Here is a 115,343-nt window from a genome sequence, read left to right on the forward strand (position 1 = left end):
CATCCACTGCACCCAGTTTTTACCATCAAATTGCTCCCATGTGCCTTCAATGGTGTGAGTTTTAAAATTTCCTTTAAATCTTTGCGCATCAGCAAATATTAAAATAATATCATCATAAATTTTAAGGGTAGATATTGAGATACGCCCCTCACGATCGAAAGATTGCGACCGGAAGACATCATCCATATCATCATAGTGTGTAATTTCCAGCGATTGGATAGTTTTATTTCCGACCACCACATCAACCTGATGCTTTAAGAAAAAACCACCATCAACCCACTCGTAGGTATCTGTTCCAGCAATTATATCTCCTGATTTTGTTAAACCTTCTGTTTTCCATTTACCGATATAAGGATTTAATAGGTCAAGCCTGTTGTTTCTCATAAATTTAGTTAAAAAATCAATTGGTATTCAGTCCGGTGTAAATGTTTACTAATTGATGCACATGTCTTCTTGTATGATAAATCACAAAAAAAACAATCTCCAATCGGGTTAAAAAGCCGTAAACAGGCCATTTAAATGCGCTGCAGGTTTTGGTTAAATCCAGACTGGTCGTTGCAATTGAAATTTCATTCCTGATTTCTTTTAAACGCGCTAATAAAACATGCTGGCTATACAGCCTGATTTCAGGACAAATCTCATCAGGAGAATTAAACTTCACGCTAAAATTTAATAAATCATTTCTCATTTGCGCTACCATCATATCTGCTGGCTTATCTGTTTCGGTTACCGGACCATTTATAACTTGCAAAAAGCCCGAATTTGCCAAAATCACATGCTCTGCCAATTGGCCAGCCGTCCAGCTTTCTTTAAATGGCACGATATTAATTTCAGTAGCATCAAATTTTGATAGCGTATTTTCCACTGCCAACAGTGTTTCTTCAACTTCTTTCGTTATCTTTTCCATAACTTACATATCATTCATTCCTGGATAACCCAATAACCTAAGCCACAGGGCAATTTGTCCGATACAGTTCGCCTCCCGGTAAGTACAGAACTGATCATTTCGAACAATGTGATTTCCGTGCCGGGTATATTGAGTTTTTCTTCCAGTTTTTCATCGGTAGCCTGAGTTAAGGCCTCCTGAAGTTTTGGAGAAATATTTTTCCAGTCTTTTATAAAATCGGCAAGTGCTGGATAAATTACATCATCAATAATACCCTTATTATTTGCAAAAAGTTCGTCGGTGATGGATGGAAGATCGATGCCGAATGATTTAGCCAAAAAATAGCGCCCGTGTACCACACTACCGGTAATCCACGCCATATGATTTGCTGTAGTGCCTAATCTTTTTTGGGCATCTTTTTGGTCTATGCCCGCTAAAGCCCTTAATAAAAAACCTGTATACATTTCGTAAAGTACCATAAAGGCATACATTCTGTTGCTTGTTGGTGTAACTTCCATATCGTTAGGAGTTAGGTAGTTAAATAAAAATAAAGTTAGTGGTTCATTCCAATTAACATCATTGCCGTAGAAGTCAATCTTGAGGGGCATTTCAGACAAATTTTATATATTTACGATACCTAAATTTTTAACCAGATGATGCAAATAGGTGTTTTATTGCCCCAAAACTTCAGATTATTAAGCCTAGCAGCTATTTTAGATGTATTCGATACGGTGAATGGTTTTTACAAAAAAGATGAACTTGAAACTCCATTTAATATTAATTTAATTACGCTTGGTGATACCCATTATAGTTTCAGTACTCATCCGCTCGTGCCTTTACAAGAAGCGGAACAGCTGGGGTTAATTTTGGTCCCGTCTTTTGCCAGCCCTGATATAAAAGATTGCATCAGCGCCAACAGCGGATACATCCCATGGTTAAATAAACAACATGCAGGAGGAGCAGAAATTGCTACTTTTTGTACCGGTGCATTTTTACTTGCCGCGTCGGGACTGCTGAATGGTAAAACTGCCACCACACATGTTGATGCCTGTGCTGCTTTTTCTACTGCATTTCCCCTGGTTCATTTAAAGCCCGATAAAACGGTAACACAAGACGGCAGACTATTTACAAGCGGTGGCGCCACCTCTACCTTTCATCTGTTGTTACATCTTTTACAGCTTCATTGCGGAAAAGATATGGCTGTTAAGGTGGCCAAGATTTTCGCGATTGATATGGACCGCGTAACCCAGTCTTATTTTAGTACTTTCCAGCCTATCCGCCATCATAATGATGATATCGTTGCTTCTGCACAGGAAAAGATTGAAAATAATTATCAGGATGTGGCCACCATTGAAGAAATGATTAAAGATATTCCTTCCAGCAGAAGAAATATTGTACGCCGCTTTAAGCAGGTAATCGGGATGACTCCCATTGAATATCTTCAGCAAACCCGTATCGAAGCCGCCAAAAAATTACTGGAGCAAACTGCGCAGCAAATGACAGAGGTTATATACAACTCGGGGTATAATGATCCAAAAGCATTCAGAAAAGTATTTAGAAAATCGGTTGGGATGACACCCACGCAATACCGGGATAAATTCCAGCCAAAATAAATGGCTTAAAAACTAAGTCCAGGTGAGCAGATTCAAACTAAATAAATAGTTTTCAACACACAAAATCAATAATGTTAATAATTTGCATAAAATTAATGCACGATAATATCATATTAAAGATAACTTAACGTTATAATTACACTAACCAAATAACAAACATTATGAGCACATTCCTTTTAGTTACAGCGGTATTTTATATTATCTCTTTTGGATTAATGTTGTACTGTTATTTCTCCGCTGAGCAGATTCCCAGCGATGATGAAAAATTTTAATCAGTTCTTTTTCCGTCATCGAAAATTAACGTCTCCCTTCAAGTTAAACACATCAACCTTTTATATAAGCTTATGACATATCACCAGCAGACCTGCTTTTAAGATTTATAACCATAATCTTATTTATTGGCAATCCACCTAATTAAATAGGGAGCAGCTCCTGTATACCATAAAACTGCAGCGATTAAAAATATAGCGATGAGGATCCATAAAATCGGCCATCCTTCAAATTTATGTTTTGAGCCAGGCGTATAAGAATCATTAAGGTTATTATGGTCATTGTCCATCCTTTCACCTTTTGGTTTCGGATTAGAGATATTGCTCATAAAATATTCGGTTAGGTTACAAACTTAAACTATAAACTATAATTATCAAAAATAAGTTTCAACATAATTGTACTTTGAGATCATTCAAGGAAAAAACAGTATTGTTTAATATAAAAAACAGTATAAGGCCGTAAATATCGGTAAGGCTTCAATTTTCCCGAAAATAGGTTTATACATACCGAACAACCGATTTCATGAACAAAATTATTGCTTTGAAAAAGCCTGCTGATATTTCAATGGCGTTTTACCTGTTATTTCCCTAAAATATTTATGAAAACTGGTAAAATTGTAAAAACCACAGTCATAGCAGATTTCTTTCACGGTTAGGTTATTTTCGATCAGTAACTTACAGGCCTGCCCTACCCTGATCTCATTCAGAAACCGGGTATAGGTTTTCCTACTTTTGGTTTTAAAGAATTTACAGAACGAATTGGGGCTAATTTTAGCTACTGCAGCAATTTCCTTGAGTTCTATCTTATTCTTGTAATTGCTAATGGTATAATTATAAATAGATTGGATCCTGTCTTTTTCGTTCTCCAAAAAGTTCGGTTTAAAACCTAGTGAAACCAATGTGCTCCGTTCTTCACAATTGGTTATTTCTGTCAGTACTTCGAGTATCTTGATAATCCGCATTGTTCCTGTTGCGGTAATAATCTGCGGCATCAAACCAGCTATTTTTTCTTTTGAAAATCCCTGCAGCTGAATTCCCTGTATTGACTGCAACAAAACTTTTTTAAGTTCCTGATTTTCTGGAAGCTCCAGAAAAGCGCTTCCCAAAAAATCTTCTTTAAAATGAATTACATAAACATCAACCGGTTCACTAGCTTTTCCATCAAAAAATTCGGCGTCAAAACGCCAGTAATGCGGCAGATTGCTCCCGAGCAAAACCACATCACCCTCCTTAAAATTTTTGATGCTATCGCCAATAAACTGCGTGCCTCTGCCTTTTTTAATGTAAATCAATTCTAACGCAGAATGGTAGTGCCAACGGTTGTTTACATCAGGCATAACATCTCTTCTGGCGCTAAAAGAATCTACAGAATTGGTAGATACGTTAAGTAAATGCGGTTTCATAAAATCTTAAAAAATCAATCTAATATGCAAAATTAATTTACAATGTAAAAAATCAAGCTAATATCATTTAATAATTAGACGATAAGGCTAAATTTTTATTAACCCTGAACGGTTTAATTTGTAAAGTTGCAACGCACCAGAAACACCTTATGAAAGTTGGATTATTTATTCTTTTCTATATAAGCCAATTGTATGTTAAAGTTGCCATTGCCACTTCAGCATGCTTAGAAAAAACTGGCTTAGTCTTACCGCATCTGCCCACGGTTGATGGCTGATGCCTTAGGTATCCAGAAGTTTAACTATTTTTATTTTTGCAATACTTGCTTAAACCATCTATAACCAAATAAACATGAGCCAAATTACATCCACAAACTTTAAAGTATCCGATCAACCAAAAAATGGGAAGGGATATCTGTTCCCCTTAATTTTAGTCACCAGTTTATTTTTCTTCTGGGGCTTTGTCCACAATCTCGATCCGATATTGATTCCACATTTACGTAAGGCTTTTCAGCTGAATGTTTTCGAATCAACCCTGGTCGATTCATCTGTTTTTATCGCCTATTTTTTATTGGCCCTACCTGCAGGCTACATTATGCGTAAATACGGCTATAAAAGTGGTATTATTTTGGGACTGGTTTTATTCGCCATTGGCTGTTTATTATTTATACCCGCCGCCAATACTGCACAATATATATTTTTTTTAGGTGCACTTTTTATTATTGCCTGTGGTTTAACCTTTCTGGAAACGGCGGCAAATCCTTATGTTACCGTGCTGGGGCCGCCGGAAACCGCTACACAGCGTTTAAATTTCTCCCAATCTTTTAACGGTTTTGCGGCTTTTGTAGCGCCTGTACTTGGAGGTAAATTTATTTTTACCGAAGTAAAATATACCGATGCCCAACTGGCAAAAATGTTGCCTTTAGAAAAACAGGCTTACATGCTCGAAGAAGCATCGACGGTAAAAGCACCGTATTTAATTTTAGGCATCCTGATCATTGTGGTAGCTATTCTATTCATTTTCACCAAGCTTCCAGATATTAAGGAAGAAGAAAATGTTCAGGAAAAAAGCAGTTTTCGCCACGTTTTAGGCCATAGCCATTTGCGTTGGGCAATTATTGGTCAGTTTTTTTATGTAGGCGCGCAGGTCTGCGTATTAAGTTTGTTTATCAGTTTCGTAACCTCATCAGCAAATATAAGTCAGGATGAAGCAAAATGGTACGCTGGTGCAGCAGGCTTGGCTTTTATGATTGGCAGATTTGTAGGCACCGTTTTTATGAGATTTGTAGTCCCGCAAAAACTATTGATGCTGTATGCCTTAATTAGTGCTGTGCTTACCCTTACCTCTATTTTGGGAAGCGGAATGATTACCGTTTACGCTTTAATAGGTGTTGCCTTTTTTATGTCGATCATGTTTCCAACCATATTCTCGTTAGGCATAGCAGGCTTGGGTAAAGATACAAAACTGGGCTCTTCTTTAATTGTAATGTCTATTGTGGGTGGTGCATTTTTACCTCCGGTTTTAGGCCTTATATCAGACGCTACCCATAACATCCAGTATGGATATTTGGTACCTTTCGTTTGCTTTTTAGTGGTTTTTTACTTTGGCTGGAAAGGCTGGAAACCCAATCATATCGAAAAAGAAATAAGTTTAGAAGTATAAATTGATAATGAAAAAATTAGTCATCAAGATTAACAATGCTGATAACGTTTTAGTTGCGTTACAAGATTTACCAGCAGGCACTTCAATACCCCACGAAGGCAATACTTACATTACTGTTGATGAAATCCCAGCCAAACATAAATTTTTTATGCAGGATATGAAAGCTGGCGATGAAGTAATGATGTATGGTGTTCTGGTAGGAAAAGTGCAGTTTGATGTAAAAGCGGGCATGCGGATGAATGTAGAGAATACCAAACATGCCGCAGAGCCCTTTGCGTATCGCAGTGCTCATTACAAATGGGAAGCCCCTGATGTGGGTAAATATGCCAACCGCAGTTTTAACGGCTATCACCGTAAAAATGGTACAGTAGGTACAGCAAACTACTGGTTGTTTATTCCTACCGTATTTTGCGAAAACAGAAATCTGGATATGATTAAAGAATCGCTCTACAGTGAATTGGGTTACGCGGTAGATGATAAATATAAGTCTTATACCCATAAATTAGTTCGGGCATTTGAACAAGGAGAAGACATTAATAACATTAGTTTTGAGCCCAAAGTAAAGCAGGCCAGCCGTACTTTTAAAAATGTAGATGGAATTAAATTCCTGACGCATAATGGTGGGTGTGGCGGAACGAGACAGGATTCGGACACCTTGAGCAAATTATTAGCGGCTTATGCCCATCACCCAAATGTAGCCGGTATAACGGTTTTAAGTTTGGGCTGCCAGCATTTGCAGGTAGCAGATTTTAAGCGCGACCTGTTTGCGCTGGATCCTGATTTTGACAAACCACTTTTAATTTTTGAGCAGCAAAAAGCACAAAGTGAAGAACAATTGATCCAAAATGCAATCCGCAGTACTTTTGAAGGATTGATGTTTATTAATAAACAAGAGCGTAAAGCAGCGCCGCTAAGTAAAATGTGTGTAGGGGTAAAATGTGGTGGCAGCGACGGTTTTAGTGGTATCTCTGCAAACCCGTCTGTTGGTTATTGTGCCGATTTATTGGTAGCGTTAGGTGCGAAGGTTTTATTGGCAGAGTTTCCCGAACTTTGTGGTGTGGAGCAGGAAATGATCGATAGATCTGTTGATCGGGCAACTGCCGAAAAATTTATCCGCTTAATGACGGAGTATGATGATCTGGCGCATAAGGTTGGATCTGGTTTTTACATGAATCCTTCTCCGGGTAACATTAAAGATGGTTTAATTACCGATGCGATCAAATCAGCAGGTGCTGCACGTAAAGCTGGCTCCTCACCTATTGTAGATGTTTTAGATTATACTGAACCTGCAACCAAACCTGGCTTAAGTTTAGTATGTACTCCCGGAAATGATGTGGAAGCCACTACAGGTAAAGCCGCTGCCGGAGCAACCCTGATTTTATTCACTACAGGCTTGGGCACGCCAACAGGAAACCCGGTTTGTCCGACCATAAAAGTAGCCACCAATTCTATTCTGGCCGAACGTATGAGTGATATTATCGATATTGATACCGGGCCAGTAATCAATGGCGAAAAAAGCATTAACGAAATGGGAGAAGATATATTGGAATACTGCATTAAAGTTGCCAGTGGCGAAGAAATACCAAAAGCCGTACAGCTTAATCAGGATGATTTTATCCCATGGAAAAGAGGGGTTAGCCTATAGAACGACGTCAGATGGAAGATGTGAGATGCAGTACCTCAAAATAAAAACTGTGATTAAGTCCCGACAGCTATGGAATAGCGTAATACACAACGGGGAAATCTAGATGGTTAAGCCCACCGCTATGCCCTATGCAAAAGGCGCCAGGCTTAATGATTAAATAACAAAATAAAAATAGAACCAGATATGAATTTAAATTTAAAGGACAAAATAATCCTGGTAAGTGGTGGAGCCAAAGGCATCGGCGGAGCAATTGTAAAAGCCCTTGCTACTGAAAATGCTTTCCCGATCATTATTGGCCGTAACGAAACCGATAACATACAGATGCTTCAAGAAATAACTGATCTGGGTTTAAAAGCTGATTATTTTACTGCTGAGCTCACCCTGCCGGAGCATTGTAAAAACATGATTGATTCCGTATTGACCAAATACGGCAGAATTGATGGTTTAGTAAACAACGCCGGTGTTAACGATGGTGTTGGCCTGGAGAGTGGTACTTATGAAGGTTTTATAGAATCGCTGCATAAAAACGTGGTACATTATTATCTTTTGGCTAAATATGCCCTACCTGCGTTAAAACAAAGCAAAGGTTCAATTTTAAATATTGGGAGCAAAACTGCAGAAACCGGGCAAGGTGGAACTTCTGGTTATGCTGCATCAAACGGTGCCAGAAATGCTTTAACACGCGAGTGGGCAGTAGAATTATTGCCTTTTAGTATCCGCGTAAATGCCATTATTGTTGCCGAAGCCTGGACGCCGCTATACGAGAAATGGATAAATTCTTTTGAAGATCGCGATGCGAAGCTTAAAAACATCACCGATAAAATTCCCTTCGAAAACCGAATGACCACTGTGGAAGAAATTGCCAACACCGCCGTATTCTTATTATCGGATAAATCTAGCCATACCACCGGCCAACTGATTCATGTAGACGGTGGTTACGTACACTTAGATAGGGCACTGTTGTAAACACACATCCTCGGTATGTGTTCTCCGTCTTTTCTGTCATTCTGAACGAAGTGAAGAATCTTTTTAATTGTAGGTTTCTACTATCGATCTGTTTTGGGTTCGGTTTTCTATCGCTTGCAGATTCTTCGTTGCACTCAGAATGACCATTTTATTTTTTCTTCCTTTCCGCTAAATACACATGCCACAACAGCATCGTGGCAATGGTGCGGTAAGGTTTAAACTGATCTTCCTCCTCGGTCTGTGTTCTCCGTTTTTTCTGTCATTCTGAACGAAGTGAAGAATCTTTTTAATTGTAGGTTTCTACTATCGACCTGTTTTGGGTTCGGTTTTCTATCGCTTGCAGATTCTTCGTTGCACTCAGAATGACCATTTTATTTTTGCTTCCTTTCCGCTAAATACGCACGCCACAATAGCATCGTGGCAATGGTGCGGTAAGGTTTAAACTGATCTTCCTCCTCGGTCTGTGTTCTCCGCCTTTTCTGTCATTCTGAACGAAGTGAAGAATCTTTTTAATTATAGGTTTCTACTATCGACCTGTTTTGGGTTCGGTTTTCTGTCGCTTGCAGACTCTTCGTTGCACTCAGAATGACCATTTTATTTTTTCTTCCTTTCCGCTAAATACGCATGCCACAATAGCATTGTGGCAATAGTACAGTAAGGTTTAAACTGACCGGCCACCGCCAAAATTTCCTCTTTGCTTACCCCCTTCTCCAAACCTTTTATTTTCTTTAATGAATTTACCGCAGCCAAATCTCCTATCGGGAAAATATCCTGATGGTGCAGCATAAAAATCAGGTAAATATCCACCGTCCAATCGCCAATCCCTTTGATACTTTTAAGCTGGTACCTAATGGTTGGATCGTCCATTTTATCCATTTCGCTTAAAGATAATGCTCCACTGACTATATTTTCGGCCAAATGACGCACATATACTGTTTTTTGCCTACTAAAATAACAATCCCTTAATTCCTGATCGGTAAGTAACAACAACCTTCCAGGTGTAACCTCTTTAATTTTTTCTTTTAGTTTATTCAAAGTGGCCAATGCCGAAGCCAGAGAAACCTGTTGTTCCAGAATAATATGCACCAACGATTCGAAAGTATTTGGCCGCGACCAGAATGGAGGATAACCGTATTGATCTAAAATAGCCTGTAAATCTGCATCTCTGCTACCCAATAAATCACAAAGTTGATGATAATTAGTCTGATCAAATGTTTCGAACATAAAAAGGGTTTTTATTCAAATATACTGAGGATGTTTTATAAAAAAATTGACTGATGATTTCTGGCCGGAGAGAAACCGACGGATAAATGAAATATTCTGCCATACCGTTTTCCGTCATGCTTAACGCCGTGAATGATATTTTTCGATATGATAAAGTATTCAAATGGCTAAGGGGATATGAGCAAAAAGAAACAGCGCTAGAAATCACCAAAATTACAGAAAGACAGTCATTTTAATCCCGTTTTAAGATGAGATGGTTATTTTTGCCGGATGCTAAAGATTGGAATAGCTGAAGACGACCCTAAAATTGCCGGACTTTTAAAGTCGGCACTGGAAGAAAACAATTATCAGGTACTCACCGCATCTAATGGAATTGATGCGCTGGATCTCTTTTTGAGTGAAAGTTTTAACCTCCTGATTATTGACGTGATGATGCCCGCCCTCAACGGCATCCAGCTTTGTAAGCGACTCAGGGAAGATACGTTACAAACACCAATCCTCATGCTTACCGCTATGGGCACCGTTGATGATAAAGTTACAGGTTTAGCGGCCGGTGCAGATGATTATCTCGTAAAACCCTTTCATCTGAAGGAACTTTTGGCCAGGGTGGCAGCACTATTGCGCAGGCAGCCGCCCATTGAAACACGAACAGGCCATCAATTATATTTCGAAGACCTCGTACTTGATACCTACAGCAAAGAAGTAAGCCGTGCGGGTAAACCGATCGAATTAAGTGCCAAAGAATTTATTCTGCTTGAACTTTTTATGCGCAACCCCAATCGTTTACTCTCGCGACAATTTATAGCAGAGCAAGCCTGGGATATCAGTTTCGAAACCGGAACCAATGTCATTGATGTATATATCAACTTCCTTCGAAAAAAGATCGAAAAGGGTTTTGAACGCAAACTCATCCATACCAAAATTAATATGGGCTATATCCTGAAGTAAATGAAGATAAAGGATCGCATAGCACTCTATTTTACGCTGATCAGCACTTCTATGCTCTTTGCCGTGCTCTGTACGGTGTATTTTACCTTTATGAAATTTTTGGAAGCCGATTTCTTTGAACGCCTGACCGACCGTACGATGGTTACCGCTAAATTGTACCTCGAAGCCGATGAAATCAGTCGGGATGCGCTGAACACGGTACGCCATAAATATCTTCAAAAATTAAATAGTGAAGTCATTCGTGTTTACGACAAAAAAAACAGGGCTACTTTTATCGGTGATACGGCACAATACTGGACTCCAGCCACCATTGATCAGGTACGCAGGAAAGGCCGTTTAAAATATACGGACGGTCAGCGACAGGTGGTAGGGATTTATTATAAGGATAATCAGGGCGACTTCGTCATCCTCGCTTCGGCTAACGACCAGGGCTCTCATAACCGGCTCGACAAACTGTTGAAGATCATGATTTTTATCTTTATCCTTATTTCGCTCGTGGTATTGTTGTTAAGCAGGTGGATTGCACAAAAAATGCTGAAACCCCTGCAAAAATTTATGCTCGAAGTAAAACAGGCCGGCGCTCAAAACATGGAATTTAGGGTAGAAGAAAATAACAATAAAGACGAAATTAACCTCATTGCCCAAAGTTTTAACCACTTGATGGAAGAGCTGGAGCAAGCTTTTATTTTGCAAAAAACCTTTGTAGCCAATGCCTCACACGAACTTCGGACACCCGTAACGCGTATCATGATGACCGCCGAACTTGCCCTATCAAAAGAAAGAGATCAGCTTGCCTATCAAAAAGTAATTGCTTCCATGCTTGAGGATGCCGAAAAAATGGAACACACCATTACCGGTTTAGTAGCGCTGGCAAAAATGGACCTCGACCTGATCAATTCTAAATTGGTTCCGATCAAACTTGATGACCTGCTTGCCAAAATCCAAACTGAATGGAAAGTGCAGAAAGACCTTGATCTTAACATTACTTATCAAAAGTCCATTGATACAAACACTGAAATAATGGCCAATGCCGTTTTATTACAGATTGCCCTGGATAATATTATATCCAATGCTTTTAAATTTTCGAATAACCAGGCAGTACATATCCTGATAGAAACCATTAAAAACCAATCATTTATCCACATCACCGATCATGGATCTGGCATTCCAGCAGATGATCAGGCAGCTGTTTTTAACCCATTTTATACACGTGCCAAAGAGCAGGGTCACCATGGCGAAGGTATGGGCCTGTACATGGCCAAAAAAATTATTGATCTGCTTAAAGGTGAGATAACCTTTAATAATGCGGAAAAAGGTGGCTGCATTTTTACGGTGAGGTTAGCAAAATTGTATTGACAACTCCATATGCCTTCCTTAGCATCATCTCTGCCGAGATAAAGCTCGTTTACAACGATAAAATCATCTGATTATATTCGCATCCGTTTGGAAATGAGTGCAAACTGATCCGAAAAACAGCAATCGATCGCCAACTTTAATCCACTTTTAAGTTCAATTTAATCCCTTTTTAATTTGGTGAGGATAGTTTTGCTTACATGATAAGGATATTTTCGTGGCTCATTCTTTTTTGGGTACTATCAGCCAGTGCAACTTTCGCACAGCGCGATACATTAAGCTTAAACTTAAGCCAGGCCGAAAGCCTCTTTTTAAGAAATAATTTCGATTTACTGGCCAGTAATTATGAAATTGATCAGGCCAAAGCAGAAATCATCACGGCTAAGCTTTTCGAAAATCCTACATTAGAATACGAAAACCTTTTTTATAACCAGGAAACAAAGAGGTTCCTGCAAACCTCTTATGCCCATGGCCAATATGCCGGATCTATTGCTCAGTTATTTAAACTTGCCGGCAAACGCAACAAGAATATCAAGCTGGCCCAAACCGGAGTTAAAATGGCCGAATACGAATATTTCGACCTGATCAGAACGCTGAAATTTGAACTCGTTAACACTTTTTACAAAACCTATTTTGCTGCGCAATCGGTTAATGTATATCAGGAACAAATCAGTTCAACCGATCAGTTGATGAAGGCTTATGATCTCCAGTTAAAAATGGGCAATGTTGCTGCGAAAGATCTGATCAGGATTAAATCATTATTGATCAACCTCAAAGCCGAACAGGCTGGATTACTGAATGAACTGGAAGATTACTACAAAGATTTAAAATTGCTCTGTGGCATTAATGCTTCTACCTCAATCATCTTGGTTTTAGATAAATCAGTCCTCATCTCCCCTTCACCGGATAAAATCCCTTACCAGGAATTGTTAGATTCGGCCAGGGCCAACCGTGCAGACCTTAAACTGGCCAAAACCAACCTGCTTTATCAAGAACGTAATTTGAAACTGCAAAAAGCAATGGCCATTCCCGATATAGAAATTGGGCTCAGTTACGACCTCAAAGGTAATTATCCAGAAAAATATACCGGTTTGGGCATTAAAATCCCCATCCCTCTTTTCTCCAGGAACCAGGGAGAAATTAAAAAAGCACAGATTGGCATCACTGCAGCAGATGTAAATATTAAAAAACAGGAAGCTTTACTGGAGAACGAGGTATTTAACAGTTACAAGACTGCTTTACGTAATGAAAAATTGTATGGAGAGATTGATCCTGCGTTCAGTTCCGACTTTAATACACTGATTTCAGGCCTGATCAAAAATTTTAAGGCAAGAAACATCAGTCTGATCGAATTTTTGGATCTCTATGATGCCTATAAAGAAAATACGCTTCAGTTGAACAAACTTCAGTTCGAAAGAATGAGCACCCGCGCTGAACTCAATTATGTAACCGGCTCAAATATTTTTAAATAAATTTTATGCAAAATATCTATAAAAACACGGTACTCATTGCCGCAATCAGTTTATTATTTGCCTGTAGCGAACGCAAAACGGCTACACCAAATGACAAATTTGCCATTACCGATTCTTTGATCAGCCGCTTACTGATCGACACCGTACAGCAGGCAAATGGCAAAACCGAACTCATTTTCTCGGCTAAAATTGCCGCAAATGAAGAGCGCAGGTCAGAACTATTCCCTATGGTAAGCGGAACGGTAAATCGTGTTGGGGTACGTCTGGGCGATCAGGTTTCGGCCGGGCAAACACTGGCTACACTTACCAGTTCTGAAATGGCAGGTTTTGATAAAGAAGTTATAGCAGCCAATGCCGAACTTAAAAATGCAGAAAGAGCCGTAAAACAAGCCGAACAACTTTTCCAAAGTGGTTTATCATCGGCAAAAGAACTCGGGGAAGCCAAAAATGACTATCAGATCAAAAAAGCTGAGGCGAAAAGAGCCACTTCTGTATTAAAACTCAATGGTGGAAGCAGCACAGGATTATACGCGATTAAATCGCCCATTAGCGGTTTTGTGATCGAAAAAAATGTTACACAGAATATGCAGCTTCGTGGAGATAACGATAAAAGCCTTTTCACCATTGCCGATCTCTCCAACGTTTGGGCCATGATCAATATTTACGAATCCGATATTTCACGCGTTAAAGCTGGTGACGAGGTGAGTTTATCTACCCTATCCTATCCAAATAAAGTTTTTAGAGGAAAAATAGAGAAATTATATAACCAGGTTGATCAGGAAAGCAAAGTCATGAATGCCAGAGTGGTAATCCCAAATCCGGGTTTTCTGCTCAAGCCAGGCATGCTCGGAACAGTAAAGGTTTCTGCAAATGCTGCCGTTGATCTTCCGGTTTTAAACTCAAGGGCAGTAATTTTCGATGAAAACAAAAATTATGTACTCGTGCTGGGGCAGGATCATAAAGTGAAAATACAGGAGATCGAAATTGGCCGTAAAACTGCTGATAAAACCTATATCAGCAAAGGTTTACAGGCTGGCGACCGCGTTATTGCTTCCAAACAGGTTTTCCTGTACGAAAGCTTAAAAACACCATAATTTTCTTTCATTACCTAGATTTTAAAAATGAATAAATTCATAAAAAGCATTATCGGCTTTGCGCTGAAGAATAAATATTTCATCTTTTTCGCCACTTTTATCTTAATCCTGGCAGGTTATTTAAGCTTCAAACATACAACGATTGATGCCTTTCCTGATGTAACCAATACCAACATCACCATTATCACCCAATGGCCGGGCCGTAGTGCCGAAGAGGTAGAAAAGTTTGTGAGCAGACCTTTGGAAATTGCCATGAACCCTACCGAAAAGAGGACCAGTATCCGTTCTTCCTCGCTATTTGGTTTATCCATTGTAAAGGTAAGTTTCGAAGATGACGTTGATTATGCCGAGGCACGGGTACAGGTCAATAACCATCTTGAAGAAGCCGATCTTCCTGAAGGAATACAGCCAGAAGTACAACCTCCTTATGGGCCAACCGGAGAAATTTTTCGCTATACTTTAACAAGTGATACAAAATCAGTCCGGGAATTAAAAACCTTACAGGATTGGGTCGTTCAGCGCGAACTTTTATCCGTGTCAGGAATTGCCGATGTCGTTAGTTTTGGCGGAGAAGTGAAAACCTACCAGATTACAGTCGACCCGCAGAAAGCCATCCAATACGGTGTAAGCGCAACAGAACTTTTCGAAGCAGTATCTAAAAGCAATATCAATGTTGGGGGTGATGTGATTGTGCAGAGCGGACAGGCTTACGTGGTACGTGGTATCGGTGTACTCAACAATATCGACGAAATCAGAAATGTAGTGGTTGACAACATCAACGGCACCCCGATTTATGTGAAAACCATTGCCGATGTAGCCGAATCGGCCCTGCCCAGATTGGGTCAGGTTGGCCGCGACAGGGATCCGGATGTGGTAGAAGGCATTGTCGTCATGAGAAAGGGTGGTAATCCCAGTGAGGTCATTGCGCGGTTAAAAGAAAAGATTAATACCATCAACAGCACCATTTTACCAAATGATGTTACGATCAAACCTTTTTACGACCGCGAAGATCTGGTTAACTATGCAGTACACACCGTAATGGGCAACATGCTCGAAGGGATTTTATTTGTTACCCTGATCGTATTTCTCTTTATGGCCGATTGGCGAACTACTTTAATCGTTTCCATTATTATCCCGTTGGCCTTACTCTTTGCTTTTATCTGCCTCAAATTAAAAGGCATGCCAGCCAACCTGCTTTCCATGGGCGCTATCGACTTTGGGATTATTATTGATGGTGCTGTAGTGATGGTTGAAGGGATTTTCGTCTTATTAGATGCAAAAGCCAAAAAACTGGGCATGGAAAAGTTCAATAAAATGAGCAAACTCGGCTTTATCAAAAAAGCTTGCCTTGAAAATGGAAAAGGCATTTTATTTGCCAAACTGATCATTATTACGGGTTTGCTCCCCATTTTTACGTTCGAAAAGGTAGAGGGCAAAATGTTCTCTCCATTGGCATGGACCTTAAGTTTTGCCTTACTGGGTGCGCTGATTTTAACCTTTACCCTTGTACCTGCCATGGCCAGCGTACTCTTGAAAAAAAATGTAAAAGAGAAACACAATATCTTTTTAGGGTGGATGACCAAAGTTACCCTAAAATTTTATGATAGCTGCTTCAAAAAGAAGAAACTCGTTTTTGGTATATCCCTAATTGTACTTTTTACAGGTGCTTTCAGCTTTAAATTTTTAGGTACCGAGTTTCTACCCAGTTTGGATGAGGGTTCTATTTATGTGCGCGCTACCGGGCCATTGAGTATTTCGTTAGATGAAACCAAAAAACTTTCGAACGAGATGAGGAAGATTTTTTTAAGTTTTGAGGAAGTAAAACAGGTAATGTCGCAAACTGGCCGACCGAATGACGGAACGGATGCCACTGGCTTTTATAATATGGAATTCCATGTCGATATCTATCCGCGGAAAGAGTGGAAACGTAAGCAGAGCAAAGAACAACTGATTGAACGCATGCAGGAAAAATTAAAGAGCTTCCCCGGCATCAGCCTCAATTTTTCACAGCCTATTTCAGATAATGTAGAAGAAGCGGTTTCAGGGGTTAAGGGCTCGATTGTGGTAAAATTATTTGGTGAGAACTTTGAATACATTGAACAGGAAGAGGAAAAAATAGAAAGTATTTTAAAAACGGTTGATGGTATTGAAGATTTGGGAATTTTAAGAAATCTTGGTCAGCCAGAACTACAGATTAACCTGGATCAGAAAAAAATGGCCTTATATGGAGTAAGCACTGCAGATGCTAATGCCGTAATTGAAATGGCTATTGGCGGAAAAGCCGCTACGCAGATTTATGAAGGAGAACGCAAATTTGATCTGATTATCCGTTATCCCGAAGATTTTAGGAATGATGAAAGTTCCATCAGTAAATTACGCGTACCTACCCTATCGGGTTCAAATGTTCAATTGGGCGAAATCTCGGGCATCAGCAAAATTACAGGGCCAAGTATGATTTACCGAGATAAACACAAGCGTTACGGAGCCATTAAATTCTCGATCCGCGGTAGAGATATGGGGAGCGTAATTGCCGAAGCACAGCAAAAAGTAAATGCAAAAATCAAATTGCCACAAGGTTATCAGCTGGAGTGGGCGGGTGATTTTGAAAACCAGCAAAGGGCTATTGCAAGATTATCGCAGGCCGTTCCGGTAAGTTTGTTATTGATATTTTTTATCCTTTTCGTGCTATTTGGAAACCTTAAAGATGCCCTACTGGTATTAAACAATGTTCCCTTTGCCATGATTGGTGGTATATTAGCGCTTTTAGCTGCCGGTGTAAACTTTAATATTTCGGCAGGGATTGGTTTTATCGCATTATTTGGCATCTGTGTGCAGAACGGTGTAATTCTTATCACCCGGTTCAAAACCAATATGGCCGAGCTGAAATACCACCCAAACCAGACGTTTACAGATGCCATGCGTGATGGAATTGCCAGCAGGTTTAGACCGGTATTGATGACTGCATTAATGGCGGCTATTGGTTTAATGCCTGCTGCACTCTCTACAGGAATTGGTTCAGAAGCGTCAAAGCCATTGGCTATCGTAGTTATAGGTGGATTGATTACCAATACACTATTTAATCTTTTTGTTTATCCGATCGTATTTTATTGGTCTTACCAAAAAAAAGTTTATGGAGGGTCAATGATAGAAAAAGACAGATTGGATAAGAGGGACTCACTTAGCGTTTATCCATCTCAGCAGCACTGACAGATCCTTGTGTTAAAACAAAAAAGGCTGATACCAAATGGTATCAGCCTTTAGTGCTATTTGAAAATTTCCTCTTAAAACTTGAAAGTAAAGTTACCTGTAACTTTAGCCGGGCTTTGAGCAGCATACCTGAACGACCAATATTTTTCGTTGGTCAGGTTATCTATCTTTAACCCGATCCTATATTTGGGCTTATCGTAAAACACAGCAGCATCAAGTACGGTATAAGATGGAATACTGAATTTAAATGTAGCCGTATTTACCTGGTGATAAGAACTACCGTAAATCCCGCCAAAACCTAATCCCAAGCCTTGAACAGGGCCATCAATCAAACGATAACTAATCCATACATTAGCCATTTCAGGTGCTCCGGCAGTTGCTGGTCTTAAACCTTCAACACTTGCATTGGCTTTGGTATATCTACTATCATTATAAGTGTAACCAGCAATAATATTTAATCCTGGCACCGGATTGGCAATAATTTCAGCCTCAAACCCTTGACTTAATTGGGTACCGTCCTGTAATGAGAAGTTTGCGTGTGCTACATCATCATATAATGTATTAGTCACTTTGATGTCGTAATAGCTCAAAGTAGCACTGATTTTATCAAGATCAAACTTGGCACCACCCTCAAACTGGTTGGCATAACTTGGTTTAAAGGTATTTCCATCAAAATCAGCGCCGCCGTTGTTGCTAAACCCGTTCATGTAATTACCAAATATCGAAACTTTATCTTTTACGATCTGATAAACCGCACCGAACCTTGGCGAAAAAGCGGTCTGGTTATATTTTCCTTTGGTAATATCGTTAGCAAAATCATAAGTTCCTCCGTTAAAATACCGGTCTAACCTTACCCCGGCCATAACCAACAATTTATCAGTTATATTCAATACATCAGAAACATAGGCACTATAGGTGGTTTCCTGATTAGAAACCTGTTTGTCCTTTAAAAAAGACAGGTCTTAATGGTATAAACCATGTTGTATTTTAGGATTTTAATACAAATTCTTCATTTTTAACTAAAGTGGAAGGAGAAGATGCGCGCTGTTTAATTTATTACCAGCCTTATACTTATGGCTATTTTTATTATTCCATTTAAGGATAATTTATTAAATTGCCTTTATCTAACTTAAATCGATCTTAATGAAAAATTCTATTTCTTGTATCATCGTTGACGATGACCCTTCGGCAATTAATATTTTGCAAGACCATATTGCGGAAATGCCAAGGCTAAAAGTCCACCGCATCTTCACTAAGCCAATAGAAGCACTAAGCGAAATCAGTACAGCGCGTAATAAACAGTTGATTTTTTTGGATATCGATATGCCAGCAATGTCTGGCCTACGGCTTGCTGACAACCTTAAGCACAAATCACATAATATTATTTTTACGACATCATATCCAGAATTTGCATTGGATGCTTTCAAGGTTAGGGCAAAACATTACCTGTTAAAACCTTTTGACATGGGAGATTTTGCAGTAGTTGTCAATGAAGTGCTTTCTGAATGTTATGATGCGCAGCACATTGTAAACGAAAATAATGGTGCATTTTTCTTACGCACAAATGGTGAACGCGGCAGATTGACCAAAGTACTCAAAAAGGATATCATCTATCTCCAGGGGTCAAACAACCATGTACACATTTATACACCAACAAATGATTATTCTGTGTACATGACCATTAAGGAAATGGAAGAAAAACTCCAGGAAAATGAGCACTTTTACCGCGTTCACAAATCATATATAATCAACACTACCTATGTAAAGGAGATCAATGGGCACAAAATAGACCTTGGAAAGTACGAAGTACTCATGACCCCACAATACAAAGAGGCATTTATGGATTATATTGAAAACCAAACCCTTATCTCAAAACGTTTAAGGGATCAACATTTGAAAATTTGACTGGCTTGTTAATGTAGTAATTGCCGTAATGGTACTGGTTGTTGGATCACTCTTTTGAAAGCGCATATCAGCTGCTTTTTGTGAACGGAAAACAAATGCAGTTTTCCGGGTCGATTTTAAGTTTATTATTTTTTTCATAAACGAAAATTAGCGCCACCAAAACCGCTAAAAGACTACATTACGCCAAACAATTTTTGACTGTTGCGAAACCGGATTTTAACCAAAAAATAAAATGAAAAACTGGCTGAAAAATTATCAATGGCATATTATCTCATGGGTTACTTTCGTTCTTTATGAATATATATTAGTGTCATTAATCCTAAAAATAAATGCACCGATATCAAACTATTTCATCCACTACATCATCAATATAACACTCTTCTACATCCATGCTGAATTGGTATTGGGAAGAAGTCTGAAACCGAAAAAACCTGTTCATTTAAGCATCATTATTTTTACGGTACTTGAAATATTATTACATACCCTTATCGCGTACCTTGCAGACCGTATGCTTTCAAAAACAACTATACTATCCGTTAGTAAACTGACAACTGCAGACTGGAAATATATATTTGTAACAACATGGAGGGGAATCTATTTTCTGCTATTTTCTACCGCTTATTATTTTATTAAAAGTTATATCCATCAGAAACAGCGCACGGTAGCGTTGGAAAAAGAAGCCATGGAAGAAATGTTGAAGCAGAAGCAAATAAAGCTTGAATTGGCTGATGCTAAAAATGCTTATCTGAAAGCTCAGATAAATCCACATTTCTTATTCAATACTTTAACGTATATATATAACAGTACACATAAAAGCGAGCCCCGCGCTGCAGAAGCAGTTCGGTATCTTTCAAAACTGATGCGTTACGCCCTGGAATGCGAGCATGGCCCCGAAATTATGCCGCTTGAAGCAGAGATTCGCCAGGTGGAAAACCTTCTCCGGCTTTGCAGAATAAAGCAGCCAGATTTGTTTATAGATTTTATGTATGATCATAAAACCGAATCGACGGAAGTAATTCCACTACTCTTACTTAGCCTGACCGAAAATATGGTTAAACATGGAAACCTCAGCCAGCCAGAAGATCCTGGAAAGATTATTGTAAAACTACAGGATGGTATATTTAGCATTCAAACAAATAACCTGATTAATACAGGCCTGAATGATACGGGTTTCCATACGGGCCTTGAAAACATCCGGCATAGATTGCTGCACACCTACGCAGAAAAGGCTAAACTCTCTTCGGGCCCAAAAGGCAAGTATTTTGAAGTATTAATTACAATCAACCTGGCAGAAGAGCAATAATTTTTATATATAATCTATTAAATCATAAGATAACTGCTGATTATTAGATTGTCATAAAATATGCTAAATAGGCAGCATCCTCTATTAGAAACTAAATTTCCTACCCACATTTTATTTTTTTTGGCTTAAAAGTTATTTACTTCGAAACCACGATAGCTAAGCATTTCAGCATTATGCGAAACAATTAAACGAAGCTTTAACTTGGCTATAATTTCTTTGGCCTGCGCAATATTTCTGTGTATATCATTTATCCCCCTGATTTCGATCCCACCCTGTAACAGTTTAAACTTGCTGGGTTCAAACTTATCAATAAACTGCTGTAAATCCGGACTAACTTTTATCTGATTGTTATGCATAATTAATTTAGTTCTATGGCTGCAAAGCAACACAAAGCATTTTAAATTATCTGCAATTTCATATTAACTTATTAAGAAATGTAATTCACTGTTTTTTGAATGCTGTCATTCCCAATTATTCAGAAAACCGGGCATTACGATCAAAATACTAATTACCCAACAATTACAGGTGACATAAATATGATATTTGCTTAACTTCCAGATGATATACAGTGAATAGTTTTGTATAAATAACAACTCATGCGCACCATAAAAAGACTGACCAAACTCCAGTATTATTTCTTTACTGCAATATCAATACTGCTATTGGCACTCATTTTTAATTTTAGCTTTTCTAAAACAGATGGATTCATCATTTTTAACCGGTTCCATCCAACATGGCTAGATATTTTTTTTAAGTATTTCACTAATTTCGGAGATGGTTTAATCAGTATTCTGGCCGCAGCGATCCTGCTTTCGTTCCGAAAAAATAAAAAAGCATTGACCCTAGTGATTGCCTACATCTATTCGGGCTTGCTTACTCAGATCGCCAAAAGAATATTTCACATGCCACGGCCTAAATATTTTTTTGAGCAGACATTGTTTCATTATACTCATTTTGTAGAAGGTGTAAGTACGCATAATCAAAATTCTTTTCCTTCAGGCCATACGGCATCTGCTTTTGCCTTGGCCACGGTATTGGTGTTGGTTTTCAAAAAAAAGAAAATTTCCTTTTACTGCCTGTTTTTTGCCTTATTAATTGGCTATTCACGTATATACCTGGCTCAACATTTTCTTATTGATGTAATTTTTGGTGCAATAACAGGTATTATCTGTGCTATCATGAGCTATCATCAAGTGTACGATCTTAAACTTTTCCGATCGGCTAAGCTAAACAAAAGATATAAACTGCTTAAAATTGCCAATCAGCCAACCACTCTGTAAGTGAAAGAAATACCCGCTAGATTATGGTTGTTTATCTTGGCAATGACTGTAATCAAACTGATCATAGCCTCAGCAACGGCGCTTGGAAATGATGAAGTATATTACTGGACATATGCTTTAAACCTGCAATGGAATTATTTTGATCATCCACCATTTGTAGCCTGGCTGATCAGAACAACAACGGCAAACTTACATATTCACAATGAATTAGCCGTTCGGTTCGGTGCCATAATGGCATCTTCATGTGCAACCTTAATCGTATATAAAACAGGTAAATTACTGCTGAATGATCGTGTAGGTTGGTATGGCGTTTTACTTTATTCTTCGTCTTTTTATTGCAGCATCATTGCCGGAACATTTATTTTGCCCGATAGTCCTCAAATGATTTTCTGGCTTTGGAGCATCTTTCTATTGCTTAAAATTACCGAATCCATTGAGCAAGGTATACCAACATTAAGAGACTGGTGCTGGTTTGGGTTAGCGGCAGGACTTTGCATGATGTGTAAGATTCATGGAGCATACTTGTGGGTGGGCGTTATCCTGTTTGCACTGTTTGGCAATAGAAAATTATGGGTACAAAAGGGCATGTATATTGCTATGCTAATTAGTCTTATCATAGTATCTCCTCTTATCATCTGGAACATCCGGCATCATTTTATTACTTACACCTACCACAGTAACCGGATTAGTCTTTTCCATGCAGGCATAAACCCGCTGGCTTTTGCCAGAGAAACGGGCGGACAAATATTTTATAACAATCCCATTGTTTTTTTTCTGGCCTGGATGGCTGTTTTTAGTTTTATCAAAACCAAAAATCTTATCGTTAAGCGCCAAATCCAACTGTTACTATTTTGCGCGCTACCGCTCATTGCAACACTGATTTTTCTTTCCATTTTTAGAGATACCTTGCCGCATTGGTCTGGACCGGCATATTGCTGCTTGATATTTCTTTCTGCACTGAAACTGGAATCTTTTAGCCTATCAAAAGTAAAAGCGATTATAGGTGCAGGTATCCTGTTTTTCTTGTTGATAGTAAGTGCTGGTCTTTGGGCTATTAATTTTTACAAGGGTACATTTTCATCCCAAAAAGATGCTGTAAAATTGGGTATGGGTGACCCCACGTTAGATTTATACGGCTGGAAAGAAACGGGAAGAATAATTGATTCTGTTTATCGCGTGGATCAATCATTGGAAAAAGATAAAACAGCTCAGACCATTGTGATCACAAAGTGGTTTCCTGCAGCCCATTTAGATTTTTATGTGTGTAACAAAACTGGTTTGCGTACATATGGCATTGGAGAAATATTCGATCTTCATCAGTACTATTGGTCTAACCAAAGCAAACCAAAATTAATTACTGGCAACAATGCGTATTATATTGTACCTTCTAATCTTTACGATGAGAACAGCATCAACTTGATTAAATCCCAATTTAAAAGTTGTCCAGCACCAATTATTCTCCCTATTTTCAGGAATGGTGCCGTATGCAAAAATATTTTATTGTATAAGTTAAATGGCTATAAAAAATAGTGTAACAGTAATTATAACTCACTAAATAACGTTTAAATCTAATTGCAGTTGAGCTGAAAATGCAATACATTAGCATAGTAAATTAAAGCCGGTCAGATAGTAGATTGCTAACCATTCCCTTAAAAAACATGATGCCCAACAACAAAATATATCCGTTAATTGCGTTTTTCCTGTTACTTGTGTTCAGTTCTTTATCTTCAACAGCACAAATTGTACTCCGGGATCAAAAATTTCACGTAGATACCAAAATATTTTCGCAAACAGATTCTGGCACACTGAAATTGGATATTTATTATAGCGGAAAAATAACAGAAACTAAGCCAACCGTACTTTTTGTTTTTGGCGGTGGTTTTGTAATGGGTCGCAGAGATAGCAAATTATTTGATCAATACTTTAACACATTAATCGCGCACCATTATAAAGTAGTTTCAGTTGATTATAGATTGGGCCTAAAAGGAAAGAAATTTCCAAGTCCATTTAACACTTCTAACTTAAAAGCAGCAATCGATACCGCTACGACAGATGTTTTTGATGCAACAGCCTACCTGATCAAAAATGCAAAAGAACTCGGTATCGATACGAACATGATAATCCTATCGGGATCAAGTGCGGGCGCTATTACAGCACTGCATGCCGACTACAACAAGCGGAATGCCACAGCATTAGCCAGCAAATTACCAGAAAATTTCCAATACAAGGGTGTAATTTCTTTTGCCGGGGCGATATTAAGTTATCATGGTGCCCCAAAATATGCCAAACCACCGGCGCCCACAATGCTTTTCCACGGAACAGCCGATAAACTTGTACCTTATAATAAAGTGAGGTTGCTAAACAGGGGCTTTTTTGGTTCCAAATATCTTGCACGCACTTTCAAAAAAAACAACTATCCATATTACTTTCAATATGTACAGGATATGGGGCACGAAATAGCTGGTTCACCAATGATTGAAAATTTGCCCGATATTCTTTGGTTTATTGATAATTACATTATTAAACAGAAGCGCTATTTTATGGAAGTAGACTTTAAAGATGCCGACAAAAAACCCACCTTTAACATTCCGCCTGCTTTAATAAAAAGATAGCGTAAATGATATAGTGTTTGTTATTTTTCCAGTTCGAGAACAGCAATGACAGGCAAATGATCTGAGGCGTAACGTTCAGGAATAACCTCGTGGGAAACCACTTTAAAGGGATTTCCGGTTTTAAACCCGATATGATCTATTGTTTTCCTTGGATTGATCACCGGAATGGTAAAACCACAATCGCTACATGTTCTGGTAAAATTCGAATCAAATATCCTGATACTTTCTGAACCCGGATCTGCATTTAAATCACCGGCAAGAATTAGTGGCAAAGTTTCTTTTGCTATTAACCGGTTGATTGCTGCAGCCTGGAGGATACGGTTTTCTTCCGGGCGTTGTGCATCAAAATGGGTAGAAGCAAAACGGATAAAAACCCCTTTGGCGATTTCTGCGTTTACAATGGCCACAACCCTTTGCTCTGCTTTGGCATCGTTATTTTTAGGCAGCCTAAAAGTCTGTTGTGCAGATAGCGGAAAGCGTGATAAAATAGCTATGCCGTAATCGCCCCCATCATGGTCAATTGCTTTGCCAAAATAAAAATTCATCTTCAATTTGGTCGCCAATAAAACTGCCTGGTTAATATTGCCCGATCTTTTGGTATTCACATCTACCTCCTGCAAGGCTACCAGATCTGGTTTTTGCTGTGCAATCACATTAGCGATGGCATTAACATCGATAACACCTTCTTTCTCTTTTGATGGCGGATTGCAATGATGAATATTATAAGACATGACACGCAATACTTTACCGGATTTTGATTCAACTTGCTTGGTGATCCTGGAAGAACAAGCACCTAAAAGGCAAACACTTAATATTAAAAAAGAATATAATTTCATGTTGATTGAACTCATTAATCAGCGGATATTTCTTTAGTCTGGATCAGAAATGATTTCTTTGCTCTAACAGATTAATTTTCATTTGCTCCGGCCTCTCCGGTTAGTATTCGCTCCATTTCTGTCATCATTTGCTCGGCCAAACGATGCTTAGCCTTTAATTTCAACAGGTAAGCATCGGCAAATGTTACTTCAAGCTCATCCATAATAAAGGCATATTTTGCCTTAAGTTCTATGAGATCGATCTGAAGCTTTTGGGAAAGATTTTGCATGAGACAAAGCTATAAAAAGCAAGACTAATTTCAGATTAACTCACTTTATTTTTTCCTTTTTTAAAAAATAAAAAAAAGACACATCTTTTAAAACAATCCCCTAATTTTCTCGTTTATACATTGATTCCGGGGTGGTTTCCGGAATAGATTTGTTTGGTTAGTTGATTAGGGATCACGCTCAAAGTGGATCCCTTTTTTTTACATCGTGCGCGATTGCTTATTGATTGAGATGTCCAGACCATATTTTCTAAATTCAACCTTATAAATCAAACATATAATGGACGAAATCAGATGGGGTATTATTGGCTGTGGAGATGTGACCGAAGTAAAAAGCGGGCCTGCTTTTGGTAAGGTAAATAATTCCAGACTTGTTGCGGTAATGCGCCGGGATGGTGCCAAAGCTGCTGATTATGCCAAACGGCATCAAGTACCTAAATGGTTTGATGATGCCACTCAATTGATTAACGATCCGGAGGTGAATGCCATTTATATTGCCACCCCACCCTTACAGCATGAAGCTTACACTATTGAGGCCTTAAAAGCCGGAAAGCCTGTATATGTCGAAAAACCAATGACTTTGGACGCTACATCTGCTCAACGTATGATAGATGCAGCCAATGAATTGAATGTGAAACTTTGCATTGCCCATTATCGCCGTGCTCAACCGATGTTCTTAAAAATTAAAGAACTATTGTCCGCACATATTATTGGCGATATCCGTTTAGTCCGATTAAAAATGCTCCAGTCGCCCAACACCTCACTTATTGCAAAAACAGCTAACAATTGGCGGATTGACCCTGCCATTTCTGGTGGTGGTTTATTTCATGATCTGGCACCGCATCAACTAGACTTAATGACCTACTATTTCGGTGCGGTGAAAAATGCCATTGGCATTGCAACCAGGCAACAGGAAGATACGGAGGTAGCTGATTTGGTTGCAGGAAATATTCTTTTCGAAAACGGCGTGGTTTTCAGCGGTAACTGGTGCTTCTCTGTAGCGCCAAAAGATGAGGCCGATATCTGCAGCATCTACGGTTCAACAGGACATATCGATTTCCCCGTGTTTGGCAATAAAATTACCGTCACCACTAGCCAGTTAACTGAAGAATATACATTTGAACCTTTACAGCATGTGCAACAACCTATGATCGAAAAAGTAGTTGATTACTTTTTAGGTATAGGGCCCAATCCATGCAGCGGTGAAGACGCTTTAATTACCACGAAATTAATGGATGATTTTACGATTAAAACAAATACATCATAGAAAGAAACGGATTCTTTAATAACATTTTTTATTTGGTAACCAGTTGATTTAATTTTTGCTGCTCAAGATAAGCTGTATAGCGCCCGGCAAGAGTTAGAATAATCTTTTCCGAACGGTGTATTTTTACTTTCGTCTCGATCTGTGATACGAGTTCATAAAGCATCAGCCGATCAGCATTTGTAAAATGTTTCATTTCATCAAAACTAATCAGATCTATGGAGCGGAGCAAGTTTCCATTCCAGGTTACATCGTCTACAACATAACCGGGCGTAATTGCACAATGCGATTTCACACTTGCTTCAAAATCTCTATAGTTTTTTAACCATCGCTCATCACTCTCTTTGGCTGATTCCTTTTTACCTGCAATTTTTCTCCAACCTGCCAGAATCTGTTGTACCTCTGCATCTGTCCGGTTTACTTTTGCCAAAATTGTTCGCATACTGAGCAATACATAATTGCTCAGCGGGATGCCTGTAGGCCTAAGCTTATTTTCTATATCTTCTAGCCTGGTCATATATTTAGAATCAACTGTAAATAGTAGTGCATTCTCCAGCACATTAAAAACCGAGATCCGCTGATCTTCACTGTAACGATCTACCTCACCAACGCCAGCACAATCAACAATTATGGCCCGTTTATTAATCGCTTCTACATTATCTTCCGCCAATAACTCAATCAGCGTACGATATCCCAAATTATCTACAACACCACCATCTACTACCCTGATTGCTTTATTTTGATCAGCAGAAATGCCCAATCTGAGCTGCGGCAAAAGGCCCGGGAAAGCCGAACTTCCTGCAATGGCATAACAAAGTGGAAAATTGTAAGCAGGATTTTTTCTGAAACTTGAGTCACTTGGGGCAATTATCCGGTCAACCCTTAATGCATTTAATATATGTGGCATAAAAGGCAAACGTTCAACATTTTTATAAATCGTCCCATTGGCAACAAACATGGGTAATATTGGTAACGTGCTTTCATTAACAGGGACAAAAAAATCGCCCAAAACCATTCTGCTGTTTGTCCTTTCACGTTGTAACAATTGAACGTCTAAACGCTCGGCGTAAGGAAATGATACATTATCTTTCTCGTTCTTATTGAATCTGAAAATTGCATCAGAAGGTTTTGCACTCTGCCAGATAAATTCCTGGTATTTTTTCACCCGATCATCAGAAAGCCAATACTGATAAAAGGAAGAATATGGACTGTCGGCACGAAGCAGGAAATTCTTTTGCATAGTCAGGTAATAACCTACAGCATAACCACCCCCGGAAGCTGTAGAAAAATAATCTACCCCACTTAACATCGTCCGATTCTGTTTATCCTTTATTTCTTCTATTCCCATCAATACCCCAAGTCCAAAATACTGAGCCCTGGATCCACCACCAGAAATTGATACCCCAATAGCCAGATTTGGATCCTGATACTTTTTGTCGCGCAATTGTACCGATTTATAATCATGCAAAGAAACCGGATCAACTTGCTTATAAACAATATCAGAATTGATTATAATCTTTTTGGACGAGCATGCTGAAAGCAAGCCGGTAAAAAATAGTATTAAACCAGTAACACAATAAAAAGCAGATCTGGAGATAGACACAAGAGGCGTTTTAAATAATTTTAGACGATGCATACGGAGCAATTTAATTTACATGAGTAACTATAGCGGTTAAATCAAAAGAAATGTGACGACAACAGTCGTATCAGTTTCAAAGGTATTGGTTGCCCAAAATAGCGGCAATACCCGTTACTAGGTATTTTGATTGCCAAACTAAAACAAATTTATTTCGGTTTTAGCCAATTACCCAAATGAGATCTATTTGTATGCTAAAAAGAAAATTTAGATAGTTAAAATATTAAAAAAGAGGCTGTATGAAAAGTAAAATCTAGTAACTATGGCAGCATTTATTTCGTTCTGCGTCATTCTCGTACAGGCTGGAACCGCAGTGCTCAGCGAAGCTAATCTTTAATCACTTTGCAACAGCACCAGGATTCCCAAATTAAATTGGGAATGACGACCTATCAAAATATGATTTGTTTAGTGAGCCAGCGTAAATCTTTTAGATACAGCCTCTTCTAGCAGGGATTGTATTAAATTGACCTAAAGTTTGGATAGTAAAAGTTTTACCGAGGCTCTTTTTTGATAATTAGGATCGAAATGTACATATTTAATTTTACCTGAACGATCGATAATATAAGTTGCAGGAACAGGTAAGGTATGCCGGTTGTTTCCATTGTTATCTTCTAAATTTATACCATAGCCCTTATATTTGCTGAAGGTTGCTTCATCCATCATAAAGTTAACCTTATAGGCTTTCATAATCTCATCATCCTTATCCTGAAGGATAGAAAAGCCTGCACTTGTTTTTTTTATGGTTTTAGCAATATTTTCTTTTGTTTCGGGTGTAATACCAATAACATAAGCATCTTTCCCGGTTAATAAGTTTAAAGAATCCTGAAGTTCTTTAATATGTTTGTTGCAGTAGGGGCACCACTGACCACGATAAAAAAACAGCACTACAGAACGGTGTACTTTAAGTGCGCTTTTGAGGCTAACTTCCGTACCATTCTGATCTACTCCATTAAAAACTGGCGCTTTATCGCCTTCTTTTAAACCTTGTTGTGCCTTTGATTGTAACGATAGTACAACAGCTATCGCCATAATTAACATAGTTTTTTTCATTTCTGTTCCTGTTTTTTACCTCTTAGTCGAACCAAAAGCATTAGCCTTACAACGAATATTAGTTTTCATTGATTTCTTTTTCAATTTTATCATTTAATGCTTTCTTAAAGGCATCGTCCAGTTTAAAATATTTGTTCTCAAAACTTATAAACACTTTACTGATCAATAAACTTTGTTGCCTGTAGATCCTGCAAACGGCACAACCAGCCAAATGAACATGCAACTGTAATGTTTCAGCAGCGGTAATTTTTCCGATAATTCTTTTTTCGATCAAAAAAGTAGCTTGTTTACAGTTACTGATCATATTTCTCAGCTTATCCGTCATATCAGTTCCAGTTTTTTTGAAGGCAGGCCCTCAGGTTAAGTTTAGTGCGGTGCATAATCACCCAGAAATTAGCCGCGGTAAGTTTAAGTTCGGTACAGATCAACTCTGAGGACAGATCGTCCATATGTTTCATCGAGAATACTGAAAACCATAATCCAGGGAGTTTAGCCAAACATTCATTTAGTATACTACCCAATTCTTTCATCATCAACGGATTATGCGGCTCTAAACCAAAAGCCCTCGGGTAATCTTTTTCTGTCCAATGTCCTGATTCAGCATCAAAAAAATCCTTCAGTTCACCTTCAATTCCCATTATCCTTAAATCGTTTAAACTATTGCCAGAACGTTTTCGGTAAAAATCGGCTATCTTGTTTTTAAGAATGGCCGTTAGCCAGGTTTTTTCCTTACTGTTACCTTCAAATCCTTTTAATCGCTGCAAAGCAGCCATAAAGGTATCCTGTACCAAGTCCTTAGCCACATCTTCATCTCTCAGTCTTGACATCGCAAATCCATACAGGTAATCGGCATATTTTTCTACCCAGCTCGATGGGTCTGAATGAAGTTGCTTTTCTGCATATTCCTGATCCGTTTCGTTTGGCATGTTCTGTTATTATCTTATTATAAATATACTGCTTAATTGCTTAGTCGTACGAAATCAAATATCCTTACAAATTATTTTATGATTCTGGAAATGAAGTTTAATGAATTGAGTTAAAAAAAGTTAAAAAAAATACACCACGGTTTAAAGTAATCTCTAAAGTTGTACGTCTACAGCTGATAACAAACCTAAAAAAATCTATATGATAGCCGTTTTCAAAACAAATGTATCTACAGACAGCGAGTTAAACGTAATCAGCCCTCTACTAAACAGCCATTTTAAAGAAATTAAATGGAATATCGATTTGTGGGATGCAGATAAAATCCTTCGGGTAGATTCGCCAAAAGATTGGACCAAAGAAATCACAGAACTCTTTAACAGCATTGGGTTGCGTTGTATCAATCTCGAAATTTTCCATTCTGATCCTTTTTAGCCACAGCATTAAAACTTCCTGTTATTCAAAATAGTACGCTTTTACTTTATCAGTCAGGTGGTTACTATAACAGCTGACAGCCCAGTAAAACAAGCTTTCTAGCAATAACATTACATTAAAGGAGTATATCATTGCTTTTAACGATTTTGTAATAGATTATCATTAATTTGCATCATCATTGCATCAATCCTAATGAAAGAAATTACCGATATCATAAAGGCATACCAAAAGGCAACTAAAGAAAAGAAAAAAACGGCCCTGGCAACGGTAGTTAAGGTAGAAGGTTCTTCTTACCGCAGGCCTGGTGCCAGGATGCTTGTTACTGAAGACGGTCAGTTAACCGGTGCCATTAGCGGTGGTTGCCTGGAGGGCGATGCGCTGCGCAAAGCACTTTCGGCAATAGTACAGCAAGAAAACAAGCTGATTACTTATGATACCACTGACGAAGATGATGCCAAATTTGGTGTTCAGCTAGGATGCAATGGTATTGTACATATCTTGTTCGAACCCGTTATAGAGGCGGATGAGTTAAATCCCATCGCTTTTTTAATCGCTTTGCAACGCAAAAGAGCGCAAGCGGTATTGGCAACACTTTTTTCCTTAACAGATAAGCTGCAGTTGGGAACAAGTTTGCTTTTTAGAAATGAACCTGTTCTTTCTACAATCCCAAAATCAATCAGCGATGAGGTAATCAAAGATATCCAAGAAGTTTTTAAAAATAAAACTTCGGCATTTAAGGTGTATGAGCAAAAAACTCAACACATTGATGCATTTTTGGAGTTTATAAAACCGCCTATTTCATTAATAATAACTGGTGCGGGCAATGACGCGCGTCCGCTGGCTGAAATGGCTTACCTGTTAGGCTGGGAAGTAACTGTAATAGATGGAAGGCCCACACATGCCACTCCTCAACGCTTTGCAAACGCAAGTTCCATTTTAGTCAGCAAACCGGAAAATGTGTTAGGTCAAATTCAGATAGATGAGCAAACCGCTTTCGTATTAATGACACATAATTACAATTATGATCGCGAACTACTTAAATATCTTTTAGCCACAAACGTACCCTATATTGGTACATTAGGGCCAAAGAAAAAACTGCTCAGGATGTTAGATGAACTGGATTTGGCAACACAGGCAAATGAAACAAGGGTACATGGTCCTATCGGTTTGGATATTGGTGCAGAAACAGCGGAAGAAATCGCGGTTTCTATCCTTGCCGAGATTAAATCTGTTTTTACAGGTGCTTCTGCCATGTTTTTAAAAGAGAAGAAAAAACCGATCCACGTTTACGAATTAAAAAAAATTAACCTTTGAAAACGGGCATCATCATATTGGCAGCGGGTAGTTCCTCACGTTTGGGAAGGCCAAAACAGCTTTTGGCTTACAAAGGAAAAACACTTTTGCAAAATGTAATAGATAAAGCTTTAGCAACAAGTTGCCGGCCTGTTATTGTTGTTTTAGGTGCCAATGCTAAAGAAATAGCCAGTCAGCATCAGCATGATCGGGTTAATTTAGTAATTAATGAAGATTGGGAAAATGGAATGGCCTCGAGCATTATAACCGGACTTTCAACTATGATCAAAAATAACAGTGAAATGGAAAGTATCATTATTGCTGTAGCCGACCAGGTTTTTATAAAAAAGAGTAACTTTAATAACTTAATCGAAAAGCAGAAAGAAACCGGTAAAAATATCATTGCCAGCACATACGCTGAAACGATAGGAACGCCTGTCCTCTTTAAAAAAGATTACTTTGAAGCGCTGTTGTCGCTCAAAGGAGCCGAAGGAGCAAAAAAGATACTAAACCGATATCCTCACGAGGTAGAAACTGTTGTTTTTGAACAGGGAGGGATTGATATTGATACAGAAACAGATTATAATAATTTAATCAGCCAGCAATGATAGCAGATTCTTTTGGAAGAATACATGATTACCTTCGGATATCGCTTACCGATAACTGCAATTTTCGCTGTTTTTATTGCATGCCAGATGAAGAATACGATTTTACCCCTGCCTCAAGGCTCATGCAAACCAATGAAATAATTAAGCTGGCAGAAATTTTTGTAGCCAATGGCGTTAAAAAAATCAGGCTTACCGGCGGTGAACCATTGGTGAGGAAAGATGCCGCCCAAATTATTGCAGCGCTGGGTAAACTTCCGGTTGAGCTTGTTATCACCACAAACGGAACCCGCATTGCAGAAATGTTAACTGTATTAAAAGCAGCAGGTATTAAAACCATTAATATCAGCCTGGATACTCTGCAACCTGAAAAGTTTTTTATGATTACCCGACGGGATGTTTTCCACCAGGTACGCAGCAATATCGAACTGCTTTTGCAGCACAAGATCAAGGTAAAAATAAATATGGTGGTGATGAAAGACCTTAATGATAACGAAATCAACGATTTCATCAGCTGGACAAAATATCATCCCATTCAAATCAGGTTTATTGAGTTTATGCCTTTTAGCGGCAACAGGTGGACAAGCAATAAGCTGTTTTCTTTAGAAGAAGTCCTGGCTGTGATAGCAAAAAAGTTTACAGTATTACCCGTTTGTGGAGCACCAAATGATACGGCCAAACATTTCATGATTCCTGGTCACGAAGGTTCTTTTGCCATTATCAGCACCATGACAAATCCTTTTTGTGATACCTGTAACCGCATGCGCTTAACGGCAGATGGAAAACTCAAAAACTGCCTGTTTTCGGATAGCGAAACCGATCTGCTTGGTGCGTTGCGGAACAATGAAGATGTGCTTCCGTTAATTCAATCAACCATTTGGAGCAAAAAGAAAGCATTGGGCGGACAGTTGGTGAGCGATTTCGAAAAAATCGATGCAACTACCATTCAGAACAGAAGTATGATTACCATTGGAGGATAACCATTTTCATGATTAGCGTTAAAGAAGCAAAACACCTTATTTCTCAACAAATAATTGAACTGAATCCAATTGTGGTTGACCTGGCAAAGGCATCAGGCCATACGCTGGCAGCCAATGTTTACGCACAATATGATATTCCGGCATTTAACCAGTCATCAATGGATGGTTATGCGTTAAAGTTTGCTGATCGCGAAAAGTCGCTCCGCTTAATTGGTGAAATGGCCGCCGGAACGGCAACCAGCATTACTATCCAAAACGGCGAAACCAGCAGAATATTTACAGGTGCCCCACTTCCTACAGGTGCCGATACGGTAGTGATGCAGGAAAAAATCATGGTGATGGATGGAAAAATTACCTTGAAGGATCCAAATTTAAAACCCGGCTTAAATGTACGGGTTAAGGGTTCGGAGATTAAAGCCCGGGCATTGGCAATGGAAAAAGGCGATTTTCTTAGTCCTGCAGCTATTGGCTTTCTTGCAGGGATCGGTATTAACAAAGTTAATGTGTATCCTATGCCAAAGATTTCGATTATTGTAACAGGAAAAGAATTACAACAACCTGGAAAAGTCCTCGAATTTGGACAGGTATATGAATCGAATTCCTACTCACTTTCTGCTGCTTTAAAAAATGAAGGCATTGAAGAGATTGCGGTTTATGAAGCCGATGATGATCTCGAAATCCTTAAAAAAGTATTACAAACTGCACTGGCAAGCAGTAATGTTGTACTGCTAACAGGTGGGGTAAGTGTAGGCGACTATGATTTCGTAATTGAAGCGGCCTCACAATGTGGCATCAGACAGATTTTCCACAAAGTAAAACAGAAACCCGGCAAACCTTTGTTTTTTGGAACAAAGGATCAAAAACTAATTTTCGGACTTCCGGGCAATCCTTCATCCGTCGTGAGTTGCTATTATAATTATGTATTACCAGCCATCAAAGCTTTATCTCATAAAAGTAATAATGTAATTGAAGTGCAGGCTAAGCTTACACATGCCTATTCTAAACCTTTGGGGCTAACACATTTCCTGAAAGGAAAATATGAAAACGGACTGGTTACGCCACTTCAAGCACAAGAATCTTACCGGTTAAGCTCCTTTGCACAGGCCAATTGCCTGATCTGCCTCGACGAAACAAAAGAAAATTTTACAGCAGGCGAAATCCTCACGATCTTAATTTTACCTGGCTAAACCATGCAAGAAAGCTTCATCCTATTTTATTGTTTACTTTTTATTGTTGCTTTTTTATATGCTTCGGTGGGGCATGGCGGAGCAAGCGGCTATCTTGCCCTTATGGCTATTTTTGCCATTTCGCCAGCCATTATGAAACCTACCGCGCTATTGCTCAATCTATTTGTTTCTTCAACTTCATTTGTCCAGTTTTACCGTGGTGGCCATTTTAAATGGAAAACCTTTTGGCCTTTTGCGCTTGCCTCTGTTCCGCTCTCATTTGTGGGTGGTCTGATGGTAATCGAAAGTTCCATTTATAAAAAGATATTGGGGCTGCTTTTACTCGTTCCGGTCATCCGTTTTTTCTTCTTTAAAAATACCGATCCTAAAGATTTCAAACCGTCAAATATTTTGCTATCGCTTGCCATTGGTGGCATGATAGGCTTACTTTCAGGCATGATCGGTATTGGTGGCGGAATTATCCTTTCCCCTGTACTGTTACTATTAAAGTGGACGGATCAAAAACAGACTGCAGCGATCAGTGCAGCATTTATTTTTGTTAATTCAGTTGCAGGTTTAGGCGGTCAGCTCATTAAAGGTTTCGAATTTAACAGCCATATGCTCGCTTATGTTGGGGTAGCTTTTGTAGGTGGCATTTGCGGTGCTTACTTTGGCGCTTTAAAATTCCAGCAAACCGTTTTAAAAAACGTACTGGCCTGTGTACTGGCACTAGCTGCCTACAAATTATTATTTACACATGCATAACATCAAATACCTGATCATTCCCTTATTATTTCTAAATTTTGCTGTAAATGCACAAGAAAGTAAGCAATTTGTAATCGAAGGAAAGATTAAGGCTCCATTAACAGTTACTTTAAACAATTTAAGTGCTTATAAATCCGTTAATTTGGATAGTATGACAATTTTTAACCACTTGATGCAACGTAAAGGCAGCATTAAAAACATTAAAGGTGTACTTTTAAAAGATATTTTGGCCAAAGTAGAAATAGATGCTGCTTCACCAAAAACACTGAGCGAATATTATCTCGTTTTTACCGCAACTGATAACTATAAAGTGGTATATTCCTGGAACGAAATTTTTAATTCGCCAATTGGAAACCAACTCATGATTCTAACTGGTTATGATACCGATCCAAACAAGGCTGGAAAAGGAAATATAGCCGTTATTACGCCTGGCGATTTTGCTACGGGAAGAAGATTTGTAAAAGGATTAAGTAAAATCAGCATCTTACAGGTAAATTAGCAGCATGGAAATTGAAATCATCAGTTTTGGACAAATTACGGAATTCATCAGTCGTCAAAAAATTGTAATTGATGGCATTGCTGATACCGATGCCTTAAAACAATATCTGGAAGATCAGTTTCCAGCCCTGAAAGGCACAAAATACAAACTTGCCCTGAACAAAAATATTGTTCAACGGAATACCGAAATTACAAACCAGGCTACAATAGCCATCATGCCACCTTTTTCTGGTGGTTAAACCATATGAGTGCAGCGCGATACAACAGACAGATTATCCTTAAAGGATTTGGGGACGAAGCACAGCAAAAGCTTTTAAGAGCAAAAGTTCTCATTATTGGTGCCGGTGGCCTGGGCTGTCCGGCTTTGCAATATTTAGCCGCTGCCGGCATCGGCCATATTGGTATTGTTGATGATGATACCATTTCATTATCCAATTTACACAGACAGATTCTTTTTACCACAGCTGATATTGGAAAGCTGAAAGTAGACGTAGCGGCAAAGCGACTACAGGAAATGAATCCCCAGATCGGGATTATCCGTCACCCCATCCGTTTGCAGAAAAACAATATCCTCGATATTTTATCCAGATATGATTACATATTGGACGGTACAGATAATTTTGAATCCAGATACCTGATTAACGATGCCTGCGCACTACTGAACAAACCACTCCTATTTGCTGCAGTATCAGGTTTTGAAGGTCAGTTAGCCATATTTAATTCGCCTGATCAGTTAATGCCCAGCACCAATTACCGAGATATCTTTCCCATTCCACCTACTAAAGGGGAAATCCCAAATTGTACCGAGAATGGCATCATTGGTGTATTACCAGGTGTTTTAGGTACCATGGCGGCTGCAGAAATCATTAAACTAATCGCGAAGATCGGACAACCTTTGACCAATAAAATATTAAGTTATAATTTACTTACACAAGAACAATATACCATCAGCATCACTCATGGAGACGGTTATATCCTACCTAAAACTGTTGATGAATTTTTAAATATGGATTATCAGGACACAAGCGAAGGACCGCAGGGCTATATTGAAATTGATGCTGCCGAAATGGTGAAACTTCAGCAGTTGGATTCGACAATTTTGATCGATGTACGCGAAAGACATGAAGTACCGGTATTGGATAAACAAATCTTTACACAAGTGCCCATGTCGGAGTTTGGCGCTTTTATGGGCAAAGAATTTTACCAAAAACATGTGGTTTTAATCTGCCAGCACGGCATTAGAAGTGTAGCTGCAGCAGAGGCCATGCAGGAAAAATATGGTGATGCCAAAAAGATTTACAGTTTAAAAGGTGGTATCATTAAATGGAGAAATCATTTTCTAAAATCTTAACATGAGTGAAAAAAAAATAAAGAACATTTTTGTTAACGGCTCCATAGAACCCGCTTTTATAGCCGACAGCATTGCCAGGCACAGTAGCCAAACAGCTATCGGCGGCCATAGTATTTTTATGGGGCAAGTACGAAAAGATGAAATTGAAGGTAAATTTGTTGCTGCGATCGAATACACCGCTTATGAAGAACTTGCACTCGAAAAAATGCACCAGATCAGAGAAGAAATTTTCGAAAAATATCCACTTAATTGCATGCACATTTACCACAGTTTGGGCACGGTAAAAACAGGTAAAATCTGCCTTTTTGTTTTTACCTCATCAGCACACCGTAAACCAGCAATAGCTGCCTGTAGTGAGATAGTAGATCGATTAAAAATAGAATTACCGATCTGGGGCAAAGAAATATTCGAAGACGAAACCCATCAGTGGAAAGAAAACAGTTAAACATGGTAAACATCACAAAAAAATCCAACACCTTAAGGAGTGCCATTGCAAGTGCTACGGTTAAGGTATCTAAACAGGAAACCATTGATGCCGTTGAACAGCGCAAAATACCCAAAGGCGATGTATTTGAATTTGCCCGTGCCGCAGGTTTATTTGGCGTAAAAAAAACGAGTGATGTGATTCCCGATTGTCACCCGCTTCCGATTGAATATACGGCCATCACTTATGAAATTGTGGGCTTATCTATCATCATCCATGTTGAAGTACATACCATTTACAAAACAGGGGTAGAAGTTGAAGCCATGCACGGTGCATCGGTTACCGCTTTAACCATGTATGATATGTTAAAACCAATAGACAAAGGCGTGGAGATAGAAAATATCAGGTTATTAAAAAAATCGGGAGGAAAATCTGACCTTAAAAATGCCCGATTCCCTGAGATAAAAACTGCAGTGGTGGTCTGTTCAGACTCTGTTTTTGGAAATAAAGCTCAGGATAGTGCTGGTAGAGCCATTATTTCGCGGTTACAACAATGGGACATCAATACGGAGATATATGAAATCGTTCCTGATGAAATGGATGCGATTAGAAATAAGGCTATCGAATTAAATAAAGCGGGTTTTCAATTGCTCATTTTTACCGGCGGTACCGGCCTTTCACCACGAGATGTAACGCCTGAAGCCATTGCGCCTTTAATCGACAGGAATATTGATGGGATCATGGAAACAGCTCGTCGTTACGGCCAGGAGCGCATGCCTTACGCTATGCTTTCGCGCGGTGTAGCAGGGTTTATTGGCGATACATTGGCACTTACTTTCCCAGGTTCGAAAAGTGGCGCAGAAGAAAGCATGGATGCGCTATTCCCACAGGTTTTGCATTTATTTAAGGTAATTAAAGGCGAGAAACATTAATATTTACTTCATGTCACTATTGCTGGTCGGGATTTGTAATCCCATCCTTTACTCAATGTCATTCTGAACGCGGTGAAGAATCTTTAAGCTATGCAATACTCAAAACCATATTATAAAACCGGATTAAAAATCGGTAGTTCGATGATCAAAATCACAGATCCTGACCGAAACCACCATTCACAATATTAAATTTAAACCATAAAAATCTTTTTTGTGATCAGAATTTAAGTTCTATTTTTGCAGCATGTCGTCTAAATATAAGATTTTATACTTTTTCCAAAATTCTGACACCACTATCCTGGAAATTCAGCGTCTTGGCCTTCCAGATAACGCAGATGCAGAGGCGACCTACCACTGGCTTTATTTTGATAAAATTACAGGATCATTAATTAAATTATGGTTCAGATCGATGGATTCGTCTACGGAAATTGAAGAACGTTATTTTGAACAGGGTTATCTTAAATTTAATAAAACGGAGGCTACCTATATCGAAAAACACAATTCTTCGCAACAGAAACTCAATAACATGGGTAATAGAGCAATTGGAGAAGAAATAAGTGCTTTATTGGAAAATTATCTAAAATAATTTAAGCCATCTCCGGCAATTCTGACACTAAGCCATCTTTACTTAAAGGATAACGCGAGGCATAGAAATCCCGAAGTGACTGATGAAAAACAGGGTACCATTCTTGTTCCTGCATACTTTCTAAAAGTTGTGTACAAGCCAGTACATCCGCATCAGAACAGTGAAGTTTCCCTGCAACAAAATTAACTACATCCCAAATACCATCCATCATCAAAAACCGAAAAACGGATAAAATTGCAGACCACTGTACTTTTTTAGTATGCAGCAAAAAAAATCGTGATACCGGGCTGCACAAACGTTTAAATGCCATATAATCCTCTTCTGCGCCTGCTAAGTTTAAAATGCCTTCACTGTAAGGAAGGTTTAGAATTTCTGCTGCAATTTCATCCCGGCCATGGATATAAATACTTCCCGCACAGATAGATGATATGGATACCAGTGCTAAATGATCATAAATTCCGGGATGCATTTTAAGTTTGCCATTACGTACAAATACCAGCCCGCCTTTTTTAGCCATGCCAGTTTGAATGTTAAGCGCCGATAAACTTAACAGCTCAAATTCTGCAGCAAAGTTAAGCGCCATCACAAATTGCGCAGCGGCCATAAAGGTGCCCTGATCAAGAGGTTTCTTGCAGGCAACAGGTTCCTGAACTGAAAAAATAGAAAGTTGCAAAAAATTAATGAGTTTGGTTGAGGCTGACTATATTAACATTGGCAAAAATAAAAATCCCGCTCAAAAAATGATAATATGGCTTTTGGATAAAAACAATCAGAACGGTAATGAACTAGAAATGAGCAGAAAATTTTTTCAACCTTTTGTTCATTATAGGTTGGCAATTAGGATTTACCGTTTAAAAAAATATCCGGGCAAAAAAAAAGCAGGATTAAATCCTGCTCAAAATCTTTTGGGGAAGAATTAAACAACTCTTACTTTCACTGCATTAAGGCCTTTTTTGCCTTCTTGAACGTCATATTCAACTGTATCATTTTCTCTGATTTCGTCAATCAGGCCTGATGCATGCACAAAAATCTCAGATCCGCTTTCTTCTTTGATAAAGCCAAAGCCTTTTTCTGAGTTAAAAAATTTTACTGTTCCGTTTTTCATTATACTGGATGTTTTTAAATTAAAAATCAAAAATAGGATTAAAACCCAAAAACCAAAATTACTAAGCAACAAAATTGCTAATTATGTACAAAAAGATTTACAACCGTGAAAATTATAGTTGCCATTTACAGTTTAACCTATTAACAAAAAATGTTTACCCACTTCAAAAAGATTTTCCCTGCTTGATGGAGGAGTACCAATTTATCGGGTGCGACCTTAAATTCATGCCATCACTTTCAATGTGATATAAGATAATAGGCATGCTGAAATCGACAAAACGTTCTACCTTTCTGGAAAGTTTACCAAGAAAATCCATGCTTGATATGCCTTCTTTTAAATGAACATAAATTACACTGCCCGTTTTAAATTCAAAGCGCTCTACTACTCCCGGCCACTCTGCTTTTATCCTGGAAAGAAAAGCTTTGATTTTGGTTTCTTCTTTTAGATTTTCCATAAGCTTATCAGTTTTTAATATATGCTAATTTAAAAAATTATTCCAAATTCGATTAATTGTAACAGTACCTATACATTGTTTAATGGAAAATGTAAGATGGGATTGATCCTTATCCTTCACTATTTCTAAATGTAATACACTTTAAGATTCTTGCATGCGCGAGATGACGGATCTTGACATTTTATCTGGTCTTAGCGAGACGCTAAGACCAGCACTTGACGAATCTGTTACTTCACAGCAACAATTTCCACATTCCCGGTTTCAAGCCCTTTTCCCTTTACAACAAGTTGAACTGCGCCCTCTTTTTTGCCAGATTGCACCACCACCACCAGTTTTCCGCTGAACAATTTCATGGCTGGTTTTACAAAAGATTCCAGTGAAGTGGCATCGCCATTACAAACCGCTTTAAATGCGCCTGCACCTTTTACTTCAAAATTTAAAGCATTGGTAGCCGTTGGACAGGGTATTCCGTTTTGATCAACAACTGATACGGTTACAAAAGATAAATCTTTGCCATCAGCACTAATTTGTTTCTTATCTGGCATTAATACAATTTTATGGGGTTTACCCGCCGTCGTAATCTTTTCTTCTGCCACAGGCTTTCCGTTGCCATCAAGTGCTACTACTTTTAAAATCCCTGGCTCGTATTTAACATCCATCCACATCAGGCGGTATCGGTTCTGCGGGCTTGATTTATCCTTTCTTCTTATGCCCAAACTTTTACCATTTAAGAAAAGTTCAGCACTATCATAACTGGTGTACACAAAAACAGGCGTGGTTTGGCCTTCTCTTCCCTCCCAGTTCCAATGCGGAAGCAAATGAAGCGTAGGGGCTGTTTTATTCCAACGGCTCCTATACAAATAATAACGGTCTTTAGGCAAACCTGCAAGATCAGAAATCCCGAAATAAGAACTTCTTGACGGCCAGCTGCTATCATAAGGCGTAGGCTCTCCAAGGTAATCAAAACCAGTCCAAACAAACTCCCCGATCACCCATGGTTTGTCATCCTGCATGACAAAATCATCGTCGGGTACGTTAGACCAGCTGCAATATTCAAGATCGTAAGAAGAGGATTGAAAATCAGGATATTGTTTATCAAAACCTTTTACAACAGGAAATTTATAGATCCCTCTTGAGCTCACGGTTGATGCAGTTTCTGATCCCAAAATAAACCCTTGTGGAAAAATCTTATTGGCTTCTTCGTAAAGGTGTACCCTATAATTTAATCCCGGAATATCCATTAAAGCACCAAAACCTGATTGCATTGTTGCTTTCACCTGATCCATTCCTACCGTAACCGGGCGTGTTGGATCCTCACGATGGAAAATTTCCTGCAGCCATTTTGCCCTTTTAACCCCTTCGGCACCAAACTGATCCGGCACTTCGTTACCCGAACTCCACATTACAATACTGGGGTGGTTTTTATTTGCCTGCACCAGGTTTACAATGTCTTTTTCAGCATCGGTATTAAAATATAAGTGATAACCATTTTCTACTTTGGCCTTTGCCCATTCGTCAAAACTTTCGGCGAGGAACATAAAACCCATTTCATCACATAATTCCAATTGCTCTGGCGAAGGCATATTGTGCGAACTTCGGATGGCATCACAACCCATTTCTTTTAAAATGGTAAGTTGCCTCCTTAGTGCCGCAGTATTAATGGCCGCTCCAAGCGGCCCCAAATCGTGATGCAAACAAACACCTTTGAATTTTCTTACTTTACCATTTAAACTAAAGCCGATACCCGGACTGAAATTGATTGTCCTGACCCCTAACCTTGTTTTTACGACATCTTTTAATACATTTCCTTCATATACACTCGATACTGCGGTATACAGATACGGGCGCTCCGGACTCCAGAGAATAGGATTGCCGATGGCTAAATTCTGATCCGCCTCATTGCCAAAAATATCCTTTGCCGTATCAATAGCCACCTGCTTACCCGAACGATCTAAAATCTGCGTAACCAAACGAATACCTTTACCGGTTAATCTGGTTTTGATATTTACTTTGGCAAATTCTTTTTTAATAATTGGCGTAGTAACAGTGATCCCCCATTGATCGATGCTTTTTTCTTCTTTAATGATTAAATGTACATTTCGGTACAAGCCCGCCCCCGGGTACCAGCGCGACGATTTTGCCATATTCTTCAGGTGCACGGCCAATAAATTATCATTCGCTTTCAGGGCCTTGGTAATATCGATATAAAAGTAATTATAACCATAGTTCCATTCGCCAACCAGTTTTCCATTGAGGTAAACGCGTGGCTCGCTCATGGCACCATCAATTTGCAACAATACTTTTTGGTTTGGCTTAAGTGCCGGAAGAGGGAGTTTTTTCCTGTACCAACCTTCGCCAATATAAGGTAAAGCGCCGGTTCTACCCGTTTTTTCACTGGCTTTGGTTTCCCCGTTTTGGGTAATTGCAGTTACCTGTTTATCTATTTCTTTATCAAATGGTCCGCTAATGGCCCAATCGTGTGGAACAGTTACCGTTTCCCAGCGTGTATCATTGAAAGTAGCCTCGGCAGCCTTTGGAAAATTTCCCTTTGAAAACTTCCAGCCTTCATCTAACAGGATTTCGGTTCTTTGGGCAATGGCATTTAAATAAGCAAGGCTAACCATAAAAATGGTGAAAAGTATTTTCTTCAATCGGAACATGTAATTATAATGGTTATTTTAAATAAATAGATTCGATAATAATATGGATCGGTTTGGTAATAGCTCCATAACCAAAAGTAACTTCGAGCTTTTCCGCATTTTTCAAGTCGAATGCAGCTTGGTTTGGTGATTGATAATAAAGTGGTAAAAAGCCTGGATAAGGACGAGGAAGCAATAACTGGGCATCACTTTTAAGCTGATTTAAAGGGATTTCGATCAGTTGAAAATCTTTTCCCGCGAGGATTTCTGTGGAGAAGAAATGGGCATCGGTATCAATCAAGCCTACTTTAACTTTCGTGTTTTCAGTATCTGCTTTTATTTTGATGACTAATTTTTTCAAATTATTCATCTCTGAAACTCTTCCAGTTATTTTATCAGCGAAAAAATGCTGAAAACCCATGAGCTGATTACTTTCAGGCATACTGACCGATAGCTTCATACTCAAAACGGATGGATTTTCATCTGAAACGTATTCTACTTTACCATTTGTCCAATTGGGATGATAAATATTACTGTTTTTCCCATCTAAAGCCGCATTAAAGATTTCTACCCTAGCATTTCTAGCTGCAACATAAGTCTGGTAGCTTTCGGTTTCAAGCCTATCCCATGCATTTGGATTGCCCTTTATATGGCCTGGAAAAGTAACTTCATCGCCATTTGCTTGATGAATAATGATCTGGTATTTCAACAAACCATTTCTCACCAGTTCAGCGGGAATTGTAGCGGCATATTCATATTCCCGTTTTTTTTGTAAGAGAATATTTTGCCCGCGGTTTGCGCCATTGAATTGAAGAAAAGCAGAATCTTTTTCGCCTAAACCTGTAATTTCAGCATGGAGCTGAGTGGCTAAACCTGCTGAAATTGTGCTAAAAGGCTGATGTTTAACAAAAATATCTCCTTTTGAAGCTTTAGGAGCAACAAATTCGCCTAAAGCAATATGCTGATAATGGCTTTGCGCATTTAGATTGGTTTTCAGGTTTTTCTTTACCAGCAGATAAGTTCCGGGAGAAACATTAAACCCATTTTTAATGGCTACCGAATTAACCGTATTACCTTGATTTAAACCCTTAACCGTAAAATTAGCGCCCAAATCGGGCAGATCGATAGTCATTGGCAAGGTAGACCAGAAGATCCGTGTAACTTCTTTTTCAGGTGACGCTTTTTCAAACGGATCCCTGATCAGAATAGCATCAGGCATTACTTCCAAACGCCATACGCCCGCAGCAATCTGATCGATAAAGTAAGCTCCTTTACCATTATACTGAACAATTTTTGAGCTTCCAACCCCCGCAATATGCTTTAGTTTTTTTGCGTTCATAACTTTCGAAGAGGTTGAATTCGTATAATAAAATTCATCGGCGGTGTTCATTTCGCTAAGCGAATTTTTATAATCGATTTTGAACGGGCCAAAAGTATGGCCATTGTTTAACGTATCTAAACGGGCTGTTTGATGAAAAACCTTTGAAGCAATTAACATACTGATTGCTTTTGAAGGCGTATATGCAAGGTTTAAATAATGGGTTTGGTATTCGGTGTTGGCATAAGCAGTTGCCATAGGATCGTAAGCGAATTGTGTAGCCCATTGAAAACCAGCTGCCCTGAAACTTCTGGCCATTGCCGGATACATGATCGGCGCCATTACATCACCAGCATCAAATTCGTACACCGCTTTAGCATGGTTTTTAAATGCCGGAATCGTATCAAAAGGGATTTTGTACTTCTCCACATTGGGCAGGTAATTGCCTTGCAGTGTATGGCCGGCAACCAAACCTGTGGGGTACCACTGGAAAGTATGCCCCTGAACATTTGCCTTTACAATGGCATCGGCATACCAGGGCGATTCGCTGATGTTGTAAAAAATGGGTTTAGTCCAGCCGGCACTTTTTATGGCGGCGGTCATGCGGTTTACATATTCTGTAGCTCTTTCTTTTGGCCCGCTATGATGGGGTTCATTATTGATTTCTGCAGCCAAAATACCGGCATCCTGCTGATAGGTTAAACCCGTGTAAGGATTTTTGTGTTGGAAAAACTGTTTCAGGTAATTTTCCTGTGCTTTAAAAGCTTCTTCGCTTACTACCGATTTATCTTTACCATATTTATTGGCAAAACTGCCTGTTTTTTCATCCTTCTCCGGGTAACCATTACCCCAAAAAGCAATTGGTGTAATCAAAGTTTTGATTTTACGTTTCTTAAGTTCTGCAAGCAGAAAATCGAAAAGGCGCAAATGTTCGTTATTGATCAGGTTTCCCTCAGCATCTGATATTTCCTGATCCCAAACATGTACGCGGAAGGCATCCAAACCCAAACGCGAAAAATGATATACATCGTCTTTGATTGCTTGTTCAGCGGTTACGCCCATCCTGACAATAGCCCTGTTGCCATACGCAAAGGGCGCAGTGTAATTTGTACCGAAAAAAGCAGCTTCTTTATGGTCTTTCTCCCAACGGATTACTCCTGATGCATCTACATAAATACCCTGTTTATGTTGTGCATGGGTAACCATTACAATTACAGTAAAAGAAACGGAAAGAGATAGTTTTTTGAGTAAAATCATAAATAAAAATTTTGTTTGTCGGGATTTGCAATCCCGACATTCCTAACTATGGATTTAAAATCCGTTTCTCGCTTCCGGATTACAAATCCGAACCAATTATAACCTTTTTAAATGTCCCAAAACTTGTATAGTTCGTGGAGACAAGAACCATGGCATCAGTGCAGACACGAACCACGGCCACAAGTGTTAGTCGGGGTTTAAAATTCATGAGGTCCGGATTTGTAATCCGGACCAACCCAAATTATGGCAGAAATGCATCCATAGCAACCGTTGGTTTACCCGAATCATCAAAAGCGCCCAATTTATAACCGCTCCAGCTATTGTAAGATTGTGGTTCCCAATAAAAAACCCCTAACCCTTTATTATTTGGCAATGATTTATTCTTTGCAATTAAATCTTTAATAAAGGCTTTGCAGGCTACTGCTTCTGAAACAGGCATTCCCAATTCACAGATCATCACTTCCGATCCATAACGCGAAACCATATCCGTCATATTGGCCAGACACTGGGTATTTTTTGCCGACCAATCAGTAGCGGTTGGGTACATCGACATGCCGATTACATCCCATTTGGCACCATTGTTCTTTAAGCCATCAAATATCCACCTGAATAAGCTGTTATCGTAACCATTGGAGATATGCACTACCACTTTCGAAGTCGGATTTACCGCTTTTACACCGTTATATCCAGAAAGTACCAGATCTGCAAAGTTTTTCATACTCGCAGATGCTTTTCCATCGTTCCATAACATACCGTTATTGGTTTCGTTGCCTACCTGTACCCATTCAGGTACAATTTTATTGTTTTTTAAAACCGTTAAAACCTCAACGGTATGGTTATAAACTGACGTTTTAAGGGTAGCAAAATCCTGCGAAGCCCATGCGGCAGGTTTGTTTTGCTGACCGGGATCTGCCCACGAATCGCTGTAATGAAAATCGACCAGCAAACGCATGTTCATCGCTTTTGCCCTTTTTGCCTTTGCCAAAACATCGGCCGTATTGCAATAACCGGCAGCAGGATTCACCCAAACCCTCAATCGAATGGTATTGATGCCTTTATCTTTTAAAATCCTCAACAAGTCTTGTTGTTCACCTGCAGCATTGTAAAACTTTTTGCCCGCAGCTTCCATTTCGGTCAGCCAGCTTACATCAGCTCCTAAGGCGTAGGTACCTACCGGATCGGGAGCAGGATAAATCTGCGTTTCTCCTTTTATTGTTTTTTTGCAACCTGTATTAATCAGGCTGAGCATGATGATGAGGCCCAGCCAATTGATGGTTTTTTTTTTTTTAAACATTTCTATATTCTTAAGCAAGTTTGAACTTAATATTTGTATTATAGTTTATTCTAAACCGCCCATCATTCCCACGCAGGCGGGAATCTTAATACTCCATATATCTGCCAGCGCTTTAAGGTTCCCAATCGGGTTAGGAATGACGAAACGAAAATTTATTTAATTGAATAAGTATAATTTCCATCGCCGGCACTTAAATCTAAAGTAACGGTGAAAACACCTGTTTTAGTTACCGGGATATTAATACCGCCCCAGGTTGGCGCGCCTGCATAAATCAAAGCTCCATTGGCATCTATTTTATAGCTGATATCGTAACCGCCGTTACAGGTAAATACGAAAGTTTTGCCCGCGGTTAAGGGAACATTTGCGGCAACCCATTTACCGGTTGTTGCATTATATATCAATGGCGTTGATGAGGTGCTCCAGGCATTGTCATCACCCGAGATAAAAAATTTAACAGGCGTATAGGTAATGGTTAAAGCATCTACGTCGGCATTAACTTTCATATAAGCCGGTGCCGGCGTAAGGTATAAATTACCACCGGTTAAGCTCATGGTTGTTGATGTACCTCCCCAACCGTAAACCTTCGCATCCTTTGTTGATACCAGTTGGAAAGCATCACCTCCATAGCCGTCGGCATTTGGTAAATTTAAATATCCCTCATATTTAGAATTAAATTTAGCTGAGGTTAATATAAAACCATTCGTCCTTGCGGTTGGTGTTTTCCAGGAGTTGCCTCCTTTTACCATCAGCGCCGGATATTCGATAGTAGCTTTATATGGGTTAACCGTCATGGTCAGGCTGGAGTAAATCGGTTTGATGGTAGAAGCGATTCCCGTATTTTGGGTTACTTCTGCCTTTAACCTTACAACCAAGGTACTTACCACACCGGTTGGCAATAACAATTGATTGGCCAAAAGCGAGTTAAAATCGGCACCCAAATAAGTTTTTTCAAAAACACCTGTTGCAAGTTTAACGCTTATGGCATTTGCCCATGCATTTGGCCCGAGGGTATCGGCAGGCACATCAAACTCTAAAGAGTACGTTGGAATAACATTTACGCCAAAATTTGCGGCCTTAAAACTAAAGGTAACCACATTGGTGGCGTCAGTGGCTGAAGTTAACACCACAGTAGCTGTAGCGCTTTTAAAAGCGAGACTACCTGCACTGGGTGGAGTAACTACATTTGTACTTTCCTCTTTTTTGCAACCGAATAACACGCTGATTACAAGCATATTATATAGGATATAAATAGATTTTTTCATGATAATTTAGATTAATAACCTGTATTCTGACGAAGATTTGGATTGGCCGAAAGATCTGTTGGTGGCAATGGATAAAGATTGTATTTGCTGTTCACCGCTGTACCGCCTTTAACACCACCTTTCCACGCCCACAAATAGGCTGCAGTGGTAAATTTTCCAAAACGGATCAGATCTGTCCTGCGGGTGGCCTCATACCAAAGCTCACGACCACGTTCATCTAAAATAAAATCGGTGGTTAGCGCACTCGGAGTAATATTTCCGGCTGTACTGCCATTATAGGCGCGGGTACGCAACTGGTTAATATAGGTTAAGGCCTGCGTTAAACTACCACCTGATCCGCCCCGTAAAACGGATTCAGCATAGGTTAAATAAATTTCGCCTAAACGGAAAAGAGGAAAATCGATGTCCGAAAAATCTTTGGCAACATCCTGATGCGGGGCCGGGCCGCCAGAACGGGTTTTGTTGCGGTATTTGGTGCTGGAATAACCATCGGTAGAAGTATACAGGTCATTTACCTCCATATTTTGTCCCGACATATAAAACTGTGCCCTTGTATCAGTTGCGCCGGTTTTATCAGCAAAAAGATTTACAAATTGCTGCGTAATCCTTAATCCGCCCCAGTTACCATTTGATCCTGATACCTCTGCAGGAACGCCCGCAGGTCCATGCATCAGGTAAGTGGTACCCCCAAAATTCTGGGTGCTTGTACCATCATAATTAATGGTCAAAATATTCTCATCCGTATTTAAGTGGTTATCGGCAATGGTTAACTCGAGGTAATTGCCATGAAGCGCATAACCTGCAGCGGTAATTTTGTTGCAATAGGTGATGGCATCGGTATACCGGGCAGTACCGGTATATACTTCTGCATTTAAATATATCCTGGATAATAATGCCCAGGATGCGGCCCTATCGGCACGGCCATATTCATTTCCTTTAGGTGCCGCTAAATCATTTTCGATGGCCTTAAGTTCTGATTCCACATAAGCGAATAAGTCTTTCCGGCTAATCTGCCTGGGTAAATCCTTCCCGCCTATTTCGGTAGTTTCGGTAACCAAAGGCGGATTTCCATAAATATCCATCAATACGGCATACTGATAAGCCCTGATAAAACGGGCCTCTGCCCTAAACCTGCGCACCTGATCGGCATCAGCGCCAACAATTCCTCTTTTGCTTAAATTATCATCAGAAGATTGGTTAATGAAATCGTTGCAAAGTGTAATCTGAAAAAATGAACGGTAATATAAACCATTGATAATCGAATTGATGGATGACCAGGTCATTTCATGCAAGCCTTGAATACCAGCATCATTCTTCCACGACCAAACCGCTTCATCGGTGGTTAATTCCTGCAAATTCCAATACAGACGAAGAAAATCAGAGTTCCCCTCATCTTTGATAATTTCTACCGGAATATCGGGCTGGCCAACCGATGCATTCCCTGTAAGCGCAAAAGCCCCATAAACCTTGGCCAATGATTGTTTGTAACCCGCTGCCGAAGTATATACTTTATCAGCAGTAAGATCATTGGTCGGTACCAGATCCAGTTTGTTGCATGATGTGGTGAGAATTGCCGCAGTGCAAGCCAGCATAAATAGTTGTAAAACACGTGGTTTCATATATTTTTTGTTAATACGGTTCATGATCTTAAAAATTAACATTCAGGCCTAAAGAGAAAATACGTGGACGGGGATAGATGTTATTATCTACACCAGAGGCTACCTCCGGATCTAAACCTTTATATTTAGTAATGACAAACACATTTTGCACACTGGCCGTTAAAGCTAAGTTTGCTTTGGTTTTTAAGATCTGACCAAAAGCATAACCCAGGTTAACATTGTCCATTCTCAGGAATGATGCATTTTGAACATAATAATCGCTCAATAACTGTTGTGTTTTAAAATTGGTGGTAAGGTAATTTGGTGAAGCATTTAAAATAATGGCCGTACCTAAAATCTGGTCTAAATTACCACTTTGGCTAAAGTTATTATTATAAACGTAGTTTCCTAAATTCGCCCTCAAAGTGAAAGATAGATTCCATTTTTTGTAGCTTAAGTTATTGCTAAAACCTAAAAATACTTTAGGATCGGCCTGTTTCCCTTTTTTGAAATCGTTCTGGTTAATTACCCCATCGCCATTCTGATCTACATAAACGCCTTCAATCGGGTTTCCATTCTGATCGTAAGTCTGTTCAAACAGATTGAAAGTATTTTTTGGTCCGCCAACTGCGTTAATAAAAGCATTTTGTCCGCCAACACCACCTGCAATGGTTCCGCTAGGAAAACCTGCATAATTCGGATCGTTAGGTACCACTGTTAAGTTGGTAATGGTATTTTTGTTATAAGTAGCGTTGAAGCTGAAATCCCAGTTGAAATCCTTTTCTTTTACCGGATTAAAACCCAGGGTAAGCTCCACACCTTTGTTTTCCATATCGCCTACGTTTACAATGGCCGTAGCCGCGAAGTTTGTTCCGGCAGGTTGTGGAATCAGGTTTAACAAATCGCTGGTTTTCTTTTGATAAAAATCCAGGCTACCTGTAACGCGGTTATCGAATAAGCCAAAATCCAGGCCAATATTGGTTGTTGCTGTTTCTTCCCACTTAATATTGGCAATGTAAGCGCTTGGACGGTACATTTGGTAAAAGGTATTTCCGAACTGGTAAGATGCATTTAAAGCACTTAAACCATAGGTAGACATGTACCCATAATTGCCAATTCCATCCTGTTGTCCTGTAATACCATAACTTGCCCTTAGTTTTAAGGCGGATATGGTTTTATTATCTTTCAAAAAGGCTTCATTTTTAACGGTCCAGGCCAATGCCACAGATGGAAATACACCATATTTATAGGCAGGACCAAAACGTGACGAACCATCGCGACGTACCGTCGCCGTTAAAAGAAACCGTTCGTCGTAATTATAATTTAATCTTCCGAAATATGAGATCAAACGGTATTGAGGTTTGTTAAAAGCAAAAGCCGGATCAGAATTGGCCACCTTATTGCCATTGGCATCAAAACTTGGATAATAATATTGCGTGGTTAAATAATCATTATAAGAATAACCTGCTGTAGCATCTATCCTACTTTTAATCGATTTAAACTCTTTAATATAGTTCAGGTAAAAATCCAGCACAGTATTTCTCCTGTTCTGTTTGTATTGGTTATTTACGCCGTTACCAATACCATTCAGGTTACCAACAAATGCCTCTGCTGCATTTGGATCAACGAAAACAGTACCTTTTCCTGAAGCCACATCATAAGCTGCATTTAAGTTGGCGTGTAATTCTGGTAAAAAGGGAAAACTATAATCCAGCTGAACATTACCGATACTGCGCATGGGTTTTGCACGGTCTTCTCTTTGCTCCAGTAAACCAACCGGGTTACGGCCAACCAGATTCACCAATCCTGTTGGAGTAGTAGAATCTAACCATTCCCAATAGCCATTATAGTCTGATCGATTGGTATAAGTAGCTTGTGTTGGATCGAAACTTACTGCTCCACCAATGGCAGCCGTATTGGCGAAACGCGTTTTCTGCATGCTACCTTTCAGGTTGATATCCAGTTTGAGGTGATTATCAAAAAACCTCGGATTGAAAACGAGGGCAGCTGAAGTTTTCTGCAATTGGTCGGTTCTTAACACGCCTGTTTGGTTTTGATAACCGATGGACAAACGGTAAGGCAGTTTTTTTACTCCTCCGCTAATGCTGATGTTGTTATCGGTAGAAAAACCATCCTGATAAATCAGATCCTGCCAATTGGTATTAAACGATCCCAATTGAGCTTTTTGCGCCGAAGTACCTTTAGCATTTACAATTGCGCGGATTTCATCAGCACTTAATACATCCAGTTGTCTGGTTAATTTAGAAACCGAGTTTACTGAATTAAAAGTCACTTTTAAGGCATCGCCCAAACCTTTCTTTGTGGTGATGATGATTACCCCATTGGATGCCCTTGCACCATAAATGGCTGCGGCCGAGGCATCTTTTAACACCGTGAACGTTTCAATATCATTTGGATTAATAAAACTCAGTGGATTAGATGCCCCCGAAACGCCTCCGCTTTCCAGGGGTACACCGTCGATCACAAATAACGGATCGTTACTGGCATTTAATGAGGAACCACCACGGATACGGATGGTGCTCCCGCTTCCCGGCTGACCGCTGTTTGAGGTAATCGAAACACCTGATACCTTACCCGATAACATTTGTTCCGGGGTGCTGATACTCCCTTTTTGGAAATCTTTAACACCCACAACCGCTACCGAACCGGTAAGGTCCTGTTTTCGTGTCGTTCCATAACCTACCACCACTACATCATTTAAGGTAGAAGCATCTTCTATTAAAGTGATGTTTAAAGTGGTGCTTTGAGTAACCGGAACTTCCTTTACTTTATAACCTATTGAGGAGAATTCAAGGATACCAGCCTTTGCAGTTATTTTGATACTAAAGTTTCCGTTACCATCAGTAGAGGTGGCAATCGCGGTTCCTTTTAAACGAACGCTTACCCCTGGCATACCTAAATTATCGGGTGCTGTTTTAACAACTCCGGTAATGGTGGCCTGCTGTGCAAAAAGATATCCATGGGTAAAAATCAATAGTAAAAGCATTAACATCTGCTTGTTACTCCTGATGAAAAATGTAAAAATGTGCATAAAATATTATGGTTAGAATTAACGATACAAATGAAAGCTTTGTGGCTTTATCCGCTTTGTGCTATTGTTCATTTCTTTTGTGCTAATCGACATATTATTGGTTTAAATGGCGTATTAAGCATTTTTTTAAATGCGGTTGTTCTAAACCTCTTGCGTCATTCCTGCACAGGCGGGAATCCTAATGCAAGCTACAAATCAGCGAAATCATTAAGATTTCCAATCAAGTTGGGAATGATGATACGCAGGTAAATCTCTTGCTTCTCCTCTAAATCATCATACTAATCCTTCGCAAAAATCAATTATCTTTATCGGCTCAGAACTGTCTGCATAAACCGTCAAATGAACACGTTAACGAGAACTTTTTTCCTGCTCCTCTTTATTTTTTCGATAGGAAACGTTGGCGCACAAAATTTAAAATTTAAGCACGTTAGTGTAGAAGACGGACTATCAAACAGCACCATCGAATGTATTTTTCAAGATCACCGGGGTTTTATCTGGTTTGGTACACGCGATGGATTGAACAAATACGATGGCAATCAGATCACCGTTTTCAGACACAGCAAAAACGGAAACAGCATCAGCGATAATTTCATCAGGTGTATTTTTGAGGATCAAAACAATACCCTTTGGATTGGTACATCAGATGGGCTAAACAGGTTTAATGCCGAGAAAAACAATTTTACCACTTATCGGTCCAAAGACAAAAAAAGCCAGACTAATAACATCATTACTTCTGTTCAAGAAACCGCAAAGGGAATTTGGATTGGCACTTATGGTGGCGGACTAAACTTGCTGGATCAAAAATCGAGTAGTTTTGGCCGGTTTCAATACCAGTCGGATCAGAAAAAAACCGACCGAAAGGATTATATCAATGATTTATACTGCGATATTAATGGAAATATCTGGATGGCAACCGATGCGGGCATCCAGATTTTAAACCCTAAGTCAGGTAGCTCAACAGCCATTAAAACATTGGAAAATGAATCTTTCAGGGTCATTAAAAAAGATCCGGATGGCTCCTTTTGGTTTGGGACGGAAGAAAACGGCCTCATCCACTACGATCCTGTCAAAAACACTATCAAAACCTATCAGCACCAGGAAAAAAACAATAATAGTATTGGCAGTAACCTGGTGAGGGCTATTGTTTTTGATAAACAAAAAAACCTGTGGACTGGTGGCATTAACGGAGGTTTAAACCTTTTTAACCCCAAAACCGAAACATTTACACATTACCAGAACGAACCAGGCAATACCCTTAGTTTATCGCAACGCACTGTTTCGGCACTTTTTGTTGATCAACAAGGAAATTTATGGACCGGTACACACCGGGGCGGGGTAAATCTGTATAGTCCGCAGGCAGAAAAATTTAAACTGGTGCGCCAGGAGCCTAATAAAAACAGTTTAAGTTATAATGATGTAAGGACATTTTACGAGGATAAAGCCGGTAACATTTATATCGGAACCGATGGTGGCGGACTCGACATTTACAACAAAGCAAATAAAACCTTTCTCCACTATCGTTATAATCCTTTTAACCCGATGAGTATTGGGGCCGATGCCATTCTCGATATCTCCGAAACCAAAAGCGGGATGCTACTGATTGGTACCTGGGCAGGCGGCTTAAACTTAATGCACGGCGATGGCTCATTTACGCGTTTTAAGCACAATGCCAGTACCACCTCCATTTCCTCTGATTATGTACAAAAATCGTTCGAAGACAGTAACGGAAATATCTGGATAGGCACTTATTATGGCGGATTAAATCTTTTTGACGCGCAAACTAAACAGTTTAAACGCATTAGCGAAGGGAAAAACGGTAGTAAATTAAGCGGAAACAATATTGTTGCCATTAATGAAGATCAATATAAAAACCTATGGATCGGTACAGATGATGGTGGTTTGAACTGTTACAACCTGAATACGCAGGTATTTACCCATTATTTTATGGGCGATGGAAAAAGGCCCGATTTGAGGGTAATTTTTATCGATAGCAATGGCAATTTGTGGGTCGGGCAGGCCGGACTTTACCGGTTTAACCGTGCCAAAAACAATTTTGAGCTTTACACCACCAAAGCAGGATTATCAACCGAGTTTATAAAAGGAATTACAGAGGATGATAAAGGCAATTTCTGGATCTCTACTGCCCATGGCCTAACCAGGTTTAATCCGCAGCACCAAAACTTTAAAAAATACAATACAGGAGATGGTTTGCAGGGACTCGAATTTGAAACCAACGCTTATTTAAAAACACGCGATGGTGAGATGTTTTTTGGCGGAGTAAATGGTTTCAATTCATTTTTTCCTGATGATATACAAACCAACAAGTTTATTCCACCAGTTTACCTGACGGAGTTCCAAATTTTTAATCAAACGATTCTTCCCAACAACGAAGGATCTGTTTTAGAAAACGATATCAGTTATACCAAAGAAATCAGGCTGGCTTACGATCAGGCTTCGATATCGTTCCGATTTGCCAGTTTAAACTATGTTGCTAATGAAAACAACAATTATGCTTACAAACTGGAGGGGGAAGATAAAGACTGGATTTTTGCTGGCCATGCGAGGCAGGCATCTTACACCAATCTCGATCCGGGGACCTATACTTTTAAGGTAAGGGCTTCAAATAATGATAATATTTGGAATACTACCGGAACAACGCTAAAAATCGTCATTTCACCACCTTTTTGGTCAACCTGGTGGTTTAGGCTAATCGTGATGGCCACAGCCCTGTATTTAACCTATTTAGTACTGAGTTTTAAACGCAGATTAGAGATCAGAAAAATTGAAGAAGAAAAAAGGGAAGAAATGCACCAGACGCAGCTTCAGTTTTTTACCAATATTTCGCATGAGTTCCGTACACCGCTTTCATTAATATTAGGACCAATAGAACGCCTGCTGAAAGAAGATACCCAGGAAAGCTTCCAAACATATTACCTTACCATCCATCGAAATGCCAACCGCTTACTCAGACTCATTAACGAACTGATGGATTTTAGAAAAACAGCATCAGGTGCTTTAAAACTTAATGTTGTAAATGGAAACCTGAACCTTTTTATTGATCAGGTGGCGGAAGAATTTTCGGAAATGGCGGCAGAAAAATCGATCAGTTTTACGGTAGAAAAAGAAAATCTTCCAGCCAATAGCTGGTTCGACAGGCAGGTGATCGAAAAAATCATCCTCAACCTGATCAACAACTCCATCAAATATACCAAAACTGGTGGTACACTCACACTGCAGGTGTTTACTGATCTTCGCAATCGCAAACCGGCTTTTGAAAATCAATTACTGATTAAAAGTGATTATGAAGCCCGTTCCTACATCTATTTCCGCGTAATTGATAGTGGTATCGGGATTTCGAAAGATTCTATCCGGCATTTATTTGAACGTTATTACCGGATTACCGAAACGCATTTGGGATCTGGAGTGGGTTTGGCTTTTGTAAAAAGTTTAACGTTGCTGCATAAAGGTTTAATCCAGGTATCGAGCGAACGGAACGAAGGAACGGAGATTATTATCGGCATCCCAGGCAGCAAAACAGATTATACCTTAAATGAACAATTCAGTCAAAACAGCGAGCCTGGTGGCACCCGTTTAGAAAGCATCAGCTATCGCTCGGAAACTGAAGTAACACAGCCAACTGCTGAACAAACACCAGCAAACGCCACCAACAACATTCTTATTGTAGATGATAATGATGAGCTGAGGGCATTTTTAAAGGATACTTTAAGTCCATCTTATACCATTACCGAAGCTTCTGATGGTAGTGCGGGACTTGAACAGGCACGAAAAGACCTCCCCGACTTAATTATAAGCGATGTGATGATGCCTGGCATGAGCGGAACAGAATTCTGTAAGCACATAAAAGAAGATATAGAAACCAGCCATATCCCATTTTTAATGCTCACCGCTAAAAACAGCATTGAATCCGAAATTGAAGGCGCAGAATCGGGAGCCGATCTTTACTTTACCAAACCCATCAACATTAACCTGCTACAGCTTACCATCAAAAACATTTTTGAGCAGAGACAGAAATTGAAAGATCATTATTTAAAAAATAAAGATACAGAACCCAAAGCACTTGCACACTCGGAAAGGGACAAGGCCTTTTTAACTAAATTACTTTCAATCATCGATGCCGAAATGATCAACCCGGAAATGGATATCGATTATTTATGTAAAGAAATCGGCATGAGCAGAACCAAGCTTTACCAGAAAATAAAATCGATCACAGGACAATCTATCGGCGAGTTTGTACGCTCTGCGAGACTTAGAAAGGCAATAGAAATCATGAAAACTGAAGATGTACTGATGACAGAAGTGATGTACCGGATCGGTATCCAAACGCAATCATATTTTACAAAAGCTTTTAAGAAAGAATTCGGGGTAACACCAACAGGTTACATGCAGAATTTAAAATCTTGAGTAAGCAAATATTAGGCTGAGAGAAAGTAAAAAAGCCCTTCAATCCTGAGAGGGCTTTTTCATAGTCGTCTATCCCTATAAGTAGGAATTTCAAAACTAGTTAATGTGATTTATATTTTTGGGAGTTGAATAAACTGAACAGAATTTTTTTTCGGCTTAATTCAGCGTTGCCTTTTAAGCCTACATGTCATTTAAACAACTGTTATTCCACGCCTTTTGCATTAGTTGGGATCACATACAGTGATTTTGAAGCCGTAATAAAAAGCAGATTTTTATCTTTTCCGCCAAAACAAATATTACCGCACCATGCTTCCGGCACATCGATATGAGCAATTTTTTCGCCAGTAGGCTTGTAAATATTTACTCCTTTTCCGGTTACGTAAATATTTCCTTTATTATCTAAAGTCATCCCGTCAGAATGCTGGTTAAGAATAAGTTGTTTGTCAGTTAACCTGGCATCGGTACCAATACGATAGCGGTAAGTTTTATTCGCCTCCATATCGGCCACATACAAATATTTACCATCAGGCGTACCCACAATTCCATTAGGCTTAATTAAATCATCTGCAGCTATAATTGCCTCTTTTTTCCCCTTAGGCAGATAATACACTTTTTGACCCTGAATTTCGGGCGATTTCCTTGTCCAGTAATCGCGCTGATAATAAGGATCTGTAAAATATATCCCACTTTTCGCATCTAACCAGATATCGTTCGGACCATTTACTTTTTTACCTTCATAATCACTAAAGAGCACTTTTATTTTCTTCTTTTTATCAATAGACCAGATTTGGTTATTTTCGTCGGCACATACAATTAAGTTTCCTTTTTTATCAAAATAAGTACCATTTGCCCTCCCCGATTTATCCATATATAAACTCAGTTTACCATTGATATCGTATTTCCAGATTTTATCGTTCGGTTGGTCAGTAAAAAAAACGTTTCCCTCTTGATCAACCGAAGCACCCTCGGTAAACTTAAACTGTGCAGAAATCAATTTTAAACTATCCTGAACAAAAAGGTTTTGTTCTGCACTTTGTGCTAAAGAAGCTAAGCTTAAGGCCAAAAAGGCTAGAGAGAAGAAGTATTTTTTCATTTGTATTAATTATTTGATCAGACCTCGCAGGTTTTAAAAACCTGCGAGGTCTATGCCCGTAAAGATATTAACTTACCCTTTTCCCTTTAAGTAACATATTCAACGCATCATTCAGCGTTCCGGCCTTTTGCACCTCACCTTCGTTTACGAAATAAATTTCGTCGGCATTTTCAATGGTATTCAAACGGTGTGCAATAATAACCAATGTAGTTTCTTTTGAAAGTTTATTTAAAATACTGTCTAAAAGTTGCTCGGTTATGGTATCAATATTGGCTGTAGCTTCATCAAGGATCAACAGTTCAGGATTTCTAAGCACCGCACGCATAAAGGCAATCAACTGTTTCTGTCCCAAACTGATACTGTCTGATCCTGAAGTAATCTGCGTATTCAATCCTTCATCAAATATGGCTAAGAGTGCATCCAGGTTAGCTTCTTCAATTATTTTTTTCAGTTCATGATCAGTAACTGCTGCATACTTACTGTTGCCATATAAAATATTCTCTTTCACGGTTCCGGTAAATAAAAATGGCTCCTGCAGGATGAATCCGATTTTTTGTGTTCTTTCTGCTGCAGAAAATGACCGGATATCTTTACCGTTTAGTAAAACATTTCCTTTTGTAGGATCATACAGGCGGGAAATTAGCGAAGCTGTTGTTGTTTTTCCACCACCGGTTGGTCCAATTAATGCATAAGTTTTACCTTTTTCGAACCTTAAATTAATGTTATGCAAAATTTCCTTACGATCATCATAAGAAAAATGAACATTTTTAAATTCCAGCAGCACATTTGAGGTAACCGGTTCATTTAATGTTATTTGTTTTAAATTGCTTTCCAAAGATAAAATCTGCGAAATCCTATCCCAGCTGGCCATAGCCACCTGAAAACTGGTCCAAAGCGCGGCCAACTGCCTTAAAGGATTATAAAAATTGGTAGTATAAGAAATATAACTCACCAATAAACCTAAGGTAAAATTGCCCTTGGCAATTAAATAAATACCAAATAGCAACGTAATTAGTTGCGCAATGCTGGATAATAGCCCGTAAACAGGCACAAAAATATTGTTAGCTAAACCCGCACCAATAGCTGTTTTATAATTTTTGGTATTGGCTTCGTTAAAACGTTTTCTAAAATAATCCCTGCGGTTAAAGGCGATAATGACTTTAAAGTTATTCAGACTTTCCTGTATTTCGGCGCTCATTCCGCCAACGCTTTTTAAATTTTTAGCATTTTTTCCTTTTACCCAGGGCGATAAAGCCACCGTAAAAATTACAATAACCACAGCAGGTGCTAGCGTAGCAGCCCCCAACTCGAGGTTAATGGAAAGCAGGAAAATACCGGCACCGATCATGGTTACAATACTCCCGATAAACTGCATTAAAGATTGCGAGAAAAACTGATTCAGTTTGTCTGTATCATTATTCACCCTCGAAATCAGGTCTCCCGCTTTGTTCTGGTTAAAAAAAGAAACGGGTAATTCCTGTAATTTATTAAAAATGGCATTCCGTAAGGTATATAACATGCGCTGACCTACCCCGCCCATTAATCTCGTTTGCGTGTAACCTGTAACCATCGCAATCATATACATCACCAATAGTATGCCGCCAAAAATAAGTACACCATGAAATTGCTTGGTACGGATATAGGTATCAACCGTATGACCTATCAGTAACGGACCCAAAAGCAATAACCCTGAGTTCACTAAAATGGCAATCAGCGCAAGCCAAAGGCTTTTATGCTCGGAAGAAATCAGTTTTAGCAGGCTTTTCAGTGCTTTATAGGTAGATTGCTTTTCCTGCCCGGTGCTAAGCTGGTTAAGATTGTAGTTCATAATTACTGGTGCTCTGTTGTGAATTGTAAATCTGAACATATTCAGGACTGCTTTTTAACAATTCCTGATGGGTTCCTTCTGCAATGATTTCACCTTGCATGAGCAAGATCACTTTATCGTAATGTTCAACAGAAGCTATTTTTTGGGTGATGGAAAGTAAAGTTAAACCTGGATAATTTTGTTGTATATTTTCCAGAATCCTTTTCTCTGTATGGGTATCAACACGAGCTGTAAAATCATCCAGTAATAAAATCTTCGGATTCACCGCTAAAGCCCGTGCGAGCATAATCCTTTGTTTTTGTCCGCCAGAAAGGCTATTTCCGCGTTCCGAAACAATCGTGTTTAATTGATCGGGCAAGGCATCTACGAAATCCTTAAGTTCAGCTGTAGCAATTGCTTTAGCCAGCGATTCATCTGTAACCGTATCACTAAAGGCAATATTTTCCCTGATGCTCATGTTAAACATAATGCTGTCCTGAAATACAAAGCCAACCTGTTTATAGAAATCTTCTTGCTTATATTGTTTAATGTCTTCCCCATCAAACAATACAGATCCGGCATCAGCATCAATCAGACCAGTTAAAATATAGAGCAGTTGAGTTTTACCAGCAGCTGTAGGACCAATAATAGCTGTTTTCGAACCCGCATGGGCAGAAAAAGAAATTGATTTCAAAACCGGTTTTTGGCCAAAACTTAAGCTGATCTCTTTCGCCTCCACACAACCTTTTAAGGAAGTGCTTAATGTACCGGGATGGTGAATTTCCGCAGCATGGAGTACGCTTTCTATCCTTTGGTAAGATGCTGTGGCCTGTGCAATAACATTACTCATAAAACCGATTACCATAATGGGAAATATGATCAGCGTGAGGTAACTGCTAAAAGCAGTAAATTCTCCCAGCGTCATCGAATTGGTGATGACAAAATGACCACCCAGTACCAGAATACATAAACTGGACAAATTGGCTGTAAAAACGATCAGCGGAATCAAAGCTGCAAACATCCTGAGTATGGATATCCCCAGGTCTCTCGCTTTGGCATTTGCATCTAAAAACTTATTGTACTCCAACATCTGCGAATTGATGATGCGGATCAAAGCTGACCCCATGATACTTTCGCTAATTACCTTATTGAGCCAATCGATTACTTCCCTTGTTTTTTTAAAAAGCACCTTAACTTTGCTCAGTACATAGAAAAATGCCCCGCCAATAATCGGAACTATGGCAATTACACAGAGTGCCAGTTTCCAATTGATCATAAGCAGCAGAATACTGGCCCCAACTATTAAAAAAACAGACGAACAAATGGAAACGATAGCCTGCGAAACAAACATTTTGATCGAATCGGCATCAGCCGTAAGGTTGGTTAGCAGTTTTGAGGGATTAGCCTGAATAATATAAGCATGACTTTGTCGCGAAATCTGATCAGATAACCTTGTCCTTAAATCTCTGGCCACCCGTTCAGAAGCATAGGTCTGCACAATACTTTGCAAATAAGTAAAAATAAAAACCAACACAATGGCCAGCGAAAACTGAAGCAGAATGGATTGAAGGTTGAAAGTTTTGTTGGTATAAGAATCGATACCGCTGGCAATAATCTTAGGTAAAAGTAAATTTATTCCGTTACTGAGTAACGCAAACAGGATCAGCATAAAAACTAAGCCCTTATAATTTCCAAGTAAACTGAAAATACCTGGCTTTTTGGCTTCTTTGGTTTTTTTCATATCAATGAAGATACCTTAATTTGTAGGCTCCAAATTTAGCCGAATTAATTGATATCGTTTGTAAGAAAGATATTAAAGAAGAAAGATATTTTTAAATGCGCCAACGAAGCTGTTTGCCAATAATTTAAACCCAATTTGCCACTAAACATTACTACCTTTGCAATAAAAGCCATTGGAGAAAATGGTTAAACCCAAAAACAAATGATTGAAATAGGAAAATACAACGAGTTAAGGATTTTAAGTAAAACAGAAGCCGGATTAAATTTAACCGACGGCGATAAACTGGTAGTGCTACCCTACCAATACGTTCCGAATGGGGTAGAAATTGGCGATAACATTAATGTTTTTGTATATGTACAAAAAGATGGTCGCTTAACCGGAACTACTCAAAAAGCATATGCCGAGGTAGGCGATTTTGCTTTCTTAAAAGTAGTTTCTGATGGTGATGATGGCGTTTTTATGGATCTGGGTATTGATAAAGATGTATATGTACCTACATGTGAACAAAAAAGACCCATGCAAAAGGGTTACAAATATGTAGTTTACCTTTATTTAGATGAAAATAACGATCGTCTGCTAGCTTCATCTAAATTATACGATTTTGTTGAAGAAGATGGTTTTGATTTTGAAGAAGGTGATGAAGTGAGTTTATTGATTACCGAAGAAACCGATCTTGGTTACAATGCCATTATCAACAATACCTATATTGGTTTGCTTTACAATAATGAGGTATTCGATAATATCCAACCGGGCGACATGCGCAAAGGCTGGATCAAGAAAATCCGAGTAGAAGGTAAAATTGATTTAACCTTGCAACCTAGCGGTTATGGCCACATCCTCGATTCTAAGGAGATGATATTAAAAGAACTTAAAAAAAGTGGCGGTGTGATTGAGCTGGGTGATAAAAGTTCCCCGGAGGATATTTACCACCGCTTTCAGATTAGCAAAAGTGCCTTTAAAAAAACAATTGGCTCATTATACAAAGAACGTTTAATTGTACTTTCCGATGATTCTATCAGATTGCTAACAGACGAAGATGCTGAATAGTATTTTTTTTTAATGCTCAAATCGTCATTGCGAGAGGGCTTTTTCAGCCGATGAAGAGCCTGTCTCTAAATAACAGATTCAGAAATAGCAAGAGAATTAAATTTGGCGATATCGTCATGCTCAGCTTGACTGGGCATCTTAATGCCTCGTTATGGACCTATTTAGTTGCTGTTCTATCGCATTAAGATTAGCTTCGCTGAGCACTTCGTGGTTCCCGTTTTCACGGGAATGACGCCCTTTCAAAATATTATCTTTTTATCGGTTGGTGTCAACACCGACCGATAGAAGAATCTAATTCAGATTAAATTTATCACTCGTAATCTTAACCATATTAGAAGCGGAAACGATGTACACGATCATAATTCCGATCACAATAGCCAGAATTACCTGCAGTGTAGAGTAAATTTTCGTTCCTGAAACAAAAATCCTTGAACCCTTAATCAGATCATTACCCACCTTAGATTGTATTTTAATCAGGGCTGATAGTTTGGTCAATGTTTGGTTAACTGCATTTTTTCCTTTCGATTCATAAATTGTTCTTCCTTCTTGAGCACCTGCAACATTTAACATTTTGGTTTCTACATGCTGCTGAACAAGTAATGACTTTTTAAGCTCATCTAAATAGCTTTTTTCCTGCTTTACCAAAAAAGTACGTTCGTATTTATTGATTACCGAATCTATTTTTCGGTTATGCTTATTCATTTTTACCAGTGCTATTGAACCCTGCACAACATCGTTTCCAAGTAATACTTCCTGAAGGATGGCATTTTTATAATATAAATTTTCAGCAATAAAATATAAGTCTGTAGCCGGAACAAGCCTGTCGTTATACATCGAGATAAACGAATCATTGATTTTTTCCACACTTTTATCTTCTAAAAAACGGATCATCAGCGTGCAGCACATGATACAGAAAAGCAAAAAAGCGGTTTTCAGCTTATTTTTAAGGCTAAAGGCAAATTTCATAATATAACTGGTTAGTTTCTAAAATCTCTGGGCTACAACTTGCTTTGACCATTACGACGATCAGATCGCTGTCGGATCAGCATGACCAAAGCCTCTAAAAATAATCCTCCTGTGCCGTCTTCGCGAAAAGCTGTGGCGCAAAATTGACTAAATATAACTCTTTTTTTGCCCGGGTTACAGCAGTATATAACCAGCGCAGAAAATCAAGATCAATCATTTCTTCCGTAAGATAACCCTGATCTGCAAAAACAGCATCCCACTGCCCGCCCTGTGCTTTATGGCAGGTTACCGCATAAGCAAACTTGATTTGGAGTGCATTATAAAAAGGATCAGCTTTGATCGCCAGCATTCGCTGCCGCTTGTTGGCAATATGTTCGTAATCTTCATTAAGACCATCAAAAAGCTTCTTATTCTGTTCGTATGGAAGATTTGCACTTTCCAAGTTTAAAGTATCCAGCATGACCTTACAGCTGATCTGCCCTGCCGCCGGAAAATCCATAAACTCTAAAGTGGCATCGGCAAAACGGAAACCATAACGTTCCTCTTCTCCCCTCACACGAATCACTTTCGCCATATCGCCATTGGCAATAAAGGCGGTATCCTCGTTATCAGGAAGCCAGAAATAATTATTCCGCACCACCATAACCTGGTCACCACCTGTTAGTTCCTCTTCACGGTACAATAACCTTGCTCTAATCTGCTGGTTATACACATTGGCCGATTTATTGGAACGGCAAACCACCAGGGTATTTTCCATACCAAATTTTCGGTAAGCATATTCCAGGCCCTCTACCAAACGTGCACCGGCCATGTTGTAAATATCAGTGTAGTTTTTAGTCAGGAATTTTGGTAATGGATTTTCAGGGTTTTTGGCAATCTGGTTCCGCAGCATGGTGGCATTAGCCAAAATCCCCGATTTCTTTCCCTGACGAACCACTTCCTTTAACTCCACTGATGAAACTGTTAAAGCGAAATTATCTTTAAGGTACTGTTCATTCAGCGCCGGGCTGTCTAAACTTCCTACAGGAGGCAACTGCGCCGTATCACCCACAAAAAGCAGGAAACAGTTTTTGGTATTGTAAACAAACTCGAGCAGATCTCTTAATATGGAAGAACCCGTCTCATTAAATTCATCAGCAATCATCGAAGCTTCATCGATAATAAAAAGCGTATTTTCAGAGAGATTCGGTGCCAGCTGAAACTGCATTTCTGGTGATGCCGCTGAGCGTTTCCGGTAAATCCGTTTATGTATGGTTAAAGCTTTACGAAATGAATACTGGCTCATCACCTTTGCCGCCCTTCCGGTTGGCGCAAGCAGTTCGCTACGCAGGTTAAACTGCCTTAAAACTTTAACCAAAGCCGCTACAGATGTGGTTTTACCCGTACCGGCATAACCTTTCAGCACAAAACAGCGGTACTCATCTTCCTGCTGCAGAAATGCCGACATGCGCTCGCAAAAAAGCATTTGCTCTTTGGTAGGCTGATGTTCGTATGCTGAGGCAATCAGATGGCTTTTATCGATGATCATTTCTAATGGTTAATATTTCAACGGTTAATCGGTTAACTGTTTAGTGTGCATAAAATAGCACCTGAGTTTTTAGTACAGCCCTGTTTAACTAAACCGTATTGAAGCGATATCTCCCGATCTCAATGAACATTTGTTTTTTAGCAAAAGTTTGATCGGGAATTTAGCGGAAAGACGGACTACAGTATCCGATTAGCAGTACAGTACCTTTCCGAATAATTGCAACCGCTATGCGCTATGCTTTCTGCTCATTGCTATTACAAAAGTAAGGTTTCAATACGGTGTGCCATGACCATATTTTGTTTTTTGCTATAGCTAAAGATGGTAAAATGGCCATCCTGCGAGGCTACCAAACCAATAGATTGAGGCTGATCGTTCACAAACTGTGCAACGGAAAAATGGCGGGTACCCCCAAGCTGTCCGGGATAAAGAATTTTATCCTCTCCACCAACAATCGGTTCCGAAAACGCAATCTGCTCTACGGTAGGTTTCCCTTTTGCACGCCCTATTTTAGCACCAAATGCAATCAGGTCAAATTCCTCGTTGATGATTGTTGCACCGTCAACCGCGGTTAAGCCTGCCAAATGTTCTACCTCCCGGCGCACAGCCCCCTGCGAGAAAATTTCGCTCTGGTTGCCATTCTGTTTCGCCAGATTAGATAAGCCACAGAAAGGAGGTTCTACCAGGTACTGTATCGGGTGAATAATGGATTCTTCCCACTTTGTATCACCTTTAGGCACAATTAACAAGGCTCCACCCCGGCCGTGCGCACGCATAGAAACCGAAAACTGAATCAGAATATTGATCGGATCGTTCCAGCTCGCTAAAACGGTTAAATCTAATAAGGCTTGCAAAATAGGCGGACAATCTCTATTGTTACAGCTCCTGTCATCAACAATGCGGATCTGTTCCCCTTTTAGCACCGCTACGTTGGTAAATTTGCCAATACCATAAATTCGGCGGTGTTTAATTACAATTAACCCAGGTTCGGAAACATCAACTACAAAACAAAAATTAGGGATATTAAGCGTTGTGCCCCAGATGTAAAGTTCACCATCCTCTTCCCAAACGCCCAGATGGATTCCGGAACGTTCAATCCCAGGGGCTATTTTGGTTAAGGTATTTGCATTTAAGGCTAGTTTTTTGGCAAAACGCAATGGCTTAGCGGTTTGCTCGGGAGGCAAAAAAGCAATCGAAATCCTTGGCGAATGTCCTTCCTCTTTGCGTAAACTGCTCCAAAAAGCAACATCGATTATCGCTTCAATTATTTTTTGATCAGGTTGAGTAGCCAAATCTATCTCACCTTGTGCAATTGCATTTTTATGCAGTTTTACAAAATGTTGTTCTATCGTTGCCGCAATGGTGTTTGCCGCTTTATAGGTAGGCTTATAACTCATGTTCCGAATTTAAGCCGAATATTTCGATTTTTGAATAGGCAAAAGGTTTGATTTTGGTAAAAAAATAGAGTTTATTAGTTTACTTGTTCATTGGAAAATTGGTTAGCCTGGCGTAAATAACTATTCCGTGCTAATCTGTGTTTCCGTGGCGAAAAACTAAATCACCGAGGGCAAAATCAAAAATTTAACCTCATCTTACCGTTAATCCTTAAAAAACGCTATTTTTGTTTCAATGCGTAACAATAGCCTTTTATTGGTCGACCCAAATTTTAAAGCTGATGCCTCTGCAAACTGCCATTTATTATTAAAAATAACGAATGATAGTTTTTCTTATGCGGTGGTAAGTAAGGATACAGAAGAGATTAATATCATTTTTGATAAACAAGGTTGCGATGATATACAAAAAGAACTCAAATCTGCCTTTACAACCGATAGTTACCTTTCTTTAAATTATGGAGCCGTTAAAGCTGCCATCCATACCCCGAACTTTATTTTTATCCCTGATGAATGGTTTGATGGAGAAAATCTGGCTGTTTATGCCCAATACCTCGGTTCTGATGCTAAAATTTACACCAAATACAACAATAAACTAGGTTTTAATACTGTTTTTAGTTTAGATGAGAATTTAAAAGCTAGTTTGCCAGAACAAACCGATTTTTTCCCGCAATCAGAACCATTAATGGTTTTATTTAATCATTTGGCAGACGAATCTTTATTAATCGATTTTACTGCAGTATCTTTTAATGTACTCTATTTAAAAGATAAAAAGGTCATTTTCCAAAACCACTATGAATCGGAAAATGCAGCGGAATTTAATTATTTTCTATTACTGATGATTGAACAGTTGGGCCTGAATGATACTGTTCCTGTTTATTTACAAGGTATAATAAACGAAGACGATGAGCATTATAATTGCTTATTGAAATACTTCAACCAACTTTATTTTTTCCTACCCGCTGAAAAAAAACATAGTGAATTATTGGCCGATATGCCTAAACACTATTTCAGCGGTCTCCTTGCTTTAGATTTATGCGAATAATTGGTGGCAAATTAAAGGGCATCCGTTTGCAGCCCCCTGCAAATTTACCCGTACGCCCAACTACGGATATGGCCAAAGAAGCACTCTTCAATATCCTGAATCATAAATATGATTTTGAAGACTGTGCCGTATTGGATTTATTTTGCGGCACCGGAAATTTAACCTTCGAATTTGCTTCACGCGGAGCAGCGCGTATTTTAGCTGTTGATATGGACTATGGCTGCGTAAACTGGGTAAAAAATATGGCTAAACAACATCAGTTTGACCAGATCGATGTACGCAAAGGTGATGTATTTAAATTATTGAAACAAATGACCGGCAATTACGACCTGATCTTTGCCGATCCCCCCTACAACATGCCCAACATTCCGCAAATTCCGGTGATGGTAAAAGAACAGCAATTACTCAAGCCAGATGGTTTGTTAATAGTGGAACACCAGAGCAACATGAAGCTGAACACCCAGCCAGGTTACACCGAAACAAGAAAGTACGGTAATTCTTCTTTTAGCTTTTTCGGGTTTAGTTAAATTGTTCATTGGCCAGTGGTTTATTGGTCATTAGTTTATTGGCCATTGGTTTAATCTACTAACTACAAGTTAAAGATTCGTTTGCTGGTAATTATTATTAATAACTAACTTATTTTCAATTAATTCATGCTTAAAGGGGAAATCTCAGGTTTGAACCAAATCTCCAAACGGATGGACTCACCTTTGTTTATAAACCCGATCGTCAGCGGTACGAAGGCTTTTCCAGCCGAGTTTAGCAGAGAGCGGGACTGAACCATCCCTATTATCTTCCCCCCTTTCATTTCCAAATCTTTTTTATTTCCCTAACCTTTTTTTGCAATTTATTCTCCTTACATTTTCAAACCTTATTATCGCCGTTTTTTCTGCCATCTATATTTTTACTCATGCTAGCTTAAACAATTAAGTTATTGCTGCATCACCTACTTCCATGCTGTGCTTCAATCCTACTATATAACTACGTTATCCGCCAATCGCCAGGCGCTAAACTATTCCGCTTTTAACTATAATACGCTATATTTGAATCATGAAGATAGCGCTATTTCCAGGCTCATTTGATCCTATCACCATTGCGCACGTAAACATTTTACAACGTGCCACTCCACTTTTCGATAAAATTATAGTAGGTATTGGACTTAACAGTGCTAAACAGAATTTTTTAAGCGCTGAGCAGCGTCTTCAAATCCTGCAGACTGTTTTTAAAGGCTATGAAAATATTGAAATTCAAACATATGAAGGTTTAACCGTAGATTTCTGCCGTAAAATAAATGCCACCTATATGGTGCGTGGGATCCGTTCAGCTGCCGATTTTGAATATGAACGGGCTATTGCACAGATTAATCAGACGATGATGCCCGAAGTAGAGACCATTCTGCTTTTGAGCAAGCCCGAATATTCGGCCATCAGCTCAACAATTGTTCGCGATATTTTAAGAAATCAAGGCGATGTTAGCCCGTTTGTGCCCAAAGAGGCACTTGATTTTTTATAGTTCTGTTAACCATAGATGTCCACTGATAAATACAGATTTAAGTCTAGGTTCATTTTAGACAAATTAATACCTTCTTTCAGAATAATATCAGAAACATAGTGAAGTTTTAATGTACATAATTAATACTTTCTTAAAATAGTGCTAATAACGTATAAACCTGAGTTCAATTATTAACATCTTTACGAAAGATGTTCTGCAGATATTATTAACTCAAAGTCGTCACCCTGAATTTATTTCAGGGTCTTAATAGCAGGAAAGATGCTGAAATAAATTCAGCATGACGATAGCTTTAAAAAAATTAGGTTAAGACTAATAAAAATGCGTAAATATTAATCGAACTGAGGTTATAAATAATCTATCTATACGGATTACTCCATTTTGCTTTATTCAACAGCTAACTTATTAAGTAATAACCTGACATGAGCAACCTAAAACACCGCTTATATGTTACTCTTTCGCAGAATACCCTTTTACCACCCCCTTTTTTACGGTTAAACATTATTTTTAAATAAAGCTGTAACGTTTCTAAAAATCCATTACCAATTGGGTATATATTAAATGAAAGAAACAGAAAACACATTTCTTACCCTGATCAATCGGCACAAAGCGATTATACATAAGATTTCAAAAATGTATATGAAAGATGCCGAAGAACAACGTGATCCGTTTCAGGAAATTATTTTACAATTATGGAAAGCTTATCCATCTTTTAAAGGAAACAGCAAATTTACTACATGGATGTACCGCGTTTGCCTCAATACAGCACTGGTCTATTTCAAAAAAGACTATAGAAAAGTAGACAAAACACCATTAAATGAAACCATCGATGTAATAGATGTAAACGAAAATGAAGGGAAAGAAGAAAAACTAGCCTGTTTGTACACTGCTGTTCAAGAACTAAATGCCATTGAAAAAGCATTGATCTTCCTTTTTCTCGAAAATCAATCACATCGCGAAATTGCCAAAAACCTGGGAATAAGCGAGGTTAATGCACGGGTTAAACTGAACAGGACCAAAGAAAAATTACAGTTCATCATAAAGAAAAACGGTTATGAATTTTGACGATTTAAAAAATGAATGGAATGCTAAAAATCCCGAAGAAAGCTACATTTCCGGCGATATGCTTAAAATAAAACAGGCACGTACCCCTGTCGATAAAATCAGAGCCAAAATGAAACATGAATTTTTCTACCAGCTGTTTTTTTTGTTGTTCATGGCTTTTATCCCCTATATTTTTGGATTTTCAGCTTTAATAAACAGGGTATTTCTGATGTCCTATTCCATTACCTGTGGTTTTACAGCTTATTATTTTTTCAAGTTTTATATATTTTATAAAAACTCATATGACTTAAGTATGGATACACGAAAAAATATCCTCTGGTTTTATTACGAAATGAAGGTGAATATAGAGCTGTATAAAGCATTAACTTACATTGTGGCCTTTATCTCAGTCTGTTTTCTCACTGCTTTTGTGTTCATCGAAAAGGCATCTGTATTTTCGCGGATATTAAATAAATTATCTTCGGTTTACATCCTCCTCAACTGCTTTGTAACCATCCTGATTATCGGTGCAATTACCGAATTATGGGCCTGGTTTTATTACGGGAAATACCTAAAAGAGGTTAAAAAAGTAATTGATCAGTTAGATTACGAGTAATATTCTGTGCTGCAGGGCATTACCACTGGAATATGCTTGTATGAATTGCGGATTCAATGATCTCACGCGTTTCAGATAGAAATATCTGACACCACGATTAGATTTCATCCGCACTACAAAATCCCACCGGTCCTCAACACATCCATAATAGAAGGAAAAGTATTTTTAACAACCGGCGAAATATGGTTTTTATCCAACCAAACCGCCTCTTCAATCCCTTCTTCTTTTTGAGGGACTAGCTTAGGTTCGCCTTTAACCTTCATTTTGTACCAATTGGTTTTCTTGATCACCATTTTGTTACCCATCGGATAAACATGATAGGTCTTACAAAGCTTTTCTTCGCGTTTAAAAACCCTTATTCCACATTCCTCTTCTACCTCACGAACAGCGGCTTCCTTCATTTTTTCGCCTTCTTCCAGCTTCCCTTTCGGCAGGTCCCATTTTTTGTTCCTGAAAATAAAAAGGTAATTGCCATTTGCACTTTCTACCAAACCGCCCGCAGCTTTAATAATGGTGCAGTCTTTTTTTAATTTCTGAAAGGTTTCCTTTGGATTCTTTGTCAAGAAAATATAACTCTTTTTAGATCCGTTTTTTAATTTTTTGTAGAAGGTTTGCAGATTAAAATCCTGAAATTCAAGCTGCTGTATTTTCTCTTTTTGTTCTGGCAAAAAATCGGAGATAAACAAAGTGTTATCGTTGATATAAATTCTATAATTTCTTGGCATATAGTTTAAAGCATATTTAATTGAAATATAAATGACCTTCAGCAAAATCACTCTTTCTCCTATCCCCACTAAAGGATATTTTAATTTCGGCAAAAAATATATTTGCTTTCCCTAAAGTAGAAAAATTGTTCAGTTATTTATAAGATATAAAAAAAGGTTACAACAATTAATGTTGTAACCTTATCTAAATTAACGCTCTCAATCAAAGATTGATGCAAGGCTCTCACCCCTTGCTTGGCACAAATATATAATAATTTATCAACCTGATAAAAAAAATCAAAAAATATTTCGGTTATATCTAAAAATAAAATATAAATAACTGAATAATAAACATTTGCGTTTTCAATAAAAATATTTTTCGAACAAAAAACTATACAAACTATATCTTAAAAAAATGGTTTAACAGTCATAATGGAATATTTGAAGGGAAAACACCATTTATAATTCCCTCCACGATAAATATTTTTTATAATTTTAGCTTTTTAATCTACTATGCCCATACCTTCATTATCAGAAAAAGATCTGGAAGCATACCGAAATGATCTTTCTAATCCCGAAAAATCAACAGGTGAGCTCTTCATCAAATTAAATGGGCTTTATCAGCATTTTGCCAGTAATGAACAGCTTCTGGCAGATTTCGAATATGTTTCGGCGCTTAACAGCCTAGAAAGTAGCTATGCCTCCAAAAAAGAGCATTTTAATAAAGAAATTGCGGAGCTTAAAAGACAGTTTAAACAACTGGATAACCGGATTGTGGCTGCAGAACAGAAACTTCGACATGGCATTCCGGAAGACCTGCTGGTGATGGACAAAATTATTGCCGAACAGGAATCTATTGTGGAAGACCAGGAAAAGCTGAACAATGCCGAAACGAATATTGTAGAGCAGGTGCGGAAAATCGATATCGAGCATGGTATGGCACTTCAAAAATTAGAACAGCAACAAAACAATAGGGAAATTCCGTTTAAAGGCAAGTTTTCGGCCTTTAACGAACAGATCAAAAATGCTGAAAAGGGAATTACTTTAAAAGTCAGGGGATTTTCACTCCTCGCCATTATCGGCATCCCTTTAATTATAGATTTATTTTTTGGCATAACAGGCTTCCCTGCTTTCTCAAAGAGTACCAATAATATTATCTTCAATCATTACCTTTTTCTGATCAGTCTGATATTGATCGAATTGTTCCTTGCCGATAAAATCAGGAACAGGATTTCACGGATGTTATCAGTAACCTATCTTAAAGATTTGCTAAATAAATTGGATGACCTATTGACTGAAAATAAAAGACAGCTAGCGAAAGTAGAGTCTGAACACCGGATTTCGCTTGCTGAATTTGTAAAAAAAAATGAAGATGCCTGAGGTGATTAGCTATCCGTAAATAAAAAAGGGATTTAGAAATATTGCGATTTCTAAATCCCTTCTTTTTGTTACGAGCTCAACTACAAGGTAGCCATATCAATCACAAACCTGTAACGCACATCACCTTTTTGCATTCTATCGTAAGCAGTATGGATATCTTTCATATCAATCATTTCGATATCTGAAACGATATTGTTTTCTGCACAGAAATCCAGCATTTCCTGAGTTTCGGCAATACCGCCAATACCTGATCCTGCTAAACTTTTCCGCCCGCCCAATAAACTAAAAGCGGCAATTTCTGCTGGTTTTGGTGGAACCCCCACACAGATATGTGTGCCATTTGTCCTTAACAAAGAAAGATACATGTTAAAATCATGCTCAGCAGATACGGTATCCAAAATAAAATCGAATGTACCTTTAGCTGCTTTAACCTGTTCAGGATCGGTAGTTACCACAAAATGGTGTGCACCTAATTTTTTGGCATCCTCTTCTTTTTTAGGCGAAGTACTTAAAACCGTTACTTCAGCGCCAAAAGCTACACCAAATTTAACAGCCATGTGGCCCAAACCACCTAAGCCCAATACAGCCAGTTTATGTCCTTTTCCAACTTTCCAGTGCCTTAATGGCGAATAAGTGGTAATACCTGCACATAAAAGTGGTGCTACAGCAGCCAGATTTAATTTATCTGATACATGAAGTACAAATTCTTCTCTTACCACAATCGTATCAGAATAACCACCATAAGTTGGTGTTTTACCATCTCTCTCTAAACTATTGTATGTTTGGGTATTTCCTTCCAGACAATATTGTTCTAAATCCTGCTTACAGTTTTCGCAAACCTGACAAGAATCTACCATACAGCCGGTTCCCGCCAGATCGCCCACTTTAAATTTTGTTACGTGGTCTCCAACCTTCACTACCCTGCCTACAATTTCGTGGCCAGGAACCATAGGGAATATCCCCTCAAACCAATCGTTTTTGATCTGGTGCAGATCTGAATGGCAAACCCCGCAGAAAAGTATTTCGAACTGAACATCATGAGGCCCTACTTCCCGGCGTTCAAAATTCCAGGGTGCAAGATCCGTTTGGGCATTTTGTGCCGCATATCCTTTTGTTGCTATCATAAAAATTTAAATTAATTAGAGTTAACAAATGTAAACAGCTATTTGTTAAGGATAATTACACAAATCAAATCAATCATTATAAAATTCAAACAATTACCTACAACATTAATCCCGCTAACTGCGCATACTGCAGCAACATCATTGTTTTGCCATCCCTTATCTCACCACATTTCATCATGTTAAGTGCCTTTTCGAAAGGTAATTCCAGCACTTCTATCTCCTCATTTTCCTCCTGCAATCCTCCTCCATCATGCAATTTCATATCGCTCGAGTAGGCTGCAACAAAAAAACATAATAGCTCGGTAACTGAGCCGGGCGACATATAAGCCTCGAAAACTTTTTCTACCTGATCAATCCTGAATCCAGTTTCTTCTTCCGTTTCCCTTCTGATACAATCTTCCGCATTATCATGATCCAACAATCCGGCGCAGCACTCAATCAGGTAACCTGTATCATTTCCATTAATAAACGTCGGCAACCTGAACTGACGCGTCAGTACAACCGTCTGATTTTCCTTATTATACAACAATATGGTCGCACCATTTCCCCTGTCATAGGCTTCACGTTCCAAAATAGATGTAGCTCCATCAATACCGGTCATTTCGAAAACGACTTTTTTGAGGGTGTACCAATTATCAGATAAAATCTGGGTATCCACAATATTAATATTTTTCATTTTGATTATTTTTGATTAATTATGATTAAATTTGATCGAATTAAATCATTATATATGACATTTCAAAAAAGGGTGCAAAAAATTCTGGATCTTTTAGAAACCTATGGCGAAGTTGAAATCCGACAGTTAGCTACTGGAATTGGTGTTTCAGAGGTCACAATAAGAAGAGACCTTGCTAACATGGCTTCAAACGGACTACTCTATCGTACACATGGAGGGGCTATGAAAATAAGTGATGTGATTAAGCCTGTTTCATTTGTTAGTAAAGCGGAAGTTAATCTAAAGGCAAAAGAGGCAATCTGCAAAAGGGCTGCAGCAGATATTATTGATGGAGATGTTATATTTATGGATTGTGGCAGCACAGCTTTTAGATTATGCCAGTTTATTAAAAACAAAGATATTAAGATAATTACCAATTCGCTGCCGATAGTAAATGAGTTGCAGGGCAGTGCAGTAACGATAAACCTTATTGGAGGTGAAGTTGATATAACCAGGCAAGCCGTTCATGGCACTATGGCACTCGAACATATTTCCAGATACCATGCTTCTAAAGCCTTTTTAGGCATAGATGGGATTACTGCTGAAGGACTTTATGCAGGTAGTGAGTCTGAAGCTTCTAATACTTTGGCAATGGCAGCACAAGCCGGTCGCACTTATTTGCTCTGTGATGCCACTAAAATAGGAAAGACTTCGTATCTGAAATTTAATGATTTATCGCTTGTGGATATTTTAATAACCGACTATAACGGTTCTGAGGTAAACAAATTCGAATCAAAAGGGATATCCGTATATTCAGTAACCGGTTCATAAGTGAGCATTGAACAAAGCCCAATTGATCAATCGGTGCGCATCGCATTGATTTAAGCAGATCGCAGGTTATTCATCATCTATTTTTTGAACTAAAGATTCTTTATCATACTGATTTACAGGACGTGACAAGAAATCGCTTTTAGCATCCATCAAAATTTACAATATTTGTAGTATTGAAATGTCGGAATCAAATCCCGATTCTTACATTTTTCTTTCCCCAAATACAAAATAATGGGGCTTAATAAACGTTATGACAAACACAAATAAATCTGTAATTTTGAGCCATGTATAATAAAAGTGATATTGAATTAAAGGTAGCGGAATTTTTATTACAGATAAAAGCAATTAAATTACAACCAAATAATCCTTTTACCTGGGCATCTGGTTGGAAATCGCCAATTTATTGCGACAACAGAATTACCCTTTCCCACCCTCAGGTGAGAACTTACATCCGGCAGAAACTTGCGCAGGCCATACAAGAAGAGTTTGGCTCAGTAGATGTTATTGCAGGTGTTGCTACTGCTGGAATCCCCCAAGGTGTTTTAGTAGCCCAGGAACTGGGTTTACCATTTATTTATGTAAGAGCGAAGGCAAAAGAACATGGTACTGGAAGTTTAATTGAAGGCGAAGTGGTAGAAGGTCAACGTGTGGTGGTTATCGAAGATTTAATTTCAACCGGAAAAAGTAGTTTGCAGGCTGTTGAAGCCTTGAGAGCTGCAGGATTATCGGTAGCGGGCCTGGCGGCAATTTTCACCTACGGTTTCGAAAAAGCAGATGAGAACTTTGCTGCAGCAAAATGTCGGTACTTTACCTTATCAAACTATGCAGCGTTGATCGATTATGCTGCCGAACATAGCATTATTGCCAAAAGCGACATGGAACTATTAGGCAGATGGCGTTTAAATCCTTCAGAATGGGGACAGGGGCAGGTTTTGAGTTCAGAGTCTTAAGTTCGGAGTAAAACAAATCTATACAAATATATAATGACTGTTATCGAGAGCACAGTAGAAGTTAATAAACCGGTTGCTGAGGTTTACGCTTTTCTAACCAATATGAACAATCACCAGCAATTAATGCCAGAAAACATTTATAACTGGGAATCAACCGAAGATGATGCACGGTTTACTATTCAGAATATGGCAAAATTGGCCATCAGCATTTCGAGCAGGGTTGAGAACCGGGAAATAACAGCAATCCCGAGCGAAAAAGCGCCTTTCGATGTAGAATTAAAATGGACAGTAACAGATAACGGAAACGGAACTACTACAGCAAAACACATCATTTCAGCTGATTTAAATATGATGATGAAAATGCTGGCATCTGGTCCACTACAAAAACTGGCTGACCATCAGACCGGGAAACTGAAAGAAATCTTAGGATAGTATTTGATGATACAAATTTCCATGATTTAACAGCTATATCAGACGAACTAACCTTCGTCTTTTTTTATGCGTAAAAATTCCATTGCGGTTCATTGATCCGCATATTATTTTAATATCTTAGTTTTTGGATAAGCCTCAAACGATGAACCTCAATTTTTTACAGATAACTACTTTACTTTTCGCCCTTTCTCCCCTTTTCAAAACCTCAGCTCAATCGCTTACAGCCTTAAAAACCGAATATTTGGTCAACCCGATTGGCTTAGACAGTCCGAACCCGCGCTTTACCTGGCAAATGAACGATACCAATCAAGGTGCCAAACAAAGTGCTTACCGCATTCTGGTAGATACTGATTCTGCTTCGCTGGTAAAAGCCAATGTTAAAGTATGGAACACAGGCTGGGTGAAGTCAGACCAAAATCTGGTGATTTATTCGGGCCGACCACTAAAACCTTTTACCAAATATTTCTGGCGGGTCGATATTGCCAATGGAAACAATGATAAATCAGATAAAACCTATATCGCCAGTTTTGAAACAGGGATGATGAAAACGGAAAACTGGCAGGGTGCCTGGATTTCGGATACCGAAAACACCAAACTTAAACCTGCACCCTACTTCCGCAACACCTTTAGTACCAGTAAAAAAATTAAATCTGCCAGGGCCTATATTGCTGCCGCAGGTTTGTACGAACTTTCGTTAAACGGTAAAAAAATAGGGAACCACCGCATGGATCCGATGTACACCCGGTTTGACAGGCGTACGCTATATGTTACTTATGATGTGACTAATGCCATTAGTCAGGGTAAAAATGCCATTGGCGTATTATTGGGCAATGGCTGGTATAACCATCAATCAACCGCAGTTTGGTATTTCGACCGTGCTCCCTGGCGCAACAGACCCACCTTTTGTCTTGATGTGCGCATCACTTACCAGGATGGCACAACCGAAACCATTAAATCTGGAAAAGACTGGAAAACCGCTTTAAGTCCTATTGTTTTCAACAGCATTTACACCGCTGAGCATTACGATGCACGTTTAGAAAAAACAGGATGGAATACCCCAGATTTTGATGATAAAGACTGGAAAGAAGTGATGTTCCGTTCTGCACCATCAAAAAATATTGTGGCACAGGCCCTGCACCCTATCCGTAATGTGGAGGAAATAGCTAGTAAAAGCATTAAAAAATTTAATGATACCACTTACCTGTTCGATCTGGGTAGAAATATTTCTGGTGTGAGCAAAATCACTGTAAATGGTCCTGCCGGAACGGTTATTAAACTCAAGCACAGCGAACGTCTATACCCCGACGGACATGTGGATATCTCGAATATAGACGCCCATTACCGCCCAACTGACAATACCGATCCATTCCAGACCGATATTTTAATCTTAAATGGAAAAGGTGCACAGAGTTTTATGCCGCATTTCAATTATAAGGGTTTTCAATATGTAGAGGTAACCAGTTCTGGTCCGGTACAATTGAAGAAAGAAGATCTGGTTGGCTATTTTATGCACAGCGATGTGCCCGTTGTGGGTGATGTCAAATCATCAGAACCGATTATCAATAAAATCTATTATGCGACCAACAATTCGTACTTATCAAATCTGTTTGGTTATCCGACCGATTGTCCGCAAAGGGAGAAAAACGGCTGGACAGGTGATGCGCAAATTGCGATAGAAACAGGACTTTACGGGTTTGATGGTATTACCATTTACGAAAAGTGGCTGGCCGATCACCGGGATGAGCAACAGCCAAATGGCGTTTTGCCCTCTATTATCCCTACCGATGGCTGGGGCTACGAATGGGGCAATGGCCCCGACTGGACCAGTACCATTTCCATTATCCCCTGGAATGTTTATTTGTTTTATGGAGACAAAAAACTGCTTACCGATTGTTACGCGAACATCAGAAAATATGTGAACCATATTGACGAAACCTACCCTACCGGTTTAACCACGTGGGGTTTGGGGGATTGGATACCAGTAAAATCCAAATCTCCTGTAGAGCTTACTTCAACCTGTTATTATTATGCCGATGTAGTGATTTTGGCTAAAGCGGCCAAAATCCTCGGTAAAAATAATGATTATCTCAAATATACTGCCCTGGCTAAAAAAATAAAAGATGCTTTTAACGCCAAATACCTGAATAAAGAAAAAGGGATTTACAACACGGGCATCCAAACCGAAATGAGCGTTCCGTTATACTGGAAAATCGTTCCGGAAGAATCGGTCGCCCTGGTTGCAGAAAATTTGGCCAAACGTGTAGAAGCCGATGAGTTCCATCTGGATGTTGGATTACTAGGCACAAAAGCCATTTTAAACGCACTGAGCGAAAATGGTTACAGCGATATAGCCTACAAAGTTGCGGCACAAAAAACCTATCCAAGCTGGGGCTGGTGGATGGAAAACGGGGCCACTACACTATACGAAAACTGGCCAATTGATGCCAAATCAGATATTTCCATGAACCACATCATGTTTGGGGAAATCGGCGCCTGGTTATATAAATCGCCGGGTGGCATTAAACCGGATGAAAAACAACCTGGTTTTAAACATGTAATACTTGATCCGCATGTAATGGAAGGTCTAAATTCTTTTGAGGCTAGTCATGTTGGTCCATACGGGAAAATTAGCAGCGCCTGGAAAAGAATTGATAACGGAATCAGGTACGATATTACCATCCCGGCCAATTCTACAGCCGCAATCAACCTACCGCTTACACGTGGCATGGATAATTATATAAATGGTAAGATAAATAACATTGGAAAATTAGATTTAGCGGCTGGTAAGTATGTGATTGAGCAGAAAGCCAAAAAATAATCCAGACCTCCTAGATTCTTAATGTATTTGTCTTTTATGTTGTCATCCTGAGGGATAATTTATTGGATAAAAATCAATATGAAAGACAATAGAATTTAATGGAAAATCTCTCCAAGGATCGTCATTGCGAGAAGGCTTTTTCAGCCGACGAAGCAATCTTTATAGCAAGGATTACTAGCAGTAAAGATTGCTTCGTCGTTCCTCCTCGCAATGACAACCTTTTTTGGGTGCCTGTCAATGGCAGGCACGAACAATCTTAAAAGCAATGTATTACTGATTCATCGATTAATATTGCTTCAAAGTCTATACATTGTAAATAAAGATACTGCATTCAGAATAACACCAATGATTCCGCGTTAGGGATTGTAAGGGTTCAGTGCCGATCCTTCATCGGTACCGGAGCGAAGCGAAGCCCTGCAAAGCCCGGCCCTTTCCCGATTTTTCATCGGGATTGGGAAACGCCCAAATAAGTTAACCATTCGCAATACTTCACAACGTATTGTAAACCTGTGCCGTTGAAACATAATAATCACGACAAATTTTCAGCATAAAATACTAAAAATCAGTAATTTAGTCACTTACAACAAAAACTTACCGACAAAATTTCCGATTGTAAAACCAAAACAGATATGGCATTTGTTTTGATTTAAAAGCAATATGAACTTCAACAATTTTACCATAAAAGCCCAGGAAGCAGTTCAACAGGCTTCTGAAATAGCCCAAGGCAACCAGCAACAGGCTATTGAAACGGCACACCTGCTTAAAGGTTTGCTTACTGTTGATGAAAACGTAGTTTCTTATGTGTTAAAGAAGTTAAACGTTAACTTAAATTCATTAAATCAAAATCTGGATGCAGAGATTGCCAGGTTCCCGAAAGTGAGCGGAAGCAATGTATATCTTTCATCTAATGTCAATAACGTTTTACAAAAGGCGCAAACGTTTTTAAAAGAGTTTAAAGATGAGTTTGTGTCTGTAGAACATCTTTTATTAGGTATTTTAGCTGTTAATGACAGCACTTCTAAGCTATTAAAAGAACAGGGGGTTAACGAGAAAGACCTTAAAAAAGCCATTACAGAATTGCGTGGCGATAACCGGGTAACGGATCAAAATGCCGAAGCCACTTATCAGGCTTTGAGCAAATATGCCCGTAACCTGAATGAGTATGCCGAAAGTGGCAAACTGGACCCCGTAATCGGTCGCGATGAGGAAATCCGCCGGGTCATCCAGATTTTATCACGCAGAACCAAAAACAACCCAATTTTGATCGGTGAACCTGGTGTGGGTAAGACGGCCATTGCGGAGGGAATTGCCTTTAGGATCATAAAAGGTGACGTACCAGAAAACCTGAAAAGTAAAGTGGTTTATTCGCTTGATATGGGCGCATTGATTGCTGGCGCAAAATATAAAGGCGAATTTGAAGAGCGTTTAAAAGCTGTAGTTAAAGAAGTTACCCAAAGTGATGGCGATATTATCTTATTTATCGACGAGATCCACACGCTGGTTGGTGCCGGTGGCGGAGAAGGTGCAATGGATGCGGCAAACATCTTAAAGCCTGCGCTTGCACGCGGAGAGTTGCGCGCTATTGGTGCAACCACTTTAGATGAGTACCAGAAATATTTAGAAAAAGATAAAGCTTTGGAACGCCGTTTCCAAAAGGTAATGGTTGAAGAACCAGATACCCAGGATGCCATTTCGATCCTGCGTGGCTTAAAAGAGCGTTACGAAACCCACCACAAAGTGAGGATTAAAGATGAAGCCATTATTGCGGCTGTAGAAATGAGCCAGCGCTATATTTCTGATCGTTTCTTACCGGATAAGGCCATCGATTTAATGGACGAGGCCGCATCTAAACTGCGCATGGAAATGGACAGTGTGCCGGAACATGTTGATGCTTTAGACCGTGAGATTATGCGCCTGGAAATTGAACGCGAAGCCATTAAGCGTGAAAAAGATGATAGAAAGGTTAAAGAACTTTCGGAAGAAATTGCCAACCTTTCTGCAGAGCGTGATGAATTTAAAGCAAAATGGCAGGGTGAAAAAGACCTGGTAGATGCGGTGAATAATGAACTGGAGCAGATTGAACACTTCAAGTTAGAGGCCGAACAAGCAGAACGTGCCGGAGATTATGGCAAGGTGGCCGAAATCCGTTACGGTAAAATTAAGGAAGCTCAGGATAAGGTTGAAAAACTTAAAGCCGATTTAGAAAGCCAGCAAACCGATAGCCGTATGCTGAAAGAAGAGGTTACCGCTGATGATATTGCAGGTGTGGTTGGCCGCTGGACCGGTATTCCCGTTACGAAACTGATTGCCAGTGAGCGCGAAAAACTGCTTCACTTAGAGGAAGAGCTACACCAGCGCGTGGCTGGTCAGGACGAAGCCATTGAAGCCATTTCTGATGCCATCCGCCGTTCTCGTGCAGGTTTACAGGATAAACGCAAACCTATTGGTTCTTTTATCTTTTTAGGTACTACCGGTGTAGGTAAAACAGAGCTTGCAAAAGCCCTGGCCGAATTTTTATTTAACGATGAAAATGCACTCACCCGTATTGATATGAGTGAATACCAGGAGCGTCATGCGGTGTCGCGATTAATCGGAGCGCCTCCGGGGTATGTGGGGTATGATGAAGGCGGACAGTTAACCGAGGCTGTTAGACGCAAACCTTACTCTGTAGTGTTGCTTGACGAGATTGAAAAAGCACATCCTGATGTATTTAACATCCTGTTGCAAGTGCTGGATGATGGCCGTTTAACGGATAATAAAGGTAGAACCGTGAATTTTAAAAACACCATCATCATCATGACCTCGAACATTGGTGCGCATTTAATTCAGGATAACTTTAAAGATTTAAGCGACGAAAACCGCGAGGAGGTCATTGCGAAAACCAAAAACGAATTGTTTGAGGTATTGAAACAGACCATTCGTCCGGAGTTTTTGAACCGGATTGATGAGCTGATTATGTTTACGCCTTTAAACCGTAGCGAAATCAGAAATATCGTAAGCTTACAGTTTAAACAGGTACAGCAAACTTTGGCCGAAATGGGCATAGAAATGGATGCCAGTGATGATGCATTGGATTGGCTGGCACAATTGGGTTACGATCCGCAGTTTGGTGCAAGGCCGTTGAAAAGGGTCATTCAAAAAAGAATCTTAAATGAGTTGTCTAAGGAGATATTGGCAGGAAAAATTGACAAAGACAGCAAAATCAAGTTAGATATGTTCGATCATAAATTTGTGTTCCTGAATCAAAACGTTGATTAATACATTCCGGTAAAATCCCGTCTCAATGAAATTGGGGCGGGATTTTTTGTTTTAAACTTTAAGGACTCAAAGAAAACAATTGAGAGGCTGTATCATTAATTACAATTCAATCGGATTTGTCACGTTGAGCCTGCCGAAACGTCTTGCAATACATTTAAATAGGTCATTCGACAAGCTCAGGATTGACAATTCTATATTGATGAGACAGCCTCTTTTTTTTACCAATATTAGCTATTGAACTGAAAAACCTGATTTATTTAGCGTTTTTTAACTTAAAGTGGGTTGTAGCAATGATTTTAGATGTTTAAATTGCAGATATAAGCACCTGAAAATGAATCTAAAAACTGCTCTGCTTCTGTTTTTTGCATGCGTTGCTACCCAAAGTTTCGCTCAAAAATTTCAAAAATCAGCACTTTTAAAAGACATCAATACCTTACCTATGCCTGATACGGGCAAATTTGTCTCTGCGTTCTTTAGCACGAATGAAAAGCCTAATATCATAGCCACACATGTGCTTGCCCCGCAGGTTGATGTTTTAGCATCGATAATCATGACGAGCACCCTGGGTAAGGGACAGATTTTTGCCATAGGCTCATCGGAGTATTTTGAAAGCAAATTATTGGCTGATCAAAATGTTCAAAAATTATTAAAAAACATTATCCAAACTGCAAGAAATCATCCTAAAAAACTGAAGGTAGCAGTGACCAAAAAAGCTGATGTAGCACTGATCAATGCATTGAAAGCCAATAAAGCTAAAGTTTACGTCGCAGATAGCAGTAAATTACAGCCCAATACCGACATTTACTTTTTAACAAATGACGTGAAGGATACGACAGCGCTTAAGGCCATTGAAAAATATATCGCTGATGGTAGAAGTTTGGTTTATGGCTCCCCATATCCATATATTTTCAAGCAAAGAGATCCCAATAAATCTTACGTAAATGATCTGATAAAAATAAATACCTTATTAAGCAAGGCAGGTATATTTAATGCCTATACCCTGTTAATGGCTGAACATGCCAAAGATAGTTTGACGCTAACAAAAGAACCTTTTTATCTGCTATTGAAGAACATTTTGAGTGAACTGTCAAAATCTTCTCCTAAAGAAGCTAGCCCCGCCGGGTATGCTTATGGTATAGAGCCTACGCTCGACCTGGCTTTTTCAAACCATGCAGATACCAGTAGGTTGATCAGGAAAATGAAATCGATACTTTCAATCAGCGATTCACTTCCGATACCAACGCGAAAAAATCCACTTGATATTTCAACAGCTGCCAAAAAAGCGGGCTATCAATTTTCAAAATATCTTTTCGAAAAATCTCACAATAAAGAAAACTCAACAGATTTTGTGTTCCCGGAGAGCAAATCATTTCCTGGCGAAGTACCTAAAACAGCAAAAAGAACTACCGAGTTGATTGATATTGCCGTTAAAGTAGGTTCGCAAGGTTTAGCTGACCCTTATCCTAACTATTTTAGGTTACACAGTACAGGCGTTTATGTGCCTGCCGGCGAAAAAATTAGCATTGTGATCGACCCAAAATATAAAAGCCAATATTTAAAGGCACAGATCGGTATCCATAATGACGATTTAAAACATATGGATAAGCTGGTAAGATCAGGTTTTGATCTCACCAGATCTTTTGAACTGGAAAAAGATACCACAACCGTTTTTTCACCTTATGGCGGACTGTTATACATTAGAATTCCAGACAGTTCCACACTTAAATCGATCAGTATTATTGCACATGGTGTGGTAAAAGCTCCTTATTACAAACTGGAAAAAAATAAGTTGACCGACTGGGCAAGCATCAAAAATAATCCTGCGCCTTGGACAGAATTAGCTACAGATAAAATTATTCTCACCGTACCTACCTATCGCATTAAAAACTTAGAAAATCCTGAGTCATTATTGAAATTATGGGACCAAATAATGGATGCAGATGCCGATTTAGCCGTTATTAGTCAAACCAGAACACATCCCGAACGGATAATCATTGATAATCAGGTTGCTTATGGTTATATGTTCACAGTTTGGGATAAAATTGTGGCCCCAGACGACGAAAGTTGCGAATTAATGCTTAATGAAAAAATGCTGAAAGAGAAAGGAAGCTGGGGCCATTTCCATGAACTTGGCCATCGCCATCAATTCTGGGGACTCGATATGGATGAAGTTGGCGAAGTAACCACTAACCTTTATACCATGTATGCGTATGATAAAGTACTAAAAAAAGGCCTCTACAATCACGAGGGAATGGAAAGTAAAGATGAGGTAAATAAAAAAATCAACAATTACCTTCAAAACCAGCCTACTTTTGAAAAATGGGGAAAGGAACCCTTCACCGCTTTGTGCATGTATATCCAGCTTATTGAACATTTTGGATGGGAGTCTATCATTAAAGCCAACAAAATATACCGCGATATGGATCCTAGAAAATACTACGACCATCCGCTGAATAATCAACAACGGATCGATCTCTGGTATACAACCATCTGCAAAACTACCAATGCCAATTTATCGTCGTTTTTCGAAATATGGAAAATACCGGTGAGCGAAAAAGCAAAAGCAGCGGCCAAAAAATATAATATCTGGATTCCTCAGGAGTTGGTTACTTACCTACCTCAATAGTCCGGCAATGCTGAAATATTAAAAATCCATTGGACCTTTTCTATGGGTTTTTCTTTAAAAAAAATCAACTAATACAGCAGTTCATTTTTCTTGCTTTTTGTTTCAATAATGATTATTATTGATTACACACAAAAACACAAATAAAATGAAACCTAAATTAATCATTATGGCACTGCTATGTGCCGTTAGTTGGCGCAGCTATGCCCAAACCGAAAAAGGAACCGGCTTTGTTGGCGGAAGCCTCAGTTTTGGAACTTCCAAACAAAACAGTTCATCACCCAGCTTAAACACATTTACCTTAACGCCAAGGGGAGGCTATTTTTTAGCCAATAATTTTGCTCTTGGTCTGGAAATCCCCTTAAATCTGTCGAAGCTCAGGGGAGAAAGTTATATGGCATGGAATGAAGAATACGGTTATTATGAAGAACAGCGTGGAGTAAAGGAATTCAGCTTTGGTTTTTCTCCTTTTGTGCGCAAATACATCGACGTTAAAGATCGTTTTAAGTTTTTCATGCAAGCCAACCTACTTTTACAGGTGAACACCTTTAACCGCATTGATGATGAAGGTTACCTGATCCGCACGGATGCGAGAATCAAGGGATGGGGCGCAAGCATCAGTCCTGGCTTCAGTTATTTCATATCCAAACACGCAGCGCTGGAGTTTTCAGTACCTGTTGTCTCTTTTTTCCATCAAAATTACTATGCTGAAGAATCGCTATACAACTATGATAAAACCAATAACTTAAAGCTAGCGCTGCAAAATTTCACACCAACATTTACTTTTAATTATCACTTTTAACCTTCAATAAAATGAAAAATATATTTAGCCTGCTAAAATTAAATGTTTTAAGCTTAGTCCTGGTTTTAACTTATCCGTTTAAAGTAAAAGCACAAACTGAAGCAAACACAGAAATAAAATATTACAGAAGTATTTTCCCCGAAGAAAATGGAAAGATCAAATCAATCGGCAATACCAATTTCGAATACTACAAAAGCATCTTCCCGGAAGAAAACGGAAAGATTAAATTCATTGGAGATAAGAAATTTGAATATTACAAAAGTATTTTTCCGGAAGAAAATGGTAAAATTAAATCTGTAGGTGATCAAAAAATTGAATACTTCAGAAGTATCTTTCCTGAAGAAAATGGGAAAGTCAAATCAATCGGAGATATGCCTATCGAATATTATAGAAGCATCTTCCCTGAGGAAGATGGAAAAATAAAATCAATTGGTAATGTTACGATCGAATACTACAGAAGCATTTTCCCGGAAGAAAACGGGAAGATCAAATCAATTGGCGGTGCCCAGATCGAATATTACAGAAGCATTTTTCCAGAAGAAAATGGAAAGCTCAAATCAATTACAGGTAAAATAGGCAGCGATTGCAATTTCTCTCCTACTGAACTTTATTACTTTATCCTGAATGCAAACTTAAAGTAAAATACAATCTATTCATTCTTATTACCGAACACCGATCTAATCATAAGGTCGGTGTCTTTTTTTTAAAGTGACAATCAAACAATTAACATCAAATAAAACTAACATTATAGTTTTATTTCAGCTTTTTTATTTATCATTGGATACACAAAAACACAAATGAACATGAAAAAACAATTATTAACGCTGGTCGCAATATGCGCTATCGCTATGGGTGCTAATGCCCAAACAGAAAAAGGAGACAATTTAATCGGTGGTTCTATTGGATTTAATAATAGTAAACAGAAGCCATTGAATTCTACTAATACTTTTTCTACCGGTAATTCAAAATCGTTTAATATTGCACCACGCTTCGGCCATTTTTTTGGAAAAAATCTGGCGCTGGGTCTACAGATTGGATATGGCGGAAATAAGTCGGAATCCCAATCAACATATTTTCTGGGAAGTGGCAGTCCACAATTCATTAATTCAGTTGATAAAAGTCATTCCTTTAATGTTATTCCATATTTAAGGTATTACGTAGATATTGTTCATAAATTTAAATTCTTCGGCCAGGCAAATGTCGGAATGGCTTTTGGTAAAAGCACGTATAACCTAACGTCTTCAGGAAATTATATTACCGAAACCACCCATTATAAAACCACCTATTATCAGGCTTCGATCAACCCTGGCTTTGCATTCTTCCCAACTAAAAAATGGGCTGTTGAGCTTTCTTTTCCTTTACTTGCTTACAGTAAACAAAACATGAAAGACGATGGTGTAAATTTAAATTCTCAAGCCTCAAGTAATGAATCATTTACATTTGGCTTTAGTTCTTTTACACCAAGTGTTGGGGTTAACTTACATTTTTAATCAGATAGTGCCATCTTTAGGATGGATGGCACTATTTTTCTATTTCTTCTTCGTCTCAATATTCGGTAAAAAACCGGTTAATAAACCGATCAAAGGCAGAAATGCACAAACATTAAATACATATCCGATACTGGTAGCATCTGCTAATTTACCCAACAATGCCGATCCGATACCGCCCATACCAAAGGCAAAGCCAAAAAACAAACCCGCAACTAAACCTACCTTTCCAGGAATCAATTCCTGTGCATAAACCAGTATCGCAGAAAAAGCTGATGCCAATATCATCCCGATTGGAACAATAAGTACCCCTATCCAAAATAAACTGGCGTGTGGAAGCAATAAAGCAAATGGAGCGGTACCCAATATCGATGCCCAAATGACATATTTACGCCCAATTTTGTCTCCTATTGGTCCGCCCAATAAGGTTCCGGCAGCTACCGAAAACAAGAAAACAAATAAATAGAGCTGTGAGGTTTGTACCGAAACCTTAAATTTATCGATCAGGTAAAAGGTAAAATAGTTTGTTAAACTCGCCATGTAGAAATATTTCGAAAAAATCAACAAAAGCAAGATACACACCGAAAAGATCACCTTTCCTCTCGAAAACTGACTCACAACGGTTTGAATATTAATTTTTTTACTTCTCGAAAGCATAAACCCCTTATACCAGTTGCCAACATACGTGAGAATAACAATTGCCAAAAGCGCAATAACCGAAAACCAGATGACGCTGAACTGCCCGTAAGGAACAATAATCCAGGCGGCTAATAACGGACCTAAAGCACTACCGGCATTACCCCCTAATTGAAAAAAAGATTGTGCCAATCCCCTTTTCCCTCCAGATGCAGCGTGTGCCATCCTTGAGGCTTCCGGATGAAATACCGATGAACCTATCCCGATAAAAGAAACGGAAATTAATATGGTGTAAAAATGGCTGGATAAAGAAAGCGAAACCAAACCAAGCAGGGTAAACCCCATGCCTATCGCCAATGAATATGGCTGAGGTTTTTTATCGGTATACAAACCTACAAAGGGCTGTAACAGCGATGCCGCTAATTGGAAGGTAAGTGTAATTAATCCAATCTGCGAAAAACTTAAATGATAGCTGTTTTTAATGATGGGATATATTGCCGGAATTAAGGATTGTATGGTATCATTTAATAAGTGCGAAAAGCTCAAGGCAAAAAGTATCGGGAAAACGGTTTTTTCAATAATAGAGGCGGTAGAAGTATTTTCGGTCATAACAGGTAGCTTATCTTCCAAAATTAAGGATTATATTTTTCTAACTGGCCCGATTGCCCTTGCAAGGCCAAACATTTTAATCAGGTACTGGTTTTATAACTATGGAAAAAAACAGAAAAATTGTTGGCTTATGCGGAAGTTTAAGGAAAGGCTCCTATAATGCCATGTTACTTAAAGTTGCAGGCAGTTTAATACCAAAAGATATTGAATTTGAAACCGTTAGTTTTGAAGACGTTCCGGTTTACAACGAAGATCATGATCTGCCTCAGGTGGAGGAAAGACCAGCAAGTGTGGTCAAATTCAGAAATGCCCTGGCTACTGCAGATGCTTTTATCATTGTTTCTCCAGAATATAATTATTCTATTCCCGGTGGATTAAAAAATGCGATTGATTGGGCAAGCCGCGGAAAAGATTCGCCGTTGATGCATAAACCCGTTGCACTAATGGGCGCAACGCAGGGCATGTGGGGAACAGTTAGAATGCAGAACGCATTTTCACCTGTATTTACATTTTTAAATATGAATCCGGTGTTACAGCCAGAAGTTTTGATTGCACAGGCCCAAAATAAATTTGACGATAATGGAAATCTGAATGACGAAAAAACCATTTCCATTATCCAAAAGAAAATAGACAACCTCATCTCGGCTTCTAAGGTTTAACCAAAGATCTAGGCCAGGCATTTTCCGAAAGCTGCCATTTTTGCTACAAAACAATCTGACATTTCTACAAAAAAAGTCAGATTGTCAATTTGTCATGCCTAAAAAATTAATCAATCGATTGATTTATTGTCACACGAAAATAATATTGAATTAACACTAAATTCACATCTGTTTGTAAGCTAACCAGTTAACCAGAAACTGATTTTTTAATGACGTTAACAGCGTTTTTTGGCACAAGTGTTGACTTTTAGGCAAATATAGTCAGAAATTAAAATAGTAAAATTGACTATATTTTAATCACAAATAATTCATAAAAAAGATGAAAAAATTATTATTATCTTTAGTAGCAGTAGCAGGTTTAGTTTATGGTGCACAAGCACAAACTGAAAAAGGAAATTTTATGTTAGGTGGTAACGTAGGTGTAAATTCTACAAAAGTAGATGGTGCTCCAAAGGCAGATTTCAGCTTCAGCGTAGTGCCTAGTGTTGGCTATTTTGTTGGCAACAACTTTGCAATCGGTACAGGTGTAGGTTACGAATACGATAAAAAAGTAAGCAGCAGAACAGAGAATGGTGCATTTAAAGTTGCTCCTTTTGGCCGTTACTATGTTGGTTTATCAGATCAGTTTAAATTCTTCGGACAATTATCAGTGCCTATGGCTTTTGGTGAATTAAAAGCAACTGATGTTAACGGCGATAACGCAGTTAAATTGGGTACCACAACCAAAATCGGTGTAGAAGTTGCACCAGGTTTTGCTTTCTTCCCAACCAAGAAAATCGGTATCGAACTTTCAGTTAAAGGTTTAAGCTATGACAACTATACTGTTAAAGCTGAAGGAACTGGTGCTAAAGTTAAAACAAACACTTTTGGTTTAAATGCTGATACTTTTGCACCAAGATTAGGTGTACAGTTCTACTTTTAATTCATTCTCCCTAAGGAGACAATTAATAAAATGACTTTTTTTCGAAGAGCGTCCCGATATTAAATCGGGACGCTTTTTGTTTACTGCTTTTCCCGGATGGATTTAAATTCCGATCCTTCTTTCCATTTCGGATATGAAGTTTCATTACTGATGCGGTATCCCATATCAAAAAGCATCCTGATATCTTCTACAATACCTGATAAATCCCACGTTTTAGCATCGAAATTATCCTGTGGCGAATGGTAACGGAATTTAGTAAAATCAGCCACCTGTTTTAATCCCCATTCCCTACCGTTTTTAATGTTATCAACCCCCGAACCTGTAAACAACGAGGGTACACCAACCTTAGCCAAATTAAAATGATCAGATCGGTAGTACAAACCAGATGATGGAACAGGATCCGGTACAATTACCCGTCCCTGCTTTTTAGCGGCTTCCGCTGCATAATCTTCCAGTTCTGACTGGCCAAAGCCATATACCACAATGTCTTTTGTTTTGCCCGCTATCCCCATCATATCCATATTGATGTTCGCAACGGTTTTATCCAATGGAAAAACAGGATGTTTGGCATAATACTCTGATCCTAAAAGACCTTGCTCTTCTGCTGTGTAAGAAATAAACAGAATGGTACGCCCGGTTACTTCAGGCAATTTTTTAAATGCCGAAGCAATCTCGAATAAAGCGGCTACCCCTGTTGCATTATCAACCGCTCCATTATAAATAGAATCGCCCTGCACTTTTTCTCCTATGCCTAAGTGGTCCCAGTGTGCCGAGTATATAATCGCTTCATCTTTACGTTTATCGCCCGGTATTTTTGCCAGCACATTATAGGTGACCGATTTTTTGATGGTATTTTTAACCTTTAATGAGGTGGTAATATTTAAATCAACAGCCTTAAAACCTTTTTTGCGGGCACTTAAAGCCAATTGATCGAATGATTTTCCATCCAAGGCAAACAGCTGTTTCGCCTTATCTAGCGTAATCCAGCCTTCTACTACAGCCCTGCTCATTCCGTTGTCTTCACTTTGCAGGGTAAGTTTAGATTTCGACCAACCGCTTCGAACAACTGTCCACGGATAAGCCGCTGGCTCGGTATCGTGAACAATAATAATCCCCGTGGCTCCATGCCGGGCAGCTTCTTCAAACTTATAGGTCCATCTGCCATAGTAAGTCATATTTTTACCCTTAAACAAAGTAGAATCGGCAAAACCAGGATCATTAATCAACACCACCACCGTTTTTCCCTTTACATCAAGATTCGCATAATCGTTCCAGCCGTATTCTGGGGCAACTATACCATAACCTGCAAAAATCAGCGACGAATTGCTGATGCTTACTTCATCCTGTACGCGGCGGGTACCCGCCACAAAATCAGTTAAATAATTTAAGGTCAGCGAAGCCGTTTTCCCTTTGAATATCATTTGATCATCCGGTACAGACTTAATTTCTACCATCGGTACTTCCTGGAAGAAACTATTTCCATTGCCTGGCTGCAGACCTAGTTTCTCGAAGTGGTTTTTTAAATAATTAATCGTTTTGGTTTCGCCGTTGGTAAAGGGTTTTCTTCCTTCTAAACTATCAGCAGCAATAACAGATAAATATTGGGTTAAACTAGAATCATTAATGGCTTTTATGGCTAAAGAATCAGCACCAACAGCATTGCTTTTTGTACTTTGCTTACAGGAACCAAAGAAAAGTAATGCGCTACTGGAAAGAAGAAGAAGTTTTTTCATTTTAATTTTTTTCTGAATGGTCTAATTGTTTAAAATACTAAGAAAACAGCAGATTCTCATATTATCTGTAAAAAGGATAGCCATATCTCAACCGCAGCGTTCAAAGGTTACGCCTATGGAAGAAAGATCTGATTGAGAAATTATTTCTTAATCAGCTTAAATTTCTTCAATTGCTGTCCGTTTTTATTGATCACCCCCACATACACGCCAGTGGATAAAGCGTTAAGCAAAAATTTATTCGAACTGGTGGCCTTTTCTTCAAAAACTTTCTGTCCCAACATATTGAAAACAGATAAGCTGTAATCTTCAAATGAGCCGCTCAGTATCGTTAAATAATCTGCTACCGGATTAGGGAAAAAAGAAAATTCATCCTCCTTCAGGAACACCACCGATACCGGATCGCTCTGTACCTGACCATTGACGGTTTCAAATGTAACCCGATAAAATTGGATTCCGGTTTTTGGCATTTCATCAAAAATAGTATAATCCAGCTGATTTGAAATGGGCTTGGTTTGCTGTAAAACACTAAAAGTATTTGGCCCCGTCTGTTTTTCCCAGATGATGTTCTTTAAATCCAAAGTAGTGCCCACACTTAGGTCAATTCTTACGCGGTTATTATCGGCCACTGATGCAAATAAATTTTTAACGTAACAGGCAATTCCCTGTTGGGTATAATCAATCGTATAACTTTTTAAGCCCGTAAAACCCGCACCATTTGCGGCCACAGCAAAATAGTTACTTTTAATTTTACTGACATCAAGTTTACATATGGTATCGGCAAGGGTTAAAACCGGCGAAAGGACATTATCGCTGATATTGTATAAAGTATAGTCCTTTGCACCGGGCTGTGGGTTCCAGCTGAGTACCACTCCATCTTTACATGCATAGCCAACTTTTAATATCCTCGGACTGGAAACAACAAATGATTCGCTTACTATTACATTTCCTTCCACTTCCATTTTTATCATGGCATTAACAAACAAATCCGGTGGAATCCAATGATAAAAGCCCTTACTTAAATCTACGCCAGTGGCAATTGATTTCCATGTTATACCATCATCATAGCTTACTAAAAGATTTCCTGTCCTGTCTGTGTAAGTATTCTCCCAACGGATGTAGTTATCTTCATTAGCAAAAAAGTATTCATTTTTTACCGGACTAACAAAGGAAAAAGTGTTTTTTAAGGTATAACGGTAAGCCAATGCGAAAGACTGGTTATTGCCTTGTTTAATCCTGTTACCTTTAACGTGAATAGTATAAGCGCCAGCAGGTGGATGATCGAGCGTAACCTGCTGAACATTATTGAGCAGATCGGCCTTCCGCACTGCTGGTGTGGAGAGGGAATCTAAATGAGGAAAGCTGCTTAATACCCAAGGCAGGATTTGGCCCCCTGTGGGCGTTTCGAGACTTAGGTCTAATCCGTTAACTAAACTCTGTGCGGCATTTACAACGGCTGGGGGGTCGTTCCAGGCGATGGTCAGTTTCACTTCCGCCACATTAGCCGGAATTGTTAAAGGGATTGGTAGATCCTGATTTTTAGCCACTTCATAAAGTGATGCCCTATTTTGATCTAAAGTTTTTAACGACTGGGCTGCATTGAGCTTTCCGTAGCCATAAACAAAATCAACCTGTGGTGCACCCAAATCATCAGCAGCATTTATTACTGTTGCCCTAATTAATGAAGCAGAGGCCGCTTTTTTATATTTCTGCTGATAAAACTGTTCCAGCAAAGCAATAGCTCCACTGGTAATGGCTGCAGCACCTGATGTTCCATCTTCGCCCAGGGCAACCAATTCAGGTTTCACACGGCCATCATACGCCGGGCCTTTGCTGCTCTGATTTTCAGAAATATTCTCTCTGTTGATCCCTCCTATCACCAATAGATTTTTCGCCTGTTTAAAATTGCCCGTTAAATTGGCCCGGGCGTTAATACCTTGATAAAACCCCACAGCTGGCGTAGCGGTTCCTTTATTTCCGGCAGAAAAAACATGGATCAAAGTATCGGTTTCAAAAATCTGTTTATCGTATGCCGCAGCCTCCATTCCATAATCGTTATCAATATCGGTACCGTAAGAATGATTTTGAACTTTAACCTGAAGCTTGTTTAAATCGGTAACCAGATCGGGCATCAGATTAGCGAAATCAGAATAAGCAAGTTTGGCTTTTGGTGCTGCACCTAAACCCCGGATAAAGGAATTGCCGTTGCCCAAAGCCAAAGTTGCCATAATGGTAGCATGGGTGGTTGGCGTTTTACCAATAGTAGCTCCGGCAATGGTTTTCCCCAATAAGTCCAGATCCGCAGCATCATACATCCCCTCTTTAAAAGAAACATTGATACCCGAGCCATCAATGCCAGTAAAAAGATTTCGCGCATTAGAGATCTGGTTGAGGGCCAGGTCGAGACCATTAATCACCACCTCCTCTTTAGCTACAGGCAAAACATCTGCGTATAAGAGATCATTAAGCTCCAACAACAACATTAAATCGCTTGGTGTTAGATAAACAGTAAAAATATGGTTGATGTTATCTGTTGATTTTATCTTTAAACTTGAAACAGCGTTTGGTAATGCATTGATATTTTTGAAAGCCAGTCTAACCAGGATAGAATCATTTCTTTTACTGCCTTTATTCAGCACTTTCATCAGCCGATCACTAACCTTCCAAAGTCCATTGGCTTTTTCCTGATAAATGATACTGTTGGAAAAGTTAGAGACATTTGATTTTTCGACAATAAAATAGTCGCCCGAAAGACTTTTCTGGGGTTTTAATAACCGAATTTCGGCTGCTGATAACGTATGGTTAAACCTCACCAAAACGGACGCATCATTGCTTAACTTTAAAGCATTATCCGTTTTTGAAATATATTTTTCATTTTTTTTATCTATTCCACCAGGTTGTACCTGTGCGTTTAAACTATAAACAGACAGACAAAAACATAAAACTAAAAATACAGTATTGACTTTCAAAAATTATTTTATTATAAAATTTTGGCTACATGATATATGTTCCCTAAATTAGGATTTATAAGGTAATCCACAAACATTATTAACTAACTTATTCAACCTAAACTAATTTAATTCTAACTAAGATGAAAACAACCAACATTTTATCGCTTGCAGCAGCATGCCTTTTACTCACAAATCTATACTCTTGTAAGAGCAATAATACAGAAAATGCAGTAGAAGGTAAGACTGAAATTTCTGCAAGCAAATTATCACAGATCAAATCGCTCGGTTTTAGTACAGACAATATTCGTAAGATAGATGAAGGTTATCTGGTAGAGGGAGATATCCTCTTAACCGACGACAATTTAGCTGAGCCTTCTACCGGTGCAAATTTAAATATTGCCGAAACCGAACAATACCGAACCACAAACATTGTTAAATCGTTACCACGCGTAATTACCGTATCAGTAACCAACCTGCCTCAGGTATATAGCGATGCCGTAAACACCATGATTTCGAGATACAACTCGTTGGGTCTACGTATTACTTTCCAAAGGGCCAGCGCCGGTACAACCGGAAACATTAATGTTGTAGGTTTTAACGAAGGTCCGAGCGGTGGTTTTATCACCTTAGGCTCTGCTGGTTTCCCTACATCATCAGGTCAGCCTTTTAATCAGATCAGAATGAACACCAATGCAGCTGCCTATGGTTCCAATCCTAATTTATTGTACCTGGCTTCTGTGATCCAGCACGAAGTTGGCCATTGCATTGGTTTCCGTCATACCGATTACATGAACCGTGCTTTTAGCTGTGGTTCAAGTGGCGCAGGTAACGAAGGACAATCGGATGTTGGCGCCGTAAGAATTCCGGGAACGCCTTCAAATCCGGATGCCGCTTCATTTATGTTGGCCTGTTCTAACGGCGGCAACCGTACTTTCAATGCAAATGACGTGATTGCCGTAAATTACCTGTACAAATAAGATCAAAAAAACAAGGATTACCTTAAACCTCAATCAAGCCTTCCGATTTAATATTTCGGAAGGCTTTTTTATTATAAACTAAAGGACAAAGGGAAGATAACGACGCAAATAAACGCTTTCCGGTTTGGGTGGCCAGGATGATAATAAATCCGAATAACCAGAACTATTGAAACTAACTTTCAAAAATAATATGGTTCGTGAAGACACGAAAAATGCAATAGAAAGGGAAAACTTCGTTGTTGAACAACTCTGTTTGGAACACAAGCCCTGATTAAATAAACCTGATAGCGCCAAATAGCCCCCGATTGAAAACAAATTGTATTTAAGAAAAATTAAAATCGGGGCTATGGGCAATAGCAGGACTGAAATAGCCGAAGAACTACCGGAGCCTGCTTTCCTTAAAACAACAATTGGCAAAAATAAAATGGCCCCTGAGGACACTAATTATGGCGAAAAGAATACCAATTCCCTAAAGACATTAATTAAAGGATAAGTGGTCCGTGCGGAAACGAACCACGGTCAGGAGCGTCTGCTTTCCAAATAAACATCGATCATCAAAACATAAACACTAACAAAAAAGATTGCCACGGCTAATGAAAAATTACCCTCGCAATGACGGTTTATCGTTATAAAAAATGGCCTGCTTTTCACAGGCCATTGTAAATAAATATGGTATTAAAAATTACTTTCCGTTCTGCTCAATATCTCTATCCATTTCTACCAGATCAACGTCGCTTGGTTCAGAAAAATCACCGATTAAATATTTATTGAAATGATCGGCCAGTTTCCAGAAAGCGTACTCTGTCATATCGCCAAAACCATGGCGCTGACCTGGAATAATCAGGAAATCGAAACGTTTGCCTGCTTTCATTAAAGCATTGGCTACACGGATAGAATTTGCCGGGTGCACATTGTTATCTACATCACCATGCATCAATAGTAAATGACCTTTCAGGTTTTTTGCTAAATCAGGATTTTTATCAATGCTGTACTTAAAAGAAGTATCGCCTTTTAACGAAATGGTTTCCTTAACACCATGATGTTTCTCGCTCCACCAGCGGTTGTAAATACTATTATCATGGTTTCCGGCATTCGAAACGGCTGCTTTAAAGAAATCAGGATACACCAACATGGCCGCGGTAGACATAAAACCTCCACCAGAGTGCCCGGTAATACCTACTTTAGATTCGTCTATGTACGAATATTTGGCTGCCAGTTGCTCAATGGCTGTTTTTTTATCAGCCAAACCATAATCGCGCAGGTTACCATAACCATAGGTATGGTACCATTTAGAACGTGAGGGATTTCCACCGCGGTTACCCACCGTAATCACGATGTAACCAAACTGAGCTAAACGTTCAGTACGGTCCATGCTTTTGCTAAAAGCTTTATTTACCGCTTCGGTTTGTGGTCCCGGGTAAACATATTCGATAATCGGATACTTTTTATTGGGATCGAAATCAAAAGGTTTGTACATCACGCCATACAGATCAGTGATACCGTCGTCTGCTTTTACTTTAAAAGGCTCAGGAAATTTGTAGCCTGCAGCCATCAACAAGGAAAGATCAGTTGTCTCCAGGTCCATTACTTTTTTGCCGGCCCCATCATAAAGGCTAGCTTTTGGCGCGGTATTTACCCTCGAATAATTATCTACAAAAAAAGTATTATTATCGTTCATATTCGCCAGGTGATCAAAATCCCCGGCATTTAACAATTTCATATTCGAGCCATCAAAATTGATGCTATATAAATGTAAATAGTAGGGATCTTCTTTACCTTCCCTGCCGTTTGCCGTAAAATAAAGAATGCGTTTTTTCTCATCAATGTTTACAATACTCTCGCAGTGAAAAGCACCTTTGGTAATCTGGTTTTTCAGCTTTCCGTTTTCATCAAAAAGGTAAAAATGTGCCCATCCATCTCGTTCACTCCAGTGAATCAGCTCTTTACCATCGTTAACCAAACCCGGGCGGTTAACTTCAACATAAGTATTAAAACGTTCATCAATTAGCGGGGTAACCTTTCCCGTGGCAATATCAACAGTACCAATGTCGATCCGCTTTAAATCGCGACTGGTGCGAGAAAAATAGAACCTGCTGTTGTTCCCCAGCCAAATGGATGGACGGAATTCGTTATCGCGGTCTTTATTTAAGGCTGGTTTGCTCCAAACGGACACGCTTTGATCTTTAAATGCAGAAACATTTAATTTTTTATAAGATTTTGCGGCAAAATCGAACAATAAAATTTCATCCTGCGGCGCCTCTGCCTCACCTGGCATCTGATATTTATAGGTTTCCAGTGTTGGGCGGCCTGGCGTTACACTGTTAATTACCCAAAGATCTTTCACCTTACGCGAATCGGTCCGGTCTAACACAAAATATTTCGAATTTGGCGACCAGAGCACATAAGCGCCACGGCGTTTCTTATTGTTTTTTTCGTTCTCCACATTATTCTCTCCATCACCATCACTTCCATAAGAATAGAATTTAACCCCATCTTTAGTAAGCTGATGCTCTACAATGGTACTATCTTCTTCATTTTTAACTGCTTTTTTGTAGTTTTCTTTATCCATCCAGTACAAATTATAATTGCGGGAGAAGATAATGGCTGAAGAATCGGGTGCTACAGCCCCCCATGATGGTTTAGGCTTCGGTTTACTGAAATTTGGCACCTCGGTTAATTTTGCACTGGCCAGCTCGTATTTGAAAGAAAATATTTTCTTCTGCATAGAATCCGCAGCTTTTTTATCTTTTCTGTCTTTTTTCAACTCATCAACCGTGCTTTTAATTTCGAAAGAAATACTTTTTTCGTCAGCTGCAAATTTTAAATTTTCAAGGGGTAAATGTTCTGCATCAAATGGATCCCGCACAATCAGCGTAATGTCTGCAGCCAGTTTAGCATTATCAAACATTAATTTTTTGCTTTTGGCAGCAGGATCTACCAGGTACCAGAATTTTCCCTTCGGACTTTCAAAAGTATACCAGAAACGGTTGCTCAATTTTAACCAATGTGGATCTACAGCAGTAGAATACACCATTTTTTTCAACTTATTTGGCGAAAAACGCGAAGCAAGCTGATAATTTGCTTTTGGCTGTGGCTGAATGTTTTCGGTTAGGGTAAATGTTTTATTTTGTGCTGCAACAGTTAGTGACAAAAACTGTGCGCCCAGCAGGAATTTGTAAAGTTTATTCATTAAAATTTGTTTGAGCTGCTAAATTATTTAATTAAAGGATATTAAGCAGGCTTTGATTTGTAATAAATGCGATAGTTAGTATAATTTCATACAACTAAAATTAATTATTAACACAATTTATTTTGGTGAATAAATAATTAAGGGATTTTATAGTTTTGTACCCATATATACTAACAATGAAATACAGCTTTTTAACCATCATAACAGCCGGCGCAATCCTATTTGCCAGCTGCCAATCAAAATCACAAACAGAAAGTTCTACAGGAAAAAATTCGACGGAAAGAACAGCACAAACGAGCGAAAACCCTAAAGCTGCTGCCGTTGATGTATCTAAAATAAAAGTGGCTGATGCCAAAACTATTTTAGCCAGGAAACAAGTACCGATTTTATGTTACCACCAGGTCAGAAACTGGAAACCAACAGATGGCAAAGTAGGAAAAGATTATATTGTGGAAATCCAGAACTTTAAAGACCAGATGAAAATGCTGGCCGATAGCGGTTACCATACCATTTTACCTGATCAGCTTTATGCCTACCTCAATACCGGTGCTGCCCTACCAAGTAAACCCATCATGTTAACCTTTGATGATACCGATATGGACCAGTTTACCGTTGTGCGCCCAACTTTAGAAAAACTGGGCTACAAAGCGGTTTATTTCATCATGACGGTTTCGATCGGCAGAAAAGGCAAGTTTGTGGATTATATGACTAAAGAGCAGATTAAACAACTTTCTGATGAAGGAAATGTGATCGGCAGCCACACTTACGATCATAAAAACTTTAAAAAATACGCCGGGAAGGATTGGGAAGAACAATTGGACAAACCCACCAAAAAACTGGAAGAAATTACGGGCAAAAAAATGACTGAATTCGCTTATCCATTTGGTTTATGGAATGCAGAAGGCATCCCCGAACTTAAAAAACGCGGTTTCAGAATGGCTTTCCAATTATCAACCAAACGTGATGAAAAAGATCCGTTGTATACCATCCGCCGGATTATTGCCAGTGGTTACTGGTCGCCAAAAACGTTAAGCAACAGCATTAAAAACAGCTTTTAAATAAGACAGCCGTTATGAAAAAAATTCTGCTCTACGCAACCTTTTATACACTGCTTTTAACCGCTTGCCAGCCTTCAAAGGCTTCAAAAGAAAAAGCAGCTATTACAAATGCTACCGAAACAGTTAAAATAGATTCAACCAATGCCAAACCTGCAGACAATAAAACCATTTTGAACCGCAGAGAGGTACCCGTGTTGTGCTACCACCAGATCAGAAACAATATTGCCAGCGATAGTAAAAGGGCACACGATGATATTATTGCGCCCGATAAGTTCAGGGAACACATGAAAATGCTGGCCGATAGTGGTTACCATTCCATTCTGCCCGATCAGTTGTATAATTACCTGGTATACGGCACTAAGTTACCCGAAAAGCCCATTATGATCACTTTTGATGATACAGATGAAGATCAATTTACGGTTGGGAATACCACATTGAAAAAACATGGTTTTAAAGGTGTTTATTTTATCATGACGGTATCCATCGGCAGAAAAGGGCGGATTAATTATATGACTAAAGAGCAGATTAAACAACTGTCTGACGAGGGGAATACAATTGCCAGCCATACCTATGATCATAAAAATTTTGCACAATTTACCGATGAGGATTGGAAAACCCAGATTGACGAACCCACAAAAAAACTGGAAGAAATTACAGGCAAAAAGGTTCAGTATTTCGCCTATCCCTATGGCGTTTACAAATCATCTACCTTGCATAAATTAAAGGAACATGGATTTAAGGCGGCTTTTATCCTGTCTACGGCACGCGATGAAAACTATCCGCTTTATACCATCAGACGTATAATCGACCCGGGAAGATACACCGCAAAAAACCTCTATTACAGCATCAATAAGAGTTTTAATAAAACAAAATCTTAGTAAAGGGGTTAAATACTAAACGTTGAAATGTTTGAAGGTTAAAAAGTTGACTGTAACATCATAGCCTTTAAACCTTAAAACATCATAATCACTACCCTATGAAGTATTCTTTTCTTTTTTGCCTTTTTGGATTAGCGATAATATCAGCTTGTAATAACACTAACAACCGGAACAATAATAGTGAAGCAACTGATGGTACAACCATTACTAAAAAAGCGCTTACGGGTAATTTCTACAAAAGATTGGAAGGCACCATAGCAGGCAAAAAGGTGGTGATGCACCTGCAAAAAGTTGATGATGATGATGTGAGCGGTTCATACTATTATGATGGATCATGGCTTAATCTCTCAACTGATACGGTAGTAGGAAAAGATAGTTTAATACTGGCAGAGTATAATTTTTATGAATCATACTTTACCCAGAATTCAAAGTCGCCACTTTTAAAGTTAAGATGGAACGGAAACGGTTTTGATGGTACATGGGAAAGTGGCGATAAAACAAAAAAATACCCGATAGCTTTAACAGAAAAATATCCGGAAGGCAGTTATCCGTTTAGCGCCGGAATTTACCAGGATTCAGTTAAAGCATTTGCTGACCGGCCAAAATCACCTACAGCCGAAATCAGTTTTGAATACCTGGAAAGTAAAAGCAAGGATGAAAAGGGAAAATGGCTGGACGCAGAACTTAAAAAAATCTTCGGTCTGGCACAGGTAGATCGCTTAATCGGATTCAAAAATATTGCTTCTGACTATTTTAAAGATTATAAACTGCAGGTTGATGAACAATCAAAAAATGGCCGTGGAGATGATTTTGAGGCCTGGATGAATTATACCAATGATAGTCAGCAGTCGCTTAATTACAACGATAATGGTTACGTGGTGATCGATTTCCTTGCTGATGCATATACAGGCGGCGCACACGGCAATTATAGCAGCACGATGTTCTGTTTAGATGTACAGAACAAAAAACAAATGGTACTTAGCAACATTGTTAAAATTGATTCGAATACCTTACAGGGCATTTTAGAACATAATCTTCGTAAAGAATACAACATAAAGGCTAATGATGCTTTAAGCACGGTTCTTTTTGATGATTTTATTAAACCCAATAAAAACTTTTATTTCAATGCCAATGGTATTGCTTTTATGTATAATCCATATGAAGTGGCCAGTTATGCACAAGGGCAAATTGTCATATTTATCCCTTATTCAGACATAAAGGCTTATTTGGTGCCGGCTTTTGCACAGCGGATGGGCATCAAGTAGTTTGCAGTTTCCAGTTATGAGTTAACAGTTAATCATCAAAATAATGGTTAATTGTTTTAAACTGGTTAACTGTAAATTGAAAACCGCCAACTGAAACCTGTTACAGTATCTCCTTTACGATATATTCTTTTCCATTAAACTTAAAACTGTCATTTACAGCTTTTCCCATCAAAAACCTGCCAATGGGCGAAACCTGAGAAACAGCAAAAAATTTCTGTCCATCGGTATTGAGTTCCCCTGCACTAATGCTGATGTAAAAATTACCTTCAGTAGTGAGTACCAAACTCCCGTTTCTAATCAACCGATCTGATACTACATTTTCAATCTGCTGCAAAGCAATTTTCTGCTGATCCGCTTCATATAGTAGTTTACTGTTGCGATCCATCTCCTGCTGCATCATTTCGCGCGTGGTTTCATATTTATCACCAGCGCTGCTTTTTGTATCATCGTTTGATGCCTGCCTGGCCTGTTGTAGCGAATATTCAATATTTGTTATCCTGTTTTGGATAAAAGTCAAACAAAGCTCATAAAGTTTAGATTTTAAAGCAGACATATAAGAATGGAAAATGGGTAATGGTAGATGGATGAGATGGTTGATGTAGCTATTTGCGAATTTCAAAAGCCAGGTTTAAAATGAGTTCGATTTTCTTTTTAGGAATATCTTCGAGGTGATTGATCAATAAAATTTTCATCCGGGCTCTTTTTTCCTGCAAAAGGTCTTCGTGTTCAATTTGATGTCCGTCAACCAAACCAATATATGGCTGATGGAGTTTTTTGTGTACCCAAAGATAACAGAACATTTTTCCTTTATGATAATAAAAAGGCATTCCGTATTTCCAATGTTCCGTAATATCGTCATACCCCATTAAAAGCGACCTTAAATATTGGATACAACCTTTAATTGGTTCGTCTTTTTGCTCGAAATAATGATCCGGAGGATTTAGCATGATATTAGATGATGTTAGATTGATGATAAAAAATGGCCCTCAAACCATGAACTATTGACTAACAAACCATTGACTAATGAACTTACCCTTCAATCCACCTTACCTTTTCTGCTATCGGAGTCCTATTTGGTGTCCAGGGTTTTTCGTTATGATACCCCATGTAAAATAAGCCAATACACTTCTCATTTTCACCAAGGCCTAAAAAATCGCCTAAATGATCAATTAATGGCGGAGAACTCCAGTATGCGCCAACCCGCAAGCTCTCTGCGGTTAAAGCCATATTTTGTACTGCGCACGAAACTGCGGCCAGTTCTTCCCACTCAGGTATTTTACCGCTAACTTGCATATTGATGGCAATAATACAATCAGCCTGGGCCGTTTTTTCCGCAAAACTATCGTACTTTTTCTGTAGAAACTGCTGTGGAGAAACCAAAGCTTTGTATAATTTACCAAGCTCCTCACCTAATCTGGCCAATCCAGCTTTTCTGATCACCACAAAACGCCAGGGCTGGGTTAATTTATGTGTGGGTGCATAATTGGCTGTTTCTAAAATCTGGTTAATCACCTCAACCGGAATTTCTTTTTTGATATAGCTGGCAGGGAAAATACTGCGACGTTCTTTTATAACTTTTGAGATGATATCGTATGTTGTACTCATTTGGTAAATATAAGGTAAAAGGCGGAAGGTTTGATAAGGTGGAAGGTTGAAGGTGTAGGGTTTAAGGCTAAAGCACTGAAGATTTGACTTTTTATTAACTAAAAAAAAATCAAGAGTTCTGAAATTATCTAATGAAGTTGCTAACTGAAAACTGAAAACCGTCAACTGCGAACCATCAACCGCGAACTGCTAACTGTTTCCTGATCTGTTTCACCTTTGCAAAAAAGCCAATGCTTTCCTTATCAACCAGAAAATCCATGGTTTGTAACAATTCTTCCTTAATCCAGTTGTGTTTTACATTTAAATTGGCCAGGATATTAAGGCAGTGCGATTTTACCGCTACCGGAATCTTTTCGTCAATCAACCAGGCAAAAACAACCTCAACCAAATGGTCAGTATCATAACCGGCTAAAATCTTTTTAATGGCTATTGAAGCATTTTTCTTTGTCATGAGTGCTAAAATTTTAACATAATGCCGTAGTGCCGATAAATTGCCTTGATGCGGAAATTTCTCTAAAAAATAGAGTGTATAGGGCAAAAACCGCTGCTGGTGGTTAGTAAACACATTTTCTAAAATCCATGCGGCCCGAAATCCGATCTGCTCATCATGATCAAAACTTACATCGATCAGGTCTTTCACCGAAAAAGTTTCTTCTGAAGCAATGGCAGCCAGTTTTTCTACTTTGCTTTTTTGAAGAGTGGTTTTTATAGTTTCGAGCAACAGATGATTTTGCATGAGGCTAAAATAAATATTTTAAAACAATGTACATTGAGATAAATTGTCATGATGCTGTATCATAAATTGTATGCTATGGAATTTGTCCCGTTGAGCCTGTCGAAACGCCTTATAAGAGATGCAAAGCAGATCCTTCGACAAGCTCAGGATGACAATGATTTATGAAACGACTTTATTTTAATACAATATGCTGCCTACATTAAAATTCCCGCATGTGCTAGAATGACGTACTCCTTAATTTAATTTGCTTATTAAGTTTTAATTTCTGGAACTAAATTTTAAGCCATTGGCCAAAAACTTCTCCCCTTTGTAAAATAAACCCGGTAGCAGCGAACACGGAGTGCAACGGAGTAAAGCGAATAACGGGGCTGCCTGAGCCACTAATTACCGAACCCTCCATTTCCAAATCCATAAAACTTTTCAAACTTAAACATTCAATCACCTTCAAACTTTTGAACTTTCCAACCGCCAAACCTTTCAACAATAAAACAATCAAACCATTAAAACACTTTCCCACCCTCAACCTTTTTCCCTATCTTTGCGGCTTATTTCAATTATAGCATGATTTCAGTTTCTAATTTATCTTTACGGTACGGCAAACGCACATTATTTGAAGATGTTAACCTAAAATTTACCCAGGGCAACTGCTATGGCGTAATTGGGGCTAACGGCGCAGGTAAATCTACTTTTCTTAAAATTTTATCAGGAGAAGTGAGTCAAACCTCTGGTAGTGTAGCTTTTACTCCAGGTGAAAGAATGGCGGTTTTAAAACAAAATCACTACGAATTTGATGAGTTTTCGGTGCTTGAAACCGTCATGATCGGCCATAAAGAACTTTATGCCATCATGAAAGAGAAAGATGCCATTTATATGAAAGAAGATTTCTCGGAGAAAGACGGTGAACGCGCCGGAGAACTTGAAAATCTTTTTGCAGAAATGGATGGCTGGAACATGGAAAGCAATGCGGCAACCATGCTGAGCAACCTGGGCATTACCGAAGATAATCACTATAAATTGTTAAAGGAACTGGATAATACCCAAAAAGTACGGGTGTTATTGGCACAGGCACTTTTCGGTAATCCTGATATTTTGTTACTGGATGAGCCTACCAACGATTTGGACATCGAAACCATTGCCTGGTTAGAAAATTTCCTGGCCGATTATCAGAACATTGTATTGGTGGTATCGCACGACAGGCACTTTTTAGATGCCGTTTGTACCCATATAGTCGATATCGATTTCGCTAAAATGAGTATTTATACTGGTAACTATACTTTCTGGTACGAATCAAGTCAGCTGGCTTTAAAACAGCGCAGCGACCAGAATAAGAAAATGGAAGATAAGGTAAAGGAACTTCAGGAATTTATCCGCAGGTTCAGTGCCAATGCTTCCAAGTCAAAGCAGGCAACCTCACGTAAGAAAGCTTTAGATAAGATTGATATCACCGAGATTAAAGCTTCAAGCAGAAAATATCCGGCCATTATATTCAACAATACCGGTCGCGAGGCCGGCGACCAGATTTTACAGGTAGAAAACCTGGGTAAAAGTGGAAATGATGGCATATTGTTCGATAAAGTTACCTTTATGGTGAACAAGGGCGACAAAATTGCCATATTATCTCAAAACAGTTTAGCTACTGCCGCATTTTACGATGTTTTAACGGGCAGAGATACTGATCATAAAGGGGAATTTAAATGGGGTGTTACCATCAGTACAGCAGATATCCCGAATGATAATTCTGAATATTTTGATGGCAAAGATGAAAACCTGGTTGATTGGTTGCGCGAATACTCGGGCACTGATGCCGATGAGCAATTTGTGCGCAGCTTTTTAGGCCGTATGTTATTCTCGGGCGAGGAAGTATTGAAAAATGTTAAAGTATTATCAGGAGGTGAGAAAATGCGTTGTATGTTTTCGAGAATGATGTTGCAACAAGCCAACTTACTGATGTTTGATGAGCCAACCAATCACCTGGATTTGGAATCTATTGAAGCATTGAACAATGGCATGAAAGATTTTAAAGGCACCATATTGTTTACTTCACGAGATCACCAGTTAACAGAAACAGTAGCTAACCGCATCATTGAAATTACACCAAAAGGTACAATTGATAAGTTGATGACTTATGATGAGTATATCAATAACGGTGATGTTGCAAAATTAAGGGAAGAGATGTACGCTTAATTTTAAGTTTAACATATTGTTTTAAAGCCACATGGTGTTCATGTGGCTTTTTTTTTATAAAAAAATAATTTCAGCTGTAGCGTTTTCATTGCATTAATCGTTTTACAAGAAAAAAGCGTTAATGGCCATTAACCAGTTTTTGTTCAGCAATTGACTTAAAACATTAAAATGAAAACGAATTTGAAAAATTTTAGCACTACGACGAAAATTATACTCTCTCTTTTTGCGATAACTTTGACTATCACGGCCTGTAAAAAAGATTTTAACAACGATCCGATAGAGGCTGCCGGTATTGGCTTTGTCCATGCATCGCCGGGAACAGGGGCGCTTGATTTTATATTGGATAACCAAAAAATAAACAGCTTTACGTATACTAAAGATCTTGGCTATTATGCGGCTTATCCAGGCATCAGGTTAGTGGGTGTTGCCAAAAAAGATACTTTAAAGTATTTAACCACAGCTAATGCTACCTTAAAATCTGGCTCATTTTATTCGGTTTTCGTGGTGGATACTTTAAAATCAACCAAACTTTTAATCCTTGAGGATGATTTAAAAGCGCCTGAAACTGATAAAGCCAAAGTTCGTTTTGTGAACTTAAGTCCGGGCTCTGCGCCATTTGATTTGGCCATTGCAGGTACAGATGCACCATTGTTCACCGCAAAGGCATTTAAAGAATTTACCACTTTTAGCAATATAACACCAAATGACAGTTATACTTTTCAATTAAAACAAGGTGGAGCAGTTAAAGTGAGCTTGCCTGCGGTTAAAATTGAAAAAGGCAAAATTTATACCATCTGGGCTAAAGGCTTATCAAGCAAAACCGATAGTACCGGAGTTGGCTTATCTGTGATGACGAATAAATAAAATATTTCTCTCTACCTGTGAAAACGAAAATTGACACCGCCCAAATTGGGTGGTGTTATTTTCTTAAATTTGCCATCAAGCAATCATGATAAACCTTTAATAAATAGTCCTTTACAAGGGTGATAAAAAAAATACTCAGTTTTGAGGAAATTTTAAAAGGCTGTGTAAAAAACGACAATAGCTGTAAAGAAATGATGTATAAATCATTTTATGGCTATCTAATGGGCATCATTTTAAGGTATACCAAGAATCCTTCGGATAGTGAAGAGCTGGTAAATGACAGTTTTATCAAGATTTTCAAACATGTTGGCGGATTCAAGGCACCCAAAAACCCGGAAGAATTACAGCGGTCGTTTAAAGGTTGGATTGCCCAGATTGCGTCGCGGACAGCTATAGATAAGATCCGTAGTAATAAAATTCAGTTTTATGTGGACGACTTAGCAGAAAGCGAACATCCGGTTAGCCAGGTATCCATTGCTTCAGAACTACACGTTAATGATATTTTAAATTTACTAAATCATTTACCAGATACGCAGAGACTGGTATTTAACTTATATGAAATTGAAGGCTTCGCCCATGACGAAATTGCGAAAATGTTAAACATTCCTGAAAGTTCGAGTCGTGTTTACCTCACAAGATCTAAGAATAAGTTACGTACCCTTTACCTAAACACCATGGTTAATTCATATAAACAAAATGGATAAGGAATTAATTGAGCACATCACAGCGCAACTCCAAAACCATGAAGAAGCTTATTCTAATGGTGCCTGGGAGCGCTTTTCGGAGAAAGAAAAGAAGAAAAGAGGCATCGCTTTCTGGCCTTTATGGGCTGCTGCTGCATTAATTTTAATCTTCGGAGGTATATTTTTTGCACAAAATAATATAGATCAGAAAAAACAAGTTTTGGTAATTAAACAGAAAGCGCAGCAAATTCCTGCAGCCGATGGAAATACAAATGCAGTTACTGAAACTAAAGCCAATCCTACATCATTAAACAACAATGCAACTGCTGCAAATAATATAGCTACCAATCGCTCAACAAAAATTACGGAAAACCTAAAACCATTATTATCGCAGGAGACCCGTTATTCTCTTATTAATACAGTAGAAGAATTAACTCCCGTAAATAATAATATTTTGGATGGTAAACTTACAGGTATTAATCTTTCCAACCTGAAATCAAAACAGTTTGAAATCTTAACGGAAAAGAAAAAACCTCAACCCATTAATAATCAAACAAATTTTGAAAAGTTGCTTGCTCAGGATAGCTACGCGAACCAGCAAAAACCAGCGGATAAGGCGAGTGGAAACTCTAAATGGCAACCCGATGTATATGTTGCCCCGGCTATGGGTAACGACAATAAAGTAACCATGAATTATGGGTTTTCTCTGTCTTATGCCATCGCCAATAAATTATCAATCAGTTCTGGTGTATCCTATGCTTCCATCAGTACAACAGAATCCTTAAATGCCACTGCACCACAAAGCTTATCAGGTAAAAATTTAGCTTCTGTTGATGCCAAAGTGCGTGGAATTAATGTGCCGCTGGAATTAAAATATAACATCAGTGATAAACTTTATACCAACGTTGGGGTTTCTGCCCTTGCTGTTTTAAATAACTCACAGCAGAACAGTTATATCGTTAATCAGGTTCAAAGTTTCTCTGCTCCTGCAGTAAATGGTTATGCCGATTTTAAGACCATGATTGTACAGGAAAAAAAGGTTGAGCCGCAACCTGAAGCGAGTATAGATCCTGATAAATACATCGGGTTCTACAATTTTTCTTTGGGCTACAAGCAAAAAATCTCCAAAAAGAATAATATTGCCATCGAGCCTTTTTTACGATTGCCAATGAAAACTTTCTCGAAGGAAAACCTTAACCTGACCAATGGTGGATTGCGTTTAAAAATCGACTTCTAAGAAACTAAGATATTTAGTATATTTGGTTAAACGCCTTATATATGAAAAATATCAAATCCTATCCAACCGAAGATGAACTACCTCCTGTTAAAACCCTTAACGAGATAGATTTTTCTGCCACTTACAGTTATGCAGATTACATGCGCTTCGAATTTGAAGAACGTTTAGAAATTATTAAGGGACACTTGTTCAAAATGAGTCCTGCTCCTTCCCGAATTCACCAGGGTATTTCAGGCAATATTTTTGGGCCAATTTATAATGCGCTAAAAAGTAAACCTTGCCGGGTTTATTCAGCACCTTTTGATGTACGCTTAGCGCAGAAATCGCAAGATGATAAAGAAGTTTTCACCGTAGTGCAACCTGATATCGCGGTGGTTTGTGATCCGGCTAAATTAGATCAGCGTGGATGCATTGGTGCTCCGGATATTGTAGTCGAGATTTTATCACCCGGAAATAATAAAAAGGAACTAATTAATAAATACGAGGTTTATGAAGAAGCCGGTGTAAAAGAATATTGGATTGTAAGCCCTGCGCACAAAACATTTTTCAGGTACATCCTGGATGAAAATGGCAAGTTTCAGCCTACCAAAATGCTCACCGAAGGTGAAGTGGTGACTACGTCAATTATCCCTGGCCTAAAACTGATTTTGGAAGAGGTTTTTCAGGATTAAAAATGGGTATTAAAAAAAGAAGTCAAGTTTAAATGGCAAAGATGCTATTTAAAACTTGACTTCTTTAAAATCGTTTATATTAACTAGTGACCAGAATGACCATCAGCACCGTGTGCATGACCGTGAGCCAATTCATCCTGAGTAGCTTCACGAACATTTAAAATCACACCGCTAAACATTAAGTTTTTACCAGCCATTGGGTGGTTCAAATCTACAGAGATCGTTTCATCATGTACTGCAGTAACACCTGCTCTAAATTGGTTACCATTGTTATCCTGTAACGGAATCACATCACCAACATTTGGCAATTCGCCACCAGCTTCGGTAAACATGGTTTTTGGAAGATCAGCGAAAGCGCCCGGATCGATATCACCATAACCATCTGCAGCAGACAGTTCAAATGAATATTCATCACCAGTTTTTAAACCAGTTAAATGCTCTTCAAATTTAGGCAACATCATGCCAACGCCATATAAAAATACTAAAGGATTTTGTTCGTCAGCTTTTTCTACAAAAACTTGTTGTCCTTCTTCGTTAGTAGTATGCAATTCGTAAGTTAACGCTACTACAGAGTTTGGTGAAATATTCATTTAAATTTATTTATTGTAAATACTCTAATGCGTCCTCAACAGTGTTAACCGGCAACTGGCATACTTTATTTCGGCAAATATAAACTTTTGTTTCATTGCTTTGCTTACCTTTTAACAGCGGTAAGTTACTTTTTGTTCCACCCAATGTAATTTTGTTCGGAATATAATGGCTGCTTAATTCCAATTTAACAACATCCGTTTCTATACCAGTAATGGCAATTTCATTTATGCCATAAATTTCATTTAGCAACTGGATGGCCCAATTGGAGTAAGCAGAGCCATAACTTTTAATCTTGGGATGAACCGCAGCAAGCATTGCTGAAGCTTTTTCGGTATATGCTTCTATGTCAAAAAGCAAGCTCAGTTTTTTTAAATTTTGTGCCATGGCAGAGTTCGAAGCCGGGATCACATTATCCATCACTTCGTGTTTACGGGCAATTAAATCTTCACTTTCAGCAGAGGTATAAAAAAACATGGGCGAATCCGGATCATAAAAATTAGCAATTACATAATCAGTTAACGATTTAGCTTCTTCCAGCCATTTTTCATCAAAATCATATTCGTACAATGCAATTAAAGCTTCGATAAAAAACGCGTAATCATCTAAAAAACCTGTAATAGATGCTTTTCCGTTCTTATAGTTCCGGTATAAACCTCCTTTTTCCGATTTTAGGTGAGTTAAGATAAAATTAGCCGCAGCAGATGCCTTTTCATAATATTGATTGTGACTTAAAACCTGAGCAGCATCGGCCAATGCTTTAATCATCATCCCATTCCAGGCAGTCAAACATTTATCATCCAAACCTGGCCTGATCCTTTTACTCCGCACAGCCATTAATTTTGTTTTGGCTGAGTTTACCTTATCGTAAAGCACCTCCGCCGTAATATCGAATTTCGCAAGTAAATCGTCATCGCTGATGGTTTTGCGCAAAATATTGGTTTGTTCTTCCTCCCAGTTGCCTTCTTCGGTAATGTTATAGTAAGCGCCGATCAATTGTGCATCTTCTCCCAAAACCTGGTCGAATGCTGCTTTATCCCAAACATAAAACTTGCCTTCTATGCCTTCGCTATCTGCATCTAATGCCGAATAAAACAATCCATCTGCCGACGTCATCTCCTCAGCAACCCAGTTTATCGTTTCTACTACAGTTTGTTTAAAAGAGTCGAACCTGGTACATTGATAAGCTTCGGCATATAGGCTGATCAGTTGCGCATTATCATACAGCATCTTCTCGAAATGCGGTACATGCCATTGATCATCAACTGAATAACGGGCAAAACCACCACCAATCTGATCATAAATACCTCCCCTGCTCATTTCTTCAAGGGTATGACAAACCGCTGTAAATACAGATTCGTCATCTTTTAAAAAGCAATAACGCAATAAAAACACCCAATTATTGGGTAAAGGAAATTTTGGGGCACGGTTATAACCTCCGTAACCAATATCAAAATGGCGCTTCCAGGGATCAATAATTTCAGTTAAATGTTCCTGGGTATATTCCGGTGTAATATCTGCAGCGATGATCTTTTCACTGTCTTTAATGCCCGAAGTTAATCGCTCGGCATACTGAATGGCTTTATCAGGTTCATTGGCCCAAAGTGAAGCCACATTTTCCAAAATATTGTTCCAATCGTTTTTCCGGAAATAAGTTCCGCCATAAATCGGACGCTGATCGGGCAAGCAGATGCAATTTAACGGCCAGCCGCCGCTCCCCGTCATGAGTTGAATGGCATACATGTAAATCTGATCAATATCCGGACGTTCTTCCCGATCTACCTTGATACAGATAAAATGACGGTTCATCACCTCGGCCACTTCATGGTTTTCGAAACTTTCCCGCTCCATTACATGGCACCAATGGCAGGCCGAATAACCAATACTCACCAGAATCAGTTTATTTTCAGATCTGGCTTTTTCTAGCGCTTCTGCCCCCCACTCATACCAATCAACCGGGTTGTGGGCATGCTGTAGCAAATATGGTGATGAAGCGTGGATTAAATTATTGGTTTCAGACATGACTTGAAATGTAAAATGTATGAGGGAAAATGGAATTTTTATTTCGAGGCGTAAATCTATTAATAATCTACAAACCTGTTTCTATTTAGTTTTTGTTTTTATACTTTAGTTGGAAATCTACATGACGGAATGGAATTGAGCAAAAATGAGTTATTTGATGCCATAAAAGCGATTATCAGCCAATCTCGTTTGAAAGTATTTCGTGCGGCAAATTCTGCATTACTTGAATCTTACTGGCAAATTGGAAAACTTATTGTTGAGGATGAGCAGCAGGGAAAATTACGTGCAACATACGGAAAAGAGACTTTAAAAAAGCTTTCAAATCAATTGACATTTGAGTTTAGGAAAGGTTTTGATGAAAGAAATTTGAATAATATGCGATCTTTCTATTCTGCATTTCCAATTTGGTACGCATTGCGTACCGAATTGAGTTGGACGCATTATCGACTTTTATCCAGGTTAGATTCTGATGAAAAAAGAAAGTTTTATATGCAAGAATCTATAACATCGAATTGGAACAGTAGAGAACTACAGAGGCAGATCAATTCTTTATCATATGAACGCTACTTAACTGGACCGAAAACGAACAATCCGAAACCAAACATTCAAGACTATATAAAAGATCCTTATATTTTTGAATTTTTAGGATTGGATCCTGATACTAAAAATACAGAGAAAACTTTAGAATCTGCAATTATAAACCATCTTCAGAAATTTTTACTGGAATTTGGAAAAGGTTTCGCTTTCGTTGCCCGTCAGCAACACATTGTAACAGATACTT

Annotated in this window: 100 protein-coding genes (2 of these 100 running past the window's edge); 57 read left to right on the forward strand and 43 right to left on the reverse strand. The window is 38.8% G+C overall.

The window, feature by feature from the left end:
• The 3 genes in view from ABEG20_RS10110 to ABEG20_RS10120 are tightly spaced (at most 16 nt apart) and all read right to left on the reverse strand, a layout consistent with a single transcriptional unit that may run on beyond the window.
• On the reverse strand, positions 1-384 hold the 5' portion of the coding sequence (locus ABEG20_RS10110; protein WP_406827246.1) for a hypothetical protein. Its footprint begins 30 nt before the window's first position; only the first 384 of its 414 coding nucleotides appear in the window; its start codon is at positions 382-384; the stop codon falls past the left edge of the window.
• A 16-nt stretch (positions 385-400) separates the two neighbouring features.
• A complete protein-coding gene (locus ABEG20_RS10115) occupies positions 401-907 on the reverse strand; it encodes a DinB family protein (RefSeq protein WP_406827247.1) in 507 nt (168 codons plus the stop codon).
• A gap of 14 nt (positions 908-921) precedes the next feature.
• A complete protein-coding gene (locus tag ABEG20_RS10120; RefSeq protein ID WP_406827248.1) occupies positions 922-1,494 on the reverse strand; it encodes a DinB family protein in 573 nt (190 codons plus the stop codon).
• A gap of 45 nt (positions 1,495-1,539) precedes the next feature.
• Here ABEG20_RS10120 and ABEG20_RS10125 point away from each other — a divergent pair, with 45 nt between their 5' ends.
• Positions 1,540-2,499 carry a GlxA family transcriptional regulator gene (locus ABEG20_RS10125; protein ID WP_406827249.1) on the forward strand — a complete coding sequence of 320 codons (960 nt, stop codon included), beginning with the start codon at positions 1,540-1,542 and terminating at the stop codon, positions 2,497-2,499.
• Between the two features lie 391 nt (positions 2,500-2,890).
• Here the strand turns inward: ABEG20_RS10125 and ABEG20_RS10130 are convergent, their stop codons facing one another.
• Positions 2,891-3,097, reverse strand: a complete 207-nt coding sequence (locus tag ABEG20_RS10130; RefSeq protein WP_406827250.1) for a hypothetical protein — start codon at positions 3,095-3,097, stop codon at positions 2,891-2,893.
• A 204-nt stretch (positions 3,098-3,301) separates the two neighbouring features.
• A complete protein-coding gene (locus ABEG20_RS10135) occupies positions 3,302-4,171 on the reverse strand; it encodes an AraC family transcriptional regulator (RefSeq protein ID WP_406827251.1) in 870 nt (289 codons plus the stop codon).
• A gap of 349 nt (positions 4,172-4,520) precedes the next feature.
• Here ABEG20_RS10135 and fucP point away from each other — a divergent pair, with 349 nt between their 5' ends.
• From fucP to ABEG20_RS10150, 3 genes are all read left to right on the forward strand, one after another.
• Complete coding sequence (fucP, locus tag ABEG20_RS10140) at positions 4,521-5,831, forward strand: L-fucose:H+ symporter permease (RefSeq protein WP_406827252.1); 1,311 nt, start codon at positions 4,521-4,523, stop codon at positions 5,829-5,831.
• A 7-nt stretch (positions 5,832-5,838) separates the two neighbouring features.
• Positions 5,839-7,476, forward strand: coding sequence for a UxaA family hydrolase (locus ABEG20_RS10145; protein ID WP_406827253.1), 1,638 nt, complete (start codon positions 5,839-5,841; stop codon positions 7,474-7,476).
• A gap of 183 nt (positions 7,477-7,659) precedes the next feature.
• Positions 7,660-8,442 (forward strand): SDR family oxidoreductase, encoded by a 783-nt coding sequence (locus tag ABEG20_RS10150; protein ID WP_406827254.1) that lies wholly within the window; start codon positions 7,660-7,662, stop codon positions 8,440-8,442.
• 594 nt (positions 8,443-9,036) lie between these two features.
• Here ABEG20_RS10150 and ABEG20_RS10155 read toward each other — a convergent pair.
• On the reverse strand, positions 9,037-9,666 hold the full coding sequence (locus tag ABEG20_RS10155) for a DNA-3-methyladenine glycosylase family protein (RefSeq protein ID WP_406827255.1): 630 nt from the start codon (positions 9,664-9,666) through the stop codon (positions 9,037-9,039).
• Between the two features lie 270 nt (positions 9,667-9,936).
• On the opposite strand from ABEG20_RS10155, the gene ABEG20_RS10160 reads away from it, so the two are divergent.
• The 5 genes from ABEG20_RS10160 to ABEG20_RS10180 all read left to right on the forward strand — a co-directional run bounded on the left by ABEG20_RS10160 (position 9,937) and on the right by ABEG20_RS10180 (position 17,740).
• Positions 9,937-10,614: a response regulator transcription factor gene (locus ABEG20_RS10160; RefSeq protein WP_406827256.1), complete on the forward strand. Its 678-nt coding sequence runs from the start codon at positions 9,937-9,939 to the stop codon at positions 10,612-10,614.
• A complete protein-coding gene (locus ABEG20_RS10165; RefSeq protein WP_406827257.1) occupies positions 10,615-11,970 on the forward strand; it encodes an ATP-binding protein in 1,356 nt (451 codons plus the stop codon).
• A gap of 197 nt (positions 11,971-12,167) precedes the next feature.
• The gene (locus ABEG20_RS10170) at positions 12,168-13,439 is read left to right on the forward strand and encodes a TolC family protein (protein ID WP_406827258.1); all 1,272 of its coding nucleotides are present in this window, start codon (positions 12,168-12,170) and stop codon (positions 13,437-13,439) included.
• 5 nt (positions 13,440-13,444) lie between these two features.
• On the forward strand, positions 13,445-14,533 hold the full coding sequence (locus ABEG20_RS10175; RefSeq protein ID WP_406827259.1) for an efflux RND transporter periplasmic adaptor subunit: 1,089 nt from the start codon (positions 13,445-13,447) through the stop codon (positions 14,531-14,533).
• 27 nt (positions 14,534-14,560) lie between these two features.
• The gene (locus ABEG20_RS10180; protein WP_406827260.1) at positions 14,561-17,740 is read left to right on the forward strand and encodes an efflux RND transporter permease subunit; all 3,180 of its coding nucleotides are present in this window, start codon (positions 14,561-14,563) and stop codon (positions 17,738-17,740) included.
• A 74-nt stretch (positions 17,741-17,814) separates the two neighbouring features.
• Here the strand turns inward: ABEG20_RS10180 and ABEG20_RS10185 are convergent, their stop codons facing one another.
• On the reverse strand, positions 17,815-18,699 hold the full coding sequence (locus ABEG20_RS10185; protein ID WP_406827390.1) for a TonB-dependent siderophore receptor: 885 nt from the start codon (positions 18,697-18,699) through the stop codon (positions 17,815-17,817).
• Positions 18,700-18,883: 184 nt separating this feature from the next.
• Between ABEG20_RS10185 and ABEG20_RS10190 the strand changes: the two genes are divergently transcribed.
• Positions 18,884-19,645: a LytR/AlgR family response regulator transcription factor gene (locus ABEG20_RS10190; protein ID WP_406827261.1), complete on the forward strand. Its 762-nt coding sequence runs from the start codon at positions 18,884-18,886 to the stop codon at positions 19,643-19,645.
• On the opposite strand, the gene ABEG20_RS10195 is transcribed toward ABEG20_RS10190, so the two are convergent.
• Positions 19,619-19,783 (reverse strand): hypothetical protein, encoded by a 165-nt coding sequence (locus ABEG20_RS10195; protein ID WP_406827262.1) that lies wholly within the window; start codon positions 19,781-19,783, stop codon positions 19,619-19,621. The genes ABEG20_RS10190 and ABEG20_RS10195 overlap by 27 nt on opposite strands.
• Before the next feature lie 94 nt (positions 19,784-19,877).
• Here ABEG20_RS10195 and ABEG20_RS10200 point away from each other — a divergent pair, with 94 nt between their 5' ends.
• Positions 19,878-20,948, forward strand: coding sequence for a sensor histidine kinase (locus ABEG20_RS10200; protein WP_406827263.1), 1,071 nt, complete (start codon positions 19,878-19,880; stop codon positions 20,946-20,948).
• A 125-nt stretch (positions 20,949-21,073) separates the two neighbouring features.
• Here ABEG20_RS10200 and ABEG20_RS10205 read toward each other — a convergent pair whose 3' ends face one another.
• The gene (locus ABEG20_RS10205; RefSeq protein WP_406827264.1) at positions 21,074-21,304 is read right to left on the reverse strand and encodes a hypothetical protein; all 231 of its coding nucleotides are present in this window, start codon (positions 21,302-21,304) and stop codon (positions 21,074-21,076) included.
• 240 nt (positions 21,305-21,544) lie between these two features.
• On the opposite strand from ABEG20_RS10205, the gene ABEG20_RS10210 reads away from it, so the two are divergent.
• The 3 genes from ABEG20_RS10210 to ABEG20_RS10220 all read left to right on the forward strand — a co-directional run bounded on the left by ABEG20_RS10210 (position 21,545) and on the right by ABEG20_RS10220 (position 24,840).
• Entirely contained in the window at positions 21,545-22,228 is a 684-nt protein-coding gene (locus ABEG20_RS10210) for a phosphatase PAP2 family protein (protein ID WP_406827265.1), read from the forward strand.
• 42 nt (positions 22,229-22,270) lie between these two features.
• Entirely contained in the window at positions 22,271-23,758 is a 1,488-nt protein-coding gene (locus ABEG20_RS10215) for an ArnT family glycosyltransferase (RefSeq protein WP_406827266.1), read from the forward strand.
• 128 nt (positions 23,759-23,886) lie between these two features.
• Positions 23,887-24,840: an alpha/beta hydrolase gene (locus ABEG20_RS10220; protein ID WP_406827267.1), complete on the forward strand. Its 954-nt coding sequence runs from the start codon at positions 23,887-23,889 to the stop codon at positions 24,838-24,840.
• A 20-nt stretch (positions 24,841-24,860) separates the two neighbouring features.
• On the opposite strand, the gene ABEG20_RS10225 is transcribed toward ABEG20_RS10220, so the two are convergent.
• Both ABEG20_RS10225 and ABEG20_RS10230 read right to left on the reverse strand, forming a co-directional pair.
• A complete protein-coding gene (locus ABEG20_RS10225) occupies positions 24,861-25,571 on the reverse strand; it encodes an endonuclease/exonuclease/phosphatase family protein (protein ID WP_406827268.1) in 711 nt (236 codons plus the stop codon).
• Between the two features lie 176 nt (positions 25,572-25,747).
• The gene (locus ABEG20_RS10230) at positions 25,748-25,945 is read right to left on the reverse strand and encodes a hypothetical protein (protein WP_406827269.1); all 198 of its coding nucleotides are present in this window, start codon (positions 25,943-25,945) and stop codon (positions 25,748-25,750) included.
• 277 nt (positions 25,946-26,222) lie between these two features.
• Here ABEG20_RS10230 and ABEG20_RS10235 point away from each other — a divergent pair, with 277 nt between their 5' ends.
• The gene (locus tag ABEG20_RS10235) at positions 26,223-27,209 is read left to right on the forward strand and encodes a Gfo/Idh/MocA family protein (protein ID WP_406827270.1); all 987 of its coding nucleotides are present in this window, start codon (positions 26,223-26,225) and stop codon (positions 27,207-27,209) included.
• 28 nt (positions 27,210-27,237) lie between these two features.
• Here ABEG20_RS10235 and ABEG20_RS10240 read toward each other — a convergent pair whose 3' ends face one another.
• The 4 genes from ABEG20_RS10240 to ABEG20_RS10255 form a co-directional block, all read right to left on the reverse strand.
• A complete protein-coding gene (locus tag ABEG20_RS10240) occupies positions 27,238-28,650 on the reverse strand; it encodes a patatin-like phospholipase family protein (protein WP_406827271.1) in 1,413 nt (470 codons plus the stop codon).
• A 660-nt stretch (positions 28,651-29,310) separates the two neighbouring features.
• Positions 29,311-29,892 carry a peroxiredoxin family protein gene (locus ABEG20_RS10245; RefSeq protein ID WP_406827272.1) on the reverse strand — a complete coding sequence of 194 codons (582 nt, stop codon included), beginning with the start codon at positions 29,890-29,892 and terminating at the stop codon, positions 29,311-29,313.
• A gap of 58 nt (positions 29,893-29,950) precedes the next feature.
• On the reverse strand, positions 29,951-30,217 hold the full coding sequence (locus ABEG20_RS10250; RefSeq protein ID WP_406827273.1) for a zf-HC2 domain-containing protein: 267 nt from the start codon (positions 30,215-30,217) through the stop codon (positions 29,951-29,953).
• Between the two features lies 1 nt (position 30,218).
• The gene (locus ABEG20_RS10255) at positions 30,219-30,818 is read right to left on the reverse strand and encodes a sigma-70 family RNA polymerase sigma factor (RefSeq protein ID WP_406827274.1); all 600 of its coding nucleotides are present in this window, start codon (positions 30,816-30,818) and stop codon (positions 30,219-30,221) included.
• Positions 30,819-31,017: 199 nt separating this feature from the next.
• On the opposite strand from ABEG20_RS10255, the gene ABEG20_RS10260 reads away from it, so the two are divergent.
• The 12 genes from ABEG20_RS10260 to ABEG20_RS10315 all read left to right on the forward strand — a co-directional run bounded on the left by ABEG20_RS10260 (position 31,018) and on the right by ABEG20_RS10315 (position 39,848).
• Entirely contained in the window at positions 31,018-31,248 is a 231-nt protein-coding gene (locus tag ABEG20_RS10260) for a hypothetical protein (RefSeq protein ID WP_406827275.1), read from the forward strand.
• Positions 31,249-31,440: 192 nt separating this feature from the next.
• Positions 31,441-32,562: an XdhC family protein gene (locus ABEG20_RS10265; protein WP_406827276.1), complete on the forward strand. Its 1,122-nt coding sequence runs from the start codon at positions 31,441-31,443 to the stop codon at positions 32,560-32,562.
• Complete coding sequence (locus ABEG20_RS10270; RefSeq protein WP_406827277.1) at positions 32,559-33,149, forward strand: NTP transferase domain-containing protein; 591 nt, start codon at positions 32,559-32,561, stop codon at positions 33,147-33,149. The genes ABEG20_RS10265 and ABEG20_RS10270 overlap by 4 nt, the downstream gene beginning before the upstream one ends.
• On the forward strand, positions 33,146-34,126 hold the full coding sequence (gene moaA, locus ABEG20_RS10275) for a GTP 3',8-cyclase MoaA (protein WP_406827278.1): 981 nt from the start codon (positions 33,146-33,148) through the stop codon (positions 34,124-34,126). Before ABEG20_RS10270 ends, moaA begins: the two co-directional genes overlap by 4 nt.
• A gap of 8 nt (positions 34,127-34,134) precedes the next feature.
• A complete protein-coding gene (glp, locus tag ABEG20_RS10280) occupies positions 34,135-35,313 on the forward strand; it encodes a gephyrin-like molybdotransferase Glp (protein ID WP_406827279.1) in 1,179 nt (392 codons plus the stop codon).
• Positions 35,314-35,316: 3 nt separating this feature from the next.
• On the forward strand, positions 35,317-36,057 hold the full coding sequence (locus ABEG20_RS10285; protein ID WP_406827280.1) for a sulfite exporter TauE/SafE family protein: 741 nt from the start codon (positions 35,317-35,319) through the stop codon (positions 36,055-36,057).
• Positions 36,050-36,556: a molybdopterin-binding protein gene (locus ABEG20_RS10290; protein WP_406827281.1), complete on the forward strand. Its 507-nt coding sequence runs from the start codon at positions 36,050-36,052 to the stop codon at positions 36,554-36,556. The genes ABEG20_RS10285 and ABEG20_RS10290 overlap by 8 nt, the downstream gene beginning before the upstream one ends.
• Before the next feature lie 4 nt (positions 36,557-36,560).
• Complete coding sequence (locus tag ABEG20_RS10295) at positions 36,561-36,794, forward strand: MoaD/ThiS family protein (protein ID WP_406827282.1); 234 nt, start codon at positions 36,561-36,563, stop codon at positions 36,792-36,794.
• A 5-nt stretch (positions 36,795-36,799) separates the two neighbouring features.
• Positions 36,800-37,906 carry a ThiF family adenylyltransferase gene (locus tag ABEG20_RS10300; RefSeq protein WP_406827283.1) on the forward strand — a complete coding sequence of 369 codons (1,107 nt, stop codon included), beginning with the start codon at positions 36,800-36,802 and terminating at the stop codon, positions 37,904-37,906.
• A gap of 1 nt (position 37,907) precedes the next feature.
• Positions 37,908-38,351, forward strand: coding sequence for a molybdenum cofactor biosynthesis protein MoaE (locus ABEG20_RS10305; protein ID WP_406827284.1), 444 nt, complete (start codon positions 37,908-37,910; stop codon positions 38,349-38,351).
• A gap of 2 nt (positions 38,352-38,353) precedes the next feature.
• Complete coding sequence (gene moaCB, locus ABEG20_RS10310) at positions 38,354-39,262, forward strand: bifunctional molybdenum cofactor biosynthesis protein MoaC/MoaB (protein WP_406827285.1); 909 nt, start codon at positions 38,354-38,356, stop codon at positions 39,260-39,262.
• A gap of 244 nt (positions 39,263-39,506) precedes the next feature.
• Positions 39,507-39,848 carry a hypothetical protein gene (locus ABEG20_RS10315; protein WP_406827286.1) on the forward strand — a complete coding sequence of 114 codons (342 nt, stop codon included), beginning with the start codon at positions 39,507-39,509 and terminating at the stop codon, positions 39,846-39,848.
• Position 39,849: 1 nt separating this feature from the next.
• Here the strand turns inward: ABEG20_RS10315 and ABEG20_RS10320 are convergent, their stop codons facing one another.
• The 9 genes from ABEG20_RS10320 to ABEG20_RS10360 all read right to left on the reverse strand — a co-directional run bounded on the left by ABEG20_RS10320 (position 39,850) and on the right by ABEG20_RS10360 (position 53,827).
• Positions 39,850-40,521 (reverse strand): hypothetical protein, encoded by a 672-nt coding sequence (locus ABEG20_RS10320; protein ID WP_406827287.1) that lies wholly within the window; start codon positions 40,519-40,521, stop codon positions 39,850-39,852.
• A gap of 243 nt (positions 40,522-40,764) precedes the next feature.
• Positions 40,765-40,953: a cold-shock protein gene (locus ABEG20_RS10325; RefSeq protein WP_406827288.1), complete on the reverse strand. Its 189-nt coding sequence runs from the start codon at positions 40,951-40,953 to the stop codon at positions 40,765-40,767.
• A gap of 163 nt (positions 40,954-41,116) precedes the next feature.
• Positions 41,117-41,407, reverse strand: a complete 291-nt coding sequence (locus ABEG20_RS10330) for a hypothetical protein (protein ID WP_406827289.1) — start codon at positions 41,405-41,407, stop codon at positions 41,117-41,119.
• A 227-nt stretch (positions 41,408-41,634) separates the two neighbouring features.
• Positions 41,635-44,067, reverse strand: coding sequence for a glycoside hydrolase family 2 TIM barrel-domain containing protein (locus tag ABEG20_RS10335; RefSeq protein ID WP_406827290.1), 2,433 nt, complete (start codon positions 44,065-44,067; stop codon positions 41,635-41,637).
• A 13-nt stretch (positions 44,068-44,080) separates the two neighbouring features.
• Positions 44,081-46,621 carry a membrane or secreted protein gene (locus tag ABEG20_RS10340; protein ID WP_406827291.1) on the reverse strand — a complete coding sequence of 847 codons (2,541 nt, stop codon included), beginning with the start codon at positions 46,619-46,621 and terminating at the stop codon, positions 44,081-44,083.
• 241 nt (positions 46,622-46,862) lie between these two features.
• Positions 46,863-47,915 (reverse strand): arabinogalactan endo-beta-1,4-galactanase, encoded by a 1,053-nt coding sequence (locus tag ABEG20_RS10345; protein WP_406827292.1) that lies wholly within the window; start codon positions 47,913-47,915, stop codon positions 46,863-46,865.
• A 152-nt stretch (positions 47,916-48,067) separates the two neighbouring features.
• The gene (locus tag ABEG20_RS10350) at positions 48,068-49,177 is read right to left on the reverse strand and encodes a SusE domain-containing protein (protein ID WP_406827293.1); all 1,110 of its coding nucleotides are present in this window, start codon (positions 49,175-49,177) and stop codon (positions 48,068-48,070) included.
• An 11-nt stretch (positions 49,178-49,188) separates the two neighbouring features.
• Entirely contained in the window at positions 49,189-50,796 is a 1,608-nt protein-coding gene (locus tag ABEG20_RS10355) for a RagB/SusD family nutrient uptake outer membrane protein (RefSeq protein ID WP_406827294.1), read from the reverse strand.
• A gap of 28 nt (positions 50,797-50,824) precedes the next feature.
• On the reverse strand, positions 50,825-53,827 hold the full coding sequence (locus tag ABEG20_RS10360) for a SusC/RagA family TonB-linked outer membrane protein (protein WP_406827295.1): 3,003 nt from the start codon (positions 53,825-53,827) through the stop codon (positions 50,825-50,827).
• A 339-nt stretch (positions 53,828-54,166) separates the two neighbouring features.
• Here ABEG20_RS10360 and ABEG20_RS10365 point away from each other — a divergent pair, with 339 nt between their 5' ends.
• Positions 54,167-58,249, forward strand: a complete 4,083-nt coding sequence (locus tag ABEG20_RS10365; RefSeq protein ID WP_406827296.1) for a two-component regulator propeller domain-containing protein — start codon at positions 54,167-54,169, stop codon at positions 58,247-58,249.
• 202 nt (positions 58,250-58,451) lie between these two features.
• On the opposite strand, the gene ABEG20_RS10370 is transcribed toward ABEG20_RS10365, so the two are convergent.
• The 3 genes from ABEG20_RS10370 to ABEG20_RS10380 form a co-directional block, all read right to left on the reverse strand.
• Complete coding sequence (locus ABEG20_RS10370; RefSeq protein ID WP_406827297.1) at positions 58,452-59,342, reverse strand: SMP-30/gluconolactonase/LRE family protein; 891 nt, start codon at positions 59,340-59,342, stop codon at positions 58,452-58,454.
• 67 nt (positions 59,343-59,409) lie between these two features.
• Positions 59,410-61,170, reverse strand: coding sequence for an ABC transporter ATP-binding protein (locus ABEG20_RS10375; protein ID WP_406827298.1), 1,761 nt, complete (start codon positions 61,168-61,170; stop codon positions 59,410-59,412).
• Complete coding sequence (locus ABEG20_RS10380) at positions 61,154-62,890, reverse strand: ABC transporter ATP-binding protein (protein WP_406827299.1); 1,737 nt, start codon at positions 62,888-62,890, stop codon at positions 61,154-61,156. The genes ABEG20_RS10375 and ABEG20_RS10380 overlap by 17 nt, the downstream gene beginning before the upstream one ends.
• A gap of 201 nt (positions 62,891-63,091) precedes the next feature.
• Here ABEG20_RS10380 and ABEG20_RS10385 point away from each other — a divergent pair, with 201 nt between their 5' ends.
• A complete protein-coding gene (locus ABEG20_RS10385) occupies positions 63,092-63,937 on the forward strand; it encodes a S1 RNA-binding domain-containing protein (protein ID WP_406827300.1) in 846 nt (281 codons plus the stop codon).
• A 291-nt stretch (positions 63,938-64,228) separates the two neighbouring features.
• Here ABEG20_RS10385 and ABEG20_RS10390 read toward each other — a convergent pair whose 3' ends face one another.
• The 3 genes from ABEG20_RS10390 to ABEG20_RS10400 all read right to left on the reverse strand — a co-directional run bounded on the left by ABEG20_RS10390 (position 64,229) and on the right by ABEG20_RS10400 (position 67,825).
• Entirely contained in the window at positions 64,229-64,903 is a 675-nt protein-coding gene (locus ABEG20_RS10390) for an MCP four helix bundle domain-containing protein (RefSeq protein WP_406827301.1), read from the reverse strand.
• Positions 64,904-64,997: 94 nt separating this feature from the next.
• Entirely contained in the window at positions 64,998-66,431 is a 1,434-nt protein-coding gene (locus tag ABEG20_RS10395) for an ATP-dependent RecD-like DNA helicase (RefSeq protein ID WP_406827302.1), read from the reverse strand.
• Positions 66,432-66,685: 254 nt separating this feature from the next.
• A complete protein-coding gene (locus tag ABEG20_RS10400) occupies positions 66,686-67,825 on the reverse strand; it encodes a putative sensor domain DACNV-containing protein (RefSeq protein ID WP_406827303.1) in 1,140 nt (379 codons plus the stop codon).
• 232 nt (positions 67,826-68,057) lie between these two features.
• Here ABEG20_RS10400 and ABEG20_RS10405 point away from each other — a divergent pair, with 232 nt between their 5' ends.
• The 5 genes from ABEG20_RS10405 to ABEG20_RS10425 all read left to right on the forward strand — a co-directional run bounded on the left by ABEG20_RS10405 (position 68,058) and on the right by ABEG20_RS10425 (position 72,033).
• Positions 68,058-68,864 (forward strand): DUF3822 family protein, encoded by an 807-nt coding sequence (locus ABEG20_RS10405; RefSeq protein WP_406827304.1) that lies wholly within the window; start codon positions 68,058-68,060, stop codon positions 68,862-68,864.
• On the forward strand, positions 68,855-69,391 hold the full coding sequence (gene rsmD, locus ABEG20_RS10410) for a 16S rRNA (guanine(966)-N(2))-methyltransferase RsmD (RefSeq protein ID WP_406827305.1): 537 nt from the start codon (positions 68,855-68,857) through the stop codon (positions 69,389-69,391). The genes ABEG20_RS10405 and rsmD overlap by 10 nt, the downstream gene beginning before the upstream one ends.
• A 523-nt stretch (positions 69,392-69,914) precedes the next feature.
• Entirely contained in the window at positions 69,915-70,376 is a 462-nt protein-coding gene (gene coaD / locus ABEG20_RS10415; RefSeq protein WP_406827306.1) for a pantetheine-phosphate adenylyltransferase, read from the forward strand.
• Between the two features lie 558 nt (positions 70,377-70,934).
• Entirely contained in the window at positions 70,935-71,438 is a 504-nt protein-coding gene (locus ABEG20_RS10420; RefSeq protein WP_406827307.1) for an RNA polymerase sigma factor, read from the forward strand.
• Positions 71,428-72,033 carry a hypothetical protein gene (locus ABEG20_RS10425; RefSeq protein WP_406827308.1) on the forward strand — a complete coding sequence of 202 codons (606 nt, stop codon included), beginning with the start codon at positions 71,428-71,430 and terminating at the stop codon, positions 72,031-72,033. The genes ABEG20_RS10420 and ABEG20_RS10425 overlap by 11 nt, the downstream gene beginning before the upstream one ends.
• A gap of 113 nt (positions 72,034-72,146) precedes the next feature.
• On the opposite strand, the gene ABEG20_RS10430 is transcribed toward ABEG20_RS10425, so the two are convergent.
• Positions 72,147-72,758, reverse strand: a complete 612-nt coding sequence (locus ABEG20_RS10430) for an NUDIX hydrolase (protein WP_406827309.1) — start codon at positions 72,756-72,758, stop codon at positions 72,147-72,149.
• A gap of 492 nt (positions 72,759-73,250) precedes the next feature.
• Between ABEG20_RS10430 and ABEG20_RS10435 the strand changes: the two genes are divergently transcribed.
• Entirely contained in the window at positions 73,251-74,117 is an 867-nt protein-coding gene (locus tag ABEG20_RS10435) for a hypothetical protein (protein ID WP_406827310.1), read from the forward strand.
• 80 nt (positions 74,118-74,197) lie between these two features.
• Here ABEG20_RS10435 and ABEG20_RS10440 read toward each other — a convergent pair whose 3' ends face one another.
• Both ABEG20_RS10440 and nudK read right to left on the reverse strand, forming a co-directional pair.
• Entirely contained in the window at positions 74,198-75,241 is a 1,044-nt protein-coding gene (locus ABEG20_RS10440) for an NAD(P)-dependent alcohol dehydrogenase (RefSeq protein ID WP_406827311.1), read from the reverse strand.
• 97 nt (positions 75,242-75,338) lie between these two features.
• Positions 75,339-75,917, reverse strand: coding sequence for a GDP-mannose pyrophosphatase NudK (gene nudK / locus ABEG20_RS10445; protein ID WP_406827312.1), 579 nt, complete (start codon positions 75,915-75,917; stop codon positions 75,339-75,341).
• A 21-nt stretch (positions 75,918-75,938) separates the two neighbouring features.
• Here nudK and ABEG20_RS10450 point away from each other — a divergent pair, with 21 nt between their 5' ends.
• The 9 genes from ABEG20_RS10450 (at position 75,939) to ABEG20_RS10490 (ending at position 89,100) form a co-directional block, all read left to right on the forward strand.
• Positions 75,939-76,727, forward strand: a complete 789-nt coding sequence (locus ABEG20_RS10450) for a DeoR/GlpR family DNA-binding transcription regulator (protein ID WP_406827313.1) — start codon at positions 75,939-75,941, stop codon at positions 76,725-76,727.
• A 284-nt stretch (positions 76,728-77,011) separates the two neighbouring features.
• Entirely contained in the window at positions 77,012-77,677 is a 666-nt protein-coding gene (pyrE, locus tag ABEG20_RS10455; protein WP_406827314.1) for an orotate phosphoribosyltransferase, read from the forward strand.
• Between the two features lie 33 nt (positions 77,678-77,710).
• Positions 77,711-78,109, forward strand: coding sequence for an SRPBCC family protein (locus tag ABEG20_RS10460; RefSeq protein ID WP_406827315.1), 399 nt, complete (start codon positions 77,711-77,713; stop codon positions 78,107-78,109).
• A 142-nt stretch (positions 78,110-78,251) separates the two neighbouring features.
• Positions 78,252-80,927 (forward strand): family 78 glycoside hydrolase catalytic domain, encoded by a 2,676-nt coding sequence (locus ABEG20_RS10465; RefSeq protein ID WP_406827316.1) that lies wholly within the window; start codon positions 78,252-78,254, stop codon positions 80,925-80,927.
• 657 nt (positions 80,928-81,584) lie between these two features.
• Complete coding sequence (clpB, locus tag ABEG20_RS10470; RefSeq protein ID WP_406827317.1) at positions 81,585-84,185, forward strand: ATP-dependent chaperone ClpB; 2,601 nt, start codon at positions 81,585-81,587, stop codon at positions 84,183-84,185.
• Between the two features lie 331 nt (positions 84,186-84,516).
• Positions 84,517-86,811: a M60 family metallopeptidase gene (locus tag ABEG20_RS10475; protein ID WP_406827318.1), complete on the forward strand. Its 2,295-nt coding sequence runs from the start codon at positions 84,517-84,519 to the stop codon at positions 86,809-86,811.
• Between the two features lie 145 nt (positions 86,812-86,956).
• The gene (locus ABEG20_RS10480; RefSeq protein ID WP_406827319.1) at positions 86,957-87,610 is read left to right on the forward strand and encodes an outer membrane beta-barrel protein; all 654 of its coding nucleotides are present in this window, start codon (positions 86,957-86,959) and stop codon (positions 87,608-87,610) included.
• Between the two features lie 11 nt (positions 87,611-87,621).
• Positions 87,622-88,251, forward strand: coding sequence for a hypothetical protein (locus ABEG20_RS10485; RefSeq protein ID WP_406827320.1), 630 nt, complete (start codon positions 87,622-87,624; stop codon positions 88,249-88,251).
• Between the two features lie 162 nt (positions 88,252-88,413).
• On the forward strand, positions 88,414-89,100 hold the full coding sequence (locus ABEG20_RS10490) for an outer membrane beta-barrel protein (RefSeq protein WP_406827321.1): 687 nt from the start codon (positions 88,414-88,416) through the stop codon (positions 89,098-89,100).
• A 39-nt stretch (positions 89,101-89,139) separates the two neighbouring features.
• Here ABEG20_RS10490 and ABEG20_RS10495 read toward each other — a convergent pair whose 3' ends face one another.
• A complete protein-coding gene (locus ABEG20_RS10495) occupies positions 89,140-90,342 on the reverse strand; it encodes an MFS transporter (protein ID WP_406827322.1) in 1,203 nt (400 codons plus the stop codon).
• 101 nt (positions 90,343-90,443) lie between these two features.
• Between ABEG20_RS10495 and ABEG20_RS10500 the strand changes: the two genes are divergently transcribed.
• Entirely contained in the window at positions 90,444-91,001 is a 558-nt protein-coding gene (locus tag ABEG20_RS10500; protein ID WP_406827323.1) for an NADPH-dependent FMN reductase, read from the forward strand.
• Between the two features lie 319 nt (positions 91,002-91,320).
• A complete protein-coding gene (locus tag ABEG20_RS10505; RefSeq protein WP_406827324.1) occupies positions 91,321-91,923 on the forward strand; it encodes an outer membrane beta-barrel protein in 603 nt (200 codons plus the stop codon).
• An 80-nt stretch (positions 91,924-92,003) separates the two neighbouring features.
• On the opposite strand, the gene ABEG20_RS10510 is transcribed toward ABEG20_RS10505, so the two are convergent.
• Both ABEG20_RS10510 and ABEG20_RS10515 read right to left on the reverse strand, forming a co-directional pair.
• Positions 92,004-93,656 carry a M28 family metallopeptidase gene (locus tag ABEG20_RS10510; RefSeq protein WP_406827325.1) on the reverse strand — a complete coding sequence of 551 codons (1,653 nt, stop codon included), beginning with the start codon at positions 93,654-93,656 and terminating at the stop codon, positions 92,004-92,006.
• A 140-nt stretch (positions 93,657-93,796) separates the two neighbouring features.
• Positions 93,797-96,622 (reverse strand): S8 family peptidase, encoded by a 2,826-nt coding sequence (locus ABEG20_RS10515; RefSeq protein ID WP_406827326.1) that lies wholly within the window; start codon positions 96,620-96,622, stop codon positions 93,797-93,799.
• A gap of 122 nt (positions 96,623-96,744) precedes the next feature.
• On the opposite strand from ABEG20_RS10515, the gene ABEG20_RS10520 reads away from it, so the two are divergent.
• Together ABEG20_RS10520 and ABEG20_RS10525 are read left to right on the forward strand one after the other, a co-directional pair.
• Complete coding sequence (locus ABEG20_RS10520) at positions 96,745-97,581, forward strand: M57 family metalloprotease (RefSeq protein ID WP_406827327.1); 837 nt, start codon at positions 96,745-96,747, stop codon at positions 97,579-97,581.
• A gap of 346 nt (positions 97,582-97,927) precedes the next feature.
• Entirely contained in the window at positions 97,928-98,074 is a 147-nt protein-coding gene (locus ABEG20_RS10525; protein ID WP_406827328.1) for a hypothetical protein, read from the forward strand.
• A gap of 189 nt (positions 98,075-98,263) precedes the next feature.
• On the opposite strand, the gene ABEG20_RS10530 is transcribed toward ABEG20_RS10525, so the two are convergent.
• The gene (locus ABEG20_RS10530; RefSeq protein ID WP_406827329.1) at positions 98,264-100,771 is read right to left on the reverse strand and encodes a DPP IV N-terminal domain-containing protein; all 2,508 of its coding nucleotides are present in this window, start codon (positions 100,769-100,771) and stop codon (positions 98,264-98,266) included.
• Positions 100,772-100,947: 176 nt separating this feature from the next.
• Between ABEG20_RS10530 and ABEG20_RS10535 the strand changes: the two genes are divergently transcribed.
• The 3 genes from ABEG20_RS10535 to ABEG20_RS10545 all read left to right on the forward strand — a co-directional run bounded on the left by ABEG20_RS10535 (position 100,948) and on the right by ABEG20_RS10545 (position 103,972).
• Positions 100,948-101,829, forward strand: coding sequence for a polysaccharide deacetylase family protein (locus tag ABEG20_RS10535; RefSeq protein WP_406827330.1), 882 nt, complete (start codon positions 100,948-100,950; stop codon positions 101,827-101,829).
• Between the two features lie 14 nt (positions 101,830-101,843).
• On the forward strand, positions 101,844-102,707 hold the full coding sequence (locus ABEG20_RS10540; protein WP_406827331.1) for a polysaccharide deacetylase family protein: 864 nt from the start codon (positions 101,844-101,846) through the stop codon (positions 102,705-102,707).
• Between the two features lie 98 nt (positions 102,708-102,805).
• Complete coding sequence (locus ABEG20_RS10545) at positions 102,806-103,972, forward strand: RsiV family protein (RefSeq protein ID WP_406827332.1); 1,167 nt, start codon at positions 102,806-102,808, stop codon at positions 103,970-103,972.
• Positions 103,973-104,072: 100 nt separating this feature from the next.
• Here ABEG20_RS10545 and ABEG20_RS10550 read toward each other — a convergent pair whose 3' ends face one another.
• The 4 genes from ABEG20_RS10550 to ABEG20_RS10565 form a co-directional block, all read right to left on the reverse strand.
• Positions 104,073-104,525 carry a 3-oxoacyl-ACP synthase gene (locus tag ABEG20_RS10550; RefSeq protein ID WP_406827333.1) on the reverse strand — a complete coding sequence of 151 codons (453 nt, stop codon included), beginning with the start codon at positions 104,523-104,525 and terminating at the stop codon, positions 104,073-104,075.
• Between the two features lie 49 nt (positions 104,526-104,574).
• Entirely contained in the window at positions 104,575-104,919 is a 345-nt protein-coding gene (locus ABEG20_RS10555) for a DUF1801 domain-containing protein (RefSeq protein WP_406827334.1), read from the reverse strand.
• Between the two features lie 82 nt (positions 104,920-105,001).
• Positions 105,002-105,577 (reverse strand): nitroreductase, encoded by a 576-nt coding sequence (locus ABEG20_RS10560; protein ID WP_406827335.1) that lies wholly within the window; start codon positions 105,575-105,577, stop codon positions 105,002-105,004.
• A gap of 175 nt (positions 105,578-105,752) precedes the next feature.
• On the reverse strand, positions 105,753-106,313 hold the full coding sequence (locus ABEG20_RS10565; protein WP_406827336.1) for a hypothetical protein: 561 nt from the start codon (positions 106,311-106,313) through the stop codon (positions 105,753-105,755).
• 561 nt (positions 106,314-106,874) lie between these two features.
• Here ABEG20_RS10565 and ABEG20_RS10570 point away from each other — a divergent pair.
• The 5 genes from ABEG20_RS10570 to ABEG20_RS10590 all read left to right on the forward strand — a co-directional run bounded on the left by ABEG20_RS10570 (position 106,875) and on the right by ABEG20_RS10590 (position 111,952).
• Positions 106,875-108,497 (forward strand): ABC-F family ATP-binding cassette domain-containing protein, encoded by a 1,623-nt coding sequence (locus tag ABEG20_RS10570; protein ID WP_406827337.1) that lies wholly within the window; start codon positions 106,875-106,877, stop codon positions 108,495-108,497.
• 168 nt (positions 108,498-108,665) lie between these two features.
• Positions 108,666-109,361: a DUF4397 domain-containing protein gene (locus ABEG20_RS10575; protein WP_406827338.1), complete on the forward strand. Its 696-nt coding sequence runs from the start codon at positions 108,666-108,668 to the stop codon at positions 109,359-109,361.
• A 119-nt stretch (positions 109,362-109,480) separates the two neighbouring features.
• Entirely contained in the window at positions 109,481-110,065 is a 585-nt protein-coding gene (locus ABEG20_RS10580; protein WP_205058237.1) for an RNA polymerase sigma factor, read from the forward strand.
• Positions 110,058-111,281 (forward strand): hypothetical protein, encoded by a 1,224-nt coding sequence (locus ABEG20_RS10585; RefSeq protein ID WP_406827339.1) that lies wholly within the window; start codon positions 110,058-110,060, stop codon positions 111,279-111,281. Before ABEG20_RS10580 ends, ABEG20_RS10585 begins: the two co-directional genes overlap by 8 nt.
• A 41-nt stretch (positions 111,282-111,322) precedes the next feature.
• On the forward strand, positions 111,323-111,952 hold the full coding sequence (locus ABEG20_RS10590; protein WP_406827340.1) for a Uma2 family endonuclease: 630 nt from the start codon (positions 111,323-111,325) through the stop codon (positions 111,950-111,952).
• 83 nt (positions 111,953-112,035) lie between these two features.
• Here the strand turns inward: ABEG20_RS10590 and ABEG20_RS10595 are convergent, their stop codons facing one another.
• Complete coding sequence (locus tag ABEG20_RS10595; protein WP_090987807.1) at positions 112,036-112,542, reverse strand: peptidylprolyl isomerase; 507 nt, start codon at positions 112,540-112,542, stop codon at positions 112,036-112,038.
• A gap of 10 nt (positions 112,543-112,552) precedes the next feature.
• Positions 112,553-114,562, reverse strand: coding sequence for a thioredoxin domain-containing protein (locus ABEG20_RS10600; RefSeq protein ID WP_406827342.1), 2,010 nt, complete (start codon positions 114,560-114,562; stop codon positions 112,553-112,555).
• 129 nt (positions 114,563-114,691) lie between these two features.
• On the opposite strand from ABEG20_RS10600, the gene ABEG20_RS10605 reads away from it, so the two are divergent.
• Positions 114,692-115,343: the 5' portion of a YhcG family protein gene (locus ABEG20_RS10605; protein ID WP_406827343.1), read on the forward strand. It continues 332 nt past the right edge of the window; 652 of the gene's 984 nt are visible here — the first part of the coding sequence; it begins with the start codon at positions 114,692-114,694; its stop codon lies beyond the right edge, outside the window.

The organism is Pedobacter sp. KACC 23697 (assembly GCF_045348445.1).
Taxonomy (GTDB): domain Bacteria; phylum Bacteroidota; class Bacteroidia; order Sphingobacteriales; family Sphingobacteriaceae; genus Pedobacter.

Coding starts and splice junctions, on each gene's coding strand:
- ABEG20_RS10115 (WP_406827247.1), bottom strand. CDS start 907: ATGGAAAAGATAACGAAAGAAGTTGAAGAAACACTGTTGGCAGTGGAA.
- ABEG20_RS10120 (WP_406827248.1), bottom strand. CDS start 1,494: ATGCCCCTCAAGATTGACTTCTACGGCAATGATGTTAATTGGAATGAA.
- ABEG20_RS10125 (WP_406827249.1), top strand. CDS start 1,540: ATGATGCAAATAGGTGTTTTATTGCCCCAAAACTTCAGATTATTAAGC.
- ABEG20_RS10130 (WP_406827250.1), bottom strand. CDS start 3,097: ATGAGCAATATCTCTAATCCGAAACCAAAAGGTGAAAGGATGGACAAT.
- ABEG20_RS10135 (WP_406827251.1), bottom strand. CDS start 4,171: ATGAAACCGCATTTACTTAACGTATCTACCAATTCTGTAGATTCTTTT.
- fucP (WP_406827252.1), top strand. CDS start 4,521: ATGAGCCAAATTACATCCACAAACTTTAAAGTATCCGATCAACCAAAA.
- ABEG20_RS10145 (WP_406827253.1), top strand. CDS start 5,839: ATGAAAAAATTAGTCATCAAGATTAACAATGCTGATAACGTTTTAGTT.
- ABEG20_RS10150 (WP_406827254.1), top strand. CDS start 7,660: ATGAATTTAAATTTAAAGGACAAAATAATCCTGGTAAGTGGTGGAGCC.
- ABEG20_RS10155 (WP_406827255.1), bottom strand. CDS start 9,666: ATGTTCGAAACATTTGATCAGACTAATTATCATCAACTTTGTGATTTA.
- ABEG20_RS10160 (WP_406827256.1), top strand. CDS start 9,937: ATGCTAAAGATTGGAATAGCTGAAGACGACCCTAAAATTGCCGGACTT.
- ABEG20_RS10165 (WP_406827257.1), top strand. CDS start 10,615: ATGAAGATAAAGGATCGCATAGCACTCTATTTTACGCTGATCAGCACT.
- ABEG20_RS10170 (WP_406827258.1), top strand. CDS start 12,168: ATGATAAGGATATTTTCGTGGCTCATTCTTTTTTGGGTACTATCAGCC.
- ABEG20_RS10175 (WP_406827259.1), top strand. CDS start 13,445: ATGCAAAATATCTATAAAAACACGGTACTCATTGCCGCAATCAGTTTA.
- ABEG20_RS10180 (WP_406827260.1), top strand. CDS start 14,561: ATGAATAAATTCATAAAAAGCATTATCGGCTTTGCGCTGAAGAATAAA.
- ABEG20_RS10190 (WP_406827261.1), top strand. CDS start 18,884: ATGAAAAATTCTATTTCTTGTATCATCGTTGACGATGACCCTTCGGCA.
- ABEG20_RS10195 (WP_406827262.1), bottom strand. CDS start 19,783: ATGAAAAAAATAATAAACTTAAAATCGACCCGGAAAACTGCATTTGTT.
- ABEG20_RS10200 (WP_406827263.1), top strand. CDS start 19,878: ATGAAAAACTGGCTGAAAAATTATCAATGGCATATTATCTCATGGGTT.
- ABEG20_RS10205 (WP_406827264.1), bottom strand. CDS start 21,304: ATGCATAACAATCAGATAAAAGTTAGTCCGGATTTACAGCAGTTTATT.
- ABEG20_RS10210 (WP_406827265.1), top strand. CDS start 21,545: ATGCGCACCATAAAAAGACTGACCAAACTCCAGTATTATTTCTTTACT.
- ABEG20_RS10215 (WP_406827266.1), top strand. CDS start 22,271: ATGACTGTAATCAAACTGATCATAGCCTCAGCAACGGCGCTTGGAAAT.
- ABEG20_RS10220 (WP_406827267.1), top strand. CDS start 23,887: ATGATGCCCAACAACAAAATATATCCGTTAATTGCGTTTTTCCTGTTA.
- ABEG20_RS10225 (WP_406827268.1), bottom strand. CDS start 25,571: ATGTCTTATAATATTCATCATTGCAATCCGCCATCAAAAGAGAAAGAA.
- ABEG20_RS10230 (WP_406827269.1), bottom strand. CDS start 25,945: ATGCAAAATCTTTCCCAAAAGCTTCAGATCGATCTCATAGAACTTAAG.
- ABEG20_RS10235 (WP_406827270.1), top strand. CDS start 26,223: ATGGACGAAATCAGATGGGGTATTATTGGCTGTGGAGATGTGACCGAA.
- ABEG20_RS10245 (WP_406827272.1), bottom strand. CDS start 29,892: ATGAAAAAAACTATGTTAATTATGGCGATAGCTGTTGTACTATCGTTA.
- ABEG20_RS10250 (WP_406827273.1), bottom strand. CDS start 30,217: ATGACGGATAAGCTGAGAAATATGATCAGTAACTGTAAACAAGCTACT.
- ABEG20_RS10255 (WP_406827274.1), bottom strand. CDS start 30,818: ATGCCAAACGAAACGGATCAGGAATATGCAGAAAAGCAACTTCATTCA.
- ABEG20_RS10260 (WP_406827275.1), top strand. CDS start 31,018: ATGATAGCCGTTTTCAAAACAAATGTATCTACAGACAGCGAGTTAAAC.
- ABEG20_RS10265 (WP_406827276.1), top strand. CDS start 31,441: ATGAAAGAAATTACCGATATCATAAAGGCATACCAAAAGGCAACTAAA.
- moaA (WP_406827278.1), top strand. CDS start 33,146: ATGATAGCAGATTCTTTTGGAAGAATACATGATTACCTTCGGATATCG.
- glp (WP_406827279.1), top strand. CDS start 34,135: ATGATTAGCGTTAAAGAAGCAAAACACCTTATTTCTCAACAAATAATT.
- ABEG20_RS10285 (WP_406827280.1), top strand. CDS start 35,317: ATGCAAGAAAGCTTCATCCTATTTTATTGTTTACTTTTTATTGTTGCT.
- ABEG20_RS10290 (WP_406827281.1), top strand. CDS start 36,050: ATGCATAACATCAAATACCTGATCATTCCCTTATTATTTCTAAATTTT.
- ABEG20_RS10295 (WP_406827282.1), top strand. CDS start 36,561: ATGGAAATTGAAATCATCAGTTTTGGACAAATTACGGAATTCATCAGT.
- ABEG20_RS10300 (WP_406827283.1), top strand. CDS start 36,800: ATGAGTGCAGCGCGATACAACAGACAGATTATCCTTAAAGGATTTGGG.
- ABEG20_RS10305 (WP_406827284.1), top strand. CDS start 37,908: ATGAGTGAAAAAAAAATAAAGAACATTTTTGTTAACGGCTCCATAGAA.
- moaCB (WP_406827285.1), top strand. CDS start 38,354: ATGGTAAACATCACAAAAAAATCCAACACCTTAAGGAGTGCCATTGCA.
- ABEG20_RS10315 (WP_406827286.1), top strand. CDS start 39,507: ATGTCGTCTAAATATAAGATTTTATACTTTTTCCAAAATTCTGACACC.
- ABEG20_RS10325 (WP_406827288.1), bottom strand. CDS start 40,953: ATGAAAAACGGAACAGTAAAATTTTTTAACTCAGAAAAAGGCTTTGGC.
- ABEG20_RS10330 (WP_406827289.1), bottom strand. CDS start 41,407: ATGGAAAATCTAAAAGAAGAAACCAAAATCAAAGCTTTTCTTTCCAGG.
- ABEG20_RS10335 (WP_406827290.1), bottom strand. CDS start 44,067: ATGTTCCGATTGAAGAAAATACTTTTCACCATTTTTATGGTTAGCCTT.
- ABEG20_RS10340 (WP_406827291.1), bottom strand. CDS start 46,621: ATGATTTTACTCAAAAAACTATCTCTTTCCGTTTCTTTTACTGTAATT.
- ABEG20_RS10345 (WP_406827292.1), bottom strand. CDS start 47,915: ATGTTTAAAAAAAAAAAAACCATCAATTGGCTGGGCCTCATCATCATG.
- ABEG20_RS10350 (WP_406827293.1), bottom strand. CDS start 49,177: ATGAAAAAATCTATTTATATCCTATATAATATGCTTGTAATCAGCGTG.
- ABEG20_RS10355 (WP_406827294.1), bottom strand. CDS start 50,796: ATGAAACCACGTGTTTTACAACTATTTATGCTGGCTTGCACTGCGGCA.
- ABEG20_RS10360 (WP_406827295.1), bottom strand. CDS start 53,827: ATGCACATTTTTACATTTTTCATCAGGAGTAACAAGCAGATGTTAATG.
- ABEG20_RS10365 (WP_406827296.1), top strand. CDS start 54,167: ATGAACACGTTAACGAGAACTTTTTTCCTGCTCCTCTTTATTTTTTCG.
- ABEG20_RS10370 (WP_406827297.1), bottom strand. CDS start 59,342: ATGAAAAAATACTTCTTCTCTCTAGCCTTTTTGGCCTTAAGCTTAGCT.
- ABEG20_RS10375 (WP_406827298.1), bottom strand. CDS start 61,170: ATGAACTACAATCTTAACCAGCTTAGCACCGGGCAGGAAAAGCAATCT.
- ABEG20_RS10380 (WP_406827299.1), bottom strand. CDS start 62,890: ATGAAAAAAACCAAAGAAGCCAAAAAGCCAGGTATTTTCAGTTTACTT.
- ABEG20_RS10385 (WP_406827300.1), top strand. CDS start 63,092: ATGATTGAAATAGGAAAATACAACGAGTTAAGGATTTTAAGTAAAACA.
- ABEG20_RS10390 (WP_406827301.1), bottom strand. CDS start 64,903: ATGAAATTTGCCTTTAGCCTTAAAAATAAGCTGAAAACCGCTTTTTTG.
- ABEG20_RS10395 (WP_406827302.1), bottom strand. CDS start 66,431: ATGATCATCGATAAAAGCCATCTGATTGCCTCAGCATACGAACATCAG.
- ABEG20_RS10400 (WP_406827303.1), bottom strand. CDS start 67,825: ATGAGTTATAAGCCTACCTATAAAGCGGCAAACACCATTGCGGCAACG.
- ABEG20_RS10405 (WP_406827304.1), top strand. CDS start 68,058: ATGCGTAACAATAGCCTTTTATTGGTCGACCCAAATTTTAAAGCTGAT.
- rsmD (WP_406827305.1), top strand. CDS start 68,855: ATGCGAATAATTGGTGGCAAATTAAAGGGCATCCGTTTGCAGCCCCCT.
- coaD (WP_406827306.1), top strand. CDS start 69,915: ATGAAGATAGCGCTATTTCCAGGCTCATTTGATCCTATCACCATTGCG.
- ABEG20_RS10420 (WP_406827307.1), top strand. CDS start 70,935: ATGAAAGAAACAGAAAACACATTTCTTACCCTGATCAATCGGCACAAA.
- ABEG20_RS10425 (WP_406827308.1), top strand. CDS start 71,428: ATGAATTTTGACGATTTAAAAAATGAATGGAATGCTAAAAATCCCGAA.
- ABEG20_RS10430 (WP_406827309.1), bottom strand. CDS start 72,758: ATGCCAAGAAATTATAGAATTTATATCAACGATAACACTTTGTTTATC.
- ABEG20_RS10435 (WP_406827310.1), top strand. CDS start 73,251: ATGCCCATACCTTCATTATCAGAAAAAGATCTGGAAGCATACCGAAAT.
- ABEG20_RS10440 (WP_406827311.1), bottom strand. CDS start 75,241: ATGATAGCAACAAAAGGATATGCGGCACAAAATGCCCAAACGGATCTT.
- nudK (WP_406827312.1), bottom strand. CDS start 75,917: ATGAAAAATATTAATATTGTGGATACCCAGATTTTATCTGATAATTGG.
- ABEG20_RS10450 (WP_406827313.1), top strand. CDS start 75,939: ATGATTAAATTTGATCGAATTAAATCATTATATATGACATTTCAAAAA.
- pyrE (WP_406827314.1), top strand. CDS start 77,012: ATGTATAATAAAAGTGATATTGAATTAAAGGTAGCGGAATTTTTATTA.
- ABEG20_RS10460 (WP_406827315.1), top strand. CDS start 77,711: ATGACTGTTATCGAGAGCACAGTAGAAGTTAATAAACCGGTTGCTGAG.
- ABEG20_RS10465 (WP_406827316.1), top strand. CDS start 78,252: ATGAACCTCAATTTTTTACAGATAACTACTTTACTTTTCGCCCTTTCT.
- clpB (WP_406827317.1), top strand. CDS start 81,585: ATGAACTTCAACAATTTTACCATAAAAGCCCAGGAAGCAGTTCAACAG.
- ABEG20_RS10475 (WP_406827318.1), top strand. CDS start 84,517: ATGAATCTAAAAACTGCTCTGCTTCTGTTTTTTGCATGCGTTGCTACC.
- ABEG20_RS10480 (WP_406827319.1), top strand. CDS start 86,957: ATGAAACCTAAATTAATCATTATGGCACTGCTATGTGCCGTTAGTTGG.
- ABEG20_RS10485 (WP_406827320.1), top strand. CDS start 87,622: ATGAAAAATATATTTAGCCTGCTAAAATTAAATGTTTTAAGCTTAGTC.
- ABEG20_RS10490 (WP_406827321.1), top strand. CDS start 88,414: ATGAAAAAACAATTATTAACGCTGGTCGCAATATGCGCTATCGCTATG.
- ABEG20_RS10495 (WP_406827322.1), bottom strand. CDS start 90,342: ATGACCGAAAATACTTCTACCGCCTCTATTATTGAAAAAACCGTTTTC.
- ABEG20_RS10500 (WP_406827323.1), top strand. CDS start 90,444: ATGGAAAAAAACAGAAAAATTGTTGGCTTATGCGGAAGTTTAAGGAAA.
- ABEG20_RS10505 (WP_406827324.1), top strand. CDS start 91,321: ATGAAAAAATTATTATTATCTTTAGTAGCAGTAGCAGGTTTAGTTTAT.
- ABEG20_RS10510 (WP_406827325.1), bottom strand. CDS start 93,656: ATGAAAAAACTTCTTCTTCTTTCCAGTAGCGCATTACTTTTCTTTGGT.
- ABEG20_RS10520 (WP_406827327.1), top strand. CDS start 96,745: ATGAAAACAACCAACATTTTATCGCTTGCAGCAGCATGCCTTTTACTC.
- ABEG20_RS10525 (WP_406827328.1), top strand. CDS start 97,928: ATGGGCAATAGCAGGACTGAAATAGCCGAAGAACTACCGGAGCCTGCT.
- ABEG20_RS10530 (WP_406827329.1), bottom strand. CDS start 100,771: ATGAATAAACTTTACAAATTCCTGCTGGGCGCACAGTTTTTGTCACTA.
- ABEG20_RS10535 (WP_406827330.1), top strand. CDS start 100,948: ATGAAATACAGCTTTTTAACCATCATAACAGCCGGCGCAATCCTATTT.
- ABEG20_RS10540 (WP_406827331.1), top strand. CDS start 101,844: ATGAAAAAAATTCTGCTCTACGCAACCTTTTATACACTGCTTTTAACC.
- ABEG20_RS10545 (WP_406827332.1), top strand. CDS start 102,806: ATGAAGTATTCTTTTCTTTTTTGCCTTTTTGGATTAGCGATAATATCA.
- ABEG20_RS10550 (WP_406827333.1), bottom strand. CDS start 104,525: ATGTCTGCTTTAAAATCTAAACTTTATGAGCTTTGTTTGACTTTTATC.
- ABEG20_RS10555 (WP_406827334.1), bottom strand. CDS start 104,919: ATGCTAAATCCTCCGGATCATTATTTCGAGCAAAAAGACGAACCAATT.
- ABEG20_RS10560 (WP_406827335.1), bottom strand. CDS start 105,577: ATGAGTACAACATACGATATCATCTCAAAAGTTATAAAAGAACGTCGC.
- ABEG20_RS10565 (WP_406827336.1), bottom strand. CDS start 106,313: ATGCAAAATCATCTGTTGCTCGAAACTATAAAAACCACTCTTCAAAAA.
- ABEG20_RS10570 (WP_406827337.1), top strand. CDS start 106,875: ATGATTTCAGTTTCTAATTTATCTTTACGGTACGGCAAACGCACATTA.
- ABEG20_RS10575 (WP_406827338.1), top strand. CDS start 108,666: ATGAAAACGAATTTGAAAAATTTTAGCACTACGACGAAAATTATACTC.
- ABEG20_RS10585 (WP_406827339.1), top strand. CDS start 110,058: ATGGATAAGGAATTAATTGAGCACATCACAGCGCAACTCCAAAACCAT.
- ABEG20_RS10590 (WP_406827340.1), top strand. CDS start 111,323: ATGAAAAATATCAAATCCTATCCAACCGAAGATGAACTACCTCCTGTT.
- ABEG20_RS10595 (WP_090987807.1), bottom strand. CDS start 112,542: ATGAATATTTCACCAAACTCTGTAGTAGCGTTAACTTACGAATTGCAT.
- ABEG20_RS10600 (WP_406827342.1), bottom strand. CDS start 114,562: ATGTCTGAAACCAATAATTTAATCCACGCTTCATCACCATATTTGCTA.